Consider the following 112,517-nt stretch of genomic DNA (forward strand, 5'->3'; position numbering starts at 1 on the left):
CCCCCCACCCCCCCCCCCCCCCCCCCCCCCCCCCCCCCCCCCCCCCCCCCCCCCCCCCCCCCCCCCCCCCCCCCCCCCCCCCCCCCCCCCCCCCCGCCGCGGGGTCGGGTCAGCTCCGGCCGAGGAGCTTGTTCATCTGGCCGATCTCGGCGGACTGGGAGGCGATGATCGCCTCGGCCATGGTCCTGGCCGCCCGGAAGGAGCCCGTGGTCTGCTCCGTCCTGGCCATGGCCACCGCGCCCTCGTGGTGCTTGACCATCAGGTCCATGAAGGCGGTGTCGAAGGCCTTGCCGGAGGCGTTCTTCAACCGGTCCATCTCCTGGGCGCTCATCATGCCGGCCGTGCCGTGCGCGGAGTGGTCCGTGGCGCCCTCGGCGGGCACCGGCTCGCCCCAGGAGGACAGCCACCCGGACAGGGTCCTGATCTCGGGGTCCTGCGCCTTCCTGATGTCCGCCGCGAGCTTCTTCACCTCGGCGTTCTCGGCGCGGGTGGCGGCCAGGTCGGCCATCTCGACCGCCTGCCGGTGGTGGGGGATCATCCCCTTGGCGAAGGCGACGTCCGCGGCGTTGTGCTGCCCCTGCGCGTCCGGCGCGGCGGCCGGGGCGGACGGGGCGGCGGCGCCGTCGTGCCCGCCGTGGGCGGAGCTGCTGCTGCTGCCGCTGCTGCTGTCGGCGCCGTTGCCGCCGCAGGCCGCGAGGACGAGGACGGCCGCCGCGGACGCGACGACGGCGGTGGCGGTACGGCGGACGAGGGAACGCTTGCTGCTCATGGTGGTGCGACTCCTTGGTGCGGCGCAGCCCGGTACGGCGTACGTCGGCGTGTACGAGCACGCGGGGCACGCGGTACGGGGCCTGCGCGAGGAACGGATGAAGAGGTACCGGCGGCACGGCACCGCCCGAAGGCGGGCCGCGCGGGCCGCTCTAGATCCGCAGGAGCTGCAACTCGGCCAGGTCCGGCGGTGCCCGGCCGGTCACCGCGGAGGCCGGCACCGCACCGGGACGCACCGGCGCCGGACCCGCGCCCAGCAGGGCGGCGGTCAGCGCCGGAGGCGCGTACGCGGAGCCGATGCCGGCCGCCGCGCAGGTCGCGTCGGCGTGGCCCAAGTGGCCGGATCCGCCCTCGGTGTGCGAGCAGACCCTGTCCTCGTCCCGGTACTGGTCCGCGGCCGCCGCCGGGGTCGCACGGTCGGGGGCCATCGCGTGCCCGGAGTGGGACGCCTGCGCGGCACCGGCCGGACGGGCGGCGGCGGGGCTGGGCGACAGGGCGTGCATCCCGAGGACGCCGGCCAGCAGCACCAGTACCAGCAGCACGAAGCCGCGCCCGACGGGGCGCCGGCTCGTCGGCTGCGCGGCAGAGGTCATGCGCCCATCGTACGGAGGCCGTGACGGTACGGGCGCAGCAGGAGGGGGGGGGGGGGGGGGGGGGGGGGGGGGGGCGGGGGGCGGGGGGGGGGGCCCCGCCCCCCCCCCCCCCCCCCCCCCCCCCCCCCCCCCCCCCCCCTCGCCCGGACCCCGGCCCGCTGCCGGGCCGCGCGGTCTAGCGGCCGGTGTCCGTCAGTACGGACGGGGACGTGCCGCGCTGGTGGGGGACGGCCGCACCGAACGCCGCCGGTGTCGGGCCCTCGCCGTGGAAGGCGACCGTGCGGGTGGGTGCGGGGATGGAGATCCCCTCCTCCCGGAACCGCCGGTGCAGCCGCTTCACGAACTCGTGCTTGATCCGGTACTGGTCGCTGAACTCGCCGACGCCGAGGATCACCGTGAAGTTGACCCGGGAGTCCGCGAAGGTGTGGAAGCGGACGAGGCCCTCGTGCTCGGGGACGGCGCCGTTGATCTCGGCCATCACCCCGTCGACCACCTCCAGCGTGACCTTCTCCACGTGCTCCAGGTCGCTCTCGTACCCCACTCCCACCTGCACCGTGATGGTCAGCTGCTGCTCGGGCTGCGTGAAGTTGATCATGTTCGTCTTCGCGAGCCGCGCGTTCGGGATGATCACGAGGTTCTTCGACAGGTTGCGGACCACGGTGTTGCGCCAGTTGATGTCGACCACGTACCCCTCCTCCCCGCTGCTGAGGCGGATGTACTCGCCGGGCTGCACCGTCTTCGAGGCGAGGATGTGCACGCCCGCGAACAGGTTCGCGAGGGTGTCCTGGAGCGCCAGGGCGACCGCGAGGCCGCCCACGCCGAGGGCGGTGAGGAGCGGTGCGATGGACACGCCCATCGTCTGGAGGGCGACGAGGAAGCCCATCGCGAGCACCACGATCCGGGTGATGTTCACGAAGATCGAGGCCGATCCGGCCACCCCGGTCCGCGACTGCGCCACGGACTGGACGAGGCCCGCGATGACCCGGGCCACGCTGAGCGTGGCGATGAGCACCAGCAGCGCCGTCAGGCTCTGGTTGAGCAGCCCCGAGACCCTGGTGGTGAGGGGCAGCATGCTGCCGGCGACCGCGGCGCCGGCGATGAGCGCCGCGCCCGGGGCGACGGGGCGCAGGGCGTCGACGATGATGTCGTCGCCCGCCCACCGCGTCCGCTCGGCGTGCTTGGCCAGTCGCTTGAGGACGGCACGCAGGAGGAGGGCGGCCAGGGCGCCCGCGGCGAGTGAGATGCCGGCCGCGAGCCAGTCGTGCAGGACGAGGTCCCGGTTCAACGGACGCCCTCCGTGGCCTGCCGGGCCGGGGGAGCGGCGACGGGTGCTGCCGGCCGTCGTATGGAGTGTGTCGTCACCTTGCCACCTGTCAGTTTGTCGTGCGTGGAGGCCCGTTCGGGCGTACGCGTGTACGCAACCGGAACGGATGGCCATCCTGCCGCATGATGGTGACGGTGCATCGACCGGGCCGGTCGGTCGCCGACTTCCGCGCCCCGCGGCCCGATCGGCGGCCTCCGTAAGACTCGTGGAGGCGCGCAAGCGGACGGCGCCGCCCTACCTCGGGGCGTGCGCGCCCACCGGGTGCGCCCGCCGCCACTCGGTCCGGGCGCCGACCGCGCACAGCACGGTGACGAGGGCGGTGACGCCCACGATCACCCACTCCAGCGCCCCGCTCCCGGCGTCCGGCTCGACATCGAAGAGCAGCTCGATCCAGTCCGGCCGGATCAGGGTGGCCAGGAAGAGCAGGGCGGCGAGACCGCCGAGGACGACCTCCGTCCAGAACCGCGGACGGACCCGGCCGCCCCCACCGCTCCCGTCGTGCCGCGCCCCGCCGCGGGGCGCGTGGTGGAAGGCGTGGAAGGCCATGGCGCAGCCTCCCCCTCTCTCGGCCCCCCGCCGCGGGTACTGCCTACTGTCGCGTCCGACGTGTTGGACGCGTCCGACGCATCCAAGTCTCCGCGCCCCCGTGTCGCGGGGCAACCGGCAGCTCCGCGGGCTTGGTTGCGGCGTTCAACCGGTGGCGGCGGCCGGCCGCCGGAGCGCGCCGGACGGCCGCCGTCGGCTCATGCCGAGCCCGGGACCAGGCCGTCCGCGACCAGCCCGGCGAGCACCGCCTCGCCCAGGGTGTGCACGGCCGACTGCGGCCGGACCATGACGGTGAACTCCTTGATCCGGCCGTCCTCGGCGAAGTGCAGCAGGTCGATGCCGTGGATCTCGCGGCCGTTCACGGTCGCACGGAAGAGCAGCACCGCGGACGGGGCCCCGGCGCCGTCGGTGCTGGTCTCGGAGGCGCCGTCGAAGCGGCCGACGTAGCGGAAGTCCTCGAAGGTCCGCAGCAGCACCCCGAGGAGCCCCAGCACCATCGGCCGGCCCTCGAAGGGCGTGAACTTCACCGGGCTGAACAGGCGGACGTCCTCGGTGAACAGCTCCTCCACGGCGGCGAGGTCGCGGTCGTCGACGGCGGTGCGGAAGCGATCGGCTGCGTTCATGGCTCCTCCAGCTCCTCGGTACTCGGGTCCCGGTCCTGGCCCGGCCCCGGATACTCAGAAATATGAGTAATCAGATTCATGACTAGTATCATGGCGGGCGCGGCCCTGCCCAGAGGGCGGCACCGAGGAGACGGGAGGCGGCCCATGGCCTTGCGCCACGCCGTGCTGGCGGCGCTGCTCGACGCGGAACTGAGCGGCTACCAGCTGGCCAAGTCCTTCAGCGTCGGCGTCGCGAACTTCTGGCACGCCCTGCCCCAGCAGCTCTACGCCGAGCTGGCCCGGCTGGAGAAGGAAGGCCTGGTCGCCGGGCGGGAAGTGGTCCAGGACACCCGCCCGAACAAGCGCCTGTTCACGGTCACCGGTGCGGGGCTCGCCGAGCTGGAGCGGTTCACCGAGGCCGCCGCCAAGCCCTCCTTCATGCGCGACGACCTCGTGGTCAAGGTCCACGCCGCCGACCACGTCGACGCCGGGGCGCTCCTGGACCAGCTCGCCGAACGTGCGGGGATCGCCCGTGCCAAGACCGCCCTCTTCGGGCAGCTGCTGGCGAAGATGCGCGGGGACCGCAGCGAGGAGGAGTTCCTGCGCCACGGCGAGCGCGTCGGCCCGTACCTGACGTGCCTGGCCGGCATCGCCTACGAACAGGCCAACGAGCAGTGGTGCGAACGGACCGCCGCCGTCCTGGAGGAGAGGGAGGCCGCCCGTGCCCGCCGACAGCACTGACCCGCACCGCGGACAGCCGCACCGGGGACTCCCGTACGCGCGGTACGTCGCCCTCGGCGACAGCCAGACCGAAGGCCTCGGCGACGGCGACGACGCCACCGGCCTGCGCGGCTGGGCCGACCGCCTCGCCGAGGAACTGGACCGCCACCACCCCGGCCTGCAGTACGCCAACCTCGCGGTCCGCGGCCGCCTCGCCGGCCAGGTGCGGGCCGAGCAGCTCGCGCCCGCCCTCGTGCTCCGCCCCGACCTGGCCACCGTGGTCGCCGGGATGAACGACCTGCTGCGGCCGCGCTTCGACGCCGACGAGGTCGCCGGTCACCTGGAGGCCGTCTTCGCCGCGCTCACCGCCCAGGGTGCCCGGGTCGCCACCCTGACCTTCCCCGACGTCTCCCGGATCACCCCGCTCGCCCGCCCGCTCGCGGCCCGGGTCACCGCCCTCAACCACCGGATCCGCGAGGCCGCCCGCCGCCACGGCGTCACCGTCGCCGAGACCGCCCACCACCCCGTGGTCACCGATCCCCGCCTGTGGAGCCCGGACCGACTGCACGCCAGCCCGCTCGGCCATGCGCGCATCGCCGCCGCCGTCGCCCAGGCCCTCGCCCTCCCCGGCAGCGACGACTCCTGGACCCGTCCCCTGGCACCCGCACCGTCCGCGACCCGCCGGCAGAGGGCCGCCGCCGAACTCCGCTGGGCCGCCGGCTTCCTCGGGCCCTGGCTGCTGCGGCGCGCACGCGGCCGTTCCTCCGGTACCGACCGCATCGCCAAACGCCCCCGACTCCAACCGGTGTGACCGGGATCACATGCGCCGGGGCGATGATTCCGCGCCGCCGCGGGTGTCCCTATCCGTGTCACCACGGAAACCGACAGCAACAGGAGCGAGTCCCATGCGCATCGTGGTCAGCGAGTTCATCAGCCTCGACGGTGTCGTCCAGGCCCCCGGCGGCCCCGAAGAGGACCGGGACGGCGGCTTCGCCCACGGCGGCTGGACCCACCCCTTCTTCGACCCGGAGGTCGTCGGCGGCGCCTTCGCCGACGCCGTCTCCAAGGCCGACGCGCTGCTCTACGGCCGCCGCACCTGGCAGAACATGGCGGCGGCCTGGCCCGGGCGGGCCGGCGACCCGTTCGCCGACCGGCTGAACTCCCTCCCCAAGTACGTGGTGTCGGACACCCTCACGGACGCGGACCTGACCTGGGAGAACACCTCTCTCGTCGCAGGTGGCGGGGCCCTCGGCCGGATCCGTGCACTCCGCGAAGGCGCCGGCGGGGACCTGCTGGTGATGGGCAGCCCCACCCTCGTGCGCGCCCTGATCGCCGAGGGCCTGGTCGACGAACTCCGGCTCATGGTCATGCCGGTGCTCGTCGGCGGCGGCAAGTCCATCTTCCCGGCCGACGGCGGCCTGCACACCCTGGAACTGGTCTCCTCCACCACCAGCCCGGCAGGCGTCCAGGTCGTCACCTACCGCACGACCGCCGGCTCCTGAACCCGCCCCGACCCGGCCCCGTCCCCGCCGCTCCCTCCGCCTCCTCCCGGGGCGGGGGGAGGGCGCCGGGCCGCATCCGGAGAAAAAAAGACATGTGACCGGTTCCGGTGGGCTGTTAGGTTTCCCCCGTGCCGAAGTTGAATCAGATCATCGCCGTTGAAAAGGGCGTCAAGTCCAAGTCCCTCCAGGAACTGACCCAGGCCCACCACGACGTCCAGAAGCCCGCGCTGCTCGCCGGCATCGCGCGTACGTACCAGCCCAAGGACGAGGAGGGCGAGCAGCTGCCGCCCGAGTCCACGCGGGTCCAGGTCAAGGCCGAGGACGTGCTGCGCGCGACGGCGACGACCCTGACGCGGCTCTTCGACGTCACCGCGACCAAGGACTGGGCGAACCGCACGGCGGCCGCGGACGTCGTGGTCGACGGAACGGTCCTGCTGCCCCAGGTCCCGGTCCCGTACCTGCTCTTCCTCGAGAAGCAGCTCACCGACCTGCACACCTTCGTCAGGAAGCTGCCGGTGCTGGATGCTTCGGAGTCCTGGACCCTCGACCCCTCGACGGACTCCTGGAAGACCGACGCGGTCCGCACGATCCGCACCAAGAAGGTGCCGCGCAACCACGTCAAGGCGGAGGCCACGGAGAAGCACCCGGCCCAGGTCGAGGTGTACTACGAGGACATCGCGGTCGGGTACTGGACGACCGTGAAGTTCTCCGGCGCCCTTCCGGCCCGCCGGGTGAACGAGCTCCTGGACCGGGTGGAAAGGCTCCAGCAGGCCGTCAAGTTCGCCCGCGAGGAGGCCAACGGCGTCGACGTCACCGACCAGCGGGTCGGCGATGCAGTGTTCGGCTACCTGTTCGGGTAGCCTCCAGACTCCCTCCTTTTGAGCGGGGAGGGTGCGCGTGAAGCGCAAGCTGAAGCTGAAGTTGAAGCTGACCGAGGGGTAACGGTTGGGGGTTCGAATCCCTCCCCCGGCACACGAGCCGGGGTGGCCCAAGTGGTAGAGGCGCGCCCCGTAAATCTCAGATTCTCGCTCCAGTCTCAGTATTCGCCGCCGAACACCGGATCGACCGAGCGCGGACGACCATCGACGGACGGGGGTTCAAGTCCCTCCTGTGCCTCTCCCGTGGCACGGTAGTTCAAAGGTAGAACACGTCGATCTCAGAATGATCCGCGACTCTTAAACGCCGCCGGTGTGCGCAATTGGGTGGCACGCAGGAGCCCGGGAGCTGGACATACTCCCGGGCTCCGTCACGCCCACGCCCCACCGAACACCCGTGACCGCCCGCGGAATCGGCTCAGCCCGCCCGGCGGTGGACTCCCCGCTGGCCGGGGACCGTCTTCAACCGGGCAGGTTCCACGCCCGGCCCCTCCGGACCGGGGTTGCGCCGGACCGGAGCCGGCGGCGCCAGCGCGAGGAGGGCGATGCAGCCGAGGACCGCGACGAGGATGAGCACCGTGACAAGGGTCATGTTCCTGCCTTCCGCCCGATACTGATTGCCTGTCACCTGCTGATGTAACCGGAATGACGAGCGGTAAACACGAAGCGTAGTGACACTTCCGGGTCACGGGCTGCGCAGCACGTCATTCCGTCAGGTCCCGTACGTAGTCCACGCCGGCGAGCGGACCCCTCAACACCGCGGACGGCACCTCCAGCAGCTCCACCACGGCCGCCGCGTGCGGAACGAGCCGCCGGCACGTCGCGGTCAGCTCGCGGCCCAGACCCGCCGCGGCCGCGGGGGAGAGCAGCCCGGCGGCCGCGTACCAGTCGGCGTGGGGCAGTACGAACTCCAGACCCAGCAGCCGGTAGAGCAGCCCGGTCAGCGCCCCGGCCTCCGCACCGGTGTCCCGATCGGTCCCCCTTGCCCCTCCGGCCGGCTCACGGCCGGGCTCCGGCCGCCACCGCGCGGCCAGCGCCTGCAGCGTCACCCGCGCCATGTGGGCCTCTGCGAACGCCTGTGCCGCGTCGAGGTGCTCGTGCCACGCCGCGGAAGGCTCCTCCCCGGCTTCGGCCGCGCCGCGCAGGGCAGCCGCCAGCTGCTCGTACAGGGCCCGCTCCCGGGCCGCCAGCAGCAGCGGCCAGTCCGGCTCGGTCCCGTCCCCGTCCCCGGGCGCGTGACGCGGCGCGGCCGGTGGCTCGTACGCGTCCCCCGTCACCATGTGCCATGCGGCGTCGAGCAGCATCAACTGGTTGTCGCCGCCCGCCGCACGGAACGCGGTCGTGAGCGCCTGGTACTCGATCAGCCGGTTCTCCGAGAAGAACCCGGCAGCCCCGCAGGCGGCCCGGCAGCGGTCCACCGCCTCGTCGGTCAGCCGGTCCACCGCCACCTTCACCTGCGCCAGTTCGCCCATCACCGCCGGGGGCAGCCCCCGGCCCCGGCCGCCGCCCGGCGGTATCCGCCAGCTCACCTCCGTGACCTGCCGGGCCACCACTGTCGCCGCCAGGGCCCGCGCGGCCGCCCCGAACAGCAGCCGCTGCTGGTTGGGCCGGTGCAGGGCGTACTCCACGGAACCCCAGCGGTCCACCGTGCGCCGGCGCCCGGCGTGCGGCAGCGCGACGGCGACGGCCGCCCGGGCCACCGCCGCCAGCCCCGCCGTGACCGCACCCCACGCGAAGCGGCTCCAGCCGGTGCTGCGGGCCGTCCGGAGCCGGGGATCGCCCAGCGGATCGTGGAACTCCCCGGCCGCGGACACGGCCGCCCCGTCGGCGAGCCAGCGGTGGTACGGCACGCGCACCCCGTCGAACCGCACGGCCGCGTAGTCCAGCGGGAGCAACGAGGTCCGCGGCCTGGGCGTGATCGTGATGCCGGCGGCCGGACCGCCGTCACCGCTGCGCAGGGGCACGAGGAACAGGTGGGTGCCGTGGTCGGTGCCCGACACCAGCAGCCGCGCACTGACCACCGCGAGCCGGGGCAGCCCCGGCATGCCCACGTTGGGCGGGTACTTGGCCGCCGCCGCATCGGGCGAGGTCAGCACGAACTCGCGCGCCGCCGGATCGTACACGGCCTCGGTGCGGATGGCGGCACTGCTGCTGCCCAGTCCCACCTCGGTGTTCATGGCCGCTCCGACCGACCGCCCGGAGGCCAGCTCCGCCACGTCCCCGGCCGAGGCCCCGAAGTCGAGAGCGGGCCCGATCGTCATGCACTGGTGCAGGAACAGGACGTGGAACAGCGCCGGATCGGCCATGGCCGTCAACTCCAGCAGTGAACGCAGCCGTTCCTGCTCCACCGGCCCACCGGCGAGCAGCGGCACCGGCGAGCCGATCCGGTCGTGGAGGTGGCGCAGCCGCTCGTACGTGCCGACCCACGGCTGAGCCGATCGCGGGGTGCAGTCGTCGAAGACCGGGTCCTCGAACAGCTGCGGGAGGTCGGGGTCGATCACCGTGCGGTCTCCTGCTTCTCCTCGGTGCGGTCATGGTCCCGGTACTGGTCCGCGGGGGCGGCGCCCGCCGCGGCGTACGCGTACCGGCCGTGCTCCCAGGCGTCGATCGCGGCCGCGATCTCCCCGGCGTGGTTCTCCATCATCGTGAAGTGGTCCCCGGACACCCGGCGCACCGTGTGCGGCAGCCGCCAGGCGACGGGTCGGCCGATCGGCTCCCGGGCGCGGAGCAGGAGGACGGGCGCGGGCCCGTCGAGCGCCTCGGGCCGCCAGCCGCGCAGGATCCGCAGGTAGCCGCCCGTGGCGGTGAGCCGGTTCGTGCCGATCTCCCCGTTCCCGTCCGTGGCGCGGTGACGGCGCTCGGCCTCGGCGAGGAGCAGCGTCAGGTCGTCGGACGGCGCGGTCCCCTCGTGCCAGGGGGTGTCGATCAACACGATCCCGGCGACCCGGCCGCCCCGCCGGGCGAGTTGCGCGGCGACCGCCCATGCGATCCACCCGCCGGACGAGTGCCCGCACAGCAGCACGGGCCCGTCGTCCGCGCGCTGCGCGAGCGCCCCGAGATGGACGTCCACCAGCGCCCCGAGGTCGGCGGGCAGCGCCTCGCCCGGGCCGAACCCGGGCTGTGGCAGCGCCAGTACGCTGCGCCGCCCCGCGAACTCGGCGGCCAGCCGGGTGTATTCGTGCGGTCCTCCCGTCGGCACCAGTGACGGCAGGCACACCAACGCGGGCGCGGGGCCACTGCCGTCACCGTCGACGGCGAGCCGTACGGGCCGCTGCACCCGGGCGGGCGCGTCCGCCGAGGTGAAGGACGGCCGCAGCAGGGAAGCGGTCCCCAGCAGGTCCAGGGCCACCGCACCGCGGCCGTCCGCCGACGCCTGACGGAACAGTTCCGACAGCCCGTCGGGGAGCGGGAGCGAACCGCCGGGGACCCGGTCCGGGTGCGGGGCCCGGACCCGGTCGGCTGCCGGGGTCCGCCGCGGGTCGCCGGTGGCTGCCACCGCGGCCTTACCGGACGCCGGTACGGCGTCCTCCGGCGGGGTGGACCGGTCGAGTCTGTCCCACAGGTGGCCGGCGAGCCCGCGCGCGGTCGGGTGGTCGAAGACCACGGTCGAGGGCAGGGCCAGGTCCAGGGCGCGGGAGAGCCTTCCCCGGAGCTCCACCGCGGCCATCGAGCCGGCGCCGAGCTCCAGGAAGGGCCGGTCCGGGTCCACGGAGTCCGCATCGTCGTAGCCGAGCACCGCCGCCGCGGACTCCTGCACCAGGAGCAGCAGTTCGTCCGCGTCGAGCGGCTCGGCCGCCACCTCGTCCGGCGGCGCGGCCCCGGACCTGTCGCCGGCCCCGGCCGGACGTGGCGCGGGCCGGACGGAGAGCCAGTACCGCCGCCGTTGGAAGGGGGCGGTCGGCAGCACCTCGGCCGGGACCGGCAGGGACCCCGCGGACGCGGCCGCCCAGTCGACCCCGACGCCCTGCACCCAGGCCTCGGCGGCCGACAGCAGCAGGCGCCGCAGGCCGCCCTCGCCGCGCCGCAGGCTGCCCGTGGCCAGGGCGGGCACGCCCACCTGCTCCGCCGTCTCCTGGACCGCGTACGTGAGGACGGGGTGCGGGCTGACCTCGACGAAGGTCCGGAAGCCCGCCTCCAGCAGCGTGGCCACGGCGGGCGCGAAGGCCACCGGGTTGCGCAGGTTGCGGTACCAGTACTCCGACGTCAGCTCCTGCCCGGTGAGCCAGGACCCGTCGACGGTGGACAGGAACGGTGTCGACACCGCATCCGGCAGGGTCCCGGCCAGGTCCTCGGCCAGTACGGCCTCCAGGGGCTCCACGGCCGCGCAGTGCGAGGCGTAGTCCACGGCCACCCTGCGCGCCCGCACCCCCTCCGCGGCCAGCTCCGCCAGCAGCGCGTCGACCGCACCCGGGTCCCCGGCGACCACGGACGCGCGCGCGGCGTTCTCCGCGGCGACGGACAGCTGCGGCCCGGTCCGCCCGGCCAGCCGGGCCGCCAGCTCCGGCGCGGGCAGGGACACGGCGGCCATCGCCCCGGCGGGCAGCCCCCGCACCGCGCGGACGCGCAGGGCGACGATCCGGGCGGCCTGCGGCAGCGTCAGCGCTCCCGACACGTACGCCGCGGCGATCTCGCCCTGCGAGTGGCCGAGCACCGCGTCCGGTTCGACCCCGTACGAGCGCCACAGCGCCGTCAGCGACACCATCATCGTGAACAGGGCCGTCTGCGCGACGTCGACCCGGGCCAACGGCGGGGCACCGGCGTCGCCGCGCAGCACCGCCAGGACGGACCAGTCCAGGTACGGGGCGAACGCCTCGTCGCAGGCCGCCGCGGCCTCGGCGAAGACGGGGGACTCGCGCAGCAGTTCCGCACCCATGGCCTCCCACTGGGAGCCCTGGCCCGGGAAGACGAACACCGTCCGGCCGTTCTCCCCGGCCGGCGGCACCCCCGTGACGAGGTCGGGGTTCTCCCGGCCGGCCGCCAGGTCCGCCAGCCCGGTGCGCAGCCGTGCCGCCCGGTCCGCCCCGTCCGCGACGACGACGGCACGCCGCCGGAAAGCCGGGTCGTTCGGGGCGCGGTGCACGGCCAGGGCGCTGCCCAGCCGTGCCGGATCGGCCCCACGAGCCGCCTGCCCGAGTCGGGTGGCCAGATCGCGCAGCGCGGGCCGGCCCTTCGCGGCCAGGACCCACGGCACCGCCGCTCCGGCCGCCGCCGGATCCGGTACCGGGGCCGGGGTCGCCATCGGATCGGTCGCCGCGGTGTCCTCGGCCGCCGGATCCTGCACGATCACGTGCGCATTGGTCCCGCTGATCCCGAACGCCGAGACGCCCACCGCACGCCGGCCGCCGTCCGCGGGCCGGGGCCACGGCCGGGGCGCGTCGAGCAGCCGTACGTCGCCCGCGGCCCAGTTCACGTGCGGGGTCGGCTCCTCGGCGTGCAGGGACCGCGGCATCTCTTCGTGCCGCAGCGCCAGGACGGCCTTGATGACGCCGGCGACCCCCGCCGCGGCCTGCGTGTGGCCGATGTTCGACTTGAGCGAGCCCAGCCACAGCGGCCGTTCCGCGTCCCGGCCCCGGCCGTAGGAGGACAGCAGGGCCTCCGCCTCGATGCGGTCGCCCAGCGGCGTACCCGTGCCGTGCGCCTCCATCAGGTCCACATCGGCCGGCGCGAGGCCCGCGTCGGCCAGGGCCAGCCGGACGACCTCCCGCTGGGCCGGGCCGCTCGGCGCGGACAGCCCGTTGCTGGCCCCGTCCTGGTTGACCGCCGAGCCCGTCAGCACGGCCAGGACGGGCCGTCCCGCCCGGCGGGCGTCCGACAGCCGCTCCAGTACGAGGATCCCGGAGCCCTCCGACCAGCCGGCCCCGTCCGCGGAGGCGGAGAACGCCCGGCAGCGGCCGTCCGGGGAGAGGGCGCCCTGCCGGCTGAACTCCACGAACGACGCCGGGGTCGACATCACCGTCGCCCCGCCGGCCAGCGCCAGCGAGCACTCGCCCCGCAGCAGCGCCTGCCGGGCCAGGTGCAGCGCGACCAGGGAGGAGGAGCAGGCCGTGTCGACGGTGAGCGCCGGCCCGGTCAGCCCGAGGGTATAGGCGATCCGGCCGGCCGCCACGCTGGAGGCGTTGCCCGTCACCAGCAGCCCGTCGTACAAGGTGGGGTCCTCCTGGACGCGGGGCGCGTAATCGGAGGACATCAGCCCGACGAACACCCCGGCGGGGGAGTCGCGCAGCGCGGAGGGCGCGATACCGGCCCGTTCCAGCGCCTCCCAAGCGGTCTCCATCAGCAGCCGCTGCTGCGGGTCCATGGCCAGGGCCTCGCGGGGGGACAGGCCGAAGAACTCCGCGTCGAAGTCGGCGGCGCCCTCCAGGAAGCTGCCGTGGCGCACGTACGAGGTCCCGGGCCGGCTGCGGTCGGGGTCGTGGAGGTGGTCGAGGTCCCAGCCGCGGTCCGCCGGGAAGGGGCCCACGGTCTCGTCGCCCGCGGTCAGCAGCCGCCACAGGTCCTCCGGGGAGGCGATGCCGCCGGGGAAGCGGCAGCCGATGCCGACCACGGCCACCGCTTCCGCGTCCGCATCCCCTTCCGTGTCCGGGCCCCGGCCCCCGCCCGGGGCGGGGGCCGCCGCGGGCGACCCGGAGGAGCCTCCCGCCGCCCCGGTCGCGAGGCCGACCAGGTGCCGGGCGAGGTGCCCGGGCGTGGGATGGTCGAACACGGCCGTCGTCGACAGCGCCAGCCCCGTGAGCTCCCCGAGCCCGGCCGCCAGGCGCACCGCGCCCAGCGAGTCGAGCCCGGCCGAGCGGAAGCTCACCCCCGTGTCCGCCCGCGCCAGGCGGGCACCGCCCGCTGCCGCCGCCTGCTCCCGTACCAGGGCCAGCGCCGTGTCCAGGGCGGCCCGTTCGGGAAGGCCGGCGATCCGCTGCGCCCAGGCCGGCACGGCCTCCCGCACCGGCTGCGCCAGCAGCGCCGCCAGCCGACCGCGGGCCACCTTCCGCGTGGGGGTGACGGGAACGGCGTCCACGACGACGAGTTCCAGCGGCCACTTGTACGCGGCGACACCCCGGGCCGCGAGATGCGCCCGTACGTCCTCCAGGGTGAGCCGGGCCCCGGGCCTCAACTGGGCTATCAGCACCGGGAATTCGCCGAGCCTGTCGTCGGCCCGTCCGGTGACCGCCGCGTTCTCCAGCTGCGGCAGGTCGGCGAGCAGCGCCTCGATCTCGGACGCGCTGAACTTCAGCCCGCCGACGTTGATCCGCTCCGCCTGCCGGCCGCGGTAGCCGATCGTCCCGTCCTCGTTCCGGCACGCCAGGTCGCCGGTGCGCAGCCAGCCGTCGGCGGTCAGGGCCGCTGCGGTGGCCTCCGGGTCGGCGAGGTAGCCGCGGAACAGCGACGGCCCCCGGAACTGGAGCTCCCCCGTCTCCCCGACCGGGCAGGGTGCGCCGTCCTCGGCGACGACCCGGACCCGGCCCTCGCCGACGGGCCGGCCGATGCTGTGGGCGGCGACCCCGGGCGGGTCGTCGGGGGAGGTGCTCAGACCGGCCCCGACCTCCGACATGCCCCACTGGACGACGGTCGCGGCGCCCAGGACCCGGCGCACGCCGGCCACCAGGGTCGCGGGGACGGCCGCTCCGCCCGTCCGGACCTCCCGCAGCGCGGCCGACGGTCCGGGCCCGGGCGTCTCCACCAGGTCGCGCAGCTGGGCGGGCACCGCGAACAGCACGCTCGCCCCGGTCGCGGCCGCCAGCTCCCTGAAGGCGTCGGCGTCCCAGCGGGGCAGCAGCGCCTGCCGGCCGGCGGCGATGAGGGAGAGGTGCACGGAGAACAGGCCGAACAGGTGGGTGAAGGGGCTGCCGCTGACGAGGGTGTCCTCGGCGGACGACCGGGCACCGACCGCGGTGACCGTGGCGTTGCCGAGCAGGCCGCCGTGCGTGTGGATGCAGATCTTGGGGCGGGCGGAGGTGGTGCCGGAGGACGGCATCAGCACCAGCGGCATGTCGGGGGTGACCTCGACGGGGTGCGGAGCGCGGCCGCGCCGTTCCCGTACGAGCGCCTGGTACGTGCCGGCCCCGGGCCCGCTGCCGTCGCGCGGGGCGTCGGGGCCCACCGGGACCAGGAACTCCAGCCCGGGCAGCTCCGCCCGGGCGGGCGGCTCTCCGGCGGCCGGGAACAGCAGGGCCCGCGCCGCGGTGCGCTTCAGCAGGGCGGTCACCTCACGGGTGCCGAGCGTGCTGTGCAGGGGGAGCAACACCGCGCCGACGGCGGCGATGCCCACGTGGGCCACCAGGAACTCCCAGGAGTTGGGCAGTTGGACCGCCACCACGTCACCGGGCCGGATCCCGAGGTCCTGCAGGGCCCGGGCGAACGCGTCGGAGTCCGTGCGCCAGTCCTGCCAGGACCGGGTGCCGGCAGCGTCCGCGGCGACGACGGCGGTGGCGTCGCCGCCGGCCGTGACCGCAGCCGCGAACAACTCCGGCAGGGTGGGTCCGGGGGTCGTCCAGCCGTCGGGGCCTTCCGGCTCGGGGGTGGTCAGGTAGTCGCGGGGGTGGATGGCCATTTACGCGTGCTCCGAACGGTCGGGGGTGGGCAGGGAAGCGGCGGGGGTGCGGCGGGCCCGCAGCAGGGAGCCGTCGAGCGGCAGGGGCCGGGTGTCCACGAGGTCGAAACCGGCCTCGGCGAGCAGCCCGCGGTAGTGGTCGAGGGTCCGCTCCCGGCCGCCGACGTTGCACAGCATGTGCAGGTTCCAGGCCACGGCCAGGGACTCGGCGCCGTCCGTCGGCAGGAGCCGTTCGACGACGAGCAGTTCGGCCTCCGCGGGCATCGCGTCCGCGCACCTGCGCAGGATGTCCAGGCACCGCTCGTCGTCCCAGTCGTGCAGCACCCGGGACAGGACGTAGACGTCACCGCCGCCGGGCACGGACCGGGTGAAGTCACCGGTGAGGAAGGTGCAGCGGTCCGCGACTCCGGCCCGCTCCAGCCGGGCCCGCGCCGCGGCGACCACGTGCTCCCGCTCCAGGAGCACACCGCGCAGCCGGGGCGCGGCGCCGAGGATCTGCGCCATCAGCTCGCCGTTGCCGCCGGCCACGTCCACGACCACGTCGACGCCGGGCCGGTCGACGACCGCCGGGACCGGCCCGAACATGGGGGAACTCGCCTGCATCGACCGGTCGAAGACCGTGTCCCACGGAGGGTTCTGCGCGAAGTACGGGAAGTGGTGCGCGCCGAAGTGGTGCCGGAACGCGTCCCGGCCCGTCCGCACGGCGTACAGCAGGCGGCCGAACGACTCGTAGAACGGGCCGCCGTAGATCAGGGCCAGGGGCCGCATCGAGTGCGGGGCGTCCTCGCGCAGCAGCTCGCCGAGCCCCGTCAGGGCGTAGGTGTCGCCGTCCGGTCCGTACGGGCCGACCAGCAGCCCGAGCGTCGCCAGGTAGCGCAGGAGGCGCCCGAGACCGTCGGCGTCGGCCCCGACCCGTCCGGCCAGGGCGGCCACCGTGGAGGGGCCCGCGGCATCGGCGGAGAGCGCGTCGAAGACGCCCAGTTCGGCGCCGACCGCGATGGCCTGGGTCTGCCAGGCTCCCGTCATCAGCTCCAGCAGCGCGCGTGCGGGCTCGTCCCGTACCTGCAGGCGGTGCGCCGCGAGCGCTGCTGTCCGGTGGCCCGGCATGAGCAACTCCAGCCGCCCGTACGGTGATCCGCCGGCGGCGCCGGAGCGGAAGTACAGGACGGTGACGTCCTCGTGCGGGTTGTAGCCGCCGCCGTCGGGCCGCATGCCCGCCCGCTCGACCAGCAGGTGCCGCAGCCCCGCGAAGACGACCTCGTCGGCGGAGGTGACCCGGAACGCGACGTGCGCCTCGTTGCGTTCCGCCCGCTCCCGCCGCACGAGGTGGCGCAGGCACGCGGCGGTCCCGTCCGCCGCCGTACCGCCGGCGGAGCCGGGCTCCGGGTCCAGCACGGATTCCGGGTCCGCTTCCGGCACGGGCAGGCAGAAGACCTCGATCTCGCCCAACTCCCCCTCCCCGGTGGGGGCGGCGGCGCGCACGATCGACACCTCCAGCGCCTCCGGTGCGATCCCGTAGCGGGCGCGCAGCCGGTCCCGTACGACCGTACTGGGCGTCGGTGCACCCGCCTTCAGCCCGAGCCCGGCCAGCGCGTCCACCACGTCGGCCGCGGACCGCGGGAACACGAGGACGGCCGCGTGCGCGGGCACGCACCACGCGCCGAGGGACTCCCGCTCGCCGTCGTCCAGGGCCGGCGCCAGCGTGCGCAGCATCCGGGTGACGGTCCCGGAGGAGCGTACGAGGGCAGCGGCCCCGCTGATCGCCGTCAGGTCCGCGGCATCCAGGACCGCGGCCCCGGCCTGCTGTTCCGTCATGCTCCGCCCCTCGCACGGGCGCCCCCCCTAGCGGCGCCGGATCTGCGAAACGTATGCTCCGGTGCCTGCCGGGGCGCCCAAGAACGCGAGGTGTTGTCAGGTTCGAGGCCCTGACCTCGGTGCGCACAGCGGTGTTTGACGGTTCCGGTTCCCGTGGGGAGACGATGACGGTGACGGCCCTCGCCGAGACCCCGGGCGCCCTGCCCGACGCACCCCAGCTCTGGGAGGTCGTACGCGACCTGGTCGGCTCGTGGTCGGGCGCGGGCAGCCTCACGGGCGCCGTCGTCACCACGCTCATCACCGCCTGGATGTGGTACGTCGGCGGCAGGGAGGGCTACCGGGCCGCCCGCACGGCCGGCCGGGGCATCGTGGCCGCGGGGCGGTTCAGCGTCCGGCACGTGGGGAGCCTCCCGGTCGACCGGAGGGTGTTCGCCGCGCTGACGACCCTGACCGTGCTCATCGTCCAGGCCGTATGGCTCGCCGCCTGCCACTTCTTCGCCTCGGTCCTCGTCGCGAACCTGCGGGACGCGTTCGGCGGGGCGGACGTCGGCGACCTGCCGGAGATCGTCCGGTGGGGCGCGGCCAACGGCACCTACACCGTTGTCTGCGCCCTGCTCACGCTGGCCGCCTACGCCCTCGCCCTGGGCGGCGGCAAGGAGCACACGCTGCTGGTGGGGTTCCTGCCCGCCGTGCTGCCGGTGCTGTGCGCGGCCCTGATGTTCGTCGTGGCCGTACTGGCGACGCTCGTCACCGGACTCTTCGCCCTCTTCGGCGGCGCCGGCGACTGGGGCGCGGCGGGCTTCTTCTGGGCCGCCGGCGTCGGCCTGCTGTTCTACTCCGCCCTCGGCTTCGCTGCTCTGGGCGCTGCGGCCGTGGCCGTCGACGCCTGGCGGGCCGGGGCCGCACCCGGCACCGGGCAGCGCTCCGGCAGCTGAACGGCAACCGCCGGCCCGGGAACGGGCGTCCGACCTCGCGGGGGTGGTGTCCATGGCCGCAGTGGGGTCCGGGGCGAGGTCCGGGTCGGGTTCCGGGTCGGAGTGGGGGACCCGGTCGGGGAGGTGGGTGGCGGCGGCCGTGGTGCCGCTGCTCGGCGCCGGGACCGCATACGGCTGGGCCCACTGGTGCTTCACGGCCGACTCGGCGCCGTCCGCCGGTATCGCGCTGGCGGGCGGCGCAGCCCTGATCGCCGTGTCCTGCGCGGTGTACTGGATGGTCGTCGCGGGCACCCGCGGGTTCTTCGGGGCGGTCGCACTGGCCCTGGCGCTGCTGGCGACCGTGGCCGCCGCCGACCTGACGGCGGTGCGCAGCGAGGTCGCCCTGTGCGTCGTCCGGGCGGTCGACAGCACCGTCCAGCAGTCGTCCGGCGAGGGCGGCCCCGGGCCGCGGACCGTCCACCGCCACACCCTGGACTGCCCCGGCGGGTACCCGGCCGAGCTCAAGGACGACCGGCGGGCCGCACCCGCCGGCGATGAGGTGCGCGTCGCCTACGATCCGCGGCGGCGGGTGGCGCCGGAGGTCGAGGGCCGCAGCACGCCCCGGGGATCCGCCCTGTGCGCGGCACTGCTCCTCGCCGTCGCCACGGTGATCGCCGCCAGCCGCAGACCCGCCTGAGGGGCGGCCGGGAGCGGGGGCTCGGTTTGCCGCGGGGGCTTCGGGGCAGGCGCGGGCCCTGGGAGTTCCGTTCCCCTGCTCTGGAGTGCCGTCATGAACGCGCAGCCTGCCCCGTCGGACCCCGACGTCCCGGACGTCCCGGACGTCCCGCCCCGGCCGCCGGGCTCACCGCCCTCGTCCGAACCACCCGAAACCCCCGACCTGCCCCCGTCTTCGGACGAGCCGCCGGAGCGTCCCGGTCCGCCCGCCGGGCCGCCGGAGCCCGCCCGGGAACCGCGGCCGCAGGAGCCGCCCGACTGACCCCCCGCCCCGTACCCCCGGTCCGCCCCCATGGGGCAGGATGCGGGCATACGGATGAGGGGAGCCCGATGACCAGTCAGAACCTCCAGAACGACCGGAGCACCACGACCGACGGGACGCCGGCGGGGACGCCCGACTATCCCGTACGGACCGGGCGGCTCGCCCTGCGCCCGGTACGGGCCGGCGACCTCGACGCGATCCACGCCCACCGGTCCCTGCCCGAGGTGGCCCGGTACCTCCCGCACGAGCCGCACACGCGCGAGGGGACCCGGCAGACCCTGGAGCGGATGATCGCCGGTGAGGCGCTCGCCGAGCCGGGCGACTGGCTGGACCTGGCCGTGGAGACCGGGCCGGGGCGGGTCGTCGGCGAGGTCCTGCTCAAGCGGGACGGGCGGGCCCCGCGGACCGGCGAGGTGGGCTTCGCCTTCCACCCCGACGTGCACGGCACCGGGATCCCCACGGAGGCCGTCACGGCCGCCCTCGACCTGGCCTTCGGCACCTTCGGATGGCACCGGGTCTTCGGCGTCTGCGTGGTGCAGAACACGGCGTCGGCGGCCCTGATGCGCCGTGTCGGCATGCGCCTGGAGGCCGTCGCCCGCGACGACGTCCACCGGAAGGGTGCCTGGCGCAGCACCGCGCAGTTCGCGGTCCTGGCCGCCGAATGGCGCCGGGGCAGTCCGCGGCCGGCCGACGAGAAGGCCGTCGACGCGCTCACGGCGGCCTTCTACGCGGCGTTCACCCGCAGCGGGGGCGGCCCGGTGGACCTGGACCCCGTCCGCGCGGTGCTCGCACCCGACGCGGTGATCGAGCGGGTGGCCGACGACGGATCCGTCCACCGGATGGCCGTGGACGCCTTCCTCGCGCCGCGCGAGGCGCTGCTCAACGGGCCGGAGCTGACCGACTTCACCGAGGTCGAGGTGGCCGCCACGACGCTGGTGGCGGACGGCCGCGCGACCCGCAGCGGGCAGTACTTCAAGTGGGGGGTGCGGGACGGCGTCCCCTTCTCCGCGTGGGGCCGCAAGACCTTCCGCTTCGGCACCGCCTCCGGATCCTGGCTCATCGAGTCCTTCACCTGGACCGACGAGCCCGAGACCGGATCCGGCGACTGACAGGCCGGGCGGTCCAGGTCCGCCGCGCGCCCGTGCGGCACGCGGGACCCGGGCCGCCCCGCCCGTTCGCCCTACTGCTTGTTCTTGGCGAGGTCTTCCTGGAAGGCCTTCGCACACGTCGGGCCGTTGTCCGTGGCGACGAACTGGACGACCAGCAGCGCACCGGACTTGCCGGCGTGGCTCGCCTTCACGGTCCAGCCGCTCTTGTCCAGCGACTTGACGACCGTTCCCTGCTGGTCGATGGACCGGGCTTCCTTCCAGCCGCCCTTGGTCAGGGCGGCCACCGTGTCGTCGTAGGACTTCTTCGAATCGGTGACCTTCTTGGTGTCCGCGACCCACGAGACCATGCAGGACTTGAGGTTCGGCGGGACGTCCTCGGTGGCCTTCTGCGCATAGCCGGCGCCCGTGGCCGCGGTGTCGATCTCCTTCTTCACCGCCGCGGCGTCCAGGGACCCGCCCGAGCCCTTGTCCGCCGCCGGGGCGGAAGCCGCGGCCGAGGAACCCGACTTGGGCGCGTCGGCGCCCTTGCTCTGGTCCGCACCGCCCTCACTGCCACAACCCGCGACCAACAGCATCACACCGGCCGCCGCGGCCGCCCACTTCGCCTTGCGCACTACTCTCCCAAGATCCGCGAAACCATGTGCACGCGGGCCCGAGGCCCCCGTGACCGAGGAGCATCCTGCCACGGCCCACCGACATCACCCGTCAGGCACGCGGCCGCGCCGCGAGAACGTGCCGCACGCCACGGCGACTTCACGGACCCGACGCCCCGCCCCGACCCGACCTGCCCCGGACCCCGCCCGGCAGCCTCACTCCACCACGAGGTCGGCGCGGGACCGGCCCGGCGCGACCAGGCGGGCGTTCGCCTCGTCGGAGCGGTCGACCCACTCCCGCGCGTACGCCTCCGCCTTGCCGTGCCGCACGTGCCGGTCCACCAGCCGCCGCACCCGCAGCCCCTCGTCGGGGGCCAGGAACCACACCTCGTCGAGCAGCGGCCGCACCGCCGCCCACGGCCCCTCCCCGTACAGCAGGTAGTTCCCCTCGGTGATCACCAGCGGTACGCCGGGCCCGACCGGGACGCTCCCGGCCACCGGCTCCTCCAGCGCCCGGTCGAAGGCCGGAGCGTAGACCACGTCCGGGCCGCCGTCCCGCAGCCGGCGCAGCAGGGCCGCGTACCCGGCCGCGTCGAAGGTGTCCGGAGCCCCCTTGCGGTCGGCCCGGCCCAGGCGCGCCAACTCGGCCTGCGCCAGGTGGAACCCGTCCATCGGGACGACCACCGCGAGGCCCGGCCCGAGACGCCGGGCGAGGTGTTCGGCCAACGTGGACTTGCCCGCTCCGGGCGCGCCCGCGATCCCCAGGATCCTGCGACCGCCCGCCCCGGCCAGCCGGCGGCCCCGCGCTTCCAACTCTGCCGTGTCCATCCGCCCATCCTCCCCGATCCGCGCGAGCCCCCCGTCCGTGGTGTTGCCCGTGCCCGCGGAAGGGGAAGGGATCGGGACCGGAAGTACAGGGGGCCACGACCGGACGACCGGACGACCGGACGAGCGGACGAGCGGACGACCGGACGACCGGACCAGGCCCGGCGAAGGGGAGCGGCCCATGACGGAGTTGCGCATCGGAGTCCTCGGCTACGGCCTGCGCGGCAGCCTCGCGCGGGTCGCGCACCGGCCCGGCCGCGGCGCGGCCGTGACCGCGGTCGCCGAACCGGACCCCCGGGCCCGCGCGGCCGCGGCCGCCGCCTTCCCCACCGCCCGGACGCACGTCGGCCACCGCGCGGTCCTGGACGATCCCGACGTCGACGCCGTGCTCGTCCTGACCCCCGACCACACGCACGCCGAGCTCGGCTGCCAGGCCCTGCGGGCCGGCAAACCCGTCTTCGTCGAGAAACCCCTCGACATCTCCGTGGAGCGCTGCGACGAGATCCTGCACACGGCCCGCGCCACCGGCACCCGCCTGTACGTCGGGCACAACATGCGGCACATGCCGGTGGTCCGGCTGATGCGCGGCCTCATCGCCCGGGGTGCCATCGGCGAGGTCAAGACCGTGTGGGTGCGCCACTTCGTCGGCTACGGCGGAGACTGGTACTTCAAGGACTGGCACGCCGAACGCCGCTGCACCAACGGCCTGTTGCTCCAGAAGGCCGCCCACGACATCGACGTCCTGCACTGGTTGGCGGGCTCGTACGCCCAGGACGTCCAGGCCCTCGGCGACCTGATGGTCTACGGCGCCAACCCGCACCGCCGCGCCCCGGGCCGACCCAAGACGCCCGACTGGTACACCGAGGACGGCCACTGGCCGCCGCACACCCAGCGCGCACTGAACCCGGTCATCGACGTCGAGGACGTCTCCCTCGTCAACCTGCGCCTCGAGAGCGGGGTCCTCGCCGCCTACCAGCAGTGCCACTTCACCCCGGACTACTGGCGCAACTACACGGTGATCGGGGACGCCGGGCGGTTGGAGAACTTCGGTGACGGCCCGGGGAGCACCGTCAAGGTGTGGAACGCCCGCCGCTCCGGCTACCGACCCGAACCCGACGCCGCCTTCGCCGTCCCGCAGACCGCCGACGGCGGCGGGCACGCAGGCGCCGACACCCTCCTCATCGACGAGTTCCTGCGCTTCGTCCGCGAGGGCGGTACGACGGATACCTCGCCGGTGGCGGCCCGCATGGCCGTGGCCGCCGGCTGCGCGGCGACGGAGTCCCTGCGCGACGGGGGAACCCCGCGCCGCGTCGACCCGCCACCCCAGGACCTGACGGCCTACTTCGAGCACGGCCAGCGCCCCCCGCGCTGACCCGCGCCCGATCAGCGGCGCGCCACCCCCTCCTTCGGCCCGGTCCCGGCCCCGACCGACTCGATGACGCCCCGCCACTCCCGCCGGTAGCCCTCCCGCAGCGGCCCGCCGACGAGGGCGAGCACCGCCGTCGCCGCCTCGGCCAGGCCCGCCGGATCCCCTGACGCGCACAGGCGGCGGTGGCCCTCGAGGAGCGCGCCGCCGAGCTGCGGGTCGGCCGCCAGCAGCCGGCGCGGCAGCCACTTGCCGCCGCCGGTCCAGGCGCGGTGGTGGTCGCGAGGCGGCGTCCGCGGAGAACAGCTCCGCCAGCCCCTCGCGGGTGTGCAGGAACAACTCCACGAGCCGTCCCTCGTACCGCACCGCCTCCCGGCGGGTGCGACCCCTTCGCCGAGGAGCACCGCCACGTCCAGATCGCTGCTCGCGGTCGCCCGCCCCGCGGCCGTGGACCCGGCCAGGACCACGCCCAGTGCCTCGGGAACCCGCTCGCGGACGAGGCGCCGCACCAGCCCGACCGGATCTTCGCGCATGCCGCGAGTATGCCACCGGGCCCTCGGGCGGGGTCAGCCCGCGACGGGGCGGAGGGATCCGCGGCGGCCCTCCGGGGACGTCAGCCACTCCAGCTTCTCGGCCGTCTGCGTGGCGGGCAGCGGGGTGTGCAGGATGATCGCCAGGTCCGGGCGGGCCGGCACCCGGAGTTGCGTGGACTCGAAGAACAGCGCCCCCACGGCGGGGTGTTCGATCTCCTTGCGCAGCAGGCCGCCGGGCCGGACGTCCCGTCGTTCCCACAACGCCGTGAACTCCGGGCTGAGTTCCCGGGCCTCCTCCACCACCGCGAGGAAGCCCTCGTCGTCGGGGCGTTCCGAGCACGCCGCCCTGAACTGGGCGACCACGCTGCACGCGATCTCCTCCCACTGCTTCGAACGCGCCCGGTAGATCGGGTCGGTGAAGAAGGCGATCAGGCAGTTCTGCACGATCTCGGGCCGCATGCCGAGCACCAGTGCGGCCGCGTCGTTGTACATGACCGTGTTCCAGTACGCGTCCATGATGTGCGCCGGGAACGGCATCCACGCGTCGATGAGCCGTTGCAGTCCGTGGCACATGTTCCGGTCCGCCGCCTCCACCTCCTGGGCGGGCGGGTTCAGGCCCGCCAGCACGTACAGGTGCCGGCGCTCGGCGCTCGTCAACTGCAGCACCCGTCCCACCGCGTCGAGGACCTGCGGGGACACCGTGATGTCACGGCCCTGCTCCAGCCACTGGTACCAGGACGCCCCCACCCCCGCCAGCACGGCGACCTCCTCCCGGCGCAGCCCCGGGGTCCGGCGCCGGGCCCCGCCGTCCGGGAGGCCGGCCTGCGCCGGGGTGATCCGGGCACGCCGGCTCATCAGGAACTCCCGCAACTCGGTACGGCGGTGCCTGTCGATCGGTGCGGCCACGAACTCCCCCTGTCGGCTGCCTGGTGGTGCCAGCAACAGGATAAGTTCCCACTCTCCACGGGCATTCCCGCGCCACGAGGGTGGTGCCCATGGCAATCGACACACCCTCGGACACCTCCACCCCCACCACCCGCACCACCCCCATGACCGCCGGCCCCGCGGCCGCCGGCCCCGCGGCCGCCGGCGGGCCGCGCCTCACGGGCCGGGCCAAGCTGGTCCTCTTCGTCCTCTGCGCCGCCCAGTTCATGGTGGCCCTCGACTTCTCCGTGCTGAACGTGGCCCTCCCCGTCCTCGGCCGGGACCTGGGCCTGAGCCAGGCCGCGCTGCAATGGGCGGTCACCGCGTTCGCCCTGCCCTCCGGCGGCTTCCTGCTCCTCTTCGGCCGCATCGGCGACCTGTACGGCCGCAAGCGGCTGTTCCTCGCCGGCCTCGCCCTCTTCGGCGCCGCCTCCCTCCTCGCCACCCTCGCCTGGGACCCGGCCTCCTTCCTGGCCGGGCGCGCCCTGCAGGGCCTGGGCGCGGCGGCCGTCGTACCGGCCGGCATGTCCCTGCTGACCACGACGTTCCCCGAGGGCCCGCTGCGCGACAAGGCACTCGGCATCTCCGGCACCCTGCTCTCCCTCGGCTTCACCGTCGGCATGCTCCTCGGCGGCGTCATGACCGACACCCTGGGCTGGCGCTCCACGATGGCCCTGCTCGCCGTCACCGCGCTGATCGTCCTGGTGCTCGCCCCCGCCCTGCTGCCGGAGTCGCGCACCCCGGAGCGGCCCCGCCTCGACGTGCCGGGTGCCGTCACCGTCACCGGCGGTCTGCTCGCCCTGATCTACGCCCTCTCCACGGCCGCCCAGCGCGGCTTCGGCGGCGCCGACGTCCTGGCCACGCTCGTCGCAGGCATGGTCCTCCTCACCGCGTTCGCCGTCGTCGAGTCGCGGGCCGCGGCCCCGCTCGTCTCGCTGCCGATGCTGCGCCGGCGCACGGTCGCCTGGGGCAACGCCGCCGGCCTGGTCACCTTCTCCATGATGTCGACGGTCGTCTTCGTCCTGACCCTCTACCTCCAGGAGATCCTCGGCCTCTCGTCCTTCCGGACCGGTCTGGTCTTCGGTGTCCAGGGCATCGCCTCGGCGCTGGCGGGCTCGTACGCACCCAAGGTCATCGGCCGCTTCGGCCCCCGCCGCACCCTGGTCGGCTCCCTGGTCGGCCAGGGCCTGTTCACCGCCGGCCTCCTGGCCGTCGGCAGCGACTCGGGAGCCCTGCTCGCCACCGCGGCAGTCTCCATCGCCAGCATGTTCCACCTCGGTGCGATCGTCTCGTACGGGCTCACCGTCACCAGCGGCGTCCCGGACGAGGAGCAGGGCCTGGCCACCGGCCTCGTCACCACCACCCAGCAGGTCGGCCTCACCATCGGCATCCCGCTCCTCGGCGTCCTCGCCACCACCGGCCCGTCCCTCTTCGACGGGGTCCGCACGGTCCTCGTCCTGGACGCCCTGATCGTCCTCGCGGCGGCGGCCCTGACCGCCGTCGGCCTGCGCCACCGCAGGGGCTGACCCCCTCAGGGGCGCAGGCTGCGCGGGGACTGGCCCAGGCGGGTGCGCAGCAGGGCGCGGAGGGGGCCCGGGCCCTCGTAGCCGACGCGGCGGGCCACCGCCGTCAGGGACAGGGCCGTCGTGCGGAGCAGGTGCTCGGCCTGCTCCACCCGCAGGTCCTGGACCAGCCGGATCGGCGAGCAGCCGAGGGTGCGGGTCACCGTGCGCTGGAGGGTGCGCTCGCTGACGCCGAGGTCGCGGGCGGCTTCCGCGATCGACAGCGGCCCGCCGATCCGGGCGCGCACCCACTGCTCGAACGCGGAGACCAGCGGATCGTGCCGGGCCAGGGCGCTGGGGATGGCGTATGCGGCCTGCGACGCCCGGTCGTCCACGACGAGGTAGTGGCGCACCAGGTCGGCGAGGGCGGGACTGCGCATCCGCACGATCGCCAGGGCCAGGTCGAGGTGGCTGAACGCCGCCCCGGCCGTGGTGACCCCGTCGCTGGTCGTGACCATGCGGCTCTCGTCCACGGCCACCCGGGCGTAGCGCTCCCGGAACACCGGGGCCAGCCACCAGCTGGTCGTGGCCCGCAGCCCGTCCAGGACCCCGGACTCGGCCAGCAGGAAGGTGCCGGTGCAGGAGGACGCGAGCGGTGTGCGCCGCTCCCGGGCCTCGGCCAGGACCCGGCGGGCGGCCCGGTGCGTCGGGGAGCCCACCAGCTCCACCAGCGTCTGGGGGCGGCGCTCCATCAGCGCGGGCAGCACGAGGATGTCGGCGTCCTGCGCCGCCGCGACGTCCTCGGTGTCGATCCGGTGCCCGAGGCTCGTGCGCACCCGCCGCCGCACCCCCACCGTGCGGATGTCGAACCGCGGCGGCGCCGCCCCGGCCAGGTGCCCGCGCAGCGCGTTCGCGGTGTGGAGCACGTCGAGGATCCCGGAGACGCCGGAGTCGAACACCCCGTCGAGGACGAGTACGGCTGCTTTCATCCCCTCACCCTAGCGGCGGCCATCCTGTCGGATTCGATGCACAAGGTGCCGGATCCGACACTCCCGGGACCCGCTGCCCCGCTCCTAGGGTCGGCTCATGACCACGTACGAAACGGTGGGCCGCACGCCTTCCCGCACCCGCACGCACACCTGGCAGCCGCGCCCCGGGACGACACCGGAGATCCTCGGCATGACGGGGCTGGAGATCCTGGAGGCCGCCCTCGAGGGCACCCTGCCCGCCGCCTCGATCATGAGCACGCTCGGCTTCCGGCTGACCGAGGTCGGCGAGGGGCTGGCCGTCTTCGAGGGGGATCCGGGCGAGCACCTCCTCAACCCGATGGGCACCGTGCACGGCGGCTTCCTCGCCACCCTCCTCGACTCGGCCCTCGGCTCGTCCGTGATGACGCGCCTGCCCGCCGGCGCCGCGTACACCACCGTCCAACTGGGCGTGCACATGATCCGCCCGGTGCTGCCCGACACCCCGACGCTGCGCTGCGAGGGACGCGCCCTCCACGTGGGCCGCACCACCGCCACCGCCGAGGCCCGGGTCGTCGGGGCCCTCGACGGCAAGCTCTACGCCCACGGCACGACGACCTGCGCGGTGCTCCGCCCCTGAGCGACCCGGGGGCGTCGCAGACACCTTCCCTGAACGCCCCCCGCCCGGCCGTCCGACCCCGGGGACCGGGCGGGGGTCGACGCTCAGACGGCTTCCGGTCCGGCCGTCGGGGCCGGGACCAGCCGGCGGCGCAGGAAGGCCACGGTCCGCTCGCGGACGGCCAGGGCGAGGTGCCCGGGGGTCTCCCGGACCTCGCGGGTCAGCACCGAGTGGGCGCTCCTGCCGAAGCCGCCGGGGTTGCCGGTGCGGGAGTCCAGCTCGATGTACTCGAAGGCGTCGCCGAGCCGGTTGCGCAGGGTCTCGAAACGCTGCCCGGGGACCAGCCCGTCCTGCGTGAACCGCATGCCGAGCACGCACAGCCCGTCGTCCCGCATGCGCCGGGTGACGTCGCCCAGCTCCTCCTGCGACAGGCCCGGGTCCGCACGGTGCGCCGCGGTCACCGGCAGGGGCAGCGACGGCTGGCCCATCACCGCGGCGAGGACCGCGTCGTCCACGGCCACGGCCAGCGCGAACCCGCCCGTGAAGCACAGCCCGATGACACCGACCCCCGTCCCCGGCGTCCGCGCGTCGAGGTCGCGGGCCAGCGCCCGCAGCCAGTCGGTCACGGGCCGGTGGGCGTTCGTGGCGAAGGCCAGGAACTCCCGGGAGACACAGGCCCGCGCAATGGTCACGAACGCTCCCGCGGACACGGAGGGTGCACCCGGCGTGCCGAACAGCGAGGGCATCACCACCGTGAAGCCGCTGTCGACCAGGTGCTGCGCGAGGCCGAGCACCTCCGGCGTGATCCCGGGCAGCTCCGGCATCAGGACCACGCCGGGCCCCTCGCCGCGCTCGAAGCAGTCGTGCGTGATGCCGCGCCAGGAGAACTCCTCCCGGCGCCATCCGTCCAGCGTGGATACGGGCGCGGCGGCTGCGCTCATCGTGACCTCTCAGGGGAAGACGTGCGGTGGGGGTGCGTGCATCCGGAAGTATCCATGCTCCGGCCGCAGCCGACACCGCCACCGCCCCCAGAACCGAAGGGAGTTGGCCTGCTGTCTCCGGCTGCTCCCGCCGCGGTCGGCCGGCGCCTACCCGCGCGACGCCCACGGTCCGATCGGCGTGGATCCGCCCGTACGGACGCGCTCCCGTACCGGCCCCCGTGCCGAGGCATGCGGCGGGACGGACCGGGTAGGGGCCGGAAGACCGGGGACTTCGGGGGCCGAATGCGGCAGGAGGTTGTGCCATGGCGTCGACAGCGGCCGGAAGCCGGGAGCGAGCGCACGGCGAGGGCTCCGGCGACCAGTTCGCGGTCGAGGTCCGGCCGGTGGGCGGCGCCGTCGTCCTCCTGCTGTCCGGAGAGCTCGACCACGACACGGCGGAGCCGCTGCGCGCCGCCCTGGAGGCCGCGCTCGCGGCCGGCGGCCCGGTACGGCTGGTCATCGACTGCGCAGGACTGGCCTTCTGCGACTCCACCGGCCTGAACATGCTGCTGCGGGCCAGGCTCGCGGCCGAGGCGGCCGGAGGGAGCGTGGAGCTGTCCGGGCTCGGCCGGCAGGTGGCGCGGATGCTCCGCCTCACCGGCGCGGACGGAATCTTCGCCATCCACCGGGACCTCGCCGAGGCCCTGCCCGCCGGCGCCGACGACCCCGGCGGGCCCGGATCGCCCACGGCGTCGGAACCGCCCGCACCCTGATCGGGGGCCGCACCGGGGCCGCGCGGCCCGCCCGGCCCGCGCGGCCCGCCCGACCCTCAGGACACGTGCACGACCACCAGGCAGGTGTCGTCGTCCGTGTCCCCGCTGATCGACGCCAGCAGCAGGTCCGCCTGGTCCTCCACGCCCCCGTCGCCCAACCGCTCCGCCGCCGCCCGCAGGGCGGCCAGGCTCTCGTCCAGCCCCGTGTGCCGGCGCTCGACGAGCCCGTCCGTGTACAGCATCAGCGTGTCCCCGGCCCGCAGGCTGCTGGTGGTCTCCTCGTACGCGGCCCCCGGCAGAGCTCCCAGCAGCACGTTCGGTGGACCCTCCAGGAAACGCGCCCGTCCGCCGCGCAGCAGCAGCGGCGGCAGGTGCCCGGCGCCCGCCCAGCGCAGCGACCGGTCCGCGGGGTCGAACAGCGCGCACACCGCGGTCGCGGTCGGATGGTCCGGGGTCCCCGAGGCGACCTCGTTCAGCCAGCGCATCAGCATTTCCGGGGAGCCGCCCGTGAACGCCAGCCCGTGCAGCGCCCCGCGCAGCGTGACCATCGCGGTGGCCGCGCCGATGCCGTGCCCGGCGATGTCCCCGACGGTGACGAGCACCCTCCCGCCGGGCAGCTGGAACACGTCGTACCAGTCGCCGCCGACCCGGTACTCCACGGCGGCGGGCCGGTAGCGGGCCGCGACCTCCAGCCCGGCCGCGGCCTGCAGGGCCGAGGTCTCGGGGACGATGGTCTGCTGCAGCCGGAGCACCACCTGGCTGCGCACGAGGGCGTCGGCCTGCGCCGCGGAGAGCTGGTCGAAGGTGGCGCTGAGCGCGAGCTCGGTGTGGTGCTGGGCGGACACGTCCTGGTAGACGCCCGTGATGGCGACCACGGCCGTGCCCGCGAGGACGGGTTCGGCGGAGATCCGGACGTGTCGGACGCCGCCGTCCGGGCGGTACACCCGGACCAGGGTCTGGCCGCCGGTCTGCCGGTCGGCGAGCGTGGCCAGCAGCGCGTCGAGGCGGCCGGTGTCCTCCTGGTGCAGCCGGGCACCGAGCGCCCGCAGCGGCACGGGCGGCTCGCCCGGGTCGATCCCGAAGATCGGGTACACCGAGGGGCTCCACCGGGAGCCTCCGGCGGCGTCGTCCTCGAAGGCGGCCAGCCGTTCCAGCCGTTCCAGCGCCCGCGCGATCGGTGGGCCGCGCCGGACACCCGCCCGCCACAGCACGACCGCGCGGCTGCCGCCCAGCGGCAGCACCCGGACCTCGGCCATGGCCGGCCCGCTCGCCCCGGCCCGGTCGGCGCCCCTGTCCGGGGCAGCGGGCAGGGCGGCCGCGTACTGGGGGGCGCCGGCCGCGCCGGCCCGCGCGACCAGGCCGATCAGCTCCTCGTAGACGCCCGGGTACAGCTGGGCGACGGGCCGCCCGGCCGCGGACGGCGGAAGCGTCCTCTCGCGCAGGGCGGCCGGGTTGAGGTGGTCCACGGTGTGGGACGCGCCGCCCTCGGAGGAAGCATCGCCGGCGGCGGCGAGGCGGACGACGACGGCGGGGTGGTCGAGCTGCGCCAACAGGGCCGCCAGCTGCGGTGCCACGTCCGGGCCGTCCCCGACCTCGTCCAGGACCAGTCCGGCCGGCCGGCACAGGGCCTCCACCGACGCCCGTACGCCCGCGCCGAGGTCGACCGGCGCGGCCCAGACGGCCAGGGCCACGCCCACCACCCGGTCCCCGCGCTCCAGCGGCAGCACGGCCCGCGCCGCGTCGGCCCCCGGGCCCGGCAGCCGCCCCGCCGTGCCCGGCCCCTCCGGGTACCACAGGGCCCGGGCGTCGGCCAGCGCCCGGTGCAGCGGGCCTCCGGTCTCCGGCGGGACCCAGCGCCAGTGGGAGGCCTCCTGGGGGTCGGCGCCGGCCCGGCCCGAGAGCTCCAGGCAGTCGGTCGGGGTGCGCCGCCACAGGTAGAGTTCCTCGACGCCCAGTCGGTGCAGGCCGTCCTCCAGCATGCCCGTGGCGGCCTCGGAGGCGGTGTCGGAGCTGAGCGCTGCGGCGATGCTCCGCCGGATCCGCCGGGCCTGCACGGCCGGCAGCGTGCCGGGGCCCGCCGGACCGGCGGCCGCCGGTCCCGCGGCGCCGGCGGCAGCCGCGTCCGCGGCCCCCATGGCTGCCGCCTCGGGTCCGGAGCCGACCGGTGGCGTCCCGGATACCGCATTGACGATGTCCGCCGCCAGGTCGACGGCGCTCAGCCCGGAGGACCCGGCCAGCCGCAGCAGGTGGTCGCCCGCCTCGGCCGGGGACAGGCCCAGCTGCGCGGCCAGCACCCCGGACGCCAGGTCGAGCAGCCGGCGCCGGGCCCGGTCGGCGCGCAGGGCGGCGAGCTCGGCCGTGAGCTCCGCGACGGCCGAGGCCAGTCCGCTCTCGGGTACGCCCATACCGTCCGTCCCCCGATCCGTGTCAGGACCCCGCCGCCGCGCCCAGCCAGGTGCGCACGGTGGTGAGCAGCAGGTCCGGGTCCACCGGTTTGGTCAGGTAGTCGGAGGCGCCGGCGGCCATGGCCTCCGAACGGTCTTCGGGCATGGCCTTGGCGGTGACCACGACGACGGGCACGTGCGCGTGCCCGGACATGCCCCGGATCGCGCGGGTCGCCGCGTACCCGTCGAGGCCCGCCATCATCAGGTCCATGATCACGAGGTCCACCTCGGGGCGTTCGGCGAGCAGCCGGATGCCGTCCGTGCCGTTGTCGGCCGTGAGCACCTGGAGCCCGGCGGACTTCAGGGTCTCGGTGAGGGCGTAGACGTTGCGGCTGTCGTCGTCGACGACGAGGACCGTCCGGTCCCGCAGGTCCTCCGGGCGGGCCCCGTCGCCCGCCGGGGCCGCCCGGGCCGTGGTGAGGGCCCGGCCGGCCTCGGCACCCGGCTTGTCCGCCCGGCCGGCGCGTTCCGGCAGGTAGAACGTGAAGCGGCTGCCCTCGCCGACGCGGCTGTCGACGGTGATGGTGCCGCCGAGGAGGCGGGCCACCTCGCGGCTGATGGAGAGCCCGAGCCCGGTGCCGCCGTACGCGCGGGCGGTTCCGCTGTGGCCCTGCTGGAACGCCCCGAAGACGGACTCCAGCCGGTCGGCGGGGATGCCGATGCCGGTGTCGGCGACGCGGAAGGCCAGTACGGGCCCGTCGCCCCGCACCCCGGCGGGGGTCTCCGTCGGGTCGGCGGGCTCGACGCGCAGCGAGACGCTGCCCTGCTCGGTGAACTTCAGGGCGTTCGCCAACAGGTTGCGCAGCACCTGGCGCAGCCGGCTCTCGTCGGTGACCAGCCCGGCTCCGGTCAGCGGCGCCGCGCTGACGGTGAAGTGCAGGTTCCGCTCGTCCGCGACGGGCCGGAAGGTGGCGTCGGCGTAGTCCAGGACGTGCTGGATCGAGACGGGTTCGCGGTGCACGTCCATGCGGCCCGCCTCGACCTTCGACAGGTCCAGGATGTCGTTGATGAGCTGGAGCAGGTCCGAGCCCGCGGAGTGGATGACGGTCGCGTAGTCCACCTGCTTGTCGGTCAGGTTGCCCTCGCCGTTCTGCGCGAGCAACTGGGCCAGGATGAGCAGGCTGTTGAGCGGGGTGCGCAGCTCGTGGCTCATGTTCGCCAGGAACTCCGACTTGTAGAGGGAGGCCTGGGCCAGCTGTCGGGCCCGCTCCTCCAGCTCCTGCCGGGCCTGTTCGATCTGCAGGTTCTTCCGCTCGATGTCCCGGTTCCGGTCGGCCAGCAGGGCCGCCTTCTCCTTCAGTTCCGCGTTGCTGTCCTGCAGTTCGCGCTGGCGTGCCTGCAACTCATGGGAACGGGCGCTGAGTTCGGCGGTCAGCTGCTGCGACCGCCCCAGCAGCTCGTCGGTGCGGGCATTGGCGACGAGAGCGCCGACGTTGGCCCCGAGCAGCTCCGTGAACTGCTCCAGGAAGTCCCGGTGCAGGGCCGCGAACGGGCGGACGGCGGCGAGTTCGAGCGCACCGAGGACCTGTCCCTCGACCACGATGGGCAGCACGATCAGCGTGGACGGGTCCGCGGCCCCGGTACCGCTCGCGATCCGCACGTACCCGGCCGGCAGGTCCTCCACGACGAGCGTACGGCCGTCGGCGGCGGCCTGGCCGACCAGGGACTGGCCCACGCGCACCCGCCGCACACCGGCCGCCCCGTCGTCCGGCAGCCCGTACGAGGCGATGGCGACGAGCTCGGGCCCGTCGGCACCGTCCTGCACGAGGAAGAAGCACCCGTACTGGGCGCGCACCAGCGGCGGCACCTCGCGCATGATCAGCTCGGCCACCGTGGGCAGGCTGCGCCGCCCCTGGATGCCGCCGGAGACCCGGGCGAGGTTGGTCTTCAGCCAGTCCTTCTCCTCGTTGGCCCGTGTGGTGGCGCGCAGGGACTCGACCATCGAGTTGATGTTGTCCTTCAGCTCCCCGACCTCACCGGGAGCCTCCACCGCGACCGTCCGGGTCAGGTCGCCGCGGGCCACGGCGCTGGTGACCTCGGCGATCGCGCGGACCTGGCGGGTCAGGTTGCCCGCGAGCTCGTTGACGTTCTCGGTGAGCCGCCGCCAGGTGCCGGAGACGTCCGCCACCTCGGCCTGGCCGCCGAGCCTGCCCTCGCTGCCCACTTCCCGCGCCACGCGGGTGACCTCGGCGGCGAACGAGCCGAGCTGGTCGACCATGGTGTTGATGGTCGTCTTCAGGGCCAGGATCTCCCCGCGGGCGTCCACGTCGATCTTGCGGGTGAGGTCGCCGCGGGCCACGGCCGTGGTGACCTGGGCGATGTTGCGGACCTGGTTGGTCAGGTTGTCCGCCATCGAGTTGACGTTGTCCGTCAGGTCCTTCCAGGTGCCGGACACCCCGTGGACGGTGGCCTGGCCGCCCAGCTTGCCCTCCGTACCGACCTCGCGCGCGACCCGGGTGACCTCCTCGGCGAACGACGACAACCGCTCGACCATCGTGTTGATGGTCTCCATGAGTTCCAGGATCTCCCCGTGCGCGTCGACCCTGATCTTCTGGGTGAGGTCGCCGCGGGCCACGGCCGTGGCCACCTGGGAGATGTTGCGGACCTGCGAGGTCAGGTTGTCGGCCATGCTGTTCACACCGGCCGTCAGCTCCCGCCACACCCCGCCCGCCCGCGGCACCCGGGCCTGGCCCCCGAGCAGCCCCTGGCCGCCGACCTCCTCGGCCACCCGGGTGACCTCGGTGGTCACGAGCGAGAGCTGCGCCACCATGCCGTTGTAGACGACGGCGATCTTGCCGGGCAGACCGCCCACGTCCTCGGGCAGGCGCGTGTCGAGGTTGCCGTCGCGTACGGCGGTCAGCCCCGCCAGCAGTTGTTCGAGCGTCCGGTCGGTCTCGTCCATGAGTGCACCAAGCCATGCCGTCGATTCCACTGTTGCACGCGACGCGGCAACGGGTCTCCCCGCAGCCGCCGCCCACCCCGCAGCCGGGCCGCGGCCGCGGCGGCGGGATCAGCGGCCGGGCCGTGCGGCGGGGCCGGCGGAGGCGTCCGCGGTGGCGGTGGAGAGGCGCAGGACGAAGCCGCTGTGCGGGCGGGTGGGGATCCGGGACAGCGGGATGGTCAGGTCCTGGTCCGGGACCTCGGGGTCGAGCTGGGCCAGCTCGCCGACGAACGCCGCGAGGACGCTGACGGTGATGTCCTCGCCCGGGCAGCGGTGCCCCAGTGCGGGATCCCCGCCGCCCTGGGCGATGAGGCGGTCCACGGCGTCGGGGTCGGCGGTGAAGCGGGCCGGCGTGAAGTGGTACGGGTTGTGCCACAGCGCCGGGTCGTGGTGGTGCCCGTACACGTCCAGCAGGACCATGGTGCCCTGGTCGATGCGGATGCCCTGCCAGGTCAGGTCGCGCGCCGCGACCCCACTGACGAACGGGACGAAGGGGTAGAAGCGCCGCACCTCGTGCGCGAAGGCGGTGCTCAGGTCCCGCAGCTGCCGGCCGGACGCCGCGCGGAGCTCCTCGGCGAGGTCCGGGTGGCGGTGCAGGGCGTGCGCGGCGAAGGTGATGAACCAGGTGATCGCGACGGTCGGCCGGATGATGTTGAGCAGTTCGACCGCGCAGGTCCGCTCGTCCGCCGGGAGGCCGTCGACGTCGCGGTGGCCGGCGACGGCCTCGAGGGCCGACCCGGGACGCACCTGCTGCCGACCGTCCCGCACCGCCGTGACCAGGGCGGCCAGGGCCGCCTCCTGGCGGGTGCGGGAGTGTCGGGCGCGCAGGTGCCGGAGCCCGGGGCTGGCGAACCCGTCGACCATGGCCACGCAGTCGTGGGCGATGAGCCGCGCCTGCTCGGCCGTCGGCGCCAGCCCCACCCATGCGCACACGGCCCCGGCGAGGGCCTCGGCCGCGGTGTCGAAGAGCACCACGGCCCCGCCCCCGTCGCCGGCGACGGCCTCCCGCCACTGCGCGACCACGGCCTCGGTGAGTGCCTCGACCCCGGCCGGGTCCTTGAGCAGGGCAAGGAACAGGGCCTTGCGGACCCGGTGGGCCGCACCGTCGAGGGTGTGCACGGCGCCCCTGCCGAACAGGGTGTCCAGGACCGGTTCCGGGATCGAGCCGGACCGCCGGACGTTCTCCTCGTCGTAGAAGAACTGCACGGCCTGCGGCCCGTGCAGGGCGATCGCCGGATGGCCCAGGAGGTGGGTCCGCACCGGGGCGCCCGCCGTCTCGCGGAGCCGGTTGGGCAACCAGGCGTATCCGTGGAGCAGCAAGGGGAGGGTGCTGTCACCCCGCCCGTGCACGGGGACTCTCATGAGGTTCATGATGCGCGCCCGCTGGCGAGCCGGCACCGCGTACCGCGATCGGCCGGACCCGCGGGGCAGTCCCGAAGGCGCGCGGGCCTGCGGCGTTGCCGGGGCGGCGGCCTCCCGGCCCGGGCGTTCAGCCGGGGGCCGTCCGGGCGAACGGGCTGTCGCCGAGCCGGTCCAGCAGGTCCCGGGGGCCGTCGTACACGGCCAGGGCGCCCGCCGCCAGCAGGTCCGCGCGGGGGATGCCGCCGGACAGCAGGCCCACGCAGGGCACGCCGGCCCGGGTGCCGGCGTGCATGTCCCACACGGTGTCCCCGACGAACACGGACCGGCCGGGTTCCGCCCCCGCCAGCTCCAGGCCGTCGCGGACCGGCTCGGGGTGGGGTTTGCCGTGCTCCACGTCGTCCGCGCTGGTCCACGCGGTGATCGCGTCGTCGGCGTCGAGGGCCCGGCGCAGCGCGCCCAGCTCGGCGCCGGAGGCCGAGGTGACCAGTACGACTCGCCAGCCGTCCGTGGCGAGCCGCCGCAACAGGCCCGCGGCGCCGTCCAGGGCGGCCAGCCGGTCGAACCAGGTGGCGTACAGCACGTCGTGGGCGGCGCCGATCCGCTCGTACTCCCCCTCGGTCCCCTCGTCGGCCGCCCCGTCGTCGCCGGTCGGGGCCGGACCGAGGAGGTGCGCCGTGAGGTCCTCGCCGGGCAGGCCCACGGCCCGGTGCACCGCGTGCATCGACACCCGGTGCCCCGCCTGCCGCAGCGCCTCCCACCAGCAGGTCACGTGCAGGTGGTTGGTGTCCGTGAGGGTTCCGTCGACGTCGAACAGCGCGGCCCGCCCGGTCATGTCCCCTCACCTCCGGTGGAGCCCGGCCGGGCCCGCGGCCGCACCGGCCAGGGGCGGGGTGTCGAGCCCCTGACCGCTCTGCAGGCCCTCCAGGAAGGCGGCCATCGCCTCGACGGCGGTCCGGGCGGGGGTCCAGTCGAGCTCCAGCCGGGCCCGGTCCGCGTACAGCAGCGGAAGCCGCAGTACGGCGTCCAGCAGCCCCGGCGCGGCCGGCACCAGGCGCATCCGCCAGGCCGCCGCCAGCGCGGCCCGGGCCGCGCCGGCCGGCAGCGGCAGCGTCCGGGCGTGCAGCAGCCGGGCCAGCGACGCGGTGTCCAGCACCGGCTCCGCGGCCAGGTTGAACGGGCCGCGTACGGGCCGCAGCACCGCCGCCCGGTAGGCCTCGGCGGCGTCGTCGGTGTGCAGGGCCTGGAACCTGAGGCCACCCACGTCGGGCAGCACCGGCACCAGGCCCGGCCGGACCAGCTTCCACGGCAGCAGCGGCCCGGCGAAGATCCGCCGCTGCTCCGAGGCCGAGGTCTCCTTGAACAGGAACGCCGGCCGCATCCGCACCACCCGCATCGACTGGTGGGCTGCCTCGAAGCCGTCGAGGTACCGCTCCAGGTACGCCTTCTCCCGCGTGTAGGCGGCGCCCGGCCAGCCGTGCGTCGGCCAGGTCTCGTCGACCCGGCTGCCGTCCGCCGGACCGGGGGAGTACGCGCCCACGGACGAGGCGTACACGAGGGCGTCGACCCGGGCCCGGGCGCACGCCTCGAAGACCCGGACGCCGCCCAGGACGTTCGTGTGCCAGGTTTCCAGCGGGTCGTGCGTCGGCTGGAACTTCCACGCGAGGTGCACGACCGCGACCCCGTCCGCCCCGTCCCGCGCGAACAGCCCGACGAGATCGCTCCCGCCGGGATCCACGTTCCCCGCGACCCACCGCACCCCGGGCACCTCGTACCGGCGGGGGACCCGGCGGGCGAGGCCGATCACCTCGGTCACCGCCGGGTCGGCGGCCAGCGCCCGTACGACACTGGTGCCCGCGTTGCCGGTGGCGCCCGTCACCACGACCTTCATGGCCGTCACACCGCCCTTCCGGCCGCGGCGGAACCTGCCGGTACCCGGGTCCCGGTACGCCGTACGGAAGGGGCGAAGACCCGGTCGGACGCGGCCGTGCGCAAGGTCTCCAGCAGTCCTGACTGCCGCTGGGCGCGCTCCAGCAGCCGGTCGATGCAGGCGCGGTCGAGCCGCGCGTCGGCGGAGGCGAGCGACTGGAGGGAACGCCACGCCGCGGCCTTGCCCTCCACCCCGAGCCGCAGCAGCTCCAGCTCCATGACGTCGCTGAGCGGCGAGCGGGACACGAGCCGCCCGTTGAGCTTCAGGCGGCCCGCCATCTCGCCGAACCGGCCGAGCACGGCGCGCGCGTGCATCGCGGGGATGTCGAGGGCGGTCATGATCTCGCGCAGGCTGTCCCGGTCCTCGGCGATCTGTCCGGCCAGCCGCTCCAGCTGCGGTCCGAGCTCGCTCCCGCGGTGGTGCCGGACCATCCGCCGGATCAGCGACAGCCCGGCGGTGGCGCCGGTGAGGTGGTCGTTGAGGTAGACGGCGAGCAGCCGGCCCTCGTGGAGGTCGGAGCGTTCCTTCATGGGGGTCTCCTCTTCGCGTGGTGTCCGCTCTTCGCGTGGTGTCCGCCGCGACCGCGGCCGCAGGCGCTGCCGCGGGCGCGGGACCGTCCGCCCGGGCGCCTGCCCCCGCCCATCCGGCGAAAACCCCACGGCGGGCGGCGCACGGTCAGTGCGGCGGGTGCCATTCCGTGAGGAGGATGGTCGCGTCGTCGCGCAGCTCGTGACCCTGGTGGTCGAGGAGGCTCAGCACGAGCCGCCGCAGCGCCTCGGGCGCCGCCTCGCCGGCCGCCATGGACCGTACGACGATGTCGGTGAGCCGCTCCTCCCCGAAGGTCTCTCCTCGTGGGGAGCGGGCCTCGGTGACGCCGTCGGTGTGGACGAGCACGCGGTCGCCCGGCTGCAGCCGCACGGTGTACCCCGCCGGCTCGCGCTCCTCCCCGTACGCACCCAGGCCGAGCGGGAGCTGCGCCGCACGTTCGAGGGCCCGCGGGACGACCCGGCCGTCGCGGATCAGCAGGGGCGGCGGATGCCCGCAGTTCACCCACGTCAGCCGTCCCGTGACGGTGTCCAGGCGGGCCAGGACGCCGGTCAGCAGCCGGTCCGGGATCCACCGGACCAGCGCGTCCTCGATGCGCAGGGCGACCCCGGCCAGGGCCGCGACGCCGGTGCCGCCGGACACCGCGGTCCCGTCGCGCCGGGCCGCGCGGCAGGCCGCCAGCGCGATGGCGCTCGCCGCGCCGGAGGCTAGGTCGTGGCCCATCGCGTCCAGGACGGCCAGTTGCAGCACGCTGCCGTCGAAGCTGTGGTCGAAGGCGTCCCCGCCGATGTCGTAGGCCGGTTCGAGGACCGCGCTGGAGGTGACCCGCGGGCTTCCGATGGTCCGTGGCGGCAGGAAGGCCCACAGCAGTTCGGCCTGGTGCGTCATCGGGCGGCTGCGGACGGCCGTGATCAGACCGTCGTCGTGCGTGCTCTTGGAGACCACCAGGAGCGTGGCGAGCGTGGCCAGGGCCTCCGCCCGTTCCTCGGCGCCGGCCCGGGACCCGGGCGCGCCGGGGGCGGCGTACAGCACGCCGAGCCGCTCGATCCCGTCGGCCATGGGGATCCAGCAGCCCTGTGCGCCGCCCGACTCGCGCTGGACCCGCTGGGTCCGGTACGCCAGGCCGGCGAGGGAGCCGTCGATGTCCAGGGGCGTCCCGCCGGTCACGGGCACCAGACGGCGCTGCTGGACGTCGGCGAGCAGGACCCGGACCCCGGACAGGCCCAGTTCCCGGCCCGCGTCCACGATCAGCCCGGTCACCTCGCCGGGGCCGATGTGATGGCTCCGGCGCAGCGCCCTCGCGAGCGCACCGTGCCCCTCGGCCCGCGCACCGTCCACCCCTCGACGGTATCCCGGGTGCCCGGGCGTGTCCCGGCCGGCGGACCGGGCGCCGGGCGCGCCGGAGCGGGCGCCGGGCCGTCCGGGTTTGGATCCGGCCGGAGGGGTCAGACGCCGCGCATGGTGCGCATCGGATACACGATGATGACCGAACAGGCCGGTCCCCGCGCCCTCGTCGAGCACCTGGTGGGCGCCGAGGAGGCCGGGTTCGACTTCTCCGTCATCTCCGACCACTTCTTCCCCTGGCTCGACGAGCAGGGGCACGCGCCGTACGCGTGGAGCGTCCTCGGCGCCGCCGCGCAGGCCACCGAGCGCATCCCGCTGATGACGTACGTGACCTGCCCGACGTACCGCTACCACCCGGCCGTCGTCGCCCAGAAGGCGGCGACGGTGCAACTGCTGTCGCAGGGGCGGTTCCGTCTCGGCCTCGGCTCGGGCGAGAACCTCAACGAGCACGTCGTCGGCGCCGGCTGGCCCGCCCCCCGGGTCAGGATCGACCGCCTGGAGGAGGCCGCGGCCGTCATCCGCCGGCTGCTGGCCGGTGAGACCGTCGACCACGACGGCCCGCACTTCCACGTGGACCACGCCCGGCTGTGGGACCTGCCCGACCCGCCCCCGCCGATCGGGATCGCGGTGTCCGGCCCCCGCTCCTGCGCCGTCGCCGGCCGCCTCGCGGACCTGGTCATCGCGATCGAGCCGAAGCGGGAACTGCTGGACGCCTTCGACCGGCACGGCGGCGCGGGCAAACCGCGCGTCGGCCAGGTGCCCGTCTGCCATGACGCCGACCGCGATGTCGCCGTGGCCCGCGCACACGAGCAGTTCCGCTGGTCGCAGACGGGCTGGCCGGTCAACGCCGAACTGCGCGGCCCCGCCGGGTTCACCAGGGCGGCGGAGGCGGTGCGGCCCGAGGACCTGGCGAAGGCCATCCCCTGCGGGACGGACGTCGAGGCGTTCACCGCGGCGGTCCGGCCGTACGTGGACGCGGGGTTCGACGAGGTCGCCCTCGTCCAGATCGGCGGCGCGCACCAGCAGCCCTTCCTCGACTGGGCCCGGACGGACCTCCTCCCCGCCCTGAGGGAGCTGTGACACGACGATCCTGACGATCGATGGAGTGGATGGCCATGACGCAGATGTGGGCCTATCGCGTGACCGTCGCCCGACTTCCGGGCGTGGACCTGACCGGCTTCAAGGTGGAGGCCACCGACGGCGCCATCGGGAAGGTCGACAAGCATTCCGACGAGGTCGGATCCGCGTACCTCGTCGTCGACACCGGCCCGTGGATCTTCGGCCGGGAAGTCCTCATCCCCGCGGGCACCGTCAGCGGGATCGACGTGGAGGACGAGAAGGTCTACGTGGAGCGCACCAAGGAACAGATCAAGAACGCGCCCGAGTTCGACGGGGACGAGCACCTCGGCGACCAGGGCTACCACGCCCGCCTGGGCCGCTACTACGGTCCGCCCGGGCCCTGATCCCGCGGGCGCGGAGTTTGAGCGCAGGAGACGGGGGCAGGCGCGGGCCAGCTCCCACGGATGGCCCTGGAGGCCGAGATGTCAACAGAAACCCTCGTCGCCATCATCGTCCCGTGCGTCATCGTGCTCGTCCTGATCGGTGTCGGACTGTGGGCGGTGTCGAGGCGGCGCCACCTCAAGCACCGCTTCGGACCCGAGTACGAGCGCACCGTCGAGGAAGCGGGCGGACGACTCCCGGCCGACCGCGAACTGCGCAGCCGCGAACGGCGGCACGACGCCCTGCAGATACGGGAGCTGCCGCCGGACCTGAGGCAGCAGTACGCCGAGGACTGGAGCCGCGTGCAGGAGCGCTTCGTCGACCGGCCCGAGAGCGCGGTCTCCGAGGCCGACTCCCTGGTCACCCGCCTCATGCGCGAGCGCGGCTACCCCACGGAGGGCTACGAGCAGCAGCTCCAGGACCTGTCCGTCGAGCACGGCCGCACCATCGAGCACTACCGCGACGCCCACGACGTCCGGGCCCGCAACGGCGGGCACGCCACCACCGAGGAGCTGCGCGGGGCGATGGTGCACTACCGCGCCCTGTTCGACGAACTCCTGGCGGCGCCCTCGGGCGCGGGCAGCCGGACGGAGGAGACATGAAGCACGACGAGACCACCGCCCCCCGCGAGGGGCTGACCACCGAAGAACTCGCCCGCCCGCGGATGGACGCCGACCCCGACACCGAGGAGACCACCGAGGACAGGCCCGCCTACCCGGGCGATGCGATCCCGGTGGACGACGGGAGCGGCACCGGCGCACGGCCGGACCTCCGGGAGGACGGCGGCCGCCCGGACCCGGCGGACACGAGCGGCCTGACGGCGGCGTCGGCGGGAACGGACTCCACGGCCGAAGCGGACCGGGAGGACCGCGAGCCCCGGGAGGGCCGGGAGGGCCGGGAGGCCGGGGCGGAAGCGGACACGGCCGGAGCCGGAACCGCGGAACCGGACGAGACGCCCCTGATGCCGGAGGCCGAGGCCGCGGGCTTCCGCGACGAGTGGAGCAGGATCCAGGGGGACTTCGTCGACGACCCCAAGGAGTCCGTCCGCGCCGCGGACGGCCTGGTCGCGGCCGTCATGCAGCACCTGGCCGGTACGTTCGCCTCCCACAAGGAGGACCTGGAGCAGCAGTGGAGCCGCGGCGGTGAGGTCGCCACCGAGGACCTCCGCCTCGCCCTCCAGCGCTACCGCTCCTTCTTCAACCGTCTGCTGAGCACCTGAGCGCGCTCAAGCTCCACGTACGCGTGCGGGCCGTCCGCCCCACCCACCGGGGGGCGGACGGCCCGCACGCGCATCCGTGCCGGGCCGCTTACGGGGACGGGCTGACCTGGACCGTGGTGAGCGCGCCGCCCGAGGCCTCCTTGACCACCGCGATCCGCGTCCCGGTGTCCGGGACCTTGACCCCGACCTGCGGGAGTTCGGGGTTCCAGTACGAGCCGCGGCGGTCGTCGAAGACGGGTACGCCCGGCCGTGACGGGACCACCGTGGCCGTGCCCGCCCGGTGCAGGACGATCCGGTCGCTCGCCCGCAGCGAGAACGGCGCGTCGAAGGTCTGTGCGCGGGCGTTCAGCAGTGAGCCGTCCCCGTGCCGCAGCGGCTCCGGGCGCGCGTCGACGGGCAGCAGCAGCCCGGCCCCCGGGTGGGCCTTGGTGGTGTTGTCGCTGTAGGCGGTGTCCCACAGCCAGATCAGCACCCCCTGCTGGTACGGGTAGAACTCCACCTGGTCGCCGGTGAACCCGAAGTTGTACGGCCCGGTCCGCAGCTGCTTGCCGTAGCCGGTGTAGCGGCGGTTCTCGACCAGGTAGGCGCGTGGGTGCCGCTCGCTGCCCGTACGGCCCTCCGTGCGCGACCACTTGACCGCGTTCCAGCCGTTCGCGCCCTGCTCCGCCCCGTCGCGCAGCAGCTCGCGGGCGCCGCCGTCGGCGGTGATCCGGATGTCGTCGAAGGTGACGCCCTTGCCGTGGGTGTTGCCGTCGGACGTCACGCGCAGCCGCAGCTGGACGCCGTGCCCCGCGAACCGGTCCAGCGGAACACCGATCTCCGCCCAGCCGCCCGACGTCCCGGACACGCCCTTCGGCGGGATCGCGGCTCCGTTCACCGTGCCGGGCAGGACCGCCCAGGAGGCGCCGCCGTCCGTGGAGGCCTCCACCGTCAGGAAGTCGAAGTCCTGCTCGATGTCGTACCAGACGCGGGCGTCCAGCCGGGCGGGCCCGGCCGTGCCGGCGAGGTCGACCGTCCGGGACAGGGTGTTGTCCATGAGGTCGCCGGTGCCGCTCCACCACTGGCTGCCGCCCTCGTACGGGTCGGTCAGCTCGGTCCGCGTCTCCGACGGCGGCAGGTGCACCAGCAGGGCCTGCGGGTCCTCGGTGTTGTAGCCCGACACCCCCAGCACGGCCCGCGTCCTGCGGCCCGCGTCGGCCTCCGTGTACTCCAGCCAGCCCAGCTGGAGCTTGCTCCACGGGTCGAGGTCGCCCGGGAAGGCGCCGGTGGTGTTGCGGCCCTTCGCCAGGTACGAGCCCGAGGACATCAGCGACCAGAAGTTGACGCCGTTGTCGCCGTCCGAGCTGTACAGGTCCGGCAGCCCCAGGTCGTGGCCGAACTCGTGGGCGAAGAGCCCCGCCCCGCTGTTCTCGCCCGCGGTGAGGTAGTCGCCGGCCCAGATGCCGGAGTCGCCGACGGGGGTGCCGCCGGCCTTGTTCCCCTCGGGCCCCGCACTGCCGGCCTGGTTCCAGTACGCGAACCAGCGGTGCGCCCAGACCGCGTCCTTGCCCTGGGCGCCGCCGCCCCAGGTCTGGTCCTTGCCGGCGTGCACGACGACCAGGTGGTCGAGGTAGCCGTCCGGCTCGTCGAAGTTCCCGTCGTGGTCGGCGTCGTAGCGGTCCCACACGTCGTATGCGGCGAGCTGCGCCTTGATCTGCTCGGGCGTACGGCCCTTGGCGCGCTCGGCGTCGTACCAGGCGGCGGTGGCGTCGCGGATCATGTCCCAGTTGGTGCGGCACTGGCCGGGCTCCGAGCAGTTGTCGGTGCCGTAGCGGGCCTCGTTCCAGGGCAGGCGGACCCAGTCGGAGACGTAGCCGTCCATGTCGTACCGGCCGGAGGACTGGAGCCGGTAGTAGGCGCGCAGGGACGCGGACTCGGTCTCCGTGGAGAAGAACTGCCGCTCGTAGGAGGCCCGGTCGAAGTCCTTGCGCCACAGGGTGTGGTTGTCGTCGGGGGCGGGCTTCGGGATGGTGTCGTGGCGGGGGCCGGGGGTGCCGCCGAAGCGGGGCTTGCCCTCGAACTCGGTGGTGGTGTCCACCCGGTCGCCGAACTCGGCCAGGATGACGAAGACCTTGTCCTTGCGCTCCTGGGCGAGTTCGACGTACCGCTTGCCGACCTGGGCCCGTCGCGGGAGCGTTCCGTCGGCCTCTGCCCGCAGACCGGCGGGACCGCCGGCGGCGACCTGTTCCAGTGCCTGCCGGCGCAGGGCCTGCCGCTGGAGCTCCAGGGGTGCGGGTGGGGGAGCGGGGGCGTGCTCGGCGTGCTGGGCCGGCCCGGTGGACGGCGCGGAAGGGGCCGGCCGGGGTGGCGGCGCGGTGGCGGCGAGCGCGGGGGTGGCGAGGAGCGCGAACGATATCGCGGCTCCCACCACGGCGAGTCTGCGCAACGTGACGGCCTTTCACTGGGTCGGGAAGGCTGGAGGAAGCGCGGGTAATATTTCACATGTCACAGTTGATGGGTAGGGGGTGCGACGAACCACCCGCGGGCGCCTGCCGTACGCGGGGCGGGGGAACAGCGGGGAGGGACCGTCAGGTCCCGCTCTGCCGGCGCTCGTCCGAGGCGCCCGGGGCGGCGGCCTCCAGGTCGTCGATGCTGCCGGACATGACGGTCCGCAGGTGCCGGGTCAGGTGCTCGTCGGGCCAGTCCCACCAGGCCACCGCCAGCAGCCGCGCGATGTCCGGCCCGCTGTGGCGGAGGCGGATCAGCCGCGCCGGATTGCCGCCGACGATGCCGTAGTCGGGGACGTCGTCGACGACGACGGAACCGGCGGCGATGATCGCGCCGTGGCCGATCCGGACCCCCGGCATGACGGTGACGCCGTGGCCGAACCAGACGTCGTGCCCGACGACGGTGTCCCCGCGGCCCGGGAGGCGGGTGATCAGGTCGAAGTGCTCGGCCCAGCCGCCGCCCATGATGGGGAAGGGGAAGGTCGAGGGGCCGTCCATGCGGTGGTTCGCGCCGTTCATGATGAACCGCACGCCGGTGCCCAGCGCGCAGAACTTCCCGATGACGAGCTTCTCCGGACCGTAGTGGTACAGCACGTTGCGGCTCTCGAAGTCGGTCGCCGCGTCCGGGTCGTCGTAGTAGGAGTACACGCCCACCTCGATCAGCGGGGACGTCACCAGCGGCTTCAGCAGCACCACGCGGGGCTGCCCGGGCACGGGGTGCAGCACGGACGGGTCGGGCACGGCGGCAACCACTCCTGCACCACTCCAGACGGTGTGACGGTGTGACGGTGTACGGAACACGGGACGGTCCGCCCATGTTCGCACCCCGCGCGCCCGGCCCGCCGATCCCCGCCGTCGCCACAGGTGGCGATCAGCGGTCCGCGGGGCGGTCCGCCGGACCGAGCACCGTCCGCATGGCCGCGGCGGACACGGCCGAGGTGTACACCGCGGACGCCGTCACCACGCCCCCGCCCGGCCCGAGGTCCAGGCGGACCGCCGGGCTGAGGTGCAGGACCACGTCGAGCGTCGCCTCGGCGGAGCAGGCCACCGCGGCCGGCTCGCCCGGAACGCGGCGCGGTCCGCGGCCGGGGACGGTCCGCACGGCGGGAGCCGCCGAACGGACCGCGGAGCGGGGCACGGACACCTCCCCGAAGAACCCGGTCCGCAGCACCAGGTCCGGTCCCCGCACCTCGTGCGGGGACCGGAACAGCGCCGCGGTGGCCCCCAGCCCGGCGAGGACCAGCACGGCTTCGAGCGCGGCGTGCACGCCCCGCACGGCCGGCGGCAGCACGGACGACACCAGGAACGCCACGACGACTTCCGTCACGACCAGCGCCAGCAGCACCTGCCGCAGCCCCGCCGAATGCGCGACGCCCGCTCCCCGGGGACGCGCCCGCCGGGCGGGCACCAGCGCGGCGCCCCAGATCCGCAGGACCCCCGCCCTCCCCGGACGCTGCGTCACACTCCCCTGCACGACCCCCTCCACCGCGCCCACCCGGCTCCCCCTTCCCTCCCCTTCCGGTTCCCGACCACCCCAGCGTCATCGGAAGACCGGACGCACGGCAGTGAGGTTTGTCAGCAAGGACCCGTGCATCCTGCACACCGTGCGGCGGGGCCGGTCCGTTCCCGGAGGGGCCGGAAGGGGGTCAGGCGGCGTGGGCGGCGTCCGCGATGAGGGCCGCCACCGCGCGCGGCTGGGAGGCCAGGGAGGCGTGGCCGGCGTCCAGCTCGATGGTCTTGCGCGGGTTCATGCGATCGGCCATGCGCCGCTGGTTGTCGGGGTGGATCATGTTGTCGTTCAGCGAGACCTGGTACCAGGACGGCTTCGCCCGCCAGGCCGGCACGCTGACGCTGTCGCCGAACGTAGAGGCCGGCGGCGCCTTCTGGGTCACCGCCATCACCAGCGCCTCGTCCGCCGGGAGGTCCTGGGCGAAGCTCTCGTGGAACTTGTCCTGCGCGATCCACAGGTAGCCGTCGGAGTCCGGGACGATGTTCCCGAAGGCCGCCGGGGGCATCTCCTCGCTGATCCCGCCCGGGCTCTCGCCCGCGTCCGGGGCGAACGCGGCGACGTAGACCAGCCCCGTCACGTTCGGCAGGTCACCGGCTTCCGTGATGACCGCGCCCCCGTACGAATGGCCGACCAGCACCACCGGGCCGTCCACCTGGCGCACCATCTTGCGGGTCCGCTCGGCGTCGTCCGCGAGGGAGGTCAGCGGGATCTCCACGGCGTGCAGCGAGTCGTGGCCGCGGGCGTGCAGCTCGGTGATCACCTTGGCCCAGTGGGCGGCGCCGCCCCAGAAACCGTGGACCAGGACGATTGCGGGCTGTGCGGCCATCGAGTCCGCCCTCTCGGATGATCCGGGACACCTGTCGCATCCAGCAGACCCCGGCCGTGCCCGCTCCGCACCCCGGACTGCCCCCTCCGGGCCCGCCCCCACCCGCCGCCCCGGCGATCGGGCGGACCCCGCCCCCGTACGACGGCTAGGATTCCGATCTTGCTGTCCGGCCGATCGTCGGCCCTGGTGAGCACGGGAGTTGGACTCATGAGCCTCGCGAACCACCTGGCATTACGCCCCCTCGGGCCCGGCGACCCGCAGGAGATCGCCGGCTACGCGCTACTGGCCCGCATCGGGGAGGGCGGCATGGGGTCCGTGTACCTCTCCCGCACCCGCGGGAACCAGCCGGTCGCGATCAAGGTGATCCGCCGCGAGTACGCGGGGGACGCGGAGTTCCGCACCCGCTTCAGGCACGAGGTGCAGGCCGCCCGCCAGGTCCGCGGCTACCACCTGGTGCCCGTCGTCGACCACGACACCGAGGGCGAACAGCCCTGGCTGGCCGGCACCTACATACCCGGCCTCCCGCTGGACGAGGCGCTCGCCGCCCACGGCCCGCTGCCCCGCGGGTCCGCACTCCGGCTGGTGGCGTGCGTGGCCCAGGCCCTGGAGTCCGTGCACACGGCCGGGATCGTCCACCGCGACCTGAAGCCCGGCAACATCATGCTGGCCGCCGACGGGCCCTGGGTGATCGACTTCGGCATCGCCCGCGCGGCCGAGTCCACCCGGCTCACCCGGAGCGGCGGATTCATCGGCACGCCCCAGTTCATGTCCCCCGAACAGGGCACGGGCGAGGACCTCACCCCCGCCTCCGACGTCTTCTCCCTCGGCCTCATCGCCGCCGTGGCCGCCGGCGGCCGCCACCCGTACGGGGACGGCGCCGCCCTGACCGTCGCCACCCGGATCGCGAACACCGCGGTCCGGCCCCCGGACCTGTCCGGGTACGAGGCCGGGCTGAGGCCCGTACTGGAGGCCGCGCTGGCCGCCGATCCCGCCGCCCGCCCGGCCCCCGCCCAACTCGCCCGGATGTGCGAGCAGCTCCTCGGCGCGGCCCCGGCCAGGGACCTCGCCGGATGGCTTCCGGAGCCGTGGGCGGGGGCGATCGCCGCCCGGGAGGCGGAGCTGCGGCAGTACCCGGCCCGGCCGGCCGCGCCCGCCGCGGCGGCCCCGGCGTACGTCCCCACCCGCGTTCCCGGCGCCGGGCCGACCGCCCCGCCGCAGCAGCCGCCGCGCCCGCCGCAGGTGCCGCCCGCTCCGGCCGCCCGTCCCGGCCCCCCGCCGGGGGCGTCGGTGTCGGCGCCGGGCCGCGGCCGACGGATGGCGCTGGTCGCCGGGGTCGCCGCCCTGCTCGTGGCCGTCGCGGGCACGGCCTGGGTGCTGTCCGGCACCGGGGACGGCGCCGGGGGCACGGACGGGAAGCGGGGCTCCAGGAAGGCGGACAAGGCCGCCTCCGGGCAGAGCACCGACCCGGGCGACGGCGCCCCTGCCGCCCCGGCCCCAGGTCCCTCCAAGACCGCGAAGACCGTGAAGAAGCCGGAGTACACCGAGGTCTTCAAGGACCGGACGCTGTCCGTCCCCACGCCCGCCCCCGGCCAGTTCATCACCGTCGACATGGACGAGGGCAGGGTGAACCCGAAGGGCCTGATCGGCGACAGGAAGGCCGAGCTGTCGTACCTGTCGCAGTTCCTGAGGTTCGAGACCCCGTTCGCGAAGTCGCCCGGGCCCTCGCCGGAGGTGTGCCGGCAGGCGGTGCATTCCGCGCCGCTGCCGACCGACATCCCCAACACCACCCTCACCCGGACGTCGCCACTGGCCAAGGGCGACGTGCTGTGCACGGTCACCTCCGACGGCAACCTGGCCCGGTTCGAGCTGACCGAGGTCCGGCAGACCGGCAGCCCCGTCGACCCGCCGGCGTTCTCGGGCAACCTCACCCTGTGGAAGGTCTCGGGTTAGCCCCGGCCCGGCCGTCCGCGCCCTAAGCTCGCCTGGTGACGGAGAACGAGATCAAGCTGAAGGCCATCGCCGCGCTCACCGCCCTGCGCTCGGGGGCCGACACGGCGTTCGTCTCCGACCTGCTGGCGGAGGTCGTGCCGACGCAGTTCGCCGTCCCGGCCGACGCGACGGCGCAGGAGGTCGGCCAAGCGGTGATCGAGCAGATGTCGGAGCCGCTGAGCGCGCTGGTGAACGGGTTCATCCTGGCCTTCGACGCGCTCGCCGACGCGCACGACAGCGTCGACCCGGAGGCGAGCACGGAGCAGATCCTCCAGGACCTCGCGCTCGCCCTGGCCCGGGAGGACACCGGCTGAGCGCGTCGGCCGGACCCCGCGCGGGTGCATCCGTACGGCCCCCGCCGGGCGAAGTACCGTCCGGATCCCCTGCTCCAGTCGGCGGGGCAGGGGGTCCGCCCCGTCCTGCGCACGGCCCGCCGGGCACGGTGCGCCGCACGGGGCCGTGCCCGGCGGGCGGACCCGGCTCCGCCCGTCCTCCTGTCCGGCGGTGAACCGATACTGACGCCATGACACCTTCCGTGAACCCCGCAGGCCCCCTCTCCGACGGCCCGCCGCCGCCCGTCCCGTTCGCGCGCATCAAGGTGCGTACGGGAGCCCTCGTCTTCTGCGGCGACGAACTGGCCCTGATCCGCCGGGACCGCCCCACCTCCGCCCTCTACACGCTGCCCGGCGGCAACGTCGAGGACGGGGAGGACTTCACCGCGGCCCTGCAACGGGAACTCGCCGAGGAACTCGCCCTCGACGTCCGCCTGGCCCAGGGCGGCGACCTGATGTGGGTCGTCGACCAGCGGGTCACCCGGCCCGGACCCACTGCGCCGCCCCGCAAGCTCCACCTGCTGCACCGCTTCCACATCACCCCGGAGGTACGGGCCGGCCTCGCCGCACACGAGGCGGACGAACTCCCCGACGGCACCCACGACATCGGCGTCGTCCAGTGGATCGACTACCGGGAGGCGGCCTCGCTGCCGCTCTTCCCACCCGTCGGGCCCGCCCTCGCGACCCTCCCCGACCCCCGTGCGGCCGTCACCGATGCCGCACTGCCGCCCGTCACCGACCACAACCACACCTGGATCTGACGCACCGGGACGGGCCGCAACGGCCAGCGGCGCCCGGCCCGGGTGGGGGTGACCGCGGACGGCGTCGGCGCGTTGCCTGGGTACGGTGCCCGCCCGGACCTGAGTAGGAACGCTCAGGTCAGCCGCCGAGCAGGCGCCGACCATGGTGAACACCACCGCTCGGAACGGGAGATCCCCATGCTCAGCCGCCTCGCCGACGTACTCGTGCCCGCGTTCGGGCGCCTCCGCGTGACGGCGGACCGCGACGCCGTCTTCGCGCCCGGCAGCCTGCTCGCCGCCAACCACACCTCCCTCGCCGACCCCGCCGTCGTCCTCGCCGCGCTGCGCCGCCTCGGCGTGGAGCCCGTCGTCATGGCCGCCGCCGGGCTCTGGCGCGTACCCGTCCTCGGGCGCTCCCTCGCCCGCGAGGGCCACATCCCGGTGTACCGCCGGTCCCGGCGGGCCGCGGACGCCCTCGACCTCGCCGAGGCCGCCCTGCGGGAGGGCCGGCTGGTCCTCCTGTACGCCGAAGGGGGCATCCCGGAGCGCCGGGACGCCGCGGAGGCCGCGCCCGGGGCCTTCCGCAGCGGACTGTCCCGGCTCGCCGAACGCACCGGCGCCGCCGTCGTGCCGATCGGCCAGGCCGGCGCCCGCCGGGTCACCTCGGGGAGCGCCGCGAAGCAGGTCGCGGGCCTCGTCACCGCCCCCCTGCGCCGCCCGGACCTGCACGTCCACGTCGGCGCCCCCGTCCACCTGAGCGGGGACGGTTCCGCCCGGACCCGGCAGGCGCACCACGCGGTCACGGAGGCCTGGCGCACGGCCGCCGCGCACCTCGACGAGCCTGCCGCCCTTGCCGCATAGCCCGTGTGGCCTGCGGTCGTCGCCGCTCCGGCCGAAAAGAATCGTCCTCCGTTCGACGGGTCCTGCGCTGCGGTCCTCCCGGCCCGCGCCGGGCCGGGCCTCCGGTGAGGTCCGTCGTCGTGGGACGCCCTCCGTGCCGCCGCCACAGCAGTCCCGGCCGCGCCGGCCGCCCCGAGCCAGGCGATCATTTTGCGCCGAATCCGAGGTTCCGCCCGTTCGGCGGCCGCCGCTCGGTAGCGTCCCGTTACGGAAGATCCGGTGCCGGTAACGGCAGAGCGCAGGACGAGAGGTACGGCCATGGCCAACGTGGAAGTTTCACTGAAGGAAGCAATGACCTCGATCGACGGGGTGCTGGGCGTGGCCCTGGTGGACTACACCAGCGGAATGGCCCTCGGCACGCTCGGGGGCAGCAAGGACCTGGATCTCGGCGTCGCCGCGGCGGGCAACACGGACGTCATCCGGGCCAAGGTCCGCACCATGGAGATGCTGGGTCTCCAGGACGAGATCGAGGACCTGCTGATCACCCTCGGGAACCAGTACCACCTGATCCGGGTGTTGAAGAGCCGCAGCGGATCCGGTCTGTTCCTCTACCTCGTGCTGGACAAGGGCCGCTCCAACCTGGCCATGGCCCGTCACCAGTTGCGCCGCATCGAGGCGGATCTGGAGGTCTAGACGCAGTGCTCCGTCAGGCCCACGCGTGCCCATGAGTTGCAAATTTCTTCAACTCGGCACATCCGAAAACGGTCAACTTCGGTTCCGCGTGGGCCGACAGGACGGGACGATGGACACGGAGGTCGTCCGGTGGCGGGCATGCGCGGGACATGGCAACGGGACCGAGGAGCAGCAGGAGCGTCGTGGGAATGCAGGTGCCGCTGTACCAGGCCAAGGCGGAGTTCTTTCGGATGCTCGGCCACCCGGTCCGTATACGCGTGCTGGAACTCCTGCAGGACGGCCCGAAACCGGTCCGCAGCCTGTTGGCCGAGATCGACGTCGAGCCGTCGAACCTCTCCCAGCAGCTGGCGGTCCTTCGCCGCTCGGGCATCGTGGTGTCCACCCGCGAAGGGTCCTCGGTGACCTACGCCCTGGCCGGCGTGGAAGTCGCCGACCTGCTGCGGGCGGCGCGCCGCATCCTCACCGAGATGCTGGCCGGGCGGAACGAACTGCTCGCCGAACTGCGGCAGGTGGAGCCCGACCCCGCGAACACCTGAGGAACGCGAACGGCACGGCGGGGGTCCGGCGCCCCGCCGTGCCGCGTGGGTGTGTGGGTGTGTGGGGGTGCGTGTGCCCCGCTCCCGCTCGGCCGGGCCCGGCCCTGCCGTGCGCCCGTCGCCGGGCGGCCGCTCAGCGCGGGGCGGCAGGGCGCCGGGCGTAGCAGAACAGGTGCTCCTCGGGGGCGGCGAGTTCCCCCTCCGGCTCGAACACCGAGACCGCGTGGTGGAGGACTTCCAGCCCGCAGTCCTCGCGGAGCCTGCGCAGGTACTCCTCGGCCGAGAAGCTGGAGACCTCGACCCGGCGCCCCATCCACTCGATCTCGATGCCGTCGACGTCGGCCGGCACGGTGGCCGACACGAGGTACCCTCCGGGCGCCAGCCAGCCGGCCATCCGCTCCAACGCCGCCGACGCCTCCGCCCGGCTCATCATCAGCAGCGGGAAGAAGGCGCAGACGGCGTCGAAGCTCCCCTCCGGCGCACCGAACTCGCGTACGTCGCACTGCTCGAACCGCGCCCCGGGCACCTGGGCCCGGGCCAGCCCGACCATCGCCCCGGACACGTCGATGCCCGTCACGTCACAGCCGGCGCGGACCAGCCGGTCGGCGACGGGCCGTCCGGTCCCGCTGCCGACGTCCAGGACGCGCGCCCCCGGGGCCAGTCGCGCGGACAGCCAGTCCACCGCGGCCAGCTGGGCCGGCAGCCGTCCGAAGGCCCGCTCGTAGTCGACCCCCAGACCGTCGAACAGCTCGGCCGCGGACACCGTCCCCGGCCGCTGTCCGTCCCGCGCCGCGGACCGCTCCTCGTCTCCGTGCACCGCACTCTCCCTTCCCGCTCCGTCATGGCCCGACCGAACCACCCCTTCCCCGCGCACCACGGCCGCAGACGTCCGCGCGGCGGTACTGCACCGGGCGGGGCCGCGGTCGGCCGCCGCGGGTCCCGGACCCGAACCTGCGCGGGCGTCCGGAGGGCGGTCGTTAACCCCGGCCGATCCCTTCCTTAAGGGGGCCTCAAGATCCGGGCCCGAGCGCTCGAACTGACGTTTTGTCCGATTCGGGATCGCTAGCGTGCTGCCCCGTCCCCCTCCCCGCACCGATGAGGCAGGCAGTCATGACCAGGAACGCACACCGCCGCACCGCCGGCACCAAGGCGAAGGCGGCCGGAGCGCTCGCCCTGACGGCGGCCGTCGCCGGAACCGCGATCGTCCTCACCGGCACCGCCCAGGCGGCCTCCGTGGGCGCCGCCTTCACCCGGTCCAGCAGCTGGGACTCCGGCTACACGGGCCAGTACGTCATCACCAACACCGGCAGCCAGCCGCTGAAGGACTGGACCCTGGAGTTCGACCTGCCCGCGGGTACCAGCCTGTCCTCGCTGTGGAACGGCGAACAGACCGTCAGCGGCGGCCGCGTCACCGTCAAGCCGCCCCGATGGGACACCGCCGGCATAGCGCCGGGGGCCTCCGCCACCGTCGGCTTCGTCACCGCTTCCAAGGGCGGCGCCCCCGCCAACCCGACCGGCTGCCTCATCAACAAGGAGAAGTGCTCGCCCGGTTCCGGCCCCACCCCCCTCCCCACGGGCCGCCCCACCACCGCCCCCAGCCCCACCGCCACCGCCCACCCCACGACCGCCCCCACCCCCACCGCCACGGCAACCGCCACCGCCACCGCCACCGCCGGCCCGAAGCCCACCGCCACCGCGACCCGTCCCGGCGGCACCGCGAAGGCGGCCCCGTTCGCCCCGTACGTGGACACCTCGCTCTACCCCGCCTTCGACCTGGTCGGCACCGCCGACCAGACCGGCGTGAAGGAGTTCAACCTGGCCTTCGTCACCTCCGGGGGCGGCTGCAACCCGCTGTGGGGCGGCGTCACCGCCCTCGGCTCCGACCACGTCGCCTCCCAGATCCAGGCCCTGCGCGCCAAGGGCGGCGACGTCCGGGTGTCCTTCGGCGGCGCCGCCGGCTCCGAGCTCGCCCTGGCCTGCTCCTCGGCCGCGGACCTGGCGGCCGCGTACGGCAAGGTCATCGACGCCTACGGGCTGACCAAGGCCGACTTCGACATCGAGGGCGCGGCCCTGCCCGACACCGCCGCGAACACCCGGCGCGCCCAGGCCATCGCGATGCTCCAGAAGAAGCACCCGGGCCTCGACGTGTCCTTCACCCTGCCCGTCATGCCCGAGGGCCTCACCCAGCCGGGCGTGGACCTGATCGCCAACGCCAAGCGCAACGGCGTGGCCATCGCCGCCGTCAACGTGATGGCGATGGACTACGGGCCGGCGTACAGCGGCGACATGGGAGGCTACGCGATCCAGGCCGCGACCGCGACCCAGGCCCAGATCAAGGGCGTCCTCGGGCTCTCCGACGCCGAGGCCTGGAAGACGGTCGCCGTGACCCCGATGATCGGCGTCAACGACGTGGCCAGCGAGGTGTTCACGGTCGAGGACGCCACCCAGCTGGCCGACTTCGCCCGCAGCAAGGGCCTGGGCTGGCTCTCCATGTGGTCGGGGGCCCGCGACAAGCAGTGCGCCGGCGGCGCCAAGAACCAGGCCGACGCCACCTGCTCGTCCATCGTGCAGGCCCCGCTCGCCTTCACGAAGGCCTTCGCAGCCGCCCGCTAGACGGTCCGGCGGACCGGATCCCGGCCCCGCCCCCGCCGAGCCGTTCCGGTCCGTGTCCGGCCGCCGACGGTCCGTGCCCGGGCGCGGGGCGGGGCGGGCGGCCCCGCCCCGCGGCGCGGCAGGCCGGGCCGAGCGCGCGGCTGGGTCCGGGGCGACCATGGTCACGTGGGAGACAAACCGGTACAGGAGCGGGGTGCCGGCCACCGGCTGATGGAAGAGGCGCTGGTCGAGACCTGCGCCGAGGCCAATGCGTCCATCGGCATGCTCTACCTGCCCGAACCCAGCGGGCGGGTGCTGCAACTGGCGGTGACCGTCGGCGTGGCCCGCGAGTTCGCGGTCCCCTGGGCCCGCGTGGGCATCAACGACCCGGTCCCGGTGGCGGACGCCGTCCGCGAACACCGCCTCGTCTGGCTGGGCGGTCTGGAGGACACGGCCCGCCGTTACCCGCGGGTCGGCCTGGTCGTCCCGTACCGCTTCGCCCTCGCCGCCACCCCGCTGGACGCCTCCCGCACGGCCGCGGAGCGGCCCACGGGCTCGGGGCTGGTGATGCTGTGGCCCGGCTCGCACGGGCCGGACCTCGGCGACAAGGAGCGGCAGGTACTCGAATCGGGCGCGCGGCGCCTGGCCGGCATCCTGCGCCGGGCCGCCGACGAAGGGCGCGCCATCCAGCCGGAGGCCCACCCGGTCATCCTGGCGCCGCGTCCGCCGCCCACCCCCGGACCCGCGGAGGCGGCGGCGGGCCTGGGCTTCATCCGGCGCCTGCCGGGGGGCAGCTGCGCCCTCGACCTGAACGGGAAGATCACCTTCATCACCGAGCGGGCCGCGGACCTGCTCGGGGAGCCCGTCTCACGGCTGATCGGCTCCCTCCCATGGGAGGCGCTGCCCTGGATGGACAACCCCACCGTCGAGGACCACTACCGGGCGGCCATGATCAGCCGGATGCCGCGGAGCTTCCTCGCGGACCCCCCGGACGGCCGCCGCCTGCGCTTCGACCTCTACCCGGACGCCAGCGGGCTCAGCGTCCGCATCACCCGGGCCGCGGAGGAGCCGGCGCCCTCCGCGGCCCCGCCCCCGGCCGCCGAGGCGGCGCCCTCGCCCAGCCGCGCCCACGCCCTCTACCAGCTGATCCACCTGGCGGCCATCCTCACCGAGGCCGCCCACGCCCAGGACGTCGTCGACAAGGCCGCCGACCAGCTCGTCCCGGCGCTCGGCGCCCATGCCATGGCCCTGCTGGTCGAGGAGGAGCAGCGCCTGCGCATCGTCGGCTACCGCGGCTACACGGCCGAGCTCATGGCCCGCTTCGACGGGGCCCCCGTCTCCGCCGACACCGCGCGCGCCCACGTGCTCCGCACCGGCAATCCGCTGTTCTTCGGCAGTCCGGACGAGCTGCTGGCCGCCTATCCCGCGACCATGGTCCTGGACGGCATGGCCGCCTGGGCCTTCCTGCCCCTGATCGCCTCCGGCCGTCCCGTCGGGTCCCTGGTCCTCGGCTACTCGCACCCGCGTGCGTTCGCCCCCGGTGAGCGGGCCATCCTGACCGCCATCGCCGGGCTGATCGCCCAGGCCCTGGAGCGGGCCCGGCTGTACGACTCCACCCACCAACTGGCCCGCAGCCTGCAGACCGGCCTGCTGCCGCGGGTCCTGCCGCAGGTCCCCGGACTGGAGGTGGCGGCCCGCTACCTGCCCGCGGCGCAGGGCCTCGACATCGGCGGCGACTTCTACGACCTGATCCGCATCGACGACTCCACGGTCGCCGCCGCCATCGGCGACGTCCAGGGCCACAACGTCAACGCCGCCGCCCTGATGGGCCAGGTCCGCACCGCCGTCCACGCCACCGCCGGGGCCCCGCCGGCCGAGGTCCTCGCCCGGACCAACCGGCTGCTGACCGATCTGGAGCCGGGCCTGTTCACGAGCTGCCTGTACGTCCACATCGACTTCACCCGCCGACGGGCCAGCCTGGCCACCGCGGGCCACCCGCCGCCGCTGCTGCGCCGCGCGGACGGCTCGACCACGGTGCTCGAACTGCCGCCCGGGCTGCTGCTCGGCATCGACCCCGACACCGCGTACACCGCGACCGAGGTCCCCTTCGCGCCCGGCGCCCTCCTCGCCCTGTACACCGACGGGCTGGTCGAAACCCCGGGGCGGGACATCGGGGACGCCATCGGCGAGACGGCGGCACGCCTCACCCGGACGCCGCGGCACGCCTCCCTGGACCTGGTGGCGGACAACCTCATCGGGCACGCCCGGCACGCCGCGCCCCGCAAGGACGACATCGCCCTGCTCCTCCTGCGACATAAATATGACCGTCCTACTTTTCCCTTGACTTTCAAAATGCGTCCGGAATAAGTTTACGACCGTCGCAAATCAGGTTCTGGATCTACCGGATGTGAGGACACCCTTGACCCAGCCCCCCTTCGACGGTGCAGTCGAGTTCGACCGCCAGGTCCGCACCCTGACCGACCTCGGCTACCCGACGATGCCCGGCCTGGACCCCGCGCGGTTCGCCGCCCTCGTCGCCCCGCTGCGCGAGCACGCCGCAGCGGTCCCGGCCGGGGCGTACGACCCGGAGGCCGGCCGGGTGCCGTTCCTGCTGGTGGTCACCCGCGGCGCGGCACCGATCGAGGAGACGATGCCCCGCACCACCCTGCACCGCGGCCGGCTGCCCGGCTTCGTCGACCACTCCTTCGAACCCGGCGCGCTGGAACGGTTCACCGCCACCCCCGCGACCGCCCTCCCGGAGGGCGACGCCTACCTGTTGTGCGACGTCGAACGCGGCGAGGAGTTCTGCGGGGCCGTGCCCCGGGACGCCATGGACGTCATCGCCGGCCGGGGCCGGACCCCCCTCACCATCGAGGAGGGCATCGCGCTCGTCACCCACTTCCCGCAGCTCCTCGTCACGAACAAGTGCTTCTCGCTCGGCGGTTCGCGCAGCGGCGACCGCAGGGTTCCGGCCATCTGGATCAGCCGACGGGCGCCGAAGCTCGGCTGGTGCTGGGAGGGCAATCCGCACACCTGGCTCGGCATGGCCTCGGCCGGAACCCGCACCGCCGGGGCCGCGGCGACCGCTTCCGCGATGGCCGACTGACGCCGAGAGCCGCCCGCGCGCCGGCCCGGGGGTGCCAGACTGGCGGGGTCGGCGCGACGCAGTGCGTTCCAGGAGGTGTCACATCGTGGCCCACGGTGCCCAGGAGTCCTACCCGGTCATGCGGCCGGCGGTCGAGGAGACGTACGGTCCGGCGGACCTGAGCCGGGAGTCCGTCTTCGCCGGAGGGTTCATCAACTTCGGCTACTGGAACGGGATCGACCTGGCCGCCCCGCTCGGCGAGCCCGAGCGGATCCGCAGCCAGCAGGACCTGTACCGGCAGGTCCTGGAGGCCGCCGGACCGCTCGCGGGCCTGCGGGTCCTCGAGGTGGGCTGCGGGCTCGGGATGGGCTGCGCGCTCGCCCTCGGCGAGTACGGGCCCGCCGGCGTCACCGGCATGGACATCCACCCGCAGCAGCTGGAGCGGGCGCGTGACGCGCACGCCGGGCTGCTGCGCGCGGAACCCGGGAGGCTGCGGTTCGCCCGGGGAGCCGCCGAGCGGATGCCGTTCGAGGGTGGCGAGTTCGACGCCGTGGTGAGCGTCGAAGCCGCCCAGCACTTCCCGGACCTGGCCGCCTTCGCCGCCGAGACGGCGCGGGTGCTGCGGCCCGGCGGCCGGGTGGCCGTCGCCAGCTTCTTCACCGTGGACGACGCGCCCCACCGCCCGGCCGAACTCGCCGGGCTCCTGCACACGTTCGAGACCGGCCTGGACATCGCCCGCCCGGTGGCAGAACTCACCGACGCGCTCGGCGCGGCCGGCCTCGCGGACGCCCGGGCCCGGTCGATCGGCCCGGCGGTCTGGCCGGGCTGGGACACCTGGCTGGCCCGCCTGTGGGCCCCGGGCACCTGGCCGCGGAACTTCTTCCGGGCGTACGACCGCCGCATCATCGACTACTACGTCGTCACCGCCACCCGCCCGCCCCGCGGTTGACCGGAATTCCGTTGGCCGGGCCGGCGCCGCTGTCCTACCCTCCCTCGCGATGGAGATGTCCTTCCGGAAGCTGCCGGACAACCAGCACGAGATCCTCGTCCGTGCCCGCAAGGGCCCGGACGTCAGGCTGCCCGCCGGGCCGACCGGCCCCACGATGCCGCACGACCTGGTGCACGCCGTCGTCGAGACCGCCCTCGGCATCGACGACGGGTTCTGGGGCGCGATGGCCCGCGGGGCCACGTTCCAGGGCTTCGAGACGACCGCACCGGGCCGGCACCGCCGGTCCGGCCTGAAGGTGCTGCGCCGGGGCGGCGACGCGGTGCTGGCCGCCGAGCTCTCCGTGAACTGGGCGTACCGGGTGTGGCGGGGTCTGTCCACGCAGGGCCGGGGAGTGGGCCGCCCGCCGCTCGGCCCGGACGCCCTGGCCCGCACGGGCCCCCGCCTGGACGCGGCCGCCGCCCGTTGGGCCGCGGTCCCCGAGGGCGGCGAGTTGGTCTGGCGGTGGGGCGCCGACGGCTGAGCGGTGCTCCGTCAGCGGAGGTCGGACAGGTCCACGGACTTCTCCGGCGGCGGCGTCCTGGCCGGCACCGGCTCGTTGTAGTCGGAGAAGTCGGCGCGGCCCCGCTGGCCGTTCTCGACGCCCTCGACCCGGAGCAGGTACGGCTTGCCCTCGGTGGCCACGTAGTAGGTGGCGGTGTCGGCGCCGTCGCGTCCGGTGACCGTGATCGCCGCATCTCCGTCGACGGTGGTCGTCCCGCCCTTCGTCAGGCTCTCCGAGGCGGGCCGCGCGGCGTACGTCCGCTGGAATTCGGCCAGGTCGCACACCTGGGTGAGGCCCCGCAACAGGGCGTTCTCGGCGCTGCCGTGGATCCAGCGGTTGTTGATCAGGGCCGCGGCGTCCTCCCCGGCCGACCCCGGGACCTGCGACATGAGGAAGGCCGTGTCCGGCTTCAGCCAGACGTCCTGCCCGCGCTTGACCATCTCGGCCCGGCCGCCGCCCTTGGGCAGCGCGACGCTGCCGACGCAGTTGCCCTTGACGTCGAGGTGCAGGTCCAAGGTGGTGGCCCCCGCCTTGTCCTGGACCTTCGCCACCATGTGCACCGAGCGGGCGCCGGCCAGTTCGGCACGCGCCCGTTTGACGATCACCTGTGCGCTCTGGTCCTCGACACCGTTGCCGGTCGGTGCCGCGAAGCCCGCCAGCAGCGTGCTCGCCGCACCTGCGGCCAGGACGGCGGCCGCCCTCCGGAACCCGGACATCGCCTCACCTCCGGAGCGGAACGTGTCACCTGATCAGCGTAGGCCGGGCGGGCGGTGCGCGCAGTCGGGGGCGGCGGACCCGGCCGGTGTGACGACGCGGGCGATCGCACCGTGCTCCAGTGCCGTGTAGAGGGCGCCGTCGGGTCCGAAGGCGAGGCCGTGCGGCTCGCTGCCGGGCTGCGGCAGCGGGATCTCGGTGACCCGCCCGTCGGGGGAGAGGGAGGCCACCCGGCCCGTGGCCCACTGGGTGAACCAGCAGGCGCCGTCGGGGCCGGCCGTGATGGCGTGCGGGCGGCAGCCCGGATCGGGCAGCGGGAACTCGGTGATCCCGCCGTCGGGGGTGATCCGGCCGACACGGCCCGCCGTGATCTCGGTGAACCACAGCGCATCGTCGGAGCCGACCGTCAGGCCCACCGGTCCGCACTCCGGATCGGGCAGCGGGTACAGCGTGGTCCGACCGTCGACCGTGATGCGGCCGAGCGCGCCGGCCCGGTTCAGGGTGAACCAGAGGGCGCCGTCCGCGGCCGCGGTGATGAAGGCCGGGAAGCCGCCGGTGCAGGGCAGCGGGAACTCTTCCACGTCGCCGTCGGGGGTGATCCGTCCGATCCGGTCGGCGCCGGCCCGCGTGTACCAGAGGGCGCCGTCGGGTCCCGGCGCGATGCCGTACGGGGTGGCCCCGCTCCCGGCGGTGGTGCGGGGGAGGGGGTAGGAGCGGGCGTGCCCGGAGGTGTCGATGCGGCCGATGCGGTCGTCCCGCATGCGGGTGAACCACAGGGCCCCGTCGGGCCCCGGCGTGATGTGCGCGGGCCCGCAGTCGGCGGAGTCCAGGGCGTGTTCGTCGATCCGGCCGTCGGGGGTCAGGCGGGCGATGCGGCCGGTGTGCACGAGGGTGCACCAGAGCGCGCCGTCGGGGCCGGCCGCGAGTGCGTACGGGCCGGAGGCGGGGTCGGACACGGGGAAGCTGTGGATCTGCGGGGCAGGCATGCGGGGGAGGGGTTCCTTTCGTCCGGGGCGGGTGCGCGGGGTCAGGCGGCGACGGCGGCGGTGGTGACGGCCGTCGTGGCGGCGGACGTCGTGGCGACGGCTGCTGGGGCGGCGGGCGCGAGATCCAGGCGGGCGCCCCGCCAGTGTGCGCGCAGCCGGCGGTCGTGGCTGACGACGACCACCGCACCGGCGAAGTCGACCAGCGCCGCCTCCAGTTCCTCCGCGAGGGCGGGGGAGAGGTGGTTCGTCGGCTCGTCCAGCAGCAGGACGTCCGCCGGTTCGGTGACGAGCCGGGCCAGGGCCAGCCGCTGCCGCTGCCCGGCGGACAGCGCCGCGACCGGAACGTGCAGCCGTTCGCGCCCGAACAGGCCCAGGGCCAGCAGCCGTTCGGCATGCTCCTCGGCGGTGCCGGCGCGCCCGTGGGCGTACGCGGCGAGCAGGGTGCGCCCGGGGGGCCCCGACCGCGGCTGCTGTGCAAGTAGGCCGATCCGCCCGCGCCGGACCACCTGCCCGCGGTCGGGGGCCGCGGCACCGGCGAGGACGCCGAGCAGGGTGGTCTTGCCGGCGCCGTTCGGGCCCGTGACCAGCAGCCGGTCGCCGGCCGACAGGGCCAGGTCACGGGCCGGAGGCGGCCGTCCACCCGTACGCCGTCGGCCCGCAGCAGCGCACCGGGCCGGGCGGCGGCGTGCAGGGAGGGCGTGAAGTGCAACGGCGGCGGCGGGGCCGGCACGGGTCGTGCGAGCAGCCGCGCCAACCGCTCCTCGGCGTTGCGGACCCGGCCGGCCAGGGACTGCTGCACCCGGCCGGCGGCCCGGTCGTAGGCCATCTTGTTGCCGTCCTTCATGGCCCTGCCCGGAGCGACGCGGCGGGCGGTGGTCGCGGCCGTGTCGCGCAGCCGCGCCACGTCGGCCTGCCACTCGCGGTGCGCCCGGACCCGGCGCTGCCGCTCGGCGGCCCGCTCGGCGAGGTAGCCCGGGTAGCCGGTGCCGTAGCGGGTGGCGGTGTGCAGGTCGCCGTCGACCTCCAGCAGTGCGGTGGTGACCCGTTCGAGGAAGACGCGGTCGTGGGAGACGGCGACCGTGGTCCCGCGCCGGCTGCGCAGGTGGTCTTCGAGCCAGGCGAGGGCGGAGGCGTCGAGGTGGTTCGTCGGTTCGTCGAGCAGCAACACCTCGGGTGCGGCGGCCAGGAGGGAGGCGAGGCGCAGGCGGACCCGTTCGCCGCCGGAGAGCCCGGCCACGGTGCGGTGGCGCTCCAGTGCGGTCAATCCGAGGCCGTGCAGGGCGCGTTCGAGGCGGGCGTCGGCCTCGTACCCCCCGCGCAGCTCGAAGGCGGTGAGGAGGTCGGCGTACGCGGCGAGCACGGCGGGGCCGTCGCCCGAGTCGGCCATCCGGGCCTCCAGGCGGCGCATGTCCCCTTCCATGGCGCGCAGTTCGCCGAGCGACCGGTCGATCACCTGCTGGACGGTGAGGTGGGGCGGGAGGTGTTCCTCCTGGGCCAGGTAGCCGATGCCGCCGTCGGCGCGGGCGATGACCTCGCCGCGGTCGGGGCGTTCGACGCCGGCGAGGAGGCGGAGCAGCGTGGACTTCCCGGATCCGTTCTCGCCGACGATGCCCAGGCGGGCGCCGGCGGGGACGGAACAGGTGACGGATTCGAGGACGGGGCGGCCGTCGTAGGACTTGGTGACGTCAAGGGCGGTGAGCTGTGCGGTCACGGGGCGGCTCCAGGGGTTCGGTGGCGGGCGGGTGCGGGACGGTGCGGCGCGGGTTGCGGAAGATGAGCACCGGGAACTCCTTAAATCGACAGATGTTGCGTTAAGATGCTGCCATGGAGTCCAGCACACCCGCAAGCGGCAATTCCGTGCCGACCGTCCGCCACCGCACCGGCGGTCGCAGCGCCCGCGTCCGCGCCCAGGTCGTCGAGGCCGTCGGCGCGCTCCTCCTCGAAGCCGGGTACGACGGCCTCACGGTGGACGCCGTCGCCGAACGGGCCGGCGTCCACCGCACGACCGTCTACCGACGGTGGCGCGACGTGGGGGGCCTGCTCGCCGACGTCCTCGACGCCGCGGCCGACGACACCTGGCAGCCGGCGGACACCGGCACGCTGGAGGGCGACCTGACCGCCCTCAACCAGGAGGTGTACGAGGCGCTCTCGTCCGGCCCCACCCTGACCACGGCCCTGATCGCCGCGTCCTTCCGCTCGGCGGAGGCCGCCGGGGCGCTGACCCGCTTCTGGGAGGACCGCTACGAGCGCTGCGCGGTGGTCGTCGCCCGCGCGACCACCCGTGGCGAAGTCCCCGCGGAGACCGCCCCCCGCGCCGTGCTCGTGGCCGCGACCGCCCCCCTTTACCACGAACTCCTGCTGATGCGCACCGCACCCGACCCCGCCCTCCCGGGCCGGGCGGCGCGGGCGGCCGCCGCGGCGGCCCGCGCCGGAGCCTTCGCCGCCGCGGCGGGCTGACGCCCCGTCCGCACGAGGGGCCGGGCCGGCACGGGCGGGGCGAGGCGGGTGCGCGCGGGCCGGACGAGCGGGAGGGGGCCGTGTCCGGTGCGGACGGCACGCCCAGCGTGGGCAGGCAGTCAGGGACCCGGGCGGGCGCCGCTTCGCGGGTGCACGCCCTCAGGACCTCAGGGCTCGGGTGAGCGGGCCCGGCCGGCCCGTGGCCGGCACGGTGAGGGCCGCCCCACGGACACGACGCTCGGCGTGACCGGACGCCGCCCTGTGGCCAGGCCGAGCGTGCGGGCCGGGGTCACGCGGAAGGCCGAAGGTGCCGAGCAGGTCCGCGCCGTGGGCCGGGGCGTACAGCCGGCCGGGCTCCTCGTCGTGTCCGCGCAGGACCGTCTCGGCCGGCTCCTCCCGTGACCAGCAGGTGCACAGCACCAGTGGGTTGAACGTGCGGCCGGATCCCGGGGCGCCCGAGCGGGAGGCCGTCCCGTCGCCGAGGCCTGCCGCCGCGCCGGGCGGGTACGACTCCGTACCCGACCCGGTGCGCAGCACCGTGCGAGGGCCGTCGCGCTCCCCGGGGAGCGGGGCCGGCCGGGCCGCCGCGGGACAGCCCGCCGTAGCCCTGCCGGGTCCTGGCCGTCCGGTACGGTGCAGCCGGCTTCCTCGACGGCCGTCCAGCTGGTCGGGTGCGGGGCAGGGCGGGCCGGCCGTCGGCTGCCCGGCCAGCGGTCCTGCCCCGGCGGGCACGGGTCAGGCGGGGGCGGGGCGGAGGCGGACGCAGGTCGCGGGGGCTACGCGCCCGCCAGGGTGTTCCGCAGTCGGCGGGCCTCCCGTACCGCCTGCGACGAGCCCGGGCGCCCCGCCAGTTCCTCGACCCCGGCGACCGTGCCGCGCGCCCCGGAGTCACGGGCGCAGTCCGCGGCCAGGGCCAGCAGGGGCGGATGGTGCCGGGGCAGGGCGCCCGCCCGGACCGCCGCCAGCAGCCCGGGCAACGCCGCGGCGAGCACGGGCCACACCGCACCGGCGCCCCCGCCCGCCCGGCTGCTGCCCGCCGCCCCGGCCGCTGCCGTCCCGGCGGCCGCCCGGAGGGACTCCGTCACGACCGGCAGCCTCAGCGTGCCGAGCAGTACCAGCCGGGCCAACTCCCCGCCCAGCAGCGCACCGTCGAGGCGGTCCCGCGCGGCGAGGGCGGCCAGCGCGGCCACGGCTGCTGCCCGGTCGACGTCGGCGCCGGCGCCGAGCCCGTACGCCAGGGCCAGGTGCACGGCGGGCCCCGGCGGCCCTTCGCTCGCCGCCAGCGCCGGCAGGAACTCCGCGCCACCCGCGCCACCCGGCCCGTCCTGGTCGGCCGTGGCCGCGACCTCCGCCAGCATCCGCGCCGCGACGACCTCGGGGTGCCAGGGCAGGACGGCCGCAGCATGCCGCTCCCGCTGGCCGAGCAGCAGGTGCTGGCAGCCGATCAGCGGCTCGAACCGGCGGAAGAGCGGCCAGAAGGTCCGGGGGAAGTCGCCCCGCCCGGGCAGTTCCCCGGTGCCGACCAGGACCCGGCGCCCGACCCGGGCCCCGCGCCGCCGGCTCGGAGGCTGCGGCGGACCGGGCTCCTGTTCCACCGTCCACCCGGGTCGGGGCAGCCCGCCCTGCCGCAGCCACGCGGTGACCCGCGGCCCCTCGGGCAGCGTCAACTCCGCCGCCGCGCGCAGCACTTCCCGGTCGACGGGGCCGCCGCAGCGCAGCAGTGCCTGCCCGAGGTCGGCAGGCCCGGGGCGGGCGCCCGCCTGCTCGTACTCGGTGAGCCGCATGACCAGGTCGCGCGGGTCCACCGCACCACCGGCCCGGCTGGGCGCGGCCAGCAGCATGGGCACGGTCACACCGTCCCGCAGCCACCCGCAGACCTCCGCGATGCGCTCGTCGATCACCAGGCGGGCGGCCTCGTGCTGGCAGGTCTCCAGCCAGCCCCCGCCGCCGACCCCGGCAGCCCTCGGCTCGGTATCGACGGGTTGCACTGCGGCCCGTACGACGGCCAGCAGTCGCTGCGCCGCGCGCGTCCGGGGCCGGTGGGGCCCGCTCCAGCGGTCCGCCACCGGCCGCAGCGCCTCTGCGAGCCCGGCCCGGTCCCGTCCGGCCCGGCGGACCACCGCGTCGAGCAGTTCCTCGTACGCCGTGACGCTGCCGCCGTCGCCGCAGATCAGCTCCGCGGCCGAGTCCGCCACCGCGGCGAGCCCGGCGGGCACGCCCTTCCCGTCCATCCACCCCACCCGTTTCCACCGTCTGCGCCCGACCGGGCGGCGCGTGAGGATAACAAGGCGCGGGGGCGGACGAGTTCCGCCCGCGCCCTGCCCGCCCTCACCTGCGGTCCGCCCTCGCCACCTTCACCTGCCGCCCGCTTCACCTGCCGCGCGGCCCGCCGGCCTGCGCGTACGGCGTGACCGTCGGGCCGGGCCGGCCGCGGCGCGCGGCCAGGTGGCGGAGCAGTGCGGCGCCGGCGAGCAGGCCGAGCAGCGCGCACACGCCGGGCCAGCCGCACCACGTGTGGGCGCGCACGCCGAGCCAGGAACCTGCGGTGCCGCCCGAATAGGCGCAGGCCATGTAGGCGGTGTTGAGCCGGCTGCGGGCGTCCGGGCGCAGCGCGTACACCCGCGACTGGTTGGCGACGGAGCCGGACTGCATGGCGGTGTCCATCAGCAGGGTGCCCACGGTCAGCGCGGCCAGCCCGGCCGCGCCGCCGAGCCCGCCCGGCACGAGGACGGCGGCCGCCACGAGGACCCCGATCAGCGAGACCAGGTTCACCAGGTCCGGGCCGTGCCGGTCCACGAGGCGCCCCGCGAGCGGGGTGCACAGCATGGTGACCCCGCCGACCAGGGCCAGCAGGCCGAGCGCCTGCGCCCCCATCCCGTACACCGGCCCGGTCAGCAGCAGGGCCAGGCTCGTCCAGACGGCCGAGAACCCGCCGAAGGCGGCGGCCTGGTAGAAGCAGGAGCGGCGCAGCTCGGGCTCGGCGCGCAGCAGCCGCAGCGGCTCCGTGAGGAACGCGCCGTACGGGCGGGGGGCTGCGGAAGCGTCCGGGGCGGTGTCCGGCACCGCGTGCCGCAGGACGGCCGCCAGGACCAGGGTGACGACCGAGGCCACCAGGTACGGGGCGCGCCAGCCCAGCCACTCGCCCAGCACCCCGCTGAACGCACGGGCCAGCAGCATGCCCCCGGTCGACCCGCTCAGCAGCGTGCCGAGCACCACGCCCCGCCGGTCGGGGGCGACCAGGCCGGCCGCCAGTGGGCCGATGATCTGCGCCGCCACGGTCGTCAGCCCGACCAGGGCGCTCGCGGCGACGAGCGGCGGCAGGGCAGGGGCGCAGCCCGCGCCCAGCAGGGCCAGACCGGTGAGGGAGAGCAGGACGACGAGGAGCGGGCGGTGCCGGATCCGGTCGCCGAGCGGCACCAGGAGGACCATCCCGGCGGTGTAGCCGATCTGGGTGGCGGTGACCACCAGTGCGGCCTCGTCGGCGGGGACGCCGAACCCGGCGGCGATCAGGGGGCCGACGGCCTGCGGGAAGTACAGGTTGCCCACGGCCACGGCGCAGGTCAGGGACAGGACCAGCACCAGGCGGCGGCTCATCCGGCCGCTCCGGGGACCGCGTCCGGCAGGGGGGCGGGGAACGGGGAGGTCATGGAGGGAAGTCCACGGCACCGGGCCCGCCCTGCCAACTGATGTAGCGTACGGCTTAATGATCAGTTTCGAGCTCGGTGTCGAGGACCTGGCCGACACGAGGTTCGCCATCTCGCCCCTGAGCGAAACCGTCCTGAGCCTGCGCGTCCTGCGCGACCCCGGGGTGTCGGCGCTGCACCTGCCGTGGCGCCGGTCCGTCCTCGTCCGGCTCGGCGCCCTCGACACCGGCCTGCTGATGGCCCTGGTCGCGGACCGCCTCACCCTCCCCGACTTCCTCACCCCACGGCCCACGGCGTTCGAACCCGCCTTCGAGGACGAGTTGGCGGTGGTACGCCGGACCCCGCCCGAGACGGTCCGCCGCGACCTGCTGGCCGCGCACGCCCCGGACCCGCTCCCCGACGTGCTGCGGGCGGTCGTGGACGGGCCGCCCGCCCGCGACGGCGCCGCGGTCGCCGGGCTCCGCGACCGCATCTGCGAACTCCTCCACCGGTACTGGGAGATCGCCGTCCAACCGCTGTGGCCGCAGATCCGGCTGGTCGCCGAAGCCGACATGACCTACCGGGCGCGGCAACTGGCCCGGGGCGGCGCCCGGCTGCTCTTCGCCGACATGCACCCCCAACTGCGCTGGGAGGACGGCGGGCCGCGGGGCGTCCTGCGCATCCACCGGACCATCGGCGGGTACGAGGCACGGGCGGCCGGCCGGGGCCTGCTGCTGGTGCCGTGCGTGTTCGCGCACAAGCCGGCGCCGCCCGTCGGCCCGGACGAACCGCCCTCGCTGCTCTACCCGAGCCGCGGGGTGGCGACCCTCTGGCCACCCGCTCCCGCGGTCGCAGCCGCAGCCGCGGGCGGATCCGGATCCGCCCGGGCCACCGATCTCGCCGATCCTGACGGCCGCTTCGGTCCCGTCGGTCCGCTCGGCACCGCAGGGCCTGCCGGTCCGGGGGCCGCGCAGGCCCTCGTCCCGCTGCTCGGCGCGCCCAGGGCCCGGCTGCTCGGACTGCTCGCGGAGCCGCTGGCCACGATCGAGCTGGCCCGCCGTCTGCGGGTCACGCCGAGCGCCGTCTCCCAGCACCTGCGCGTGCTGTACGCGGCCGGGCTGCTCACCCGGGCCCGGCACGGCCGGCAGGTCCTGTACGGGCGCAGCCCGCTGGGCGAGCAACTCGCCGCCGGGCGCCCGTAGGCGGACCCGGCCCGGCGGCCAACGGCCCTTCGAGCCGGGCTGGTTGCCGCGGGAGGCCCTGAACGGACTCGTACTCCTTGAGCACGACGGCGTCCGCGCCGGTGGATCGGCTCGACGGCCTTCGCCATCAACTCCCGCCCGTACGCGGCCGGCCCGGCCCCATGTCGCCGCGGCTCGCGGCGAGTTCGCCGGCCAGCACGTACGCGCCGACCAGGGCGCGTCGTCATCGTGCCCCACCACGTCGGCCTCGACGGCCTCGTGGCCGAACCGGAACTCGGCCCCGCCGCCGACCGCTTCGGACAGCAAGCGGTGGAGGCAGGCCGGCCCGTCCGCGAATCAATACAAGCGTATTGAACATCCGTATAGAACGTCTGTATAGTCGCTCTCGTTGATCCGCAACCACCCGACCGGGGAGATCCGACATGCCTGCCGACCTGCTCCGCGCCGAACTGACCATCGACGGCCGCACCCTGTCCTACCTGGACTCCGGCGGCCCGGGCCGCCCGCTCCTCGCCCTCCACGGACACCTCTCCGAGGGTGCCTCGTTCACGCCGCTCGCCGCTGCCCTCGCCCCGCAGTGGCGCGTCATCGCCCCCGACCAGCGCGGGCACGGCGACTCCGACCGGGCCCCCGAGTACGGCCGGTCCGGCTACCTCGCCGACCTCGTCGCGCTGCTCGGGCACCTCCGCCTCGACCGGGCCGTCGTCCTCGGCCATTCCCTCGGCGGCATCAACGCCTACCACCTGGCCGCCGAGCACCCCGGACTCGTCGAAGCCGTGATCAACGTGGACGCCCCGGCCGACCTGCCCGACGACGGGACGGGCCCGCTGGACTTCGTCCTCGGCTTCCCCTACACCGCCGCCACCCGCGAGGAGTTGATCGCCGCCTGCGGCCCCGTCGGCCCGATGGTGGCGCCGGCCCTGCGCCCCCTGCCCGACGGCAGCGGCTGGCGGCTGCCCTTCCACCCGCAGGACACCGTCGACTCCGAACGCGCCGTGCACGGCGACCACTGGGCGCAGTGGCTGGCCGGCAGGTGCCCCGCACTGCTGGTCCACGGGCGGAAGAGCCAGGTGCTGCCCGAGGAACAGGCCCTGGAGATGCTGGCCCGGCGCCCGCGGACCACGTACCGGCCCCTGGATACCGACCACTTCGTGCAGCTCGGTGACCCGGAGGGCTTCGCCCGCGCCGTCCGGGAGTTCCTGGAGACCCTCTGAGACCCTCTGAGACCCTCTGCGGCCCTATGAGGACCCTCTGTCCGTCACATGTGGCAGCAGCCGTCCCGCAGCATCTGCCGGGTCACCGCGAGCCATTCCTCCGACTCCGTACCCGCGTCCGCAGAACCGGCACCGCGGGTCGCCGAGCCGACGGCCTCCGGGACCGAGGCCTCCAGGGCCCGGCGTTCGAACAGCACCCCGCCCCGCAGCGCGGCCCGGATCCGGATCAGCGCGGCGAAGTCCGTGAAGGGGTCGCCGTCGACGAGCGTGAGGTCGGCCAGCCTGCCCGGCTCCACCGTGCCGAGGTGCTCCGCCACCCCGAACACACGGGCCGGGGTGCGCGTCGCCGTCGTCAGCGCCTCGGCCGGGGTCAGCCCGTACCGGACCAGCGCCCGCAGACCCAGGTGCAGGTGGAGGCCGACCGGGACCAGCGGGGCGTCCGTGCCGAGCGCCACCCGGCCGCCGTCCCGCAGGACCTGCCGGTACGTGTCGACCTCCCGCTCCAGGACGGTGAGCTGCTCGGCGGTCGGCGGCTGTGCCGCGGCCACCCGCACCTCCTCGACGTCCCAGGGCGGCATCAGCGCCGTCACCCGCGGGTCCGCGGCCGCCGCCGGGTCGGCGCCGAGCAGCGGCAGCGCGGTGAACGGGGTGGCGATCAGGTCGAAACCGCCCTGCGCGTACACCGCCACCGTGTCCTGGTGGGTGCGGCCCCCCGGGGTGCAGCCGTGCCCGTACTCGGCGCGCTCGGTGGCCACCAGGTGCGTGGTCAGGTCCTGCCCGGACTGGATCCCCGCCGCGCACAGGTGCGATCCGGCCAGGACGCCCAGCCGCTCGTGGGCGAAGACCGCCGCCTCCTCCATCTGCCGGTAGGGGGCGCGCACGTACGTCTTGACGAAGTCCCAGTCCAGCTCCGCGGCGCGTTCGAGGGTCCTCGCGAAGCCCTCGCGGGTGCGGTGGGCGCGGCCCATGCTGTAGGCCACGCGCGGCCCGTCGAGCAGCTCCCCGCCGGCCAGCAGGCGAGGAGCCGTGAGCAGTCCGGCCCGGATGTCCTCGCGGAGCCGGGCCTGTTCGTGGGCGGAGCCGCCGAGCGAGACCGTGGTGGTGACGCCGTACGCGAGCTGGAGCAGGCCCTGGCGGGCCCCGTAGGTGTACGGGTACGAGTGGACGTGCGCGTCCCACAGGCCGGGCAGCACCGTCGCGGCGGACGCGTCGACGAGCCGGCCCGCCCGCCGGGTGCGCGCCGGCCGGTGCGGTTCGACGGCGGTGATCCGGCCGCCGCTGATGATGACGTCGGCGTCGGCGCGGGGTGCCGCCCCGGTGCCGTCCCACAGCAGTCCCGCGTGCACGACCGTGTCGACGGGGGCGGGCCGCCGGTACGACAGCACGACCGGCACGGTGCGCGGCGCGCCGGCGGCCCGGCCGGCCGCGTCCAGGGCGAGCAGCCGCAGCCGGGCCCCCGACTGGTACAGCAGCGTGCGCGAATCCGCCGACCAGGACGGATGGTCGGCGGGTTCGTCGCTCAGCCTGCGGGCCGGGCCGGAGGGAGTGCCGTCCGGGCGCACGGGCAGCAGCCACAGGGCGGATTCGCCGACGCAGGCCAGGTGGCGGCCGTCGGGTGACCAGACGGGCCCGCTGGCGTACCGGTCGGAGAGCGAGGTGTGCGGGGCGAGCGCGTGCAGCCGGTCCTTCCCGGTCTGCGTGTCGACGATCCGGATGACGTTGTACCCCTCGCGGAAGCGCCGGTTCAGCCGGTTGCGGTCGCAGAGCGCGAGGTACCGGCCGTCGGGCGACCAGCTGGGCCGGCCGGGCAGGCCGCCCCCGCCGAGCGCCGCGACCAGCGGGGTGTCGGTGCCGGTGGCCAGGTCGCGGACGAGGAGCCGGCCGGCCAGGTCCAGGACCGCGAGCCGTCCGCCGTCCGGGGAGAGGATCCCGTAGACGCGGCCGCCGGGGGCGAGGACCGTGTCCCGGCCGGTCGCCGGGTCCAGGCGGCGCACCGTGTTCAGGCCGGACCGGTCGTCGGTGTAGAGCAGGGCCGTGCCGTCCGGGGTCCACACGGGGCCCTGCACGTAGGCGGTGGCGGGGGACCGCAGGATCCTGCGCGGGGTGCCGCCGTCGACGGGCACGGTCCACAGGGAGTTGAGGGCGGCGAAGGCCACGGTGCGGCCGTCGGGCGACAGGCAGGGCAGGTGGATCCCCCGTACGGGCTGCTTCCGTTCGGCCTCCAGGACGTACTCCTTGACCCGCGGCCGGGGCCGCTGCACCTCCAGGACCGCGTCGAGGGCGATCTCGCGGCCGGTGTGGTCCCGGTGGGGGCGGATCACCCGGAACCGGCCGTCGAGGGTGACGAGCAGGTCGTCGTCGCCGATCCAGCGCGGGGGAGCGGGGGCGAGGTCCCCTTCGAGGGGGACCCGGCGGCCGTCCACGAACAGGGTCATCGCCTCGGCCCGGCGCGGTCCGGGCAGCGCGCACAGCCAGGCGGTCCGCCCGGCCGGGGACACCGACGGGGCGAGCAGCCGCCCCTCGGCGGCGGTGTGCTCGACGCGTACGGGCCCCTCGCCCCCGGCCGCGACGGAGGCCAGGGTCCGGGCGGTGAGGGCGTCCCCTTCGACGGTGCCGCGTACGAAGAGGACCCGCGTGCCGTCCGCGGACCAGGCGGGGTCGTAGTCCTCCCACTCCGCCGCCCGGCCGGAGCTGTCGTCCTGGCCGGTCGGCCCGGTCGGCCCGGTCAGCCGGCGCAGCCGCCCGTCGCGGACGCCGACCGTCCAGATCCGGTACGGGCTGCCCGCCACCGGATCGCCGCCGCGCTCGGAGCAGAAGGCGAGGGTCTGCCCGTCGGGTGACCAGGCAGGGGCCCGGTGGTCGAACATGCCGTCGGTCAGCTGCCGCAGCCCGGAACCGTCGGGCCTCATCACCCAGATGTGGAAGGCACCGCCACGGTAGGCGGCCATCGCGACCTGGCGACCGTCGGGGGAGAACACCGGGCGGCACGGCTCCAGGTCCGGCGGGGTGAGGGGGGTCGCGGCGCCGCCGTCCGGGGGCACCGCCCAGAGGACGTTCTGCACCTCGGCGATGACGCGGTCGCCCGAGGCGGTGGCGGTCGCCGCGCCGTTGGTCGCCGCCGTGAACCGGAGCCTGACCGGGGCGCCGGCCGCGGCCCGCGCGACCGGAGCCCCAGGCGCCCCGTCGGCCGCCGTCCCGTCGCCCGCAGCGGCCCCGGCCGGGGCCGCTGCCGGCAGGGCCGTCAGTACGCCACCGGACACCGCCTTCAGTACCGCCCTGCGCCGCACCCGCACCACAACCCCTCGACCCGCTCCGCCGATGACCACCCGTCGGACGCTGAACGATCAAGGGGCCCGCGAGGCAACGGCACGGGGCCGCGGGCCGCGACCGCGTACTGCCGTGTACGGGCCGCGTACGGGCGGGCCACCGGCCCCGCCGGGCCTGCGGCACATGACCGTTTCTGCGGTGAAGGCACTCGTCCGTCCGGGTGAGTCGCCCCCCGCCGCCCTGTCGCCGCCCCGCCCCGGCCCGGTAGACCCACGACCGTGATCAAGAAGCTGCTGCGCGGCCTTCCCGCGCTCCTCCTCGCCGCCCTGCCCCTCCTCTTGACCGCGCCGCCCGCCCACGCGGCGAACACCTTCCGGATCGTCACGGCCCTGAACGCCAAGTGCCTCGCCTCCAACGGCGACAACGTCGAGGTGCAGACCTGCCGCGGCACCGGCAACCAGCTCTGGTACTGGGACGCCGGCAAGCTGCGCAACCTGGCCGAACTCCACTGCCTCGACGTCCGCAACGGTGAGGTCGACGCCGCCGCCCAGGCGGTCGGCGACTGCCACGGCCTGCCCAACCAGCAGTGGCGGACCGACGGCGCCTGGCTGCGCACCCAGGTCAACAACCAGTGCCTGAGCATCCAGAACAGCGGCGACCCGAACGAGCACGCGGGCATCAACCTCCGCAACTGCGGCCCGTACGCCTGGCAGCACTGGCGCTTCGAGGCCTGACCGACGGGCCTACCAGGTCACGTGCAGCACCTCCGGCGAGCGGTGGATCAGGGTCGGGCGCATCCGCGGCGGCGGCCGGTCCGCTGCCAGCCGCAGGTCCGGCATCCGGCGGGTCAGCAGCTCCAGTGTCAGGCGCAGTTGCTCCCGGGCCAGCCGCGATCCCGGGCAGCCGTGCGGGCCGTGCCCGAACGCCAGGTGGCCCCGGTCCGCCGGGCGTCGGACGTCGAAATCCCGGGGCCGCTCGTACCGTTGCCCGTCGCGATTGGCTGACCCGTACGCCACGAGCAGGGTGGCGCCGGCGGGCAGCTCGGTCCCGGCGAGCGTCACCGGCCGGGTCGTGGTGCGGCGGAAGGCCTGGACGGCCGCGTCGAAGCGGGCGCCCTCCTCCACCGCGCCCGGGATCAGAGCCGGGTCGGCGCACAGCATCCGCCACTGCTCCCGGTCGGCCAGCAGGTGCAGCAGGGTGGTGGCGAGGAGCGCGCTCGTCGTCAGGAAGCCGGCGATCAGCAGGTTCTGCAGGGCCGCCACCAGCTCGTGGCGCTGGTCGAGGGTCAACTCCGCGTCCCCGGGTGCCACCGCGGCCACCAGCTCCGAGCACAGGTCGTCGCGGGGGCGGGTACGCCGGTCACGGGCGAGACGGTCCAGCAGGTGCTGGAGGCCGACCACGTCCTCGGCGGCCGCCGCCTGCGCCTGCGGCGGGAGGGGGCGGAAGGCCAGCTCCTCGGCCCGGTAGCCGCCGTGCACGGCGGCGGGCGCGTCCGCCGGGTCCAGCCCGATCAGCCGTCCGATCACCAGCCCGGGCAGCCGGCGCGCGTACGCCGCCACCAGCTCCGCGCGACCGTCGGCGGCGAAGGCGTCCACCAGTTCCTGCGCGCAGGTGCGGGCGTACGGGACGGCCGCTGCGACCCGGGCCGCGGACAGCCCCCGGCTCAGGGGGGCCCGCAGCCGGCGGTGGGCTGCCCCGTCCGAGGAGACGACGGTGGGCCGCGGCTCGAATCCCCGCGCGAGCACGCCGAGCGCCTCCGGCGAAGGCAGCACGTCCGGCAGGAGGGCGTGCGCCGAGGAGAAGTCCTCCGCGCGGCGCAGCACCTCCCGTACGTCCCGGTCGCGCGCCACCAGCCAGGCGTCGGCCTCCGGTACGTACACCAGGCCCTCGGCCCGGCGGGCCCGGGTGTAGCGGGGGTAGGGGTCGCGGTAGAACTCGTCCCGCCTCGCCTGGTCCTGCGGTGCCACACGGGCCTCCGGGGTGCGGTCGGGTCCGGTCGCCGTTCCCGGCGGGTCCGGACGGGGTTCCGGTGCGTCGGCATCCTGCCCCACCCCCGGGCCCGCCCGGAAGACCGCCTCGCCCGGGCGCCGGTACCGCCCACCCGGCCGGCCCGGCGGCAACCGCGCGGGCTGCGGGACGGGTCGTCGCCCGCGCCCGCCCGCGGTCGTTCCGGCCCGCCCCGCCCCGCCCCGCCCCGCCCCGCCCCGCCCCGGCCCGCCCCGCCCCGCCCGGCCCGCGGTGGTCCCGGCCGTCAGCGGGACAGCAGGCGCTCCACCTCCCGGACGACGTGCCCCGCCCCGTCCTCGGCGGCGATCCGCCGGGCGGCGGCTGCGGCCCGGGCCCGGTGCCCCTGCCCCTCCACGGCGTCGCGGAGCGCCCGGGCCAGGGCGGGCACGGAGAGCTCCCCGAACGGGATCGGTGCGGTGGCGGCGCCCAGGGCCGCGACCCGTCCGGCCCAGAACGGCTGGTCGGCCGTGACCGGTACCGGCACCGCCGGCACCCCCGCCCGCAGTGCGGCGGCCGTCGTACCGGCGCCCCCGTGGTGCACCACGGCCGCGGTCCGGGGGAAGAGCAGCTGGTGCGGCACCTCTCCGACGGCCAGGACGTCGTCACCGGTGGCGTGCAGTCCCGCCGCGCCGGCCTGCAGGACGCCGCGGAGCCCGGCCTCCCGCAGGGCCCGTACCGCCATGTCGGCGAGCCGCTCGCCCTCTCCGGCCGCCATGCTGCCGAAGCCGACGAAGACCGGCGGCGGTCCGGCGTCCAGGAAGTCGGCCAGCTCCGGCGGGAGCGCGGCGTCGTCCGGGCAGTGCGGCCACCAGTTGCCGACGACCTCCAGGCCCGCCCGCCAGTCGTCCGGGCGGGGGAGCAGGGCGGAGCAGAAGCCGTGCAGGACCGTCCACCCGGCCCGGTCCTGCCGCCCGCGCACCGCCCGCTGGGCGGCCGGCGGCAGACCCAGGGTGCGGCGCAGCTCCCGCGCGGCCTCGGCGTGCATCCGGTCGACCACGCGCAGCGCGAGGCGGCCCGCGGCCCGGTTCCCCCACGGGCCGAGGGAACGGCCGGCGGCGACCACGGGTGGGAAGCGGGTCGTGGGGGCCACCGGCTGGAGGTACGCGCCCAGGGCCGGTACGCCCAGGGCCTCGGCCAGGTGCCAGCCGAGCGGCGCCGTCGTCGTGGACAGCAGCAGGAGGTCCGCCCCTCCGGCCCCGCCGCCCGCCGCGGCGGACGGGGCGATCGCTGCCAGGCCCTGCCCGAGCTCCCGCATGAAGACGGAGGCCCGGCGCATCATGCCCCCGCCGCCGTCGGGCCCCCCGGTCGGGTCGGCCGCGATCCCCCGGAAGTCCAGCCCGGCCCGCTCCACCAGGGCCGCGAACTGCTCGGGCGCCGCCAGGGTGACGTCGAAGCCGGCGTCCAGCAGCCGGCGGCCCGCCCCGGTGTAGGGGGCGACGTCGCCGTACGAGCCGGCCGCCAGGATCAGTACCCTCATCGTGTCCCCACCCGCCCCGCGTTGGCGTGGACGGCGTCCCGCAGGTACTGGTCGAGCCCCGGCCGCTGCTCGGGGGCGGGCACGACGAGGGCGAAGGCGCGCGCGTCCTCGACGTACTCGTCCGCGATCCGGCAGTGCATCTCCGGCGGGCACGGGGTGAACCAACGGCCGATGTGCCCGCGGTGCTCCTCGGCGAGGTCCATGGCGCGGGGGCTGTCGCAGGCGGCCCCGTCCTCGAAGGCCGCGACGAGCGCTCGCCGCCAGCCCGCCGCCTCGGCCATCAGGGTGCGCCAGTCGTCCTTGGTGTGGGCGGCCGCCCGGGCCATGGACTGCCGGTGGCCCTCGCTCCCGCCCCACTTCAGGTGCGCGTCCGTCGCGTAGCTCAGGTCGAACGCGACCTCCCCGAACACCTCGAACCGCTCCTGCGGGGTGAGCCGTACGCCGGTCTGCTGCACCTCGATCGCCCGCTCGGCGACCTCCACCAGGCTCTGCAGGCGGGTGATCTGCTCCTTCAGCGACCGGTGGCGCTCCCGCAGGTGGGTCAGGGCCTCCGCTTCGGGATCGGCCATGATCGTCCGGATCTCGTCGAGCGTGAAGCCGAGTTCGCGGTAGAAGAGGATCTGTTGGAGCCGCGCCAGGTCCGCGTCGCCGTAGCGCCGGTAGCCGGCGGGACTGCGCTCGCTGGGCGACAGCAGCTGCGCCTTGTCGTAGTGGTGCAGGGTGCGCACGGTGACCCCGGCGAATCCGGACACCTGCCCGACCGAATAACTCATGAAACGACCTTTCCGTTCCGTCGCACCGAGCCTGGAGCCTGACGTAGGGGGAGGGTCAAGCGGTGCACGGTCGACGCGTCCGGGACCCGTGCGCCGGTGCGGCGGCGCCGTCACCCGGCGGGGGACACCCCGAGGTCGTGGCGCATGGCGGCGCGCATGTCCCGCAGCAGTTCCCAGATCCCGTCCCGGGCCGCAGCCACGACGTCGAAGGTGTCCTCCGGTGCGGCCGCGTCGCCGCGTTCCAGGAGCTTGACCCGGCCGTAGACCTCGTTCAGGGCCTGGTTGACGGCACTCGCGCGGGCGAGCACCTCGTCGGGGGCGACCATCTGCGCCTCGGAGTACCGGTCCCGGTGGGCCCGCTTCGCCTCGTCGAGTGCCTCCCGGTCGGCGTCCTCGACGCAACCGTCGCGCAGGAGGTGCAGGTGGCGGGTGAGCGCGGTGGTGAACTGGCGGGCGTCCCGGTTGAGTTCCGCGTAGCAGGTGCGCCGCAGCAGCAGGTCGTCGCGGGTCTGCTCCTGGGCGCGGAGCAGGTCCAGCTCCCGGGCCTTCGCCCGTTCTGCGGCACGCTGGGTGAGGAAGGCTCCCCCCAGCGTGCCGGCCATGCCGACCACTGCGACGACCACAGCGCCGATGTCCACGCTTCCCCCTGACAGCCGTTCACACCCCGGCCCCCATGCTAGTGCTGTGGCCGCAGGTCACCGCCGTCCGGGCCGGGGGCGGTGGTGGCGGAGGGCGCGGTGGCAGCGGCGGTGCCGGTGGCGACGAGGCGTGCTTCGAGGCCGTCGAGAATGGCCTCGACCCCGAACTCGAACTTCCGGCGCGCCGCCTCGGCCGGGTCCTCGACCGCCTGCGCCTCCAGGCGGGCGCGCAGCCGCGGGTACTGGGACGCGATCCCGGTCGCCCAGGACACGACGTCCTCTTCGGCGCCGCCCTCCTCGCCCCGGCCCGGGCGGATCCGCGCCCGTACCATCGCCGCCTTGACCGCGTCGTCGACGGCCGCGCCCGCGAGGAAGGTGACGGCGGTGTTCACGGCCCAGTCGAGGTCGGGGCCGGTGAAGCCCGCGGCCTCGTAGACCGCGTAGCTGTGGCCCTGGAGGCGGGCCATGCCGTGGCCGTAGACGAAGTGCGTGCTGACGGCGGTGATGAGCCAGGGGTGTCGCAGGGTCATGCCGTGGGCGTCGCGGACGAGGGCCCGCGCGGCGGCGCGCCAGCCGACCTCGGCCGGGTCCGGCCGCTCGATCTCCCCGTCAGCCGGATGCTCTATCCCGACGGACACGAAGGCTGGCTGGTCACGGGATACGGTCCGACCCGCGCGGTCCTCGCCGACCCCCGGTGCAGTTCCCGGTACGAGCTGATGCACCTTCCGTTACCGGGCGGCCCCGCCGGCCCGCGGCCCCCGGCGCCGGTCGGCGACATGACCGGGATCGACGCCCCCGAGCACACCCGCTACCGGCGGCTGCTCGCCGGCCGGTTCACCGTCCGCCGCATGCGCCTGCTCGCCGAGCGGGTCGAGGAGACCACCGCCGACCACCTGGAGGCCATGGCGCGCGGCGGTACCGAGACCGACCTGGTCCCGGCCTTCGCCCAGCCCGTCCCCGCCCTCGTGATCTGCGAACTGCTCGGCGTCCCGTTCGCCGACCGGGACACCTTCCAGTCCCACACCCACACCCTGATGAGCCCGGACGCGAGCCCCGAGGACCGGATCGCGGCCGTGACGGGCATGCAGCAGTACATGCTCGACCTGGTCCGCGCCAAGCGTGCAGCGCCGACGGACGACCTGCTCGGCGACCTCACCGCCAGCGACCTCACCGAGGAGGAACTCGCGGGCTTGGGCGGCTTCCTGCTCGGCGCCGGCCTCGACACCACGGCCAACATGCTCGCCCACGGCACCTTCGCCCTGCTCACCCATCCGGAGCAACTCGCCGCCCTGCGCGCCGATCCGGGCCTCGCCGACAGTGCCGTCGAGGAACTGATGCGCTACCTCAGCGTCGCCCACACCATGGTCCGGGTGGCCCTCGCGGACATCGAGCTGGACGGCCGCACCATCAGGGCGGGGGCGACCGTCACCCTGTCCGTCGAGGCCGCCAACCGCGACCCGGAGCGCTTCCCCGACCCCGACACCCTCGACATCCGCCGCAGGGCAACCGGGCAGCTCGGCTTCGGCCACGGCATCCACCAGTGCCTGGGCGCCCAACTCGCCCGCGTCGAGATGCGCGTCGCCCTGCCCGCCCTCGTACGCCGCTTCCCGGCGCTGCGCCTGGCCGTACCGCCCGCCGAGGTCCCGCTGCGCACCGGGATGGACCTCTACGGAGTGCACCGGCTCCCGGTCTCCCTCGCGTGACCGCGCACGCGCGCTCCCCGCCGCCGGACCGGGTCCGGAGGCGGGGAGCGCGCGGAGGCGGGCGGCGGGTCAGCTCTCGGGCACCGCCACCGGAACGGGACGCCGGGCAGCCCGCGTCATGATGAAGTCCACGGGCACGTGGTTCGCCTTGAGCGCCGCGTAGGCGCGGCTCAGCGCCTGCGTCCGCACCGGCCGCCGCGCCGCGGACGCCGACAGGTCGCCCCCGCACTGCAGTTCCCACCGGGGGAAGCGGCGGCGCACCCGCGCCACGGGGGCGCTGGGGGCGAAGTACAGCATGGTGGTGTTCTCGTGCGGGTTGTGGGCCGACCCCTCGTACACCATTCGGCCGCTCGTCTCCAACCGGTCCGCGAGCCGGGTCAGGGTGCTCTCCTCGGCCCGCTCCATGAACAGGCCCACGTGGTTCTCGAAGCCGTGGACGCGCTCCTTCTCGCCGACGTCCTCCTTGTAGGCGGGGCTGGACCGCGGGAAGAGGAAGACCTCGACGTCCGGGGACGGGCCCGCGGTGACGTGCAGGCGCGTCACCCGTATGTCCACGTCCTCCGGCAGCCAATGGCGCTCCACCAGACGGCGCTTCACGAGCACGCTCGGTATGGTGGTCGAGGCGACCCAGCCGTTTTCCTCGAAGTAGTCGAGGGCGGAATCGACCGTTTCCGGGAACAGCAACGTCGCGCAGTGTGAAACAACGCAGCCACTTCCTATTTCCCGTTTGAGATCGCCCGGCATCCACGGCGGCAGGAGATAGTCCAGCGATTTCCTGGAGGCGTGGAGGGCGTAGTCAACAGCATGCTGGAGGCGCTGGACGTCGCACGGTTCGAACGTCTCGTGATGCATGTCGCAGCCTTTCTGTTGCCGACACCCGATTAAAGCCATGTCACCCATCAGGCGGCACTCGGCCGTACGCTAATCGGGTGACCGTTCCTCGTTGACCTGCACATTTTGCCTTTTGCCGGTCCCGGGGTTGTGCTCCTCGCCGAACTACCGCATTTTTGGGCTGAAGAGGTCTTCCCTGGAGGTAGCGAGAATGTCTCGGTACGGCAGAAGGAATCCTCCGCGCATCCTGATAGCCGGTGCCGGAATCGGCGGACTGACGACCGCCCTCAGCCTCCACGCTGCGGGGCTGGACGACGTACTGATCGTGGAATCCTGCCCGCAACTGCGCCCCGTCGGCGCCGGAATCAACCTGCAGCCCGCCGCCGTGCGCGAACTGACCGAACTGGGCCTGGGCGAAGCGCTCGGCGAAGTCGCCGTGGCGACCGCCCGGCTCGAATACCACCACCGCTACGGCGGCCTGATCTGGGGCGAGCCGCGCGGCCGCGGCGCCGGCTACAACTGGCCCCAGTTCTCGGTGCACCGGGCCCGCCTCCAGGAACTGCTGCTCACCGCAGTGCGCGACCGGCTCGGCCCGGACGCGCTGCTCACCGGCAGCCGTCTGGCCGGCTACGACACCGGCGGGCCGGGCCGGGACCGCAGCCCCGTGCGCGCCCTCCTGGAGGGCCGCGGCGAACCGGTCCCGTGCGACCTCCTCATCGGCGCGGACGGCATCAACTCCGGGGTACGCGCGGCCATGTACCCCGACGAGGGTCCGCCGCTGCGCAACGGGATATGCATGTGGCGCGGCATCACCGAGACCGTCCCGTTCCTCGACGGCCGCACGATGGTCATCATCGGCTGCAACAGCAGGGTGAAGGCCGTCGCCTACGCCGTCTCCCGACCCGACGCGCACGGCCGCTGCCTCATCAACTGGGTCGTGGAGAGCCGCACCGACGACGCGGACGCCGACCTCCCGCGCGGCGGCCCCGACTGGGAGCGCGACACCGTGCCGCCGGAGACCGTACTGGCCCACATCGACGGCTGGCGCAGCGACTTCCTCGACCTCCACGCCGTCATCGCCGCGGCCCCCCGCATCGCCCGCTACCCGATGATCGACCGGGACCCGCTGCCGACGTGGCGGGACGGCCGCGTCGTCCTGCTCGGCGACGCCGCCCACCCCGTCTACCCGACCGGCTCCAACGGCGCCTCGCAGGCCGTCGTCGACGCGCGCGTCCTCGCGTACGAACTCGCCCACCACGACGTGGACGAGGCCCTCGACCGGTACGAGTCCGCCCGACTGCCGCAGACCACCCGCCTGCTCGCCGCCCACCGCCGCATGGAACCCGACCCGGTGCTCCGCGAGGTCGAGGCCCTCGCCCCCGACGGCTTCACCGACATCCGCCACGTCCTGCCCGAGGACAGCCTCGCCGGCATCAGGTCCTGCACCCTCCAGGTCACCGGAGTGGACGCCGCAGCACTCAACTCACGCACCTCCTGGAGCGTCGCGGTATGAACAGCACCCCCCGGATCCTCCGCCCCGCCACCGCCGCCGGACTGGCCTGCGTCGCCCTGCTGGCCGCGCTCCTGCCCTCGATCTGGCAGCGCCCGGCCCACCTGTCGCGCTCCGGCCCGGCCGCCCGGCTGCCCGTCTGCGGCGCCCGTACCGGGGCGGCCGCCTGCGTCAGCCTCGGACAGGCCGCCGCGCTCGGCCGCGGCACGGTACGGACGTACAGCGAATACCGCAACGGCATGCCCCGGGCGGTCGGCATATCCCTCACCGCCTCCGCCCTCACCGCACTGCCCACCACCCCCACCGACGGCAAGCACTGCCACGACGCGGACGCCGACGGCAGCACCGACCCCGTCCACGAATGCGTCGGCGGCCACGGCCGCGAGCTCGCCCTGCCCGGCACACCGGCCGGCGCGGCCGGACTGCCCTTCCAGTGGGCCCTGTTCAACTGGAACCCGCACGGCCACAACCCGCACGGCCGCTACGACGTCCCCCACTTCGACGTGCACTTCTACCTCGTGCCCCAGGAAGTCCGCACGGGCATCCGCACCGGCGGCTGCGCCCTGCTCATCGCCTGCGACCAACTCGCCACGGCCGCCCGGCCGGTCCCGGCCGCGTACCTGCCCGCCGGCTATCCCGCGAGCAGCCCGCAGACCGCGGAAGGCGCCATGGGCGCGCACCTGGACAGCCGGCCGCCGACGACCGGAACCCTCACCGGCCAGACCTTCATCTACGGGGCGTACGCGGGCGGCCTCATCTTCATGGAACCCATGCTCACCAAGGACTTCCTGCTACGCCACCGCGACCCCGCCACCGGCCACCGCACCTGCGACTCCATCCCCCAGCCCGCGGCCTGGCGGACCTCCGGCTGGTACCCCACGCGGTACTGCACCGCCTACCGGCCCGACCAGGGCGACTACACCATCTCCCTGACGGACTTCGTCCCCTCGGCCGGATCGCCCGGGTTCACCGGCACCGGCAGCTGAGGCTCACCGGGCCGGTACGGTCGGGCAGTCGGGAGGCGGGGTGGTCGGTCGGGAGGGCGGGCAGTCGCGCCGCCCGCGTGGCGCAGCCGCCGCGTACCGCCCGGAGCCGCCACAATCGGACCGTACCGATCCGATACCGCCTCTCCACCCGTTTTGGGGGCCAGCCGATGTACGCAGCCGTGGTCCACGCCCTGGGTCAGCCGCCCCGCTACGAATCCGTGCCCGAGCCCGCCCCCGCGGCCGGCGAGGTCGTCGTCGACATGCTGGCGGCCGCCCTGTACCCGCTGGTGCGCTCGTTCGCCTCGGGCGGCCACTACACCGGCGGTGACGCGCTGCCGCTGGTGCCCGGCTTCGACGGCGTCGGCCGGACCGCCGAGGGTGCACTCGTCTACGTCCCGGCGCTGGAGCCGCCCCGCGGGACGATGGCCGAACGCGTCGCCGTCCCCTCCGCCTCGCTCCTGCCCGTACCGGAGGGCCTCGATCCGGCCGTGGTCGCCGCCACCATGAACCCCGCCTCGTCCGCCTGGATCGCGCTGCGCGAGCGGGGCCGGCTGCGGGGCGGGGAGTCGGTGCTCGTCCTCGGCGCCACCGGGAACGCCGGGCGGGCCGCCGTCCGACTCGCCCTCGACCAGGGCGCGGAACAGGTCGTGGCGGCCGGCCGTGACCCGCTGGCCCTGGAAGCCGCGACCGCGCTGGGCGCCGCCCGCACGGTCCTGCTGGAGGACTCCGACGAGCAGGTCGCCGACGCCTTCGGTGCCGCGGCCGCCGACACCGACATCGTGCTCGACTACCTGTGGGGCAGGCCCGCGGAACTGGCGCTCGACGGCATCCTGCGCCACCGCTCCGAGCTGACCCGCACCCTGCGGTGGGTTCAGGTCGGCTCCGCCGCCGGCCCCGACATGACGCTGCCGTCCGCCTGGCTGCGCAAGGCCGACGTGGACATCTGCGGCAGCGGGCTGGGATCCATCTCGGCCGCACGCCGCAGCGCCTGCCTGCGCGAACTGCTCGCCCGGCTGCCGTCCCTGGAGCCGACCAGCGAGATCGTCCCCGTACCGCTGGCCGACGTGGAGAGCGCCTGGGAGACCCCGCTGCGTTCCGGTGCCCGCATCGTCTTCGTCCCCGCAGGCGGTGAGGAGCACCACTCCGGTACGGCGCAGCTCGGCAAGGAACGCGAGGCGGTCTGACCACACCCCTCCCGCGGCCCCCGGGTCGGGCCGGGTGTACGCGTACGGTCGGGCCGGCGCAACGCTCCGGCCGGCCCGGCGGGTGGTTGCCCGGCCGGCCCGACGAGGACCCGTCAGGCCATGAGGTCCCGGCGGCGGGCGTACCGGAGCCCGGCCAGGTCGGCGTGGTACATCTCGCCGTCGTCGTTGTCCGTGACGGTGCCCCGGGCGTCACCGCCGCCGAACATGCCGCGGAAGAACGCCCGCACCCAGTAGTACGGCTGGAGCGGCAGCCAGCACAGGCCGCACAGCCAGCGGTACACCGTGCGCCAGAACCCGGGGCGCCCGCCGTCGGAGGCGCGGATCACCCGGATCCCGGTGATCAGCTTGCCCACGGTCGCCCGGAACAGGAACGTCAGCAGCACCTGGTTGACGAAGGACATGCCGAGCAGCGCCGCGAGGGCGGTCATCGGCCGGCCCTCGTGGCCCCGCGCCATCAGGTACGGGACGCCCGCGGCGACGACGACGTCCAGCGTGGCGGCGAGCCCGCGCCGCGCGTCCCCGGCGGGGCCCGGCACGCGCGGCCGCGACGCCTGCCCGTACGGCTGGTGCTGCGCGTAGGGGAGCTGTTGCCCGTACGGGGGCTGCTGACCGTAGGGGGCGGCGTGCTGCTGCGGCCCGTGCGCGTGGCCGTACGGGGCCTGGGGATGCGGAGCCTGGGGGTAGGCAGCCTGGCCGAACGGGGTCTGGCCGTACGGGGTCTGGCCGTACGGCTGCTGGGCGTACGGTTGCGGCGGGGCTTGCTGGGGGTGCGGGTACTGCGGCGGGTACGGCTGGTACTGCGGGCTGCCCGGTGGCGTGTTCATGCCCGCATCATGCGGCACCCCACCTGCGGATCGGACCAGGCGCGCGGCGCTCTTCGGCGTTCCGTTCGACGGGCGGGCGGGGTGTGAGGCCGCGTCAGGACCCCGCGGCCGCATCACCCGTTCGGCGCGTCCCGCCTCGCCGCCGCCGCCCGACCGGGATTGCCTGTGGAGCAGGGCCACCAGGAGGCACACATGCAGGGTGACGACACCGCAGACGTATCCACCGCCCTCCGCCCCCTCGCGGACTTCCTCACCGATGCCCGGGAGCGGCCATGACACCGTCCGACCACCCGGCGCCCCCGCCCTCGGCGCAGCCCCCGCCCCCGCCGTCGGTCGCGACCGCGCCCGGCCTCCAGGCCGACCCCCACGTGTCGCCCGCCGACGCCGAGCCCGTCCTGCGCGCCATCATGCTCAGCCGCGGCTACGCCCGGCTGATGCTGCTGTCCGTCCTCATCGGCGTCCCCGTCGCGGCTGCGTGCTTCTTCTTCGTCAGCTTCCAGCACTACCTGCAGCACCTCCTGTGGCAGTCCCTTCCGCAGACCCTCGGCCTCGGCCGGGCGCCCTGGTGGTGGCCCCTGCCCACCCTGCTGCTGGCCGGTCTGATCGCGGCCCCGATCATCACCCGGATGCCGGGCACCGGCGGCCACGTGCCGGTCAACGGCCTCCGCGGGGCGCCCCTGGGCCCCCGGGAACTGCCCGGCGTCGTGCTCTCGGCCCTCACCGTCCTCCCGCTCGGCGCAGCCCTGGGCCCCGAGGCTCCCCTGATGGCCCTCGGCAGCGGCCTCGCCCTGCTGTGGCTGCACGCCGCGAAGCGCCCGGTGGAACCGAAGATCCAGGCGATCGTCGCCACCACCGGGTCGACCGCCGCCATCTCCACCATCCTCGGCGGGCCGATCGTCGCCGCGCTGATGGTCGTCGAGGCGGCCGGACTGGCCGGGCCCCAGCTCGTCGTCCTGCTGCTGCCCTGCCTCGTGGCCAGTGCCGTCGGCGCCGTCGTCTTCACCAGCCTCGGCGCATGGACCGGCCTGCCCACCGGCGGCCTGACCCTGCCGCAGGTGCCGCCCGACGCCCACCCCGACGCCGGGGACTTCCTGTGGGGCATCCCCGTCGCGATCGCCGTCGCCCTGGTGGTCACCGTCGCGCACGAGTTCGGCCGGCCCGTCCTCGCCTGGACCAAGCAGCACACGGCGCGGAAGACCGTCCTGGCCGCCTTCGCCGTCGGGATCTGCTTCACCGCCTACGCGCTGACCACCGGCCGCTCCCCGGAGGAAGTGGCGCTCTCCGGGCAGATCACCCTGGGCGAACTCGCCGCGGACTACGCCTCCTGGCCCGTGGGCGCACTGCTCGCCCTGGTCCTCTTCAAGGGCCTGGCCTGGGGCATCTGCCTCGGCGCCCTGCGCGGTGGTCCGATCTTCCCCGCCGTGCTGATGGGCGCCGCGCTGGCCATCGCATGCTCCGGGCTGCCGGGCTTCGGCGCCGCCCCGGCGCTCGGCGTCGGCATCGCCGCCGCGACCGCGGTGGTCAGCGGGCTGCCGCTGACCAGCGCGGTGCTCGGGGCGCTGCTGCTCGGCCCCGACGCGCACAACCAGGTGCCGCTCATCGTCATCGCCTCGGTCGTGGCGTTCATCACCAGCCGGTTCGTCGTCTACCGCCGCCGGCCGCCCGGCCCGGTCCTCGCGCAGCCGGAATCGACCTGACGGCCCGATGGCCCGACCGTCCGGCCTCGGGCGGCTATCCGAGGGACGACAGCTATCCGAGGAACGACAGCCGGACCTGCCGGTCGGCGTTGTCCTTGTTGGTGTCGACCAGGCAGACGGACTGCCAGGTCCCGAGCTGGAGGCGGCCGCCCACGACCGGCAGGGTCGCGTGCGGCGGAACGAAGGCGGGCAGGACGTGGTCGCGGCCGTGGCCGGGGGAGCCGTGCCGGTGCTGCCAGCGGTCGTCCGCGGGCAGCAGGGTGCGCAGTGCGGCCAGCAGGTCGTCATCGCTGCCGGCGCCGGTCTCGATGACGGCGATGCCCGCGGTGGCGTGGGGCACGAAGACGTTGAGCAGCCCGTCGCGGCCGGCCGCGGCTTCGGACAGGAACCGCTCGCAGTGGAGGGTGAGGTCGGTGACGGTCTCGGAACGGCCGGTGGCCAGGTCGAGCACCCGGGTGGTGAATCGGTCGGACATGGACACCATGGTGGTCCATCGCGGCGTGCGGTGCGCGCACCCGCCGGACGGTGCGGTGGCCGGCGGGTCCGCCCCGTGCGCCGGAGCGGGCCCGCCGACCCGGTCGGGTGCCCCTACTTGGGAGCCACCCAGACCTGCCGCTTGTCGGTGCCGGCCGCGTACAGCTGGACCGGAGTGCTGTTGGCGGTCGAGCCGCCCTTCACGTCGAGCACCTTGCCCGTTCCGGCGTTCACGATCTGGCCCTCGGCGTTGACCGACCAGCGCTGGGCGGCCGAGCCGTTACAGTCCCAGAGCTGGATCTTGTTGCCGTTGGTGTTCGCGTTGCGCGAGTTGTCCAGGCACTTGCCCAGCGCCCGGAAGGTGCCGTCCTTGTAGAGGATCCAGGACTGCGCCACGGTGCCGTTGCAGGTGTACAGCTGGATCTGGGTGCCGTTGTCGGCCTTGCCGCCCTTGGCGTCCAGGCACTTGCCGCCCAGGCCGGTCACCTTGCCCTGCGGGGCCAGCGCGGCCCCGCCGCCGGCGGCGAGCCGGCGCAGGCCCTGCACGTCGAACTGCTGGACGTACGTGCCGGCCCGCTTGTCCTGGTAGGCGTACGTGGGTGAGCACATCACCGGGAACTGGCCGGAGTCGGTGCCCTTGACGCAGTCGCCCTTGGTCAGACTGCGGTTCGCGTGGGCGAGCCCCAGGGCGTGGCCGAGCTCGTGGCTGATGTGGTTCTTCATGTACGTCTCGCCCATGGCGGCCGTGGGCTTGCCCTGCGGGGTGAAGAACTCGTCGTCGATGTAGGAGTGTCCGCTCGTCACGGTGTCCGGCACGGACGAGTTCGTGAAGCCGCAGCTCAGGTTGGCGCTCCCGGACCCGTCCCGGACCACCTTCCACCCCGTGCTGCCCATGCTGCCCTCGCCCGCGGGCGGCAGGCACGGCCGGTGCAGCACGCCCATGACGACCTCGCCCTTGGGCCTGGCGTAGTCCCAGCCCACCGGGCGGGTGTCCACGGTGACGGGCAGGTTCGTGATGCGCTGGAGGTCCGCCGCCGACGCCTTCACGTAAGGAGCGAGCCAGTCCGCGGACTTCTGGTCGTAGAACTTGATCGTGTAGCCGGTCGGCAGCCACTTGGACGCGTCGTAGATCTTCCACCCCTCGCCCTGGGGCGCGGCCGCGACCACCCCGGCGGCCGCCCGCGACGCGGCCGCGGACTGCGGCTGGCCGGCGCCGAGCGCCATGACACCGTTCCTGAACGCGGTGTGGTCACTCGCGGAGGCGGCGGAGTCCTCCGCGTGGACGTCGGGTGCCTCCGCCGGCGCACCCTCCGGCGCCGGTGTGTCCGGGGTGGCGGTGGCCGCCACCGGCCCGTCGCCGGTGTCCTCGGTGCCGAAGGCGCTGTACGACGTCTGCAGCCCGCCGACGATCGCGGCGGCAGCACACACCGCGACCACCGACGCCCGTTTTCTGGATGTGAATCCCAAGTCCCCGTTGCCCTTCTCCGTGGTTCCGCCCCGGACTCCGGCGCGGAATCGCACACAGGGGCCCGGAATCGAACACATGATAGGTGAGGCTTCTCAAGCGTCCGACCAGGCACAGGAGTTGACCCGTCGGCCCCTGGGGCAGGGCGGGCGGGCGACGGGAGGAGGGGGTGCATCCGGCCGCGCACCGCCGTGTGGGTGTGACGCGCGAGGCTGTTCGGACCAGCCGGAACGGTTCGGCGGGTGAGATCCGCGGGCGGCACCGGGCCCGCGCGGGCCGCCGGCGGGAACCTTCGCAGTGTGCATCCCACTCACCACCCCGCCGGCGACGGTGCGCACCGCCCGTCCGCGTCCGGCACCTGCCAGTGCGCCGTCCTGCCCCCCTACATCCTCGAGAAGCTCGCCGAGGCGGACGACCCGCGGATCCGCGAAGCCGCCGAGAAGACGCTCGAGGTCGACGCCCGGCTGCGTGAGGCCCGGGCCGCCGCGCCGAGGGAGGTGCCGCGCGCCCCCGTAGCCGCGGGCGTCCTGGAGCGGACGGTGTTCGACACCCACGAGAGCCGCGAGGTCCCCGGTGACGCCGTCCGGCCCGAGGGCGCCGACCCCGTCGTCGACGGCACGGTCAACCGCGCCTACGACGGCCTCGGCCTCACCTTCGCCTTCTTCGAGGAGGTCTACGGCCGCCACTCGATCGACGACCGGAACCTTCCGCTCGACGCGACGGTCCACTACCGACGGAAGTACAACAACGCCGTCTGGAACGGCCGCCAGATGATCTTCGGTGACGGCGACGGCATCGTCTTCAACGACTTCACCATCTCCGTGGACGTCATCGCCCACGAACTCACCCACGGCATCACACAGTTCACCTGCGACCTCGTGTACGAGGACCAGTCCGGCGCACTCAACGAATCGGTGTCGGACGTCTTCGGGAGCCTGGTCAAGCAGTACGCCCGCCGCCAGACGGCGGAGGAGGCCGACTGGCTGATCGGCGCCGGACTGTTCACGCCCACCGTGCGCGGCCAGGCACTACGGTCGATGAAGGCGCCCGGCACGGCGTACGACGACCGGCTGCTCGGCGGCCGGGACCCCCAGCCGGACAACATGGACCGCTACGTCGAAACGGACCTCGACAACGGCGGTGTCCACATCAACTCCGGTATCCCGAACCGGGCGTTCTACCTGGTCGCGTCCCGGATCGGCGGCTTCGCCTGGGAGCGGCCGGGCCAGATCTGGTTCGACACCCTCACCTCCGGGGAGCTGACGCCGCGCGCCGACTTCCAGGACTTCGCCCGGGCGACGGTCGCGGCGACGGAACGGCGCTACGGGCGGGGAACGGAGTACGAGGCGGTCATCAAGGCCTGGGCGGAGGTCGGCGTCGACGGCAACGGGGGCAACGGCAATGGCTGAGGCTGAGGGTGCCCCGCCACCCCGTGGCACGGCCGCGCCCCGCTCCGCCTCGTCGCCGGTGCCGTGCGCATCGAGGTGACGCGCAGCGGGGGATTCGCCGGCCTCACGCGTCGGGCCGTCCTGGACACGGCCGGCCGGCCTGACGCGGCCGCACTGGAACGCCTCGCCCGCCGGGTCCTCGCCGAGGCGGGACCCGGGATCCCGGCCGGGGTCCCCGACGGCTACCGGTACACCGTGACCGCGGACGGCCGTACGGTGGAACGCGCCGACCCGGACACCAGCGAAGCCCTGGAGGAGCTGGTCGAGCGGGTACTCCGGGAGGGGACGCGGTGACCGCGGCCCCCGGCCCGTCGCCGCGGCGGGTCTGGGTCCGACGGGGGATCCTGCCGACCGCGTACGCGCGGGTCCCGGCTCCCGCGGTCCGGGAGTGCGAGATTGGGCCCCATGCGCGGCCGCAGAACCCCCTCCGCCCGCGGCGCCGGGCGCCGGTCCCGGTGGCGTGCCTGGTGGCGTGCCCGGTCCCGGAAGCTGGTCACGGTCGCCAAGGGGCAGCAGGAGCGGGCCGAGACCCGGTTCCCGGTGATCACCCACGTCATCGAGCGGCTGATCGCGGTGAACGTCTTCGACTCCGCCACCCGCCTCGCCGCCCAGGTCTTCCTGACCGCCGTGCCCCTGCTGTTCGTCATCGCCTCGTTCGCCCCGGACGGCGTGAGCGAGCAGCTGGTGGACTCCGTGCGGACCACCTTCGGGCTGACCGGGCCGGCCGCCGCACAGGTGGGCGACCTCCTCGGGAAGAACTCCGGGGGCGAGTACGAGGACTTCCGCAGCGCGATCGGGCTCGTCGGCGGCCTGATGGTCCTGGTGTCCGCGACGGCCGTGAGCCGGGCCATGCAGCGGCTGTGCAAACGCGCCTGGGAGATCCCGCGCACCGAGGCCCGGATCTCGGTCTGGCGCTGGGTGGCCTGGATCGTGGTCTGGACGGTGCTGCTGGTCGTCCAGGGCCCGGTGCGCCAGGGCTTCGGGGTCGGCCTGTGGCTCGGCATCCCCCTCGCCCTGGCCCTGCAGACGGCCGCCTGGTGGTGGACCCAGGACCTGCTGCTCGGCGGTCGGCTGGCGCCGCGGGCGCTGTTGCCCGGCGCGGTGCTCACCGCGGTCACGGTCACCGGGCTGTCCTTCACCGCCGGCTTCTACATGCCGCACGCCCTCAACCGGGCGCTGGAGGCGTACGGTTCGACCGGCCCGGTGTTCGTGCTGCTGTCGTGGCTGATCGTGCTGTGCGTCGGGATCACCGTGAGCATGGCGACGGGGGCCGCCGTCGCCCAGGAACCGTACTTCGCCCACCGCCTGGGCAGCCCGCCCCGGCGCGCCCACCCGGGGGCGTGGCGGCACACACCGCCGTGATCCCGCGGCGGGCGGCTCCGGCCGGCGGCTAGGGCCGCCCCGGCGCGGCTCCCTCGGTGTCGAAGGTGTAGAACTTGCGGTGGTCCAGCATGTCGGCCGGGGTCACGTTGTTCCAGGGCCGCATCGGGCGCCGGAGGTCCACCACGTTCGGCGTGGCGGCGGCCGGCAGGTAGGCGGACTTCGGGTGGCGCCGCTGCCACTCGGCCCAGAGCATGTCGACGAAGGCGTGGTGCATCCAGAACACCGGGTCGTTGGGGGAGGCCGCGGTGCCCATGTGCCCGCCGACCCACACGTGGACCCGGTTGTGCAGGCCGGCGCCCCGCCACCCCTCCAGGTGGTTGCGGAAGCCGCCCGAGGAGCTGTTCCAGGGGGCGGTGTCGTACTCGGGCATGTCCAGCACGGCGTTCACCTCGGCCTTCGTCGGCAGCTGGGCCCCGCCCGCGCCGAGCGAACGCCGCAGGAACGCATGCCGGTCGACGCCCACCGTGATGTTCCACCGGCGCCCGGAGTGGGCGAACGGGCCGTCGAGCACCTGCCCGTCCAGCGGCCGGCCGGTGCCGCCGAGGAAGTCCGGGCCCCACAGCGAGGAGGCGGGGGTGCGGTCCACGGTCCAGTCCCAGTACGGGAGGGAGACCTTCGGGTCCACCTTCTGCAGCTCGGCCTCGAAGTCCAGCAGGAAGCGCCGGTGCCACGGCAGGAAGGACGGGCAGCGGTGGCCGACCCGGTCGCCGAAGTCGGAGTCGGTCCTGAGGAAGGCGTTGTGCGTGGCGACGAACCGGTCGTAGACCCCGGTGCGCTTGAGTTCGAGGAGGGCGTTGGTGAAGGCGCGCTTCTCGTCGGAGGTGAGCGTGGCCTGGCTCTTGCGGACGGTCACTGCGCGGCTCCCTCGGGGGCGAAGGGGGCGAGGTGGCCCCCCTGGAGGGTGCGGACGGCGGCGCGGGCGGCCGCGACGGGGTCCGGGAAGGTCTCGTAGTGGTTGATGACGCTGACCCAGGTGCCGTCGGCGTTGCGCATGACGTGCAGCTCGTTGCCGTCGATCTTGATGGTGGGCCAGGCGGGCAGCCCGTGCCCCTCGTGCCCGCCGCCGCCCTTGGCGAGGGAGATCTGGATCCGGCGCCCCTCGAACACCTCGTCGATGCCGTTGGCGGGTATGGACAGGCCCGAGGCGCTCACACCGGGCTGTGCCTTCGCATCGGGGGCCGACGAGGGCTTGGCCGCGTCGCACGCGACGAGGCCGGTCAGACCGAGGGCGGTCGCTGCGCCGGCAGCGGTGCCCAGGGCCTGTCTGCGGGTGATCTTCTTCATGGCATGAACATGTACCACGGATCCTGCGACGGTCTCGTCACGGTCCCGTCGCAGGTCACACCGGTCGCCGTCACACGGCCCACTGGGTCCACAACGGGAGCAGCAACAGCGCGACGACCGAACTCTTCACGACGAGCGCGGCGGCGACGTCGACGCCGACGTCGTAGCGCTGGGCGTAGACGAACAGGTTCTGCGGTGCGGGCATCGCAGCGATCAGGACGAGCTGGCTCAGCCGCTCGCCCTCCAGCCCGAAGCCGTAGCGGCACACGGCGAAGGTGATCAGGGGGAGGGCCACGCACTTGACGGCGATGATCCACACCTCCTCCAGCGTGGTGCCGCGAACCTCCAGCCCGCTCCCCCCGAGGTGCAGCCCGAGGGCGAACAACGCCACGGGCGAAGCGCTGTCACCGACGAACGCGAAGCCGTCGAGCACGACCCCGGGCACCGGAAGGGACAGCAGGTTGAGCGCGATGCCCGCGTTGCAGGCGACCACCACCGGCGTCAGCAGCGAGGCCCCGACGGCCGATCCGAGCCGCCGGACCGGGCTGCCGGTCCGGTCCGGCCGCCCCCACTCCATGACGGCGATGATGACCAGGGACAGCACGCACACCTGGAACAGCAGCACCGGGAAGATCGGCGCCGCGTCCCCGAACAGCATGATGAACACCGGCACGGCGAAATAGGCCGTGTTGACCTGCACGGCGGCCATGATGCGCAGTGCGACACCGCGCGGGTCCCGGACACCGCCGAGCGTCCCGGCCAGGACGCCGGTCAGCACGGCCGCGGTGGCGGCGGCGGCCGCGTAGGCGGTGACGGCCCGCCAGTGGAACAGGGCCGCCAGGTCGCTGCGGTAGATGTTGCCGAACAGGAAGCACGGGACGGCGAAGAGGAACGCGTAATCGGCGAAGACCTTGGAACTCTCCGCCGGAATCACCTTCCGGCGGGCGAGGACGACCCCGCAGCCGAATGCCAGCACCACCGGTGCCAGCTTCTCCAGAGCCCCCACCGTTCCCATGTGCGCCCCCGCTCCCATGATCACCCGACCGACGACGGGATCGTAGGCCGCTCCCCGTCCGGCCCCCACCCCGGGTCTCCCAGCGCCACCACCTCACCGGCCCGCCCCCGCGATGGCGATCAACGGATCCGTGTGCCAGCCTCGGAAGTGACGTAGGTGCATCCCTCCCACAGCTGGTACGAGGTACGACAGCTGGGCGCATGCTGGAGATGAGGACGATGCCGGTCGAACCCAAGGCAGGCCACGGAATGGCGGTCATGGGCGAGGAGACGATCTACCTGTCCCACCTGCTCATGTTCGCCATGCCCGTTCACGCGTTCCAGGTGCTCCTCGAAGTGACCCTGGACAACGACGCGGGCAACGCACAGAAGGTGTACGTGGAGGACCGCCGCGAGACGGGTACGGACCTCTACACGCTCGATCCCGAGCCGTTCCGCATCTCCGACCTGGTCACGCCCGCAGGGCAGCCCGCGCTGACCTCGTTCAACGGGACGTTGTTCCGGGGGCACTTCGAGCGGGGCGGCGTGGAGATCGTCGACCCCGTACGGGTCGAGGTCCGGCGCGTGGTCCACTTCCGGCACCTGGACGAGCAGGACCCCCGTCCGCCGGCGCTCACCTACCTCGCCTTCGGCAGGGCCGGTGAGGTGTTCCTGGCGCACCGGGTCGTGACACCGCCCGACTTCGAGAGCCACCTCCAGGTGGGCAACATCCGGAGCGTCTCCGGTGTGTCGCTCACCGATGCACTCCTGGCGAAGGGCCCGCGGCTCGCCATCCCCGGCAGGGACGACACCGCTGCTGACCGTCTGGTCGAGGGCCAGCAGGTGGCGGCGAAGCTCCTGGACGGCGGAGTGGCCGCGCCCGACGCCATCGACCTGCGGTTCACGGTGAAGCGGGAGTTCTACCTCGAGGAGGGAGAACTGGCCTCGGGCAGCGGCGGACACCACGATCACCACTGACGCCGTCGCCCGCGCTCGTCATCGACACCGTCACCACGCAACCGCTGCGCCTCCACCCGGGAGGAGCCGTGCGACTCGACGACATCGCCCACTGCGAGATCCACCCGTCGATCGGCATCGCCCGTGTCGGCGACAGCCCCGACGCCTTCTTCATCGGCCCGGAATCCCCGGGCGTCCGGCCCACCCCCGACGGCGGTTTCCGGGACCCCGCCGGCCGGATCAAACGCCAGGCCGCCCGGTTCCGGGTGTACGCCTACGACCGGGCCGGGGCCGTCCTCGGCGAACTCACCGCGGCCGAGGCCCGGATCACCTGGACGGCCGAACTGGCCAACGCCAAGGGCGCCTGGTTCAGGTTCGCCGGCCGCTTCGGGCAGTCCACCTCCGACACCCACCGCCGCAACCTGCACATCGACCCCGCCGACGGCGCGGCCCGCGCCCGCCTGGTGGTCCGGCCGGGCCCCCGCACCGTGACCGGCCCCTCCCGGGACGGCTCGGGCGCCCGCTTCGACACCGGCACCTTCCTCGGCAGGCCCGTACCGCTGGGCGAACTGCGAACGGACGCGGCCGGCCGGCTCATCGTCCTCGGCGGCTTCGGAACGTCGTTCTCGGCCGCGCCCGCCAACCCCGTCCACGACTACGCCAACAACGACTTCTGGTGCGACGACGTCTCCGACGGCCCGGTCCGTGCGACCGTGGCCCTCGGGCCGGACGGCCGGAAGGTACCGGTGGCCCCGGCCTGGTGCATCGTGGCCCCGGCCGACTTCGCCGCGCAGACCGAGAGCCTGATCACCCTCTACGACGTGGCCCTGGAGACCGCCCGCGCGTCGGGCATGCTGCCCGTACCCCCGGAGGTCTCCTTCACCCGCGACGTCCATCCCCTGCTGGCCCGGCCGATCGCACTCGCCTGGGTCAACCAGACGGCCCGCCGGCGGCACGGAGACCGGAGGGGAAACTTCCTCGCGCCCGACCGCCTCGCCCGGCTGGCCTCCGCCGCGGAGGCCGACAAGGGCTTCCGCCGCGCCGTCTTCCGCAGGCTGCGCACCCCCGGGGCGATGGACGTCGCCCAGGCGAACAGCGGCTTCATGCCGATCCTCGCGGCGGACGGCGACCTGGCGGACGACGAGCCGCGGACCTGGCTCACCCTGCTCCCGGGCCCGTACGAGCGGATGCGCCGCTGGGCCGCCGGTGATTTCGCGGCCGACTGGACCGGAGGGCCCCCGGCGCCCGTCCCCGTGGAGGCGCTGCCGCCCGCGGAACAGCCGCACGCCCTGGTACGCGCCGCGCTGGAGCCGGCCGGAGGCGGCGGGTTCTTCCCCGGCATCGAGATGACCTTCATCGCCGACGATCCGGCCACCTGGTCCGCGCCGTTCAGGCTGCGCGAGGACCTGGTCGCCGGAGACGTCACCAAGTACATGGCCGTGCCGTGGCAGGCCGACTTCTACCTGTGCCAGAACTACTGGTGGCCGGCCGCCCGCCCGGACGAAGTGCTGCCCGAGACGGAACTCGACGCGCTCCTGCACGGCGCGGCCGGGGCGTTCCGGGAATGGGACCGGGGCATCGGCGACGGCAAGGACGCCGAACTCGGCATGAACGAGATGGTGGACCACTGGAGCACCCTCGGCTTCATCGTCCCCGGCCCGGACGGTACCGAGGCCATGGTCGAGACCGAACGTTCCGCCCCCGAGCCCGAGTAGGGCCGGACCGGGCCCGGCCGGGAGCCGTGCGGTGAACGGGACGGCGGAACCGTGCCGTTGCGACGTCGACGTCCGCTGCGACGTGCTGATCGCCGGCTGCGGCCCGGCCGGCTGCGCGGCCGCGCTGGCCCTCGTACGGGCCGGTGCGGACGTCGTGCTGGTCGCTCCCGCCGCACCGGGCCGCCCGCGGATCGGGGAGAGCCTCGCTGCGGCGGCGGGTCCGCTGCTGGAGGGCCTGGGCGTGCTCGGGCGGGTCGACCTCGACGCACACGCACCCTGCTACGGGGGACGGGCCGTGTGGGGCGGGGACGGGCCCGTGGAGGTGAGCTCCGTGTTCGGGCCCTACGGCCCGGGCCGGCAGTTGGACCGGGCACGGTTCGACACGGCCCTGCTGGAGGCGGCCGAGGCGGCCGGAGCGGTCCGCAGGACCGGGCGGATCCGGGAGGTCGAGCGCCGTCCGGACCACTGGCGCCTCACGACCGCCCCCACCACTCACACCACAGGCACCACAGCCACGATCGGTACGGGAGCTGCGGCCCGCACGTTCGCGGCCCGCTACCTCGTCGACGCCACGGGCCGACCGGCCCGGCTGGCCCGGCGCCTCGGCGCGGCCCCCGCCCGCTCCGACCGGTTGACCGCGGTCGCCGGGATCCTGGCCCCGCCGGCCGGCGGCTCCCGGGCCGAGGCCGAGCCGGAGCAGACCTCGCTGGTGGAGGCCACGCCGTGGGGCTGGTGGTACACGGCCCCGCTGCCGGACGGCGGGCGGGTGCTGATGGCCATGACGGACGCCGACCTCGTCGCCGGCACCCGCCTGCACCACCGGGACACGTGGTGGGCCCGGGCCCGGGCCACCGGCCACGTCGGGGACTGCCTCGCCCCCTGGCGGGAGCCGCCCCCGCTGTTGGAGGTGACGGCTGCGGGAGCCTCCCGCACCCGCCCCGCCGCCGGCCCCGGCTGGGCGGCGGTCGGGGACGCCGCCACCACCACCGACCCCCTCGCGGCCCGCGGCATCGTCATGGCCCTGGCCACCGGGATGGAGGGTGCGCGGGCGGTCCTGGCCGACCACGCCGGGGACGGCGGCGCACTGCCCGCCTACGCGCGGCGCATCACCGCGCTCCACGAGGAGCACCTGCGCGCGCGGGCCGTGCAGTACGGGCGGGAACGGCGCTGGGACACCCCGTTCTGGCGGCGCCGGCACCGGCCGACCGGTTGAGCCGGCCCACCCGCACGGGGGAAGGGGGGAACGGTGGTTCGGGTGGTGCGACCGCTCGTACACTCGGTCGTCCGAACCCAGGGGAGACCATGCACACCCGTACCCTCGCCGGCCTCTGCGCCGCGCTCACCGCGCTCTTCGTCCTCAGCGGCTGCACCAGCACGCCCGCCGACAGCCGCCCGACCACCAGCACTTCGGCGCAGCCCGCCTCCCCGGGGCCCCGCGCGGTCCAGGCACCGCTGCCCCAGGACCAGAACCTCCTCGCCTGGACCGGAGACCCCAACGACGCGGGCCACGTCACCGCGCAGTCCGCGGCCGGGGTCGGCGGCCGGGTCACCCTGGTCCGCATCGTCCTGCACGAGCGGATCACCTGGTCGAACATCTGGCTGGGGCTGGCCGGGATCGACCCGCAGGCCCAACTGGCCGACTGCTACCTCGGCGTGTACGACGCCTCCGGCACCCTGCGGGCGGCCACCGCGGACGTCTCGCCGCAGCTGATGACCGACGCGATCGCCAAACCGTTTCCCCTGGCCAAGCCGTTCACGGCCGAACCGGGAACCTACTTCGTCGCCCTGCTGCTCAACGGCACCTGGGCCACCAACCTCCTCACCCTCAAGGCCACGGGCGCCGGGATCTCCGTCAACGCCGGTCTCAACCCGCCGCTGCTGCGCTACAGCACCCTGCTGACCGGCCAGACCTCCCTGCCCGCCAAGGTGAACCTGGCCGAACAGTCCACCAGCACCATCAACACCGGCTGGGGCAGCCAGTGGTACGCGGTCTCCTGAGCCGGCACCGGTAGCCCGACGGGCATCGACGGGCACGGCGGCCGCACGGGCCGCGCCGTTCAGGCCAGCTCCGCGTCGAGCCAGCGCAGGACCTCCGGGGTGACCGGGTCGGTGATGTCGTCGAACTCCCGGTGCCGCTCCAGGTACGCGGCCACGTAAGGGCAGACGGGCACGATCCGCATCCCGGACCGGCGCACGTCGGCCAGGGCCTCCCCGACCAGCAGCGGTGCCAGCCCCTGCCCGGCGAAGGCCGCGTCGACCTCCGTGTGGTGGAAGACCCGCTGGACGCCGTGGTCGCGGTACTCGGTGCGGCCGGCGTGCTCCGCGCCGACCAGGATGTCGTAGCGGTGCCCGTGGTCGACCCGCTCGACGGCGGTGGGGGAAGGCCGGTTCATGGGGATCCTCTCGGCTGGTGCGGTGGCGGCCCCGCGCCGGCGCCGCTCCGCCGCCACACTAGGCCGGACCGCCGCCGCGGCGTTGCCCGTCAGCGCACGCACTCTGCGCCGGAAGTGCACGCCTGCGCGTCGTTCAGACGGCGAGGCCCTCGATCAGCTCGGCACCGGGGAGCAGCCCGAAGAGGGATCCGGGGGCGATGAGCTTGCCGCGCCGCCGGCCGCTGCCGACGAGTACGTACGGCATCGCCGCGATCGAGGCGTCCACCAGCAGGGGCCAGTCGGCGGGCAGTCCGACCGGGGTGATCCCGCCGTACTCCATGCCCGTCGCCGCGACGGCCGTGTCCATCGGCGCGAACGACGCCTTGCGGGCTCCGAGCCGGCGCCGCACGACGCCGTTGACGTCGACCCGGCCCGCGGACGGCACCAGGCAGGCGGCGAGGCTGGTTTCGCCGCCCCGCCGGGCGGCGACGACCACGCAGTTCGCGGAGTGCCCGAGCAGGTCCCGTCCGTAGTGCTCGACGAAGGCCGCGGTGTCGGCGATCGCCGGGTCTGTGTCCACGTACACGATCCGGTCGGCGGGCGTCCCGCCCTGCCAGTGGCGGATCGCCTCCGCGACCGGGGCGGTCAGTTCGGCGAGGCACTCCGGTGCCGGCCGGGCGTCCTCGAAGGGTCCGATGGGTGCGCGCATCCCGGCACCGTAACAAGAACCCGCGTTCGGCGGGCCGCCGACCGCCCCCGCCGACCGTCACGTACGCACCCCGTCCCCGACCGTTGCCGGTCGTGCATCGGGGGCGGGGGTGCGTCCGTCAGGCGTTTCTCGGACGAACGTCAGGCGACGGTCACGAACTTGGCGATGCTCGGCACCCCCTGGGCGTCGAGGGCGAAGAGCATGTAGGTGCCCGGCAGGACCACCCCCGTGTCGGAGGGGATCGACACCGTGTACGTCCCGTTGCCCGCGGCCGTGGCGGCCAGCGGCACCCGCCGTTGGTCGTTGTCGGTGGAGTGGGTCGCGGCCGCGGACCGCATGAGGACGAACGACGCCACCTGGCCCTGGGTGCTCACCGAGAGCGAGGCGCCGGGCGCGGCCCGCGGAGGCACCCCGCCGGTGATGACGGGCCGCGGCTTCGGCGTACCGTCCGCGGCCAGCAGGTACGGGGGCGTGAACACGGCCCCGTCGGCGTGGTTGGTGGCGCAGTCCCCGCACAGCCCGCCGCCGCCGGAGAAGATCCGCCCGTCGGGCAGCAGGTTGGCCACGCTGTGGTAGTTGCGCGGGATGGCCATGGTGGCGAGCGGGGTGAAGGTGCCGGTGGCCGGGTCCCACAGCTCGGGGGTCAGGACGGAGGTGGCGTCGCTGAACGGCACCGGGTACGCCTGCCCGCCGAAGACGGCCACCTTGCCGTCGGGCAGGACGACGCTGTTGCTGAAGCCGCGGGCGTGCTCCATGTCGCCCGTGCGGGCCGCCCGGACCTGGTCGCCCGCGATGTCCACGGTGTACGCGAGCCGGGTGGCGGGGGTCCTCTCGTACGCGGGTGAGCCGCCGAGGGTGAGGAGCTTGCCGATGTCGTAGGCGACGGCGTTGCCGGTCATGGCGTCCGGGCTGTCGGCCCGGGTGCCGGCCGCGCTGATGCTGCCGCTGCCGCCGGTCGAGATCCAGTTCATCTGCTTGCTGGGCCCCAGCTGGAGGACCTTGCCGCCCGAAGTGGCGTGCAGCCACATGTGGTTGTCGGACCGGTAGGGGCCGGCCGGGTCGGCCGTCTGGGCCGGGGCGGCGGGTACGCCGGGCAGCTTGCGCCAGGTGCGGGTGTCCGGCGACCAGACCTCGCCCGCCTTGTCGCCGCCGGCTCCGCTCCAGGATCCGCCGAGGACGAAGGCCTCGCCGGTGGAGAGCAGCGTCATCGCCTGGTAGCCGCGGGCGATGTTCATGCTGGTGGTCGCGGACCAGGCGTCGGTGGCCGGATCGTAGATGCTCGCCTTCTCCGCGTTGCTGCCGCCGGTGACCAGCACCCGGCCGTCGGCGAGCATCGCTATGCCGGGGCAGAACATGTCGTGGCCGGTGTTGTCGATGCGCCGCTGGGTGACCTTGCCGGTCTTCAGGTCCAGGATCGCGGTCTGGGTGTAGCCGTTGCTGCCGCCGAAGCGGTCGACCGCGTACGCCGACCAGGCCAGCAGCTTGTCGCCGGGCAGGACGGCGGTGGCCACGGGCACCAGCGGGAAGCCGGTGATCCGGTCCCAGGAGCCGTGGACGGCCGCATCGGCCGGACCGCTCAGGCGGATCTCGCCGGCCGAGGTCCACGGACCGCGGCCGCCGGCCTCGCTCGTCACGGTCAGGCGTACGTAGCGGGCGTTCTCGGTACGGGTGAAGGTGGCGGTCTTGACGGTGTCGTCGTCCCGCCAGCTGCCCGAGGCCACGGGCGCGCCGAAGGTGGCGCCGTCGGTGCTGGTGGCGACGGTGTACGCGCCCGCGCGCCCGTTGGGGCCGTCGGAGCGGGCGTGGTAGACGAGGGCCGACACGGCGGCCGTGCGGTGCATGTCGATGGTGATGCTGTGCGGCAGCGGAGTGGGGGTGCCGCTCCACTTGCTGTGCCAGAGGGTGGCGTCGTTGCCGTCGAGGACGTTCCCGGCGCGGCCGTTCTCCCCGGTCGTCTCCTCGTCGCTGGCCGTGGCCGTCCAGCCGGTGCGGGACAGGTCGACGGTGGCGGCCGGGGTTCCGGGGTCACCCAGCAGGTTGATCTCGGCGGCAGAGGTCCAGGGGCCGCGGCCGCCGGCCTCGGTGAGCCCCGTCAGCCGTACGAACCGGGTCCCCTGCGGGGCGAACCCGAGGGTCTTCGCGCTGGCGTCGTCGGCGAGCGTACCGGTGGCGACCGGGCCGCCCCAGTTCTGGCCGTCCGCGCTCAGGCTGATGCTGTACTCGCCCGGGCGGCCGTTGGACGAGTTGGTGCGCGGCAGGTAGAGGAGGGCGGAGACGACCGCCGTGCGGTGCATGTCGATGGTGATGCTGTGCGGCAGCGGGGCCGGGGTGCCGGTCCACTTGCTGTGCCAGAAGGTGGCGGTGTTGCCGTCGAGGACGTTGGCCGCGCGGCCGTTCTCCCCGACGGTCTCCTCATCGCTGGCCGTGGCCGTCCAGCCGGTCCGGTCGAGCACGGGAGCCGCCGGTTCCATCGCGTTCGCGGGCGCGACGGGGTGGTGCGGTGAATCCACCGCCGTCTGCTGGTCGAAGGGCACGGGTGCCGGCTTGGGCGAGGGGCGGGCCGGACTCGCGACTCCGAGCAACGGGGTCAGCCCGACCAGCAGGGAGCCGAGGCCGAAGACGATGAGCAGATGGGAGCGGCGTAACGCACGGGTGAGGGCGAGAAAGCGCCTGGACTGCAACCGGGCCTCCTGGGGCGAACCGACATGTCCCCAGAACATAGGCCAGTGACACGGCAACTCGGCAGGGTCACAACGGAGTTGGCGTGAAAGCGTGACGCACGTGAACCCGCCGGTGCGGTGTCGGCAGCGGCGTCAGCCGGCAGGGCCCCGGTGCCGCCGGCGCCCCTGCCAGACGGCGCCCACCCCGATGGACGCCACGGTCAGGGCGATCGCCAGCACCGGCCAGCCGCGGTCGGCGATCCGCAGGTTGGCGGCCAGGACTCCGATCACGAACCCGAGGGGGACCAGCACCGAGAGCAGGGCCCTGAGGGCGGAAGCCACCATCTCGGGTTCGACCCGCGCAGCCCGCCGCGGCCGGGCGGCGGGCCGTTCGCCGAAGTAGAACGCGGTGGCCCGGGCCAGGAGCTGATCCGTGGACCGGTCGTACGACAGCGCCATGTACGGGAGCCAGACCAGCGGGGCGACCATGCCGACCAGCAGCACCGCGCCGAGCAGTGCGTACCGCCCGGTCTGCACCAGCCGGCGCGGCAGCCGCCCCGGGACCTCGTCCCCCGGTGTGATCAGCCCGAGCAGCCGCGCCATCCGCAGCACCAGCCGGTGCACGGCCCTCATGCGCCCCGGCGGCGGCCCGGACCCCGCGGGGCCGTCCTGGGGGAGGTAGACCTCCGCGAGCACGGTCCGGGCCCGGCCGACGTCCTCGTACACGCCCTGCAGGACGAGGAGTTCGGCGGCCCGCTCCGGGTCGGTGGGGTCGCGGCCGTCGAGGGCGGCCAGCTCCAGGCAGGTACGCGCCTGGCTGAGGATGGCCACGCAGAAGGCGAACGGGATCAGGACGATGAACGGACCGCCGACGAAGGCCCCTTCGGACACGGTCCGGCGCTTGCCGCGGGTGGTGACCCGGGACCGCAGCTCGGCGGGGTCGGCGTCGGGCTGCGCCGCACGCAGCCGGGCGACCGAGCGCGCCGCGACCGGGCCCATGTGCCGTACGGCGAAGGCGGCGAGGAACTCGGGGAGGTGGTGCGGGTCCGCGCCCGCCGACCGCAGCAGCGAGCGCGTCAGGACGCGGTCCCGCAGCGGGTCGGGGTCCCGCTCCCCGCGGGGTGTGTCCGGCACGGCTCACCTCGCCTCCGGCGGCGGGCGCTCAGGGGCTCGGGAACCCGACGGCTCAGGAGCTCAGGATGCGCGCCTTCTGGGCGGCGAACTCCTCCTCGGTGAGGACGCCCTGGTCCTTGAGGGTCGAGAGCTCCTTGAGCTGGCTGATCTTGTCGTCCATGCCGACGTCGGCGGGCGGGGCCGCCGGCGGCGGGGGCGGGGGCGCCGCGGCCTGCTGCTGCGCGTAGGCGGCCTGGGCCTGCTCCGCGTCCTGCTGGGCCCAGCGGCCGGCCTGGCGGCGCGAGACACGGTTGGAGACGGCGGTGGCCGTACCGGCGACGACGGCGGTGCGCGCGACGCCGCGAAGGAGTCCGGGCATGGTGTCCTGCCTCTGTCGGTGTCGGGAGTGGGTGGGGTGGGAGCCCTCAGGCCGCGGAGTCGAGCGCGTCCAGCGCCTCGATCACGTCCTGCACCGGAACGCGCCCGCTCGCGATCATGCGGGCGTCGGCGCGGCGGAGGGCGGCGGCCAGCGGCCCGGCCCAGGTGTTCTCGTAGAGGAGCACGGCAGCGGAGTCCCCGGGCTGGAGCAGGGAGCCGGCCTCGGCCACGTCGTCCTCGCCGATCAACCCCGAGGACACGCCCTCGAAGAGGGTGAGGTCCAGCTGCCCGTCGCCGTTCACGTCGGCCAGGGCGATGCCCTCCACCGAGCCGTCCTCCAGCTTCGTGAAGAAGGTCAGGTCGAGGATGCGGATGATCCCGCGCTCGACGAGATCGACCAGCAGGGGCATTCCCTCACCGGTCAGGTGACTGCCGGGGAACTCGACGACCAGGTAGTCGATGGGGCCGATCTCTTCCAGCTTGTCGTTGGTCTCTTTGGTCACGTCAGCTCCTGTCGCAAGGCCCGGCGACGCGGTCACGGGCGGGGCGTGGGCCGAGCTGCCGTCTGGGGGCGTCGGCACCTTGGCACGACCGTAACGCGCACACCGGGCCCGGGGATCACCTGCCGGGGGTGACTCCGGCAGCGCGCCCCGCCCAGCCCGGCACGCCCGCCGCAGGGGCGCCGCCCGGGGCCGGAACCGGGGCGGGAACCGGCGCCCGGTCCGGGGCCGGGACCAGGTCGGAACCGGGCCCGCGCAGTGCTCCCCGCGCTCACCCCGCGGGGGTGATGCACCGCGTCACCGCCGCCCGCATGATCGGACCGACGACCACGAGAAAGGGTGATCGATCATGTGCCGGTGGCTCGCGTACTCGGGTAGTCCCATGCTCCTCGACACCATCCTCTACAAACCCAAGCACTCCCTGATCGACCAGAGCCTCCACGCACGCATGGGCGTCGAGACGACCAACGGGGACGGCTTCGGCATCGGCTGGTACATGGACGGAGGCACCGTCGGCACCCCCGCGGTCGTGCGCGACGTCGGCCCCGCCTGGAACAACCGGAACCTGCGGGAGATCGCCGGGCACGTCGTGTCCCCGCTGCTCTTCGCCCATATCAGGGCCTCGACGGGCACGGCGGTGCAGCAGACGAACTGCCACCCCTTCCGGCACGACCGCTGGATGTGGATGCACAACGGCTCCATCGCCGAGTTCCACCGGATGCGCCGCGACCTGGCCATGACCGTCGACCCGCTGCTCTTCCTGGACATGGAGGGGACCACGGACTCGGAGATGATGTTCTTCCTCGCCCTCACCTTCGGCCTGGAGGAGGACCCTCCCGGCGCGGTGGCCAAGATGGTCGGCCTGGTGGAGCGCGTCGGCCACGAGCACGGCATCGCCGCCCCCATGCAGATGACCGTCGCCGTGACGGACGGCACGGCGATCTGGGCGTTCCGCTACGCCTCCGGCGGCAAGGCCCGGTCGCTGTACTACAGCTCCAAGGTGGAGTCCCTGCGGGCCCTCCACCCCGAGGTGGAGCTCCTGCAGGAGGTGTCCGACGACACCCGCCTGGTGGTGTCGGAACCGCTCGGCGACCTCCCCGGAGCCTGGAACGAGGTCCCCGAGGGGGCGTACGGGGTCGTCCGCGCCGGCGCGGACGAACTCCACACCTTCACCCCGATCCCGGTCTGAGGGGCGCCGGCCCGCGGGGCGACCTCGGGCGGAGGGGAACTCCCGTTCGGGGAGGATCGTTCTCGGCGCATGAGCACCACAGAGGACAAGGGCAAGGGCAAGGGCGGGGGAGGGGCATGAGGTACGACCTTTCCCAGCGCCTGGTCGTCGGGATCGCCTCCAGCGCCCTGTTCGACCTGAGCGCATCCGACACCGTCTTCCGCGAGCAGGGCGAACAGGCCTACCGCGCCTACCAGGAGGAGCACCGCGAGGACACCCTGGTCAAGGGCGTCGCCTTCCCCTTCATACGCCGCCTGCTGTCGCTGAACGACCTCGCCGCCCGGCCCGAGGACCCGCTGGTCGAGGTGATCATCCTCTCCCGCAACGACCCCGACACCGGGCTGCGGGTGATGCGGTCGGTCCAGGCGCACGACCTGCCCATCACCCGTGCGATCTTCCGCCCGGGCCGCTCCTCGCACCGCTTCATGCCAGCCCTCAACATGTCCCTGTTCCTGTCCGCCAACGCGCAGGACGTCCGCGAGGCCGTCGCCGCCGGCCTCCCCGCCGGACACGTCCTGGCCTCCGCCTGCGCCGACGACCCGGACGACCCGGAGCTGCGCATCGCCTTCGACTTCGACGGGGTCCTCGCCGACGACAGCTCCGAGCGCGTCTTCCAGGCCGACGGCATCGACGGGTTCCGCGCGCACGAGGTGCTCAATGCGGCCACGCCCCACGACCCGGGCCCGCTGCGGGACTTCCTCGCCGGGATCAACCGCATCCAGCGCCGGGAGGAGGACGCCCACCGCGACCGGCCCGACTACCGGCCGCGGGTCCGCGTCTCCCTGGTCACCGCGCGCAACGCACCCGCCCACGAACGGGCCGTGCGCAGCCTCAAGAAGTGGGGACTGCGGGTCGACGACGCCTTCTTCCTCGGCGGCATCGACAAATCGGCCGTCATCGCCACCCTCCGGCCGCACATATTCTTCGACGACCAGGTCGGCCACCTCGGCGGAACGGCGTCCAGCGCCCCGAGCGTCCACGTGCCGTTCGGGGTCGCGAACGCCGGCTCCTGATCCCGCGTCCCTATGTCTGGCTTATCCGGCTCCCGGGTTCCGGAGGGGTCCCCTGTGTCCGGCTCCCGGGCAGCGGCCCCCGCCCCGTCACCGGGAGCCGTACAGGTCCGCCGCGGTGAGCAGGAACAGCTGGGCGTCCGTCCACGGGCCCACGGCGGCGTCCGCGCCGCCCCCGGCGACGGCGGCCGGTACGGCGCGCACCCGGGACGCGGCCGCGGCCAGCCCGGTGCGGTCCAGCGCGGCCGCCGCCCGGTCGAGCCGGTCCAGGCCGGCCCGGTCCAGATGGCGCAGGCCGCGGTGGGCCGTGTCGGCCAGCGCGCCGAGCGCCTCGGCCAGCGCCCCCGCGACCGGGTCAGGTGCGGGGCGCGCCGCCGGGGCCGTACCGGCGGTCGGCGGCCCGGCCGCCAGGTCGGGCACGACGACGGCGGACCCGGCGAGCACGGCGAGCGGCTCCACCACGAGGCCCGGGGGCCCGGCGGGCCCCGAGCCGGCGGCCGCACGGACGAAGCCGCTGAGGTGGCAGGGCCCGCCGCCGATGCTGCCGAGCGCCGCGAGCAGGGCGTCCAGGCCGCCCGGTGCGTACGGGTTGTAGGGCGCGGCCAGAAGGGCATGGCTGCCTCGGGCGTCCCGCAGGACGGCCTCGACGCGCTGTTCGGCCGGGTCGTAGCCGAGGTCCTCGACGGCGTGCACGGCCAGCACGTGGAGGTCGTCCGCGGCCACCCGCGCCCGTACCGGCCGGGGCGGGCGGGCCCGCACCCGTTCGGCGAGCGCCCCGAAGTCCCGTACGAGGAGCGGCTCGGGCAGCCCGGTCCAGGACGCCCCGACCGCGGTGACCCCGGTACCGCCGGTCCGGGAGGCGCCGAAGGCCACGACGTGCCCCGGGGTGCGGGACGCGGTCTCGCTGACCACGTTGCCGGCGGCCAACGCGCCGAGGGTGGTGCCGGCGACCCGCCGCCGCGCCAGGTCCGGACCGTGCGGCGCGGGCCGGTCCCCGGCGGCCTGGGCGTCGGTCAGCTCCCAGCGCCGCCGCAGCACGAGGGAGACACCGGCGCGGGCGTGGGCGAAGTACACCTCGGCGGTACGGGACGCGGCGTCGCCGGTGACCCGGCAGCCGAGCCCGGTGAGCCGGACCCGGCGCAACGGGGTCGTCCCCGGTTCCCCGGTGCCGTGGCGGCCGGTGCGGTGCCGGGCGGCGACCTCGGCGAGGAGCTCCGCGAACCGCTCGGGCCGGTGGCGGGCGCCCCGGGAGGCGTGCTCCGCGAGCTGCTCCGCGAGGTCGGCGGTGGTGTCGGCGGTCCAGTGCATGCCGTGGCCCGCGAGTTCGCCGCGGACCCGGTGCAGGCCCGCGGCGAGGACCGGCCCGGCGTGCGCGGCCCCGTCCAGCAGGAGGTCCGCGGCGAGCCCGGCGGCGGCCCGGGCGGCCTCGTGGGCGCTCCGGGCCGCCCGGAGCGGCCCGCCGGCCCGGACGTCGGCCGGCGGGTCCGCCGGGTCGGTGGCGAGCGCGGCACGGAACGCCCACACGGCGAGGGCCACGACCGGGCCGCGCTGCTCGGGACGGGCGTCGGTGACGGCGTACCCGAGCGCACCCGGAACGGTGAACCGCACGGTGGCGGTGGCCAGTTCGGCCCGGGCCTCGGGCGAGCCCGGGGCGGGGTGGGTGAGCCGGGCGGAGTAGCCGCGGGCCAGGGTGCGGCGGGCGGCGGCGACGGCCGGCGCACCGAGCGCCGCGGTCAGCTCCTCGTCGGTGACGTTCCCGGGCGACCACATCGGGATCCCGTCCGGCCCCCCGCCCGGCCCCCCGCCCGTCGGGCCGCCCTCCGCAGCCGCCGCCCCGGCACGGACCGGAGTGCCGCCGGGCTCGGTGGTGTCGGAGGCGCCGGGCGGGTGGGAACGTCCGGGCGCGCGGGAGCCGTCGGGTCCACCGGCAGGGCCGGGCCCGGCGGGAGCGGCGGCGTCGGAGGGGGCGTCGCTCGGGGTGTCGGGTTCGGCGGGTGCGTCGCGTCCCGCGGCGGTGGCAGGGGTGGCCGGCTCCGGCTCCGGCTCCGGCTCCGGCTCCGGCGTCGCCTGAGCCGGCTCCGGCTGCGGCGTCGCCTGCTGCCGGTAGGCGAGGATCAGGCCGAGCAGGTGGCGGCAGGCGCCGGTGGCGGCGCAGCTGCACGTCCCGAGGTCGATCCCCGCCCCGGGCGGCAGCACGGCCTCGGTGCCGTCCGGGAAGCGCCCGGTGAGGCTGCCGTCGGCGGCGGCGCCGACCACGGCTCCGGCGCCCGCGGCGAGTTCCTTCGCGGCGCGTTTCACCAGGCCCCGGTTGGTGAGCGCGGCGAGGGTGTCCTCGGTGAGGGCCAGCAGGTCGGGGCGGGCTGCCCGGTCGGCGGTCATCGGCCCAGCCGTTCGGCGACGAACGCGGCGAGCATGCCGGGGGTCATGGCGCCGACGTGCGCGCCGGCGTCGGCGATCTCCTGGGCGAGGTCGCGGTCGTAGACGGGGGCGGCGTCCTCGTCGAGGGCGGCCAGGCCGAGCACGGTGCTGCCCTGGGCGACGAGCTGTCGCACGGTGCGGACCAGCCGGTAGCGGTCCCCGCCCTCGTAGAAGTCGGTGACCAGGACCACGATGGCCCGGCGGGGGTTGTCGATCAGCCCGGTGCCGTAGTCGACGGCGCGGGCGATGTCCGTGCCGCCGCCCAGCTGGACGCGCATCAGCAGTTCCACCGGGTCCGTGACGTCGGAGGTGAGGTCGACCACGGAGGTGTCGAAGGCCACCAGGTGCGTCCGCAGCCCCGGCAGTCCCCACAAGGCGGCCGCGGTCACCGCGGAGTGGATGACGGAGCCGGTCATGGAACCGGACTGGTCCACGAGCAGGATCAGCTGCCACTGCTCCAGGTGCGGCCGGGTGCGGGAGGAGAACCGGGGCCGCTCGATCAGCAGCCGCCGGTGCTCGGGCTGGTAGTGGGCCAGGTTGGCCCGGACGGTCGCATGGAAGTCGAAGTTCCGCGAGTGCGGGACGAGGCTGGGGCGCCGGGACCGGGTCCCGGTGAAGGAGCGGCGGATCTCCGGTGCGAGCCGGGCCGTCAGCTGCCGGACCACGGCCTCCACGAGGCGCCGCGCCAGCCGCAGCACCTGGGGGTTCATCAGGTGCTTGGTGCGCAGCACGGCGCGCAGCAGCGCGGGGCTGGGCCGTACGCGTTCCAGCACGGCCGGGTCGGTGACGATCTCGTGGATCCCGTACCGCTCGACGGCGTCCCGTTCCAGGCGCTCGATGGTCTCCCGGGGGAAGAGCCGGTGCACGTCGTCGAGCCAGTCGACCGCGGTCACCGCGGAGGGCCCGTGGCCGGCGGTCCGGCGGACGCCCCGGTCGCCCTGCCCGGGATCGCGCCCGTACAGCCACTCCAGGGCGGAGTCCCGGGCCGCGGCGCGCGGGCCGGGGCAGCCGGTGTGGCCTTCGGCGGGGCTGCCCAGGATGAGCCGCCACCGCTCCAGGCCGGGGTCGGGAGCGGGGTCGGGAGCGGCGGCGGGGCCGGGCGCCGGGCCGGGGGCGGGTGCGGCGGAGGATTCGGGGGAGGGGGTGGTCACGGGGCGGCTCCCAGGCCGTGGCGGTCGAGCAGGTGGCGCACGTCGTCCTCCAGGCGCCGGGCCCGGGCGATGAGCAGCGGGTCGGCCGGTGTCCGCAGCAGGCCGTGGGCGGAGCCGCGCAGGCCGCGGCGTTCGATGAGGCGGGCGGCGATGCGCTCGCGTTCGCGGGGCGGGAACCAGGCGAAGGCCTGGCGCAGGGCGGGCAGGCCGGTGAGGAACTCGTCCTCCGGCTGCTCGCAGACCAGGACGTCGAGTACGCCGAGCAGGCCGTCGCCCCGGCCGGCGGCTCCGGGGCCGCCGCCCTCGCATCCGGGCCCGGCGGCCGCAGCGGTGAGTTCCTCGCGGGCCAGCGCGAACAGGCCGGCGAGCCAGTCGCCGAGGGCCGCGGTGCCGGCGACGGCACGCACGGCGGCCGTGGTGTCCTCGCCCGGGCCGTCGCCGAGGGCGCGGCACAGCCCGAAGGCGGCGCCGCGCAGATCGGCGGGGGCGGCCGGGTCGGCGGCGATCCGGCCGCAGACGGCGGTCACCGCCGCCCGGTCCAGGGAGAGCAGCGGTGCGGCGTGCAGCACGGCGTCCCGTACGGCGGTCAGCGCACGCAGCCTGCCCCGGTCGACGCCCGTGCCGCCGTGCAGCCCCTCGGCCAGCCACAGCACCCGGGCCACGGCGGCGTCGGTGAAGCCGGCCAGCAGCGGGTCCCCGGCGACCCCGTACACCCGGTCGTGCCGCCACAGCCCGAGGGCGGTGTGCAGGGCCTCGCCGAGCGGGCCGGGGGCGGCGGCCCGGTCGACGGCGGAACGCAGGTCCGCGAGGAGCGGGCCGAGCAGTCCGGTCGCCCCGCAGGCCACCGCGTCGAACAGGGCCCCGGCGAGGGCGTCGGGGGCGGGCCCGGCCGCCCGGACCTGCTCGCCGAGGGCGGTGACGGCCGCGTCCTCCAGGGTCATGCCCCGGCCGGAGGCCTCGATCAGCGCTGCTTCCCGGCCGCCCGGGGCGGGGTGCGGTTCCCAGCGCTCGGTGGCCTCGGGGTCGGCGCCGTCGACGGGGCCGCGCGTGCGGGTGTAGCCGGGGACGCCGAGGACGCGCAGGCGGTGCAGGACGCGGCTGGCGTCCAGGCCGCCGGGTTCGGTGAGGCGGAGGGTGACGGCGCGGGTGCCGTCCAGGCCGAGGGCGGCCAGCCGGGCGGTGACGTCGTGCACGATCGGCGGGACCGGGGTGTCCGGGTGGAGGCGGCCGGTCCGGTCGCCGCAGCCGGCGGCCACCATCTCGACGAGGACCGGGTGGGTGGCGGGGTGCAGCGGGCCGCGCCGGGTCCACGGCAGGGGCTCGTCGACGGCCTCGTCGAGGAGGGCCCCGGCGAGCCCGTCGAGGAGGTCCAGTCGGGCGGGCCGGTGGTGGCCGCGGAGCGCGGCCAGGCCCTGGGCGGTGGCCCGGGCGGCGATGAGGGAGGCGGTGGACACGTGCTGTCCGCGGCTGCGGAGCCGTGCGGTGACGTCCCGCACCAGCAAGTCGCCCGCGGCGGCCGGCCCGTGCTCCCACACGTGCTGGTGGAAGCCGGGGGAGGGCATGCCGGACTGGTAGCCGGTGAAGGCGTCGAGCTGGTGGAAGGAGTACGGGACGAGATGGCTGCCGGCGAGGGCGTCCGCCGGGGGCCGCGGCACCGGCGGGGTCCCGTCCGCGGCGCCGCACGCGGGCGGTGCGGCCCCGGTGAGGGCGACCAGCGCGGGCCGGTGGAAGCCGCCGGTGACGACCAGGACGTCGCCCGCGCCGGGTTCGGCCAGGGCGGCGCGGACCCAGGACGCCATGTACTCCTCGCGGGCCCGGTCCGAGGCGTCGGCCACGGTGTCACCGCGGACCACGTCGAAGTACAGGGCGAGCCGCTCTGCGAGGGCGGCGTCGTCCTGCCCGCCGGGCTCCGACGCCTCGAACATCCGGTCCCAGAGGGCGTCGGCCGAGTCCACGCCGAACCGGTCGCACAGCCGGGCGGTGGCCCGCTCGTAGCGGGCCTCGGCGTCCGCGTACCGGTTGCTGCGGTCGGCGAACGCGGGATGCCAGGCGGGCAGGTCGATGAAGCGGACCCGCGCGCCGGCGGCCCTGCCCTCGGTGAGCGCCACCCACTCGGGGGAGTAGTCGCAGAACGGGGTCCACGAGGTGGCGGTGCGTTCCGCGTCCCGGTAGTGGCCGAACACGGCGATCGGCAGCCGGTGGCCCAGCAGCAGCTCGCCGAGCCGGTCGTTGAGGTCGGCCGGTCCCTCCACCAGCACGTGGCTGGGCCGCAGCGCGGCGATGGTGCGGGAGACCAGCCGTGCGCAGGCGGGCGAGTGGTGGCGGACGCCGAGGAAATGGGCCGTCAGGGTGCTCACCCGGCCAGCAGGTGGCGGGCGGCGTGCAGGTCCCGCCAGGCCGGGCCGCTGTGTGTGGC

Annotated in this window: 99 protein-coding genes and 1 pseudogene (1 of these 100 running past the window's edge); 44 read left to right on the forward strand and 56 right to left on the reverse strand. The window is 74.9% G+C overall.

From position 1 onward, the window contains the following. Positions 1–109: 109 nt before the first annotated feature. From ACZ4VL_RS10005 to ACZ4VL_RS10025, 5 genes are all read right to left on the reverse strand, one after another. Positions 110–769 carry a DUF305 domain-containing protein gene (locus tag ACZ4VL_RS10005; RefSeq protein ID WP_468197957.1) on the reverse strand — a complete coding sequence of 220 codons (660 nt, stop codon included), beginning with the start codon at positions 767–769 and terminating at the stop codon, positions 110–112. A gap of 151 nt (positions 770–920) precedes the next feature. Beyond that, on the reverse strand, positions 921–1,361 hold the full coding sequence (locus ACZ4VL_RS10010) for a DUF6153 family protein (RefSeq protein ID WP_468197960.1): 441 nt from the start codon (positions 1,359–1,361) through the stop codon (positions 921–923). Between the two features lie 175 nt (positions 1,362–1,536). Further along, a complete protein-coding gene (locus ACZ4VL_RS10015) occupies positions 1,537–2,646 on the reverse strand; it encodes a mechanosensitive ion channel family protein (RefSeq protein WP_468197961.1) in 1,110 nt (369 codons plus the stop codon). A gap of 273 nt (positions 2,647–2,919) precedes the next feature. Next, positions 2,920–3,231, reverse strand: a complete 312-nt coding sequence (locus tag ACZ4VL_RS10020; RefSeq protein WP_468197962.1) for an ABC transporter permease — start codon at positions 3,229–3,231, stop codon at positions 2,920–2,922. Positions 3,232–3,428: 197 nt separating this feature from the next. Beyond that, positions 3,429–3,854, reverse strand: a complete 426-nt coding sequence (locus ACZ4VL_RS10025) for a nuclear transport factor 2 family protein (RefSeq protein ID WP_468197965.1) — start codon at positions 3,852–3,854, stop codon at positions 3,429–3,431. A gap of 144 nt (positions 3,855–3,998) precedes the next feature. On the opposite strand from ACZ4VL_RS10025, the gene ACZ4VL_RS10030 reads away from it, so the two are divergent. The 4 genes from ACZ4VL_RS10030 (at position 3,999) to ACZ4VL_RS10045 (ending at position 6,915) form a co-directional block, all read left to right on the forward strand. Then, positions 3,999–4,574 carry a PadR family transcriptional regulator gene (locus ACZ4VL_RS10030; protein ID WP_468197967.1) on the forward strand — a complete coding sequence of 192 codons (576 nt, stop codon included), beginning with the start codon at positions 3,999–4,001 and terminating at the stop codon, positions 4,572–4,574. Further along, positions 4,555–5,364: an SGNH/GDSL hydrolase family protein gene (locus ACZ4VL_RS10035; RefSeq protein WP_468197969.1), complete on the forward strand. Its 810-nt coding sequence runs from the start codon at positions 4,555–4,557 to the stop codon at positions 5,362–5,364. Before ACZ4VL_RS10030 ends, ACZ4VL_RS10035 begins: the two co-directional genes overlap by 20 nt. A gap of 94 nt (positions 5,365–5,458) precedes the next feature. Beyond that, entirely contained in the window at positions 5,459–6,055 is a 597-nt protein-coding gene (locus ACZ4VL_RS10040) for a dihydrofolate reductase family protein (protein WP_468197971.1), read from the forward strand. A 128-nt stretch (positions 6,056–6,183) separates the two neighbouring features. Continuing rightward, the gene (locus ACZ4VL_RS10045) at positions 6,184–6,915 is read left to right on the forward strand and encodes a DUF7873 family protein (protein ID WP_468197973.1); all 732 of its coding nucleotides are present in this window, start codon (positions 6,184–6,186) and stop codon (positions 6,913–6,915) included. Positions 6,916–7,348: 433 nt separating this feature from the next. Here ACZ4VL_RS10045 and ACZ4VL_RS10050 read toward each other — a convergent pair whose 3' ends face one another. The 4 genes from ACZ4VL_RS10050 to ACZ4VL_RS10065 form a co-directional block, all read right to left on the reverse strand. Further along, positions 7,349–7,522, reverse strand: coding sequence for a hypothetical protein (locus tag ACZ4VL_RS10050; RefSeq protein WP_385805812.1), 174 nt, complete (start codon positions 7,520–7,522; stop codon positions 7,349–7,351). A 112-nt stretch (positions 7,523–7,634) separates the two neighbouring features. Then, positions 7,635–9,431: an acyl-CoA dehydrogenase family protein gene (locus ACZ4VL_RS10055; RefSeq protein WP_468197977.1), complete on the reverse strand. Its 1,797-nt coding sequence runs from the start codon at positions 9,429–9,431 to the stop codon at positions 7,635–7,637. Further along, on the reverse strand, positions 9,428–15,472 hold the full coding sequence (locus ACZ4VL_RS10060) for a type I polyketide synthase (RefSeq protein WP_468197979.1): 6,045 nt from the start codon (positions 15,470–15,472) through the stop codon (positions 9,428–9,430). Before ACZ4VL_RS10060 ends, ACZ4VL_RS10055 begins: the two co-directional genes overlap by 4 nt. After that, positions 15,473–17,287, reverse strand: a complete 1,815-nt coding sequence (locus ACZ4VL_RS10065) for a methyltransferase (protein ID WP_468197982.1) — start codon at positions 17,285–17,287, stop codon at positions 15,473–15,475. Positions 17,288–17,451: 164 nt separating this feature from the next. Here ACZ4VL_RS10065 and ACZ4VL_RS10070 point away from each other — a divergent pair, with 164 nt between their 5' ends. The 3 genes from ACZ4VL_RS10070 (at position 17,452) to ACZ4VL_RS10080 (ending at position 20,307) form a co-directional block, all read left to right on the forward strand. Continuing rightward, entirely contained in the window at positions 17,452–18,222 is a 771-nt protein-coding gene (locus ACZ4VL_RS10070; protein ID WP_468197984.1) for a hypothetical protein, read from the forward strand. A gap of 127 nt (positions 18,223–18,349) precedes the next feature. Beyond that, a complete protein-coding gene (locus tag ACZ4VL_RS10075) occupies positions 18,350–18,898 on the forward strand; it encodes a hypothetical protein (protein WP_468197986.1) in 549 nt (182 codons plus the stop codon). A 368-nt stretch (positions 18,899–19,266) separates the two neighbouring features. Continuing rightward, a complete protein-coding gene (locus ACZ4VL_RS10080; protein WP_468197988.1) occupies positions 19,267–20,307 on the forward strand; it encodes a GNAT family N-acetyltransferase in 1,041 nt (346 codons plus the stop codon). A 71-nt stretch (positions 20,308–20,378) separates the two neighbouring features. Here the strand turns inward: ACZ4VL_RS10080 and ACZ4VL_RS10085 are convergent, their stop codons facing one another. Both ACZ4VL_RS10085 and ACZ4VL_RS10090 read right to left on the reverse strand, forming a co-directional pair. Then, positions 20,379–20,921, reverse strand: a complete 543-nt coding sequence (locus ACZ4VL_RS10085) for a hypothetical protein (protein WP_468197990.1) — start codon at positions 20,919–20,921, stop codon at positions 20,379–20,381. 195 nt (positions 20,922–21,116) lie between these two features. After that, positions 21,117–21,728, reverse strand: a complete 612-nt coding sequence (locus ACZ4VL_RS10090) for a nucleoside/nucleotide kinase family protein (protein WP_468197992.1) — start codon at positions 21,726–21,728, stop codon at positions 21,117–21,119. Between the two features lie 178 nt (positions 21,729–21,906). On the opposite strand from ACZ4VL_RS10090, the gene ACZ4VL_RS10095 reads away from it, so the two are divergent. Further along, positions 21,907–23,097, forward strand: a complete 1,191-nt coding sequence (locus ACZ4VL_RS10095) for a Gfo/Idh/MocA family protein (RefSeq protein WP_468197995.1) — start codon at positions 21,907–21,909, stop codon at positions 23,095–23,097. Between the two features lie 11 nt (positions 23,098–23,108). On the opposite strand, the gene ACZ4VL_RS10100 is transcribed toward ACZ4VL_RS10095, so the two are convergent. Both ACZ4VL_RS10100 and ACZ4VL_RS10105 read right to left on the reverse strand, forming a co-directional pair. Continuing rightward, positions 23,109–23,624 carry a nucleotidyltransferase domain-containing protein gene (locus tag ACZ4VL_RS10100; protein WP_468197998.1) on the reverse strand — a complete coding sequence of 172 codons (516 nt, stop codon included), beginning with the start codon at positions 23,622–23,624 and terminating at the stop codon, positions 23,109–23,111. Positions 23,625–23,657: 33 nt separating this feature from the next. Next, positions 23,658–24,479 carry a helix-turn-helix transcriptional regulator gene (locus ACZ4VL_RS10105; protein WP_468198183.1) on the reverse strand — a complete coding sequence of 274 codons (822 nt, stop codon included), beginning with the start codon at positions 24,477–24,479 and terminating at the stop codon, positions 23,658–23,660. Positions 24,480–24,619: 140 nt separating this feature from the next. On the opposite strand from ACZ4VL_RS10105, the gene ACZ4VL_RS10110 reads away from it, so the two are divergent. Continuing rightward, positions 24,620–26,074 carry an MFS transporter gene (locus tag ACZ4VL_RS10110; RefSeq protein WP_468198000.1) on the forward strand — a complete coding sequence of 485 codons (1,455 nt, stop codon included), beginning with the start codon at positions 24,620–24,622 and terminating at the stop codon, positions 26,072–26,074. A 5-nt stretch (positions 26,075–26,079) separates the two neighbouring features. Here ACZ4VL_RS10110 and ACZ4VL_RS10115 read toward each other — a convergent pair whose 3' ends face one another. Then, positions 26,080–27,039, reverse strand: a complete 960-nt coding sequence (locus tag ACZ4VL_RS10115; protein ID WP_468198003.1) for a GlxA family transcriptional regulator — start codon at positions 27,037–27,039, stop codon at positions 26,080–26,082. Between the two features lie 97 nt (positions 27,040–27,136). On the opposite strand from ACZ4VL_RS10115, the gene ACZ4VL_RS10120 reads away from it, so the two are divergent. Next, positions 27,137–27,655 (forward strand): PaaI family thioesterase, encoded by a 519-nt coding sequence (locus ACZ4VL_RS10120; RefSeq protein ID WP_468198005.1) that lies wholly within the window; start codon positions 27,137–27,139, stop codon positions 27,653–27,655. Positions 27,656–27,738: 83 nt separating this feature from the next. Here the strand turns inward: ACZ4VL_RS10120 and ACZ4VL_RS10125 are convergent, their stop codons facing one another. Next, on the reverse strand, positions 27,739–28,575 hold the full coding sequence (locus ACZ4VL_RS10125) for a dienelactone hydrolase family protein (protein ID WP_468198007.1): 837 nt from the start codon (positions 28,573–28,575) through the stop codon (positions 27,739–27,741). Between the two features lie 302 nt (positions 28,576–28,877). Here ACZ4VL_RS10125 and ACZ4VL_RS10130 point away from each other — a divergent pair, with 302 nt between their 5' ends. Beyond that, on the forward strand, positions 28,878–29,327 hold the full coding sequence (locus ACZ4VL_RS10130) for an STAS domain-containing protein (protein ID WP_468198010.1): 450 nt from the start codon (positions 28,878–28,880) through the stop codon (positions 29,325–29,327). A gap of 56 nt (positions 29,328–29,383) precedes the next feature. Here the strand turns inward: ACZ4VL_RS10130 and ACZ4VL_RS10135 are convergent, their stop codons facing one another. The 7 genes from ACZ4VL_RS10135 to ACZ4VL_RS10165 all read right to left on the reverse strand — a co-directional run bounded on the left by ACZ4VL_RS10135 (position 29,384) and on the right by ACZ4VL_RS10165 (position 39,885). Next, complete coding sequence (locus ACZ4VL_RS10135) at positions 29,384–31,732, reverse strand: SpoIIE family protein phosphatase (protein ID WP_468198012.1); 2,349 nt, start codon at positions 31,730–31,732, stop codon at positions 29,384–29,386. Between the two features lie 22 nt (positions 31,733–31,754). Next, positions 31,755–34,673 (reverse strand): hybrid sensor histidine kinase/response regulator, encoded by a 2,919-nt coding sequence (locus tag ACZ4VL_RS10140; protein WP_468198014.1) that lies wholly within the window; start codon positions 34,671–34,673, stop codon positions 31,755–31,757. A gap of 108 nt (positions 34,674–34,781) precedes the next feature. Further along, positions 34,782–36,074 carry a cytochrome P450 gene (locus ACZ4VL_RS10145; protein WP_468198016.1) on the reverse strand — a complete coding sequence of 431 codons (1,293 nt, stop codon included), beginning with the start codon at positions 36,072–36,074 and terminating at the stop codon, positions 34,782–34,784. 127 nt (positions 36,075–36,201) lie between these two features. Beyond that, the gene (locus ACZ4VL_RS10150) at positions 36,202–36,906 is read right to left on the reverse strand and encodes an HAD family hydrolase (RefSeq protein WP_468198018.1); all 705 of its coding nucleotides are present in this window, start codon (positions 36,904–36,906) and stop codon (positions 36,202–36,204) included. A gap of 6 nt (positions 36,907–36,912) precedes the next feature. Then, the gene (locus ACZ4VL_RS10155; RefSeq protein WP_468198185.1) at positions 36,913–37,962 is read right to left on the reverse strand and encodes an NAD-dependent epimerase/dehydratase family protein; all 1,050 of its coding nucleotides are present in this window, start codon (positions 37,960–37,962) and stop codon (positions 36,913–36,915) included. 5 nt (positions 37,963–37,967) lie between these two features. Continuing rightward, positions 37,968–38,531, reverse strand: a complete 564-nt coding sequence (locus ACZ4VL_RS10160; RefSeq protein WP_468198020.1) for a hypothetical protein — start codon at positions 38,529–38,531, stop codon at positions 37,968–37,970. Positions 38,532–38,676: 145 nt separating this feature from the next. Further along, entirely contained in the window at positions 38,677–39,885 is a 1,209-nt protein-coding gene (locus ACZ4VL_RS10165; protein ID WP_468198022.1) for a PP2C family protein-serine/threonine phosphatase, read from the reverse strand. Positions 39,886–40,005: 120 nt separating this feature from the next. Between ACZ4VL_RS10165 and ACZ4VL_RS10170 the strand changes: the two genes are divergently transcribed. The 4 genes from ACZ4VL_RS10170 to ACZ4VL_RS10185 all read left to right on the forward strand — a co-directional run bounded on the left by ACZ4VL_RS10170 (position 40,006) and on the right by ACZ4VL_RS10185 (position 42,610). Next, positions 40,006–40,971, forward strand: coding sequence for a TIGR03557 family F420-dependent LLM class oxidoreductase (locus ACZ4VL_RS10170; protein WP_468198024.1), 966 nt, complete (start codon positions 40,006–40,008; stop codon positions 40,969–40,971). A 35-nt stretch (positions 40,972–41,006) separates the two neighbouring features. Then, positions 41,007–41,354: a PRC-barrel domain-containing protein gene (locus ACZ4VL_RS10175; RefSeq protein WP_468198026.1), complete on the forward strand. Its 348-nt coding sequence runs from the start codon at positions 41,007–41,009 to the stop codon at positions 41,352–41,354. Positions 41,355–41,432: 78 nt separating this feature from the next. After that, a complete protein-coding gene (locus ACZ4VL_RS10180) occupies positions 41,433–41,993 on the forward strand; it encodes a hypothetical protein (protein WP_468198028.1) in 561 nt (186 codons plus the stop codon). Further along, positions 41,990–42,610, forward strand: coding sequence for a hypothetical protein (locus ACZ4VL_RS10185; RefSeq protein ID WP_468198031.1), 621 nt, complete (start codon positions 41,990–41,992; stop codon positions 42,608–42,610). Before ACZ4VL_RS10180 ends, ACZ4VL_RS10185 begins: the two co-directional genes overlap by 4 nt. An 88-nt stretch (positions 42,611–42,698) precedes the next feature. On the opposite strand, the gene ACZ4VL_RS10190 is transcribed toward ACZ4VL_RS10185, so the two are convergent. The 4 genes from ACZ4VL_RS10190 to ACZ4VL_RS10205 form a co-directional block, all read right to left on the reverse strand. Beyond that, complete coding sequence (locus tag ACZ4VL_RS10190) at positions 42,699–45,017, reverse strand: immune inhibitor A domain-containing protein (protein ID WP_468198033.1); 2,319 nt, start codon at positions 45,015–45,017, stop codon at positions 42,699–42,701. 160 nt (positions 45,018–45,177) lie between these two features. Then, a complete protein-coding gene (locus tag ACZ4VL_RS10195) occupies positions 45,178–45,837 on the reverse strand; it encodes a CatB-related O-acetyltransferase (protein WP_468198035.1) in 660 nt (219 codons plus the stop codon). Positions 45,838–45,967: 130 nt separating this feature from the next. Continuing rightward, on the reverse strand, positions 45,968–46,570 hold the full coding sequence (locus ACZ4VL_RS10200; RefSeq protein WP_468198037.1) for a hypothetical protein: 603 nt from the start codon (positions 46,568–46,570) through the stop codon (positions 45,968–45,970). Between the two features lie 172 nt (positions 46,571–46,742). Further along, positions 46,743–47,432 carry an alpha/beta hydrolase gene (locus ACZ4VL_RS10205; RefSeq protein ID WP_468198039.1) on the reverse strand — a complete coding sequence of 230 codons (690 nt, stop codon included), beginning with the start codon at positions 47,430–47,432 and terminating at the stop codon, positions 46,743–46,745. A 207-nt stretch (positions 47,433–47,639) separates the two neighbouring features. Between ACZ4VL_RS10205 and ACZ4VL_RS10210 the strand changes: the two genes are divergently transcribed. The 6 genes from ACZ4VL_RS10210 (at position 47,640) to ACZ4VL_RS10235 (ending at position 52,562) form a co-directional block, all read left to right on the forward strand. After that, positions 47,640–49,382 carry a serine/threonine-protein kinase gene (locus ACZ4VL_RS10210; RefSeq protein ID WP_468198041.1) on the forward strand — a complete coding sequence of 581 codons (1,743 nt, stop codon included), beginning with the start codon at positions 47,640–47,642 and terminating at the stop codon, positions 49,380–49,382. 35 nt (positions 49,383–49,417) lie between these two features. Then, entirely contained in the window at positions 49,418–49,735 is a 318-nt protein-coding gene (locus ACZ4VL_RS10215; protein ID WP_361086793.1) for a hypothetical protein, read from the forward strand. 209 nt (positions 49,736–49,944) lie between these two features. Then, complete coding sequence (locus ACZ4VL_RS10220; protein WP_468198044.1) at positions 49,945–50,514, forward strand: NUDIX hydrolase; 570 nt, start codon at positions 49,945–49,947, stop codon at positions 50,512–50,514. Between the two features lie 177 nt (positions 50,515–50,691). Next, a complete protein-coding gene (locus ACZ4VL_RS10225) occupies positions 50,692–51,354 on the forward strand; it encodes a lysophospholipid acyltransferase family protein (RefSeq protein ID WP_468198046.1) in 663 nt (220 codons plus the stop codon). 297 nt (positions 51,355–51,651) lie between these two features. Continuing rightward, positions 51,652–52,026, forward strand: a complete 375-nt coding sequence (locus tag ACZ4VL_RS10230; RefSeq protein WP_360627210.1) for a hypothetical protein — start codon at positions 51,652–51,654, stop codon at positions 52,024–52,026. Between the two features lie 188 nt (positions 52,027–52,214). After that, positions 52,215–52,562, forward strand: coding sequence for an ArsR/SmtB family transcription factor (locus ACZ4VL_RS10235; RefSeq protein ID WP_360627250.1), 348 nt, complete (start codon positions 52,215–52,217; stop codon positions 52,560–52,562). Positions 52,563–52,695: 133 nt separating this feature from the next. Here the strand turns inward: ACZ4VL_RS10235 and ACZ4VL_RS10240 are convergent, their stop codons facing one another. Then, positions 52,696–53,379 (reverse strand): class I SAM-dependent methyltransferase, encoded by a 684-nt coding sequence (locus tag ACZ4VL_RS10240; protein ID WP_468198049.1) that lies wholly within the window; start codon positions 53,377–53,379, stop codon positions 52,696–52,698. Positions 53,380–53,672: 293 nt separating this feature from the next. Between ACZ4VL_RS10240 and ACZ4VL_RS10245 the strand changes: the two genes are divergently transcribed. The 5 genes from ACZ4VL_RS10245 to ACZ4VL_RS10265 all read left to right on the forward strand — a co-directional run bounded on the left by ACZ4VL_RS10245 (position 53,673) and on the right by ACZ4VL_RS10265 (position 59,708). Next, positions 53,673–55,175 (forward strand): glycoside hydrolase family 18 protein, encoded by a 1,503-nt coding sequence (locus ACZ4VL_RS10245; protein ID WP_468198051.1) that lies wholly within the window; start codon positions 53,673–53,675, stop codon positions 55,173–55,175. Positions 55,176–55,340: 165 nt separating this feature from the next. Further along, positions 55,341–57,521 (forward strand): SpoIIE family protein phosphatase, encoded by a 2,181-nt coding sequence (locus ACZ4VL_RS10250; RefSeq protein WP_468198054.1) that lies wholly within the window; start codon positions 55,341–55,343, stop codon positions 57,519–57,521. Positions 57,522–57,573: 52 nt separating this feature from the next. Further along, positions 57,574–58,260: a DUF5701 family protein gene (locus tag ACZ4VL_RS10255; RefSeq protein WP_468198056.1), complete on the forward strand. Its 687-nt coding sequence runs from the start codon at positions 57,574–57,576 to the stop codon at positions 58,258–58,260. Positions 58,261–58,345: 85 nt separating this feature from the next. Next, complete coding sequence (locus ACZ4VL_RS10260) at positions 58,346–59,188, forward strand: class I SAM-dependent methyltransferase (protein ID WP_468198058.1); 843 nt, start codon at positions 58,346–58,348, stop codon at positions 59,186–59,188. 49 nt (positions 59,189–59,237) lie between these two features. Continuing rightward, entirely contained in the window at positions 59,238–59,708 is a 471-nt protein-coding gene (locus ACZ4VL_RS10265; RefSeq protein WP_468198061.1) for a hypothetical protein, read from the forward strand. An 11-nt stretch (positions 59,709–59,719) separates the two neighbouring features. Here the strand turns inward: ACZ4VL_RS10265 and ACZ4VL_RS10270 are convergent, their stop codons facing one another. From ACZ4VL_RS10270 to ACZ4VL_RS10280, 3 genes and pseudogenes are all read right to left on the reverse strand, one after another. Beyond that, a complete protein-coding gene (locus ACZ4VL_RS10270) occupies positions 59,720–60,445 on the reverse strand; it encodes a LolA-like protein (protein WP_468198063.1) in 726 nt (241 codons plus the stop codon). A 33-nt stretch (positions 60,446–60,478) separates the two neighbouring features. Then, a complete protein-coding gene (locus tag ACZ4VL_RS10275; RefSeq protein WP_468198065.1) occupies positions 60,479–61,429 on the reverse strand; it encodes a Vgb family protein in 951 nt (316 codons plus the stop codon). A gap of 41 nt (positions 61,430–61,470) precedes the next feature. Next, positions 61,471–63,140 (reverse strand): annotated as a pseudogene (locus ACZ4VL_RS10280) (ABC-F family ATP-binding cassette domain-containing protein). 113 nt (positions 63,141–63,253) lie between these two features. Here ACZ4VL_RS10280 and ACZ4VL_RS10285 point away from each other — a divergent pair. After that, positions 63,254–63,886, forward strand: a complete 633-nt coding sequence (locus tag ACZ4VL_RS10285; RefSeq protein WP_468198067.1) for a TetR/AcrR family transcriptional regulator — start codon at positions 63,254–63,256, stop codon at positions 63,884–63,886. A 159-nt stretch (positions 63,887–64,045) separates the two neighbouring features. Here ACZ4VL_RS10285 and ACZ4VL_RS10290 read toward each other — a convergent pair whose 3' ends face one another. The 3 genes from ACZ4VL_RS10290 to ACZ4VL_RS10300 form a co-directional block, all read right to left on the reverse strand. Then, positions 64,046–64,423: a hypothetical protein gene (locus ACZ4VL_RS10290; protein ID WP_468198069.1), complete on the reverse strand. Its 378-nt coding sequence runs from the start codon at positions 64,421–64,423 to the stop codon at positions 64,046–64,048. 239 nt (positions 64,424–64,662) lie between these two features. Beyond that, the gene (locus tag ACZ4VL_RS10295; RefSeq protein WP_468198071.1) at positions 64,663–66,117 is read right to left on the reverse strand and encodes a hypothetical protein; all 1,455 of its coding nucleotides are present in this window, start codon (positions 66,115–66,117) and stop codon (positions 64,663–64,665) included. A gap of 139 nt (positions 66,118–66,256) precedes the next feature. After that, positions 66,257–67,480 carry an MFS transporter gene (locus tag ACZ4VL_RS10300; protein ID WP_468198074.1) on the reverse strand — a complete coding sequence of 408 codons (1,224 nt, stop codon included), beginning with the start codon at positions 67,478–67,480 and terminating at the stop codon, positions 66,257–66,259. A gap of 109 nt (positions 67,481–67,589) precedes the next feature. On the opposite strand from ACZ4VL_RS10300, the gene ACZ4VL_RS10305 reads away from it, so the two are divergent. Both ACZ4VL_RS10305 and ACZ4VL_RS10310 read left to right on the forward strand, forming a co-directional pair. Then, positions 67,590–68,711: an ArsR/SmtB family transcription factor gene (locus ACZ4VL_RS10305; RefSeq protein WP_468198076.1), complete on the forward strand. Its 1,122-nt coding sequence runs from the start codon at positions 67,590–67,592 to the stop codon at positions 68,709–68,711. Positions 68,712–69,133: 422 nt separating this feature from the next. Beyond that, the gene (locus ACZ4VL_RS10310; RefSeq protein ID WP_468198079.1) at positions 69,134–69,925 is read left to right on the forward strand and encodes an alpha/beta fold hydrolase; all 792 of its coding nucleotides are present in this window, start codon (positions 69,134–69,136) and stop codon (positions 69,923–69,925) included. A 44-nt stretch (positions 69,926–69,969) separates the two neighbouring features. Here the strand turns inward: ACZ4VL_RS10310 and ACZ4VL_RS10315 are convergent, their stop codons facing one another. After that, a complete protein-coding gene (locus tag ACZ4VL_RS10315; RefSeq protein ID WP_468198081.1) occupies positions 69,970–73,185 on the reverse strand; it encodes an amidohydrolase family protein in 3,216 nt (1,071 codons plus the stop codon). A gap of 285 nt (positions 73,186–73,470) precedes the next feature. Between ACZ4VL_RS10315 and ACZ4VL_RS10320 the strand changes: the two genes are divergently transcribed. Next, positions 73,471–73,926, forward strand: coding sequence for an RICIN domain-containing protein (locus tag ACZ4VL_RS10320; protein WP_468198084.1), 456 nt, complete (start codon positions 73,471–73,473; stop codon positions 73,924–73,926). A gap of 9 nt (positions 73,927–73,935) precedes the next feature. Here the strand turns inward: ACZ4VL_RS10320 and ACZ4VL_RS10325 are convergent, their stop codons facing one another. The 5 genes from ACZ4VL_RS10325 to ACZ4VL_RS10345 all read right to left on the reverse strand — a co-directional run bounded on the left by ACZ4VL_RS10325 (position 73,936) and on the right by ACZ4VL_RS10345 (position 78,725). After that, entirely contained in the window at positions 73,936–75,159 is a 1,224-nt protein-coding gene (locus tag ACZ4VL_RS10325) for a cytochrome P450 (protein WP_468198086.1), read from the reverse strand. A 284-nt stretch (positions 75,160–75,443) separates the two neighbouring features. After that, the gene (locus tag ACZ4VL_RS10330) at positions 75,444–76,676 is read right to left on the reverse strand and encodes a glycosyltransferase (RefSeq protein WP_468198088.1); all 1,233 of its coding nucleotides are present in this window, start codon (positions 76,674–76,676) and stop codon (positions 75,444–75,446) included. Continuing rightward, positions 76,673–77,449: a MerR family transcriptional regulator gene (locus ACZ4VL_RS10335; RefSeq protein ID WP_468198090.1), complete on the reverse strand. Its 777-nt coding sequence runs from the start codon at positions 77,447–77,449 to the stop codon at positions 76,673–76,675. The genes ACZ4VL_RS10330 and ACZ4VL_RS10335 overlap by 4 nt, the downstream gene beginning before the upstream one ends. Before the next feature lie 110 nt (positions 77,450–77,559). Then, positions 77,560–78,087: a hypothetical protein gene (locus ACZ4VL_RS10340; RefSeq protein ID WP_468198093.1), complete on the reverse strand. Its 528-nt coding sequence runs from the start codon at positions 78,085–78,087 to the stop codon at positions 77,560–77,562. A 38-nt stretch (positions 78,088–78,125) separates the two neighbouring features. Then, complete coding sequence (locus ACZ4VL_RS10345; RefSeq protein ID WP_468198095.1) at positions 78,126–78,725, reverse strand: TetR/AcrR family transcriptional regulator C-terminal domain-containing protein; 600 nt, start codon at positions 78,723–78,725, stop codon at positions 78,126–78,128. On the opposite strand from ACZ4VL_RS10345, the gene ACZ4VL_RS10350 reads away from it, so the two are divergent. Continuing rightward, positions 78,621–79,790, forward strand: coding sequence for a cytochrome P450 (locus ACZ4VL_RS10350; protein WP_468198097.1), 1,170 nt, complete (start codon positions 78,621–78,623; stop codon positions 79,788–79,790). The genes ACZ4VL_RS10345 and ACZ4VL_RS10350 overlap by 105 nt on opposite strands. Positions 79,791–79,859: 69 nt before the next feature. On the opposite strand, the gene ACZ4VL_RS10355 is transcribed toward ACZ4VL_RS10350, so the two are convergent. Continuing rightward, the gene (locus ACZ4VL_RS10355) at positions 79,860–80,474 is read right to left on the reverse strand and encodes a hypothetical protein (protein WP_468198100.1); all 615 of its coding nucleotides are present in this window, start codon (positions 80,472–80,474) and stop codon (positions 79,860–79,862) included. A gap of 358 nt (positions 80,475–80,832) precedes the next feature. On the opposite strand from ACZ4VL_RS10355, the gene ACZ4VL_RS10360 reads away from it, so the two are divergent. From ACZ4VL_RS10360 to ACZ4VL_RS10370, 3 genes are all read left to right on the forward strand, one after another. Beyond that, positions 80,833–82,134, forward strand: coding sequence for an FAD-dependent monooxygenase (locus ACZ4VL_RS10360; protein ID WP_468198102.1), 1,302 nt, complete (start codon positions 80,833–80,835; stop codon positions 82,132–82,134). Continuing rightward, the gene (locus ACZ4VL_RS10365) at positions 82,131–83,117 is read left to right on the forward strand and encodes a hypothetical protein (protein ID WP_468198104.1); all 987 of its coding nucleotides are present in this window, start codon (positions 82,131–82,133) and stop codon (positions 83,115–83,117) included. The genes ACZ4VL_RS10360 and ACZ4VL_RS10365 overlap by 4 nt, the downstream gene beginning before the upstream one ends. Before the next feature lie 167 nt (positions 83,118–83,284). Then, the gene (locus ACZ4VL_RS10370; protein ID WP_468198107.1) at positions 83,285–84,301 is read left to right on the forward strand and encodes a quinone oxidoreductase family protein; all 1,017 of its coding nucleotides are present in this window, start codon (positions 83,285–83,287) and stop codon (positions 84,299–84,301) included. A 113-nt stretch (positions 84,302–84,414) separates the two neighbouring features. On the opposite strand, the gene ACZ4VL_RS10375 is transcribed toward ACZ4VL_RS10370, so the two are convergent. Next, positions 84,415–85,146: an RDD family protein gene (locus tag ACZ4VL_RS10375; RefSeq protein ID WP_468198109.1), complete on the reverse strand. Its 732-nt coding sequence runs from the start codon at positions 85,144–85,146 to the stop codon at positions 84,415–84,417. A gap of 272 nt (positions 85,147–85,418) precedes the next feature. On the opposite strand from ACZ4VL_RS10375, the gene ACZ4VL_RS10380 reads away from it, so the two are divergent. After that, positions 85,419–86,843, forward strand: coding sequence for a chloride channel protein (locus tag ACZ4VL_RS10380; RefSeq protein ID WP_468198111.1), 1,425 nt, complete (start codon positions 85,419–85,421; stop codon positions 86,841–86,843). Positions 86,844–86,895: 52 nt separating this feature from the next. Here the strand turns inward: ACZ4VL_RS10380 and ACZ4VL_RS10385 are convergent, their stop codons facing one another. Both ACZ4VL_RS10385 and ACZ4VL_RS10390 read right to left on the reverse strand, forming a co-directional pair. Further along, positions 86,896–87,318: a YjbQ family protein gene (locus ACZ4VL_RS10385; protein ID WP_468198114.1), complete on the reverse strand. Its 423-nt coding sequence runs from the start codon at positions 87,316–87,318 to the stop codon at positions 86,896–86,898. Positions 87,319–87,431: 113 nt separating this feature from the next. Further along, positions 87,432–88,784 (reverse strand): ricin-type beta-trefoil lectin domain protein, encoded by a 1,353-nt coding sequence (locus ACZ4VL_RS10390; RefSeq protein WP_468198116.1) that lies wholly within the window; start codon positions 88,782–88,784, stop codon positions 87,432–87,434. 297 nt (positions 88,785–89,081) lie between these two features. Here ACZ4VL_RS10390 and ACZ4VL_RS10395 point away from each other — a divergent pair, with 297 nt between their 5' ends. The 3 genes from ACZ4VL_RS10395 (at position 89,082) to ACZ4VL_RS10405 (ending at position 91,592) form a co-directional block, all read left to right on the forward strand. Continuing rightward, entirely contained in the window at positions 89,082–90,191 is a 1,110-nt protein-coding gene (locus tag ACZ4VL_RS10395) for a M4 family metallopeptidase (RefSeq protein WP_468198119.1), read from the forward strand. A gap of 63 nt (positions 90,192–90,254) precedes the next feature. Further along, positions 90,255–90,524: a protealysin inhibitor emfourin gene (locus ACZ4VL_RS10400; RefSeq protein ID WP_468198121.1), complete on the forward strand. Its 270-nt coding sequence runs from the start codon at positions 90,255–90,257 to the stop codon at positions 90,522–90,524. A 111-nt stretch (positions 90,525–90,635) separates the two neighbouring features. Continuing rightward, on the forward strand, positions 90,636–91,592 hold the full coding sequence (locus ACZ4VL_RS10405; protein WP_468198124.1) for a YhjD/YihY/BrkB family envelope integrity protein: 957 nt from the start codon (positions 90,636–90,638) through the stop codon (positions 91,590–91,592). A gap of 28 nt (positions 91,593–91,620) precedes the next feature. Here ACZ4VL_RS10405 and melC2 read toward each other — a convergent pair whose 3' ends face one another. From melC2 to ACZ4VL_RS10420, 3 genes are all read right to left on the reverse strand, one after another. After that, positions 91,621–92,466 (reverse strand): tyrosinase MelC2, encoded by an 846-nt coding sequence (melC2, locus tag ACZ4VL_RS10410; protein WP_468198126.1) that lies wholly within the window; start codon positions 92,464–92,466, stop codon positions 91,621–91,623. Then, positions 92,463–92,897, reverse strand: a complete 435-nt coding sequence (melC1, locus tag ACZ4VL_RS10415) for an apotyrosinase chaperone MelC1 (RefSeq protein ID WP_468198128.1) — start codon at positions 92,895–92,897, stop codon at positions 92,463–92,465. The genes melC2 and melC1 overlap by 4 nt, the downstream gene beginning before the upstream one ends. Positions 92,898–92,967: 70 nt before the next feature. Further along, positions 92,968–93,912: an AEC family transporter gene (locus tag ACZ4VL_RS10420; protein ID WP_468198130.1), complete on the reverse strand. Its 945-nt coding sequence runs from the start codon at positions 93,910–93,912 to the stop codon at positions 92,968–92,970. A 200-nt stretch (positions 93,913–94,112) separates the two neighbouring features. Here ACZ4VL_RS10420 and ACZ4VL_RS10425 point away from each other — a divergent pair, with 200 nt between their 5' ends. From ACZ4VL_RS10425 to ACZ4VL_RS10440, 4 genes are all read left to right on the forward strand, one after another. After that, positions 94,113–94,868, forward strand: a complete 756-nt coding sequence (locus tag ACZ4VL_RS10425; RefSeq protein WP_468198133.1) for a hypothetical protein — start codon at positions 94,113–94,115, stop codon at positions 94,866–94,868. Positions 94,869–94,936: 68 nt separating this feature from the next. Continuing rightward, positions 94,937–96,562 (forward strand): LodA/GoxA family CTQ-dependent oxidase, encoded by a 1,626-nt coding sequence (locus tag ACZ4VL_RS10430; protein WP_468198135.1) that lies wholly within the window; start codon positions 94,937–94,939, stop codon positions 96,560–96,562. A 31-nt stretch (positions 96,563–96,593) separates the two neighbouring features. Continuing rightward, a complete protein-coding gene (locus ACZ4VL_RS10435; protein ID WP_468198137.1) occupies positions 96,594–97,775 on the forward strand; it encodes an NAD(P)/FAD-dependent oxidoreductase in 1,182 nt (393 codons plus the stop codon). A gap of 89 nt (positions 97,776–97,864) precedes the next feature. Beyond that, positions 97,865–98,560: a hypothetical protein gene (locus tag ACZ4VL_RS10440; RefSeq protein WP_468198138.1), complete on the forward strand. Its 696-nt coding sequence runs from the start codon at positions 97,865–97,867 to the stop codon at positions 98,558–98,560. Positions 98,561–98,619: 59 nt separating this feature from the next. On the opposite strand, the gene ACZ4VL_RS10445 is transcribed toward ACZ4VL_RS10440, so the two are convergent. From ACZ4VL_RS10445 to ACZ4VL_RS10470, 6 genes are all read right to left on the reverse strand, one after another. Beyond that, positions 98,620–98,955 carry a GNAT family N-acetyltransferase gene (locus ACZ4VL_RS10445; protein WP_468198140.1) on the reverse strand — a complete coding sequence of 112 codons (336 nt, stop codon included), beginning with the start codon at positions 98,953–98,955 and terminating at the stop codon, positions 98,620–98,622. A 133-nt stretch (positions 98,956–99,088) separates the two neighbouring features. Next, positions 99,089–99,643: a YbaK/EbsC family protein gene (locus ACZ4VL_RS10450; RefSeq protein WP_468198143.1), complete on the reverse strand. Its 555-nt coding sequence runs from the start codon at positions 99,641–99,643 to the stop codon at positions 99,089–99,091. Positions 99,644–99,783: 140 nt separating this feature from the next. After that, positions 99,784–102,324, reverse strand: a complete 2,541-nt coding sequence (locus ACZ4VL_RS10455) for a discoidin domain-containing protein (RefSeq protein ID WP_468198145.1) — start codon at positions 102,322–102,324, stop codon at positions 99,784–99,786. A gap of 132 nt (positions 102,325–102,456) precedes the next feature. Continuing rightward, positions 102,457–103,437, reverse strand: coding sequence for a hypothetical protein (locus tag ACZ4VL_RS10460; protein ID WP_468198147.1), 981 nt, complete (start codon positions 103,435–103,437; stop codon positions 102,457–102,459). A gap of 52 nt (positions 103,438–103,489) precedes the next feature. Next, complete coding sequence (locus tag ACZ4VL_RS10465) at positions 103,490–103,795, reverse strand: SHOCT domain-containing protein (protein WP_468198149.1); 306 nt, start codon at positions 103,793–103,795, stop codon at positions 103,490–103,492. Positions 103,796–103,841: 46 nt separating this feature from the next. Beyond that, positions 103,842–104,297 carry a DUF6325 family protein gene (locus ACZ4VL_RS10470; RefSeq protein WP_468198151.1) on the reverse strand — a complete coding sequence of 152 codons (456 nt, stop codon included), beginning with the start codon at positions 104,295–104,297 and terminating at the stop codon, positions 103,842–103,844. A gap of 346 nt (positions 104,298–104,643) precedes the next feature. Between ACZ4VL_RS10470 and ACZ4VL_RS10475 the strand changes: the two genes are divergently transcribed. Then, the gene (locus tag ACZ4VL_RS10475; protein WP_468198153.1) at positions 104,644–105,483 is read left to right on the forward strand and encodes a class II glutamine amidotransferase; all 840 of its coding nucleotides are present in this window, start codon (positions 104,644–104,646) and stop codon (positions 105,481–105,483) included. Positions 105,484–105,599: 116 nt separating this feature from the next. Further along, on the forward strand, positions 105,600–106,535 hold the full coding sequence (locus ACZ4VL_RS10480) for a 5'-nucleotidase (RefSeq protein WP_468198155.1): 936 nt from the start codon (positions 105,600–105,602) through the stop codon (positions 106,533–106,535). Positions 106,536–106,622: 87 nt separating this feature from the next. Here ACZ4VL_RS10480 and ACZ4VL_RS10485 read toward each other — a convergent pair whose 3' ends face one another. The 4 genes in view from ACZ4VL_RS10485 to ACZ4VL_RS10500 are tightly spaced (each overlapping or abutting the next) and all read right to left on the reverse strand, a layout consistent with a single transcriptional unit that may run on beyond the window. Continuing rightward, positions 106,623–108,911, reverse strand: coding sequence for a hypothetical protein (locus tag ACZ4VL_RS10485; protein WP_468198158.1), 2,289 nt, complete (start codon positions 108,909–108,911; stop codon positions 106,623–106,625). After that, positions 108,908–110,101 carry a VWA domain-containing protein gene (locus tag ACZ4VL_RS10490; protein WP_468198160.1) on the reverse strand — a complete coding sequence of 398 codons (1,194 nt, stop codon included), beginning with the start codon at positions 110,099–110,101 and terminating at the stop codon, positions 108,908–108,910. The genes ACZ4VL_RS10485 and ACZ4VL_RS10490 overlap by 4 nt, the downstream gene beginning before the upstream one ends. After that, positions 110,098–112,458, reverse strand: a complete 2,361-nt coding sequence (locus ACZ4VL_RS10495) for a DUF5682 family protein (protein WP_468198163.1) — start codon at positions 112,456–112,458, stop codon at positions 110,098–110,100. Before ACZ4VL_RS10495 ends, ACZ4VL_RS10490 begins: the two co-directional genes overlap by 4 nt. Further along, positions 112,455–112,517, reverse strand: partial view of an ATP-binding protein gene (locus ACZ4VL_RS10500; RefSeq protein WP_468198165.1) — the final stretch only. 1,053 nt of this gene lie beyond the right edge of the window; only the last 63 of its 1,116 coding nucleotides appear in the window; its start codon lies off the right edge, out of view; it ends in the stop codon at positions 112,455–112,457. The genes ACZ4VL_RS10495 and ACZ4VL_RS10500 overlap by 4 nt, the downstream gene beginning before the upstream one ends.

The organism is Streptomyces sp. NPDC029014 (assembly GCF_055564695.1).

What these genes read in the sequence shown, in the direction of transcription:
- ACZ4VL_RS10440 (WP_468198138.1), top strand. Translation starts at nt 97,865, where the DNA reads ATGCACACCCGTACCCTCGCCGGCCTCTGCGCCGCGCTCACCGCGCTC.
- ACZ4VL_RS10285 (WP_468198067.1), top strand. Translation starts at nt 63,254, where the DNA reads ATGGAGTCCAGCACACCCGCAAGCGGCAATTCCGTGCCGACCGTCCGC.
- ACZ4VL_RS10020 (WP_468197962.1), bottom strand. Translation starts at nt 3,231, where the DNA reads ATGGCCTTCCACGCCTTCCACCACGCGCCCCGCGGCGGGGCGCGGCAC.
- ACZ4VL_RS10120 (WP_468198005.1), top strand. Translation starts at nt 27,137, where the DNA reads ATGACCACGTACGAAACGGTGGGCCGCACGCCTTCCCGCACCCGCACG.
- ACZ4VL_RS10205 (WP_468198039.1), bottom strand. Translation starts at nt 47,432, where the DNA reads ATGGCCGCACAGCCCGCAATCGTCCTGGTCCACGGTTTCTGGGGCGGC.
- ACZ4VL_RS10175 (WP_468198026.1), top strand. Translation starts at nt 41,007, where the DNA reads ATGACGCAGATGTGGGCCTATCGCGTGACCGTCGCCCGACTTCCGGGC.
- ACZ4VL_RS10070 (WP_468197984.1), top strand. Translation starts at nt 17,452, where the DNA reads ATGACGGTGACGGCCCTCGCCGAGACCCCGGGCGCCCTGCCCGACGCA.
- ACZ4VL_RS10475 (WP_468198153.1), top strand. Translation starts at nt 104,644, where the DNA reads ATGTGCCGGTGGCTCGCGTACTCGGGTAGTCCCATGCTCCTCGACACC.
- ACZ4VL_RS10095 (WP_468197995.1), top strand. Translation starts at nt 21,907, where the DNA reads ATGACGGAGTTGCGCATCGGAGTCCTCGGCTACGGCCTGCGCGGCAGC.
- ACZ4VL_RS10245 (WP_468198051.1), top strand. Translation starts at nt 53,673, where the DNA reads ATGACCAGGAACGCACACCGCCGCACCGCCGGCACCAAGGCGAAGGCG.
- ACZ4VL_RS10050 (WP_385805812.1), bottom strand. Translation starts at nt 7,522, where the DNA reads ATGACCCTTGTCACGGTGCTCATCCTCGTCGCGGTCCTCGGCTGCATC.
- ACZ4VL_RS10080 (WP_468197988.1), top strand. Translation starts at nt 19,267, where the DNA reads ATGACCAGTCAGAACCTCCAGAACGACCGGAGCACCACGACCGACGGG.
- ACZ4VL_RS10275 (WP_468198065.1), bottom strand. Translation starts at nt 61,429, where the DNA reads ATGCCTGCCCCGCAGATCCACAGCTTCCCCGTGTCCGACCCCGCCTCC.
- ACZ4VL_RS10305 (WP_468198076.1), top strand. Translation starts at nt 67,590, where the DNA reads ATGATCAGTTTCGAGCTCGGTGTCGAGGACCTGGCCGACACGAGGTTC.
- ACZ4VL_RS10300 (WP_468198074.1), bottom strand. Translation starts at nt 67,480, where the DNA reads ATGAGCCGCCGCCTGGTGCTGGTCCTGTCCCTGACCTGCGCCGTGGCC.
- ACZ4VL_RS10405 (WP_468198124.1), top strand. Translation starts at nt 90,636, where the DNA reads ATGCGCGGCCGCAGAACCCCCTCCGCCCGCGGCGCCGGGCGCCGGTCC.
- melC1 (WP_468198128.1), bottom strand. Translation starts at nt 92,897, where the DNA reads ATGAAGAAGATCACCCGCAGACAGGCCCTGGGCACCGCTGCCGGCGCA.
- ACZ4VL_RS10335 (WP_468198090.1), bottom strand. Translation starts at nt 77,449, where the DNA reads ATGAGTTATTCGGTCGGGCAGGTGTCCGGATTCGCCGGGGTCACCGTG.
- ACZ4VL_RS10155 (WP_468198185.1), bottom strand. Translation starts at nt 37,962, where the DNA reads ATGAAGGTCGTGGTGACGGGCGCCACCGGCAACGCGGGCACCAGTGTC.
- ACZ4VL_RS10185 (WP_468198031.1), top strand. Translation starts at nt 41,990, where the DNA reads ATGAAGCACGACGAGACCACCGCCCCCCGCGAGGGGCTGACCACCGAA.
- ACZ4VL_RS10230 (WP_360627210.1), top strand. Translation starts at nt 51,652, where the DNA reads ATGGCCAACGTGGAAGTTTCACTGAAGGAAGCAATGACCTCGATCGAC.
- ACZ4VL_RS10060 (WP_468197979.1), bottom strand. Translation starts at nt 15,472, where the DNA reads ATGGCCATCCACCCCCGCGACTACCTGACCACCCCCGAGCCGGAAGGC.
- ACZ4VL_RS10140 (WP_468198014.1), bottom strand. Translation starts at nt 34,673, where the DNA reads ATGGACGAGACCGACCGGACGCTCGAACAACTGCTGGCGGGGCTGACC.
- ACZ4VL_RS10375 (WP_468198109.1), bottom strand. Translation starts at nt 85,146, where the DNA reads ATGAACACGCCACCGGGCAGCCCGCAGTACCAGCCGTACCCGCCGCAG.
- ACZ4VL_RS10115 (WP_468198003.1), bottom strand. Translation starts at nt 27,039, where the DNA reads ATGAAAGCAGCCGTACTCGTCCTCGACGGGGTGTTCGACTCCGGCGTC.
- ACZ4VL_RS10090 (WP_468197992.1), bottom strand. Translation starts at nt 21,728, where the DNA reads ATGGACACGGCAGAGTTGGAAGCGCGGGGCCGCCGGCTGGCCGGGGCG.
- ACZ4VL_RS10170 (WP_468198024.1), top strand. Translation starts at nt 40,006, where the DNA reads ATGGTGCGCATCGGATACACGATGATGACCGAACAGGCCGGTCCCCGC.
- ACZ4VL_RS10485 (WP_468198158.1), bottom strand. Translation starts at nt 108,911, where the DNA reads ATGACCGCCGACCGGGCAGCCCGCCCCGACCTGCTGGCCCTCACCGAG.
- ACZ4VL_RS10235 (WP_360627250.1), top strand. Translation starts at nt 52,215, where the DNA reads ATGCAGGTGCCGCTGTACCAGGCCAAGGCGGAGTTCTTTCGGATGCTC.
- ACZ4VL_RS10380 (WP_468198111.1), top strand. Translation starts at nt 85,419, where the DNA reads ATGACACCGTCCGACCACCCGGCGCCCCCGCCCTCGGCGCAGCCCCCG.
- ACZ4VL_RS10025 (WP_468197965.1), bottom strand. Translation starts at nt 3,854, where the DNA reads ATGAACGCAGCCGATCGCTTCCGCACCGCCGTCGACGACCGCGACCTC.
- ACZ4VL_RS10030 (WP_468197967.1), top strand. Translation starts at nt 3,999, where the DNA reads ATGGCCTTGCGCCACGCCGTGCTGGCGGCGCTGCTCGACGCGGAACTG.
- ACZ4VL_RS10465 (WP_468198149.1), bottom strand. Translation starts at nt 103,795, where the DNA reads ATGCCCGGACTCCTTCGCGGCGTCGCGCGCACCGCCGTCGTCGCCGGT.
- ACZ4VL_RS10100 (WP_468197998.1), bottom strand. Translation starts at nt 23,624, where the DNA reads ATGCGCGAAGATCCGGTCGGGCTGGTGCGGCGCCTCGTCCGCGAGCGG.
- ACZ4VL_RS10005 (WP_468197957.1), bottom strand. Translation starts at nt 769, where the DNA reads ATGAGCAGCAAGCGTTCCCTCGTCCGCCGTACCGCCACCGCCGTCGTC.
- ACZ4VL_RS10160 (WP_468198020.1), bottom strand. Translation starts at nt 38,531, where the DNA reads ATGAAGGAACGCTCCGACCTCCACGAGGGCCGGCTGCTCGCCGTCTAC.
- ACZ4VL_RS10065 (WP_468197982.1), bottom strand. Translation starts at nt 17,287, where the DNA reads ATGACGGAACAGCAGGCCGGGGCCGCGGTCCTGGATGCCGCGGACCTG.
- ACZ4VL_RS10180 (WP_468198028.1), top strand. Translation starts at nt 41,433, where the DNA reads ATGTCAACAGAAACCCTCGTCGCCATCATCGTCCCGTGCGTCATCGTG.
- ACZ4VL_RS10480 (WP_468198155.1), top strand. Translation starts at nt 105,600, where the DNA reads ATGAGGTACGACCTTTCCCAGCGCCTGGTCGTCGGGATCGCCTCCAGC.
- ACZ4VL_RS10370 (WP_468198107.1), top strand. Translation starts at nt 83,285, where the DNA reads ATGTACGCAGCCGTGGTCCACGCCCTGGGTCAGCCGCCCCGCTACGAA.
- ACZ4VL_RS10105 (WP_468198183.1), bottom strand. Translation starts at nt 24,479, where the DNA reads ATGAGCCGGCGTGCCCGGATCACCCCGGCGCAGGCCGGCCTCCCGGAC.
- ACZ4VL_RS10445 (WP_468198140.1), bottom strand. Translation starts at nt 98,955, where the DNA reads ATGAACCGGCCTTCCCCCACCGCCGTCGAGCGGGTCGACCACGGGCAC.
- ACZ4VL_RS10210 (WP_468198041.1), top strand. Translation starts at nt 47,640, where the DNA reads ATGAGCCTCGCGAACCACCTGGCATTACGCCCCCTCGGGCCCGGCGAC.
- ACZ4VL_RS10310 (WP_468198079.1), top strand. Translation starts at nt 69,134, where the DNA reads ATGCCTGCCGACCTGCTCCGCGCCGAACTGACCATCGACGGCCGCACC.
- ACZ4VL_RS10010 (WP_468197960.1), bottom strand. Translation starts at nt 1,361, where the DNA reads ATGACCTCTGCCGCGCAGCCGACGAGCCGGCGCCCCGTCGGGCGCGGC.
- ACZ4VL_RS10220 (WP_468198044.1), top strand. Translation starts at nt 49,945, where the DNA reads ATGACACCTTCCGTGAACCCCGCAGGCCCCCTCTCCGACGGCCCGCCG.
- ACZ4VL_RS10265 (WP_468198061.1), top strand. Translation starts at nt 59,238, where the DNA reads ATGGAGATGTCCTTCCGGAAGCTGCCGGACAACCAGCACGAGATCCTC.
- ACZ4VL_RS10450 (WP_468198143.1), bottom strand. Translation starts at nt 99,643, where the DNA reads ATGCGCGCACCCATCGGACCCTTCGAGGACGCCCGGCCGGCACCGGAG.
- ACZ4VL_RS10385 (WP_468198114.1), bottom strand. Translation starts at nt 87,318, where the DNA reads ATGTCCGACCGATTCACCACCCGGGTGCTCGACCTGGCCACCGGCCGT.
- ACZ4VL_RS10270 (WP_468198063.1), bottom strand. Translation starts at nt 60,445, where the DNA reads ATGTCCGGGTTCCGGAGGGCGGCCGCCGTCCTGGCCGCAGGTGCGGCG.
- ACZ4VL_RS10040 (WP_468197971.1), top strand. Translation starts at nt 5,459, where the DNA reads ATGCGCATCGTGGTCAGCGAGTTCATCAGCCTCGACGGTGTCGTCCAG.
- ACZ4VL_RS10145 (WP_468198016.1), bottom strand. Translation starts at nt 36,074, where the DNA reads ATGAGAGTCCCCGTGCACGGGCGGGGTGACAGCACCCTCCCCTTGCTG.
- ACZ4VL_RS10360 (WP_468198102.1), top strand. Translation starts at nt 80,833, where the DNA reads ATGTCTCGGTACGGCAGAAGGAATCCTCCGCGCATCCTGATAGCCGGT.
- ACZ4VL_RS10130 (WP_468198010.1), top strand. Translation starts at nt 28,878, where the DNA reads ATGGCGTCGACAGCGGCCGGAAGCCGGGAGCGAGCGCACGGCGAGGGC.
- ACZ4VL_RS10225 (WP_468198046.1), top strand. Translation starts at nt 50,692, where the DNA reads ATGCTCAGCCGCCTCGCCGACGTACTCGTGCCCGCGTTCGGGCGCCTC.
- ACZ4VL_RS10295 (WP_468198071.1), bottom strand. Translation starts at nt 66,117, where the DNA reads ATGGACGGGAAGGGCGTGCCCGCCGGGCTCGCCGCGGTGGCGGACTCG.
- ACZ4VL_RS10420 (WP_468198130.1), bottom strand. Translation starts at nt 93,912, where the DNA reads ATGGGAACGGTGGGGGCTCTGGAGAAGCTGGCACCGGTGGTGCTGGCA.
- ACZ4VL_RS10330 (WP_468198088.1), bottom strand. Translation starts at nt 76,676, where the DNA reads ATGAGGGTACTGATCCTGGCGGCCGGCTCGTACGGCGACGTCGCCCCC.
- ACZ4VL_RS10150 (WP_468198018.1), bottom strand. Translation starts at nt 36,906, where the DNA reads ATGACCGGGCGGGCCGCGCTGTTCGACGTCGACGGAACCCTCACGGAC.
- ACZ4VL_RS10135 (WP_468198012.1), bottom strand. Translation starts at nt 31,732, where the DNA reads ATGGGCGTACCCGAGAGCGGACTGGCCTCGGCCGTCGCGGAGCTCACG.
- ACZ4VL_RS10365 (WP_468198104.1), top strand. Translation starts at nt 82,131, where the DNA reads ATGAACAGCACCCCCCGGATCCTCCGCCCCGCCACCGCCGCCGGACTG.
- ACZ4VL_RS10110 (WP_468198000.1), top strand. Translation starts at nt 24,620, where the DNA reads ATGGCAATCGACACACCCTCGGACACCTCCACCCCCACCACCCGCACC.
- ACZ4VL_RS10425 (WP_468198133.1), top strand. Translation starts at nt 94,113, where the DNA reads ATGCTGGAGATGAGGACGATGCCGGTCGAACCCAAGGCAGGCCACGGA.
- ACZ4VL_RS10125 (WP_468198007.1), bottom strand. Translation starts at nt 28,575, where the DNA reads ATGAGCGCAGCCGCCGCGCCCGTATCCACGCTGGACGGATGGCGCCGG.